The following is a 115343-nucleotide window of genomic DNA, read 5'->3' as shown; positions in this document are numbered from 1 at the left end:
GAGTTTTGAAGAATCAGCGTGGGCTTGAACTACAGTTTTTTCACTATTAAGGCGTTGAATCTCACGTTTTGTAAACGACACAGAGTTGATGGGTATGATATTAAATTCTTCACCAAAAAAGCTACTGGCATCAGCAAGCCAGTACGCACGGTCAATCTCATTTTCTTGGTGCGTCACACCTTGAGAAATTAAATAAAATATGCCAGATGACATATTTTCACGATACGATTGTAGACGCTTTTGATTAACTAGATTGGTAAGACCATAAGCAAAAAGTGCAACTGATATGCATAATAATACCAATCCTGCATATATACGAAAAAAGATACTCTTTTCACTGATCAAAAATTTTTCCATAGCCACTACTCATTTGCAGATCTTCATTTAATCAAGCCATCGCATAAATTTTAAAATAAAAAAGCCGACAAACTGTCAGCTTTTTATAGATTGTCACATCAATTACCATCTTTGACAAATAAATAACCTTTACTTCGAACCGTCTTAATACGTTTTGGATTTTCAGGATCATCACCAATCTTTGGTCGGATGCGTGAAACTCTCACATCAATGGAACGATCTTGCCCGTCGTATTCGATACCACGTAAACGCTCAAAAATATCTTCACGAGACAAAATCTTGCCAGAGTTTGATGCCAAAAGCCATAATAAGTCATATTCGGCACTTGTGAAGTCAACCAACTGACCATCTAAAGTAACCGATCTGCCGCCATTATCAATCACCAAATTATCAAACTGCAAACGCTGAGGAGAATCCTCACTCGCCACACCATCCAATCTTCTTAGCAATGCACGAACTCGAGCAAGCAAGACTCTTGGCTGAACTGTTTTGGCAACATAATCATCTGCACCCATCTCAAGACCAAGCACTTGATCCATATCATCAGTTCTAGCAGTCAGCATTAAGATGGGTTGCTGATAGTGTGGTCGCACCTCACGACACACTGTCAAGCCATCACAACCTGGCAGCATTACATCAAGTAAGACAAGATCTGGCTGTTCATCGATGATACGCTGAATCGCTGTATTTCCATTGCTTTCAATAGCAACTTCCATGCCATTTCGTTGCAGATAATCCTGTGTTAGCAGAGCCAATCTTTCATCATCTTCTACGATTAGAATATAAGGTGTTTTTTCTTTTTCTGGCGTTGCAAGTGCTGTCATGATCATATCCTTAATAAACCAACAAACCCAAAATATTACGCACGGTTTTTGTATTTCTGGATTGTTTGTAGCTGAGCAACAGACTCAGCAAGAGCAGCCAAAGCAGCGTTCGTCTGAACTGTGCTGCTCTGATTTGCCAGCATCTGTTCAGCTGCACGACGTGCTTCAGAAATCTTCGCTTCATCTAGATCATGAGCACGTTCAGCAGAGTCAGCCAAAACAGTAACAATGTTTGGCTGCACTTCTAAAACACCGCCAGAAACATAAATTACTTCTTCAGCACCTTCGCTGTTCTTAATACGCAATGCCCCAGGCTTTAGTAGCGTGATTAGCGGTGTATGACCTGCCAAAATACCCACTTCGCCATCATGACCCTTAGCAATCAATAAACTGACATCGCCAGCGTATAACTCTTCACGAGCACTCACTACACGACATTTAAATGTAGCCATTGAATCTCCCAATCATTTCGTTGCAACACAACCCAAGTAAAACGCCATTGCTTTACTTGGGTGTCTTTTATTATGCTGCTTTTAGTTTTTCAGCTTTAGCAATGGCTTCATCCATACCGCCTACCATATAAAACGCTTGTTCTGGCAAGTGGTCGTATTCACCTTCAATGATTGACTTAAAGCCTGCAATTGTATCACGCAAAGCAACATATTTACCAGGAGCACCTGTAAATACTTCCGCTACGTGGAATGGCTGAGACAAGAAACGTTGAATTTTACGAGCACGATAAACAACCATCTTATCTTCTTCTGATAATTCATCCATACCCAAGATGGCGATGATGTCTTTTAGCTCTTTATAACGTTGTAAAACTTCTTGAACGCCACGAGCAACTTTATAATGCTCTTCACCGATTACTTGTGGGTCTAGCTGACGAGAAGTCGAGTCTAGTGGGTCTACCGCAGGGTAAATACCTTGTGAAGCAATGTCACGGCTTAGGACTACGGTTGCATCCAAGTGAGCAAACGTTGTTGCTGGTGATGGGTCAGTCAAGTCATCGGCAGGAACATAAACCGCTTGCACAGAAGTAATTGAGCCTGATTGTGTTGAAGTAATACGCTCTTGAAGTAATCCCATTTCTTCTGCTAGTGTTGGCTGGTAACCTACCGCAGATGGCATACGACCTAACAGTGCTGATACTTCTGTACCTGCCAAAGTGTAACGATAGATGTTATCAACGAATAAAAGTACATCACGACCTTTGCCTGTTGTTTCATCTTTTTCGTCACGGAAGTATTCTGCCATGGTCAGACCAGTTAGAGCAACACGTAAACGGTTTCCTGGTGGCTCATTCATCTGACCATATACCATCGCAACTTTAGACTTGGTAAAGTCGTCAGTATTAACAACACCTGCTTCTTGCATTTCATGGTAGAAGTCATTACCCTCACGAGTACGCTCACCGACACCTGCAAACACCGATAGACCTGAGTGTTTTAGGGCGATGTTGTTGATAAGCTCCATCATGTTCACGGTTTTACCAACACCAGCACCACCGAACAGACCAACTTTACCACCTTTGGCGAACGGGCAAAGTAAGTCAATTACTTTAATGCCTGTTTCTAAAAGTTCTGTTGAGTTAGATTGCTCGTCATAGCTTGGGGCTTCACGGTGGATAGACCATTTTTCAGCAGAATTTACTGGACCTGCCTCATCAATAGGGCGACCCAATACATCCATAATACGACCTAGAGTTGCTTGACCCACAGGAACTGAAATTGGAGCACCAGTATTTGTTACTGATAAACCACGCTTCAAACCCTCTGTTGAACCCATAGCAATGGTACGTACCACGCCATCACCTAATTGTTGTTGCACTTCTAGCGTCGTTTCTGTGCCATCGACGTAAAGTGCATCAAAAATCTGTGGCACTTCACCACGACCGAACTCAACGTCAATTACCGCACCAATAATCTGTACAATACGACCGCTCATTGCGTTCTCCTATAATTCTCTAATTATTATGTAGTTACTCTACGATGCCATATCTAGTTTGATTGGCTGTTTCTCTAAAAGTATAGTTGGAAACCACTCCTTGAGTATCAAACAAAACAACCAATTCTTTTGTTTGAACATTATCACCAAGAGAAAAGAAGTTATAAGGAATAAAATTTCTTGCTTTTGGTTTAGAGCGTGAGTAAGCGTATGTCCACAATTCTTTTCCACTGTCAGTGAAAGTAACCGCATCTGCATGACCAAACAAATTAGCAATTTCTTGCTTGGTAGTTTTACCCTTGATAATCTTACTATCAATGCTTTGCTGGCTCTGTTCTTTCATACTGATATTGCCAGTTGACACACAAGCAGTTAGCGTTAATGCTGTAAGCATTCCCACAACCATTAATTTTTTATTAAAATTCCACATAGCATATCCTTAAAGGGATTAGGAGACAGCAGCAGCACCGCCAACGATTTCTGAGATTTCTCGAGTAATCGCCGCTTGACGCAGCTTGTTATACACTAACTGTAAGTCTTTAATTAAGTTACCAGCGTTATCAGTAGCTGCCTTCATTGCAACCATACGAGCTGACTGCTCTGAAGCAATGTTTTCAAGCACAGCTTGATAAACAATCGATTCGACATAACGCACCATAAGGTTGTCAATTAGCACCTTTGTGCTAGGTTCATAAATATAATCCCAACCATGCGAAACATTATCCGCCTTACTCTCCATCGCACCTGCAGGTAGTGGCACAAGCTGGGTAAGTGATGGTTTTTGGGTCATTGCATTAACAAATTTATTATACGCCAAGTAGATGCGATCTAAACGACCTGCACTATAGTCATCAAGCATTGCCTGAACTGGAGCACTTAACTGCTCATAGCTTGGACTATCGCCATAATCAGTCAATGCCGAGCTTACTTTTCCACCGAAACTCTTAAAGAAGCTAACACCCTTAGAGCCAATAGCAGCAAACTCAATCTCCACCGATTGATCTTGATATTCTTTGACTGATTTTAGCAAGTTTTTGAATAAGTTGATGTTCAAACCACCTGCCAAGCCACGATCTGATGTGACCACGATAAAGCCCACACGATTAACGGGACGGCTTACCATATAAGGGTGCTTATAGTCCGACTGTGCTTGCACCAAGTGTGAAATCACACGATGCATACTTTCGCTATAAGGACGACCCATTTCCATGCGTTCTTGAGCTCGACGCATTTTACTGGCAGCCACCATTTGCATTGCACGTGTAATTTTTTGAGTGCTTTTAATGCTGGTTACTTTTGCACGTATTTCTTTTAAGCTTGCCATAGTTGTTCCAATACGGGACTTATCTTAAATAAATAAGGTTTGGTGTGTCAATAATCTGACACACCATTCATATTGCCTTAGTAGCTGCCTGTTGCTTTAAAAGACTCAATAGCAGCTTTTAGACGACCTTCAATGTCATCATTATAGTTTGCAGTTTGGTCAATTTCGGTCATCAATGCGGCATGATCAGTGCGTAAGTAACGTAATAACGCTTCTTCAAATGCACCGATTTTTTCTACTGGCACGTCAGCTAAATAACCTTCGTTTGATGCATAAATCACAGCAGCTTGGTCAGCAATAGACATAGGCGCATACTGTTTTTGCTTCATCAGTTCTGTTACACGCTCACCATGCTCAAGCTGTTGCTTGGTGGCATCATCAAGGTCAGATGCAAACTGAGCAAAGGCTGCCAATTCACGATACTGTGCTAGAGCTGTACGGATACCGCCTGATAGCTTCTTGATGATTTTAGTCTGTGCTGCACCACCTACACGAGATACCGAAATACCAGCGTTCACCGCAGGACGGATACCTGAGTTAAATAAATTTGACTCAAGGAATATCTGACCATCTGTAATAGAAATTACGTTGGTCGGTACGAATGCTGACACGTCACCTGCTTGGGTTTCAATGATTGGTAAGGCGGTCAAAGAACCAGTTTTACCTTTCACTTCGCCTTTAGTAAATGCTTCTACATAATCGGCATTGACACGAGAAGCACGTTCTAATAAACGTGAATGTAGATAAAATACATCACCTGGATACGCTTCACGACCTGGTGGACGACGTAATAGTAGTGAAATTTGACGATAAGCAACTGCTTGCTTAGACAAATCATCATAAACAATCAGTGCATCTTCACCACGATCACGGAAGTACTCACCCATCGTACAGCCTGAATATGGAGCGATGTATTGAAGAGCAGCAGGTTCTGATGCTGACGCAACTACTACTGTGGTATATGCCAAAGCACCTGTTTCTTCTAATTTACGCACTACGTTCGCAATGGTTGAACGTTTTTGACCAATGGCAACATAGATACATTTGATACCTGAATCTTTTTGAGCAATGATGGCATCAATTGCCAAAGCAGTTTTACCAGTTTGACGGTCACCAATGATAAGCTCACGCTGACCACGACCGATTGGAATCATGGTATCAACTGCCTTATAACCTGTCATCACAGGCTCATCAACGGATTGACGTGCGATAACACCTGGCGCAATCTTCTCTACTTTGTCGGTTAGTTTTGCGTTGATGGGACCTTTGCCATCAATGGGGTTACCCAGTGCATCAACGACACGACCTAGTAACTCAGGACCTACTGGCACTTCCAAAATACGACCTGTGCAGTAAGCTTTTTGACCTTCTTGCAAACTTAGGTAGTCGCCTAGTACAACCGCACCAACAGAGTCTTGCTCAAGGTTAAGTGCCATGCCATAAACATTGCCCTCAAACTCGATCATTTCACCATACATGGCTTCTTCAAGACCATGAATTTGTACAATACCATCAGAGACACTGACGATCACGCCTTCAGTTTTTGCCGTTGCGTTCACATCAAGGTCTTGAATACGCTGCTTAATCAGATTACTGATTTCGGCTGGATTCAATTGTTGCATTGCCTTGTTTCCTTTAAAATGACAACTTGCTAACTTATGCAGTCAGTTGTGTCTTTAATTGTTTTAACTTGCCTCGCACCGAGCCATCAGTGAACTTATCCCCTACCTTAACTGTAGCACCGCCAAGCAGGTCTGGATCTACTGCTTCATGCAGAATTACGATAGAGCCTGTTGAAATTGCAAGTTTTTCTTGCAATGTCTGGCGTTGCTCAGATGTCAAGGGGTAGGCTGAAGTAACGTAAGCATCAATCTGTTTTAGCTCGTTAGATTTCAGCTTGCTGTAATGAGTGAGAACTTCAGGCAATAAAGCCAATCTGTTTTGCTCTGACAACTGAATTGTAAAATTAACCAACGCTTCAGAAGCTGGGGTGGCTGCCTGTGCATTATGTACATCAATCAAAACAGCCGCCTTTTGCTTGGCAGAGATGGCTGGATTGCTGAGCAAAGAAACATAATCTTCATCGCTTACAATGCTGCTTGCAACCGACAAAAAGTCTTCCCAAGGGTTAATTACATTTTGTTCTTTGGCGTAATCAAACGCAGCTTTTGCATAAGGTCTTGCCAAGGTTGATAATTCAGCCATGATATCCTCTAATTACAGCTTAGCTGCCAACTGTTCAAGCATGCTGGCGTGTTCTTGTTCATTGACTTTGCTTTGCAAAATCTTTTCTGCACCAAATACTGCTAAATGAGCAACTTCAGAACGCAATTTCTCACGAGATTGTGCCGCTTCTTGCTCAATAGTTAGCTGTGCTTGGGCAATGATACGCTCACCTTCTAAGCGAGCTTGATCTTTCGCCTCTTCAATCATTTGATTGGCGGTTTTGTTCGCGCGATCAATGATTGAAGCTGCTTCTACTTTTGCTGCAGCAAACTCTTGAGCGACTTTTGCTTCAGCAGAAGCTAGGTCCGCTTTGGCTTGCTCAGCAGCATTTAAGCCTTCTTCAATTTTGCGTTGACGCTCATTGATAGCACCGATCAGTGGTGGCCATACGAATTTCATGCAAAACAACACAAAAATCGCAAACGCAATCATCTGACCAATAATAGTGGCATTAATGTTCATCTAATCACCTCGTTGATAGTGAAAGTCAGGTGATAGCCGATTTCTGGGTGCCACACTGTTGTCGGTAGCACCATGGAAATAGGCATAAACTGACAGCTTCAGCTTATGCGAATGGGTTAGCGAACAATAGTAGCATTGCAATACCAACACCGATCATTGGCACGGCGTCAAGAAGACCTGCCACGATAAACATTTTGGTTTGAAGTTGTGAACCTAATTCTGGCTGACGTGCAGTGCTTTCTAGGAAACGACCGCCTAGAAGACCAAAACCAATACCGGTAGCCAATGCACCGAAACCGATTAGAATAGCTACTGCAAGTAGCGTGTATTGTGCGATAACTGGATCCATGATGTCTCCTTAATGACCTATGTGAAGGGTTGAAATTAAATAGTTCAAAATTAATGTTCCGCTGTTTGAGAGATAATCGATAGATAAACAATCGTTAACATCATAAACACGAACGCCTGAAGTGTAATAACCAAAATATGGAAGATTGCCCACGGCACTGATAATGCCCACTGAATCCAAAATGGCATTAAAGCAATCAAAATAAAGATCAACTCACCTGCATACATATTACCAAATAGACGCAAGCCCAATGAGATCGGTTTTGCTACTAGCGTTACAATCTCAAGCACTAAGTTAATCGGGATTAAAATCGCTTGTAAAATTGGGTTCTTCGCACTAAACGGATGCATCGTAAATTCTGCTACAAAGCCACCAATGCCCTTATACTTCAAGCCAAAGCAAATGATTAGAATGAACACAGCCAATGCCATGCCAAGCGTGACGTTCGGATCGGTAGATGGTACAATTTTCATGTAAACATGATGCGGATCATGACCCATCGCCCCACCGATTTGCTGAGCAAGAGCAGGAATAAAGTCGATTGGCACCAAATCCATCAAGTTCATCAAGAAAATCCAAACAAAGATGGTCAAAGCTAGTGGTGCAATTAGTTTTGATGGTCCGTTATAAGATTCACGCACACTATTATCTACAAAATCTACAATCATTTCGATGAATGATTGTAATTTGGTAGGTACGCCAGCCGTTGCTTTACGAGCAACAAGCCAAAATAATGCACAAAAAAAGATACCCAAGCCCACTGACCACAGCATTGAATCCAGATGAATGGCTTTAAAGCCCATCTGTGCTGCTTCTTCGGCAGTATGTGCAACTGTCCAACCTTTTTCTGGCAAGTAGCCAAAAGTCCAGTTGGTCAAATGGTGAGCAATATAATCTGAGGATGTTTGTCCAGCCATAATGAAGCTTCTTATCTTAACTCAAACATTAGTAGTAAATTTAACTGTGATAAATTTTGCAATCTTACTGTTCAACTACAAACAGCAGATACTTGCAACTTTTCACCAAAGCAGTCACGCAATAAAACTGCCGACATGACGGCGAGTGAATGTTACAGAAAATTAGTTGGCTCTAAACAAGCCTGTTTGATGATTGTCAATCAAATTGATGAGCTGTGACTGTATAATTAAACAACAAATCAAAGCTACATATACATGTGTATATTACTTTAGTTGGGACGATAAGTAAAGAAAAAATACACTTATCTTGCTGAATTTTTTCTAATGCCATTGGAAAATGGCATATTGCATCGCTTACGATTGTAAATCATCATGGATACACACCAAGCAATAATATACATTCATGATGATTTGCTTTAGGATGTCAAGCGGCTAAGCATTAATGCAGTGATAAGCTGCATCAGCAGATAACCGATGATAACAGCACTCGCCATAATGGGTCTAACCAGCATAAAAATGAGTGCAAACCCAAGTAGCGTTAATAGCCACTTTATCATCTGACCAAGATAAACGTTTAGCATAATGGCTTTCGCAGCAGCAATGCGTGTTTGGCGATAGGCAAATATCGCAAATGCCCAATGTGCAAGATACGAAAGCACAAGACCTGCAGTCAAGCTTTTAGTGTATACCAAAGCTTGACTCTGGAATATGCCAAATTCCACCGCTGCAGTAAGCACGATTAATATCAGTAATGCCAAGCTTAGCTGTCGCTGTATGGCGAACACTTCATCCCTTTGGTGGCGTTTGGCTGGCTTCACAATAGCACTCATCTAAGCTGTCAATCAAAAGTACCAAAGCCAAGTCTATTTATCACACACCAAAACCATGACGCTCACCGACTTGAAAATGGCTTGCAAATTTTTGGCATTATACTCAAACTGTATAAATTTGACAAGCCTAGCATGCTTTTATAAGCTAAGCTTGTGACACTATGACTTAGCACAATTTTGGATTGATGTTACCAAATCCGTCCATGCTGAAATAAAGTCCTTGCCATCGCTCATGTCTTCTTGGCGAACGATGACGTTAACATTGCCGATTTTATTTTGGATGCCTTGAGATACCGCACTTTGAGAGACGATACACATATGAGACTTAGGGCGAGTTTGCTTTAGTAGCTTAATTTGGCTTGCCTTAGGCGATAGATGATGGTCAGGGGTTAATGCACCTGCAAATTTTAAATTCGCCACCTTTTCAAGATACTGATAAGAGTCATGATATGCCCAATATGATTGGCTTGGTGACTGGCTCACCCTAGCAACAGCTGCATCCATTCGCTTGGCAAAATTTTGTGCATTTTTCGCATATAGTGCTTGCTTGTCTGGGTTGGCATGCCCATGAATCACCGCTAACGCCCGTACAATCGCCTTAGCGTTATTTGGATCAAGCCAAATATGAACGTCTTCGGTATTAGGCTTATTTGTACCATCAGTATTTCTAATCGGGTAACGATTAAAGGCATTAAATTTTAGTAAACTGATGGCATTAGGTGCTTTATTTAATGAATTTGCTAAATTCTGCTCAAGTGATTCACCAAACCAAACCACATAAGCACTATCTTGAATTGCCTTTATTCCGCTTGGGCTTAGCTCACCATGATGACCTACGTCACCTGCACTTAGTAGTACATTAGCAGATGTGTCGCCTTTGGTCACTTCATTAGACAAAAGCGATAAAGGGTAGTTGCTGACACTTACCATGCCAGCTTGTGCCATACTGCAAGTCAATAAAACTGCCGCACAGCTGATATATTTAATCGCTTGGGTAATGGTTTTAGAATGTGCCATACCTATAATACTCCTACCACTAAAAAATAAAACGGCACTATCATAACACAATTTGTTAAATTGTTATACTGTATCAGAGTAATCAATTTAGCTGACATAGATCATCATTTTAGGCTATAATGTACCACCATTAATATAACCTGACGATGTTTCAAACAAGCAAAACAACTATGCAAAACCACGAACAAGCCTGCTTTCATAGCCACCATCATAACGTCCATACGCACAACGTTGCTGAACGGCTTTTAGAAGCAAAGCTCGTCTGCCAAAACCGTGGGGTGAGGTTTACACCACTTCGTGAAGAGGTTTATGAGCTAATACTGCAAGCAGAAAAACCCATCGGAGCATACGAGCTGATTGATGCTTTGCAAGAAAAAAGACGCCAAGAAAATCCCGATAGTAAACGCATTGCACCGCCTACCATTTATCGATCACTGGATTTTTTATTAGAAGAAGGGCTAATTCATCAGCTTAGCTCTATCAGTGCTTATGTGCCATGCTGTCACCCACGATCACAGCATGCAGCTGCATTCTTAATCTGTCAAGAATGCCACAGCGTTGAAGAATGCAGTAATCTACCTGTATCAGGCATTATGAATTTTGCTACTAATGACGCATCTTTTGTTGTCAATCACGCTATGATTGAATTAAAAGGCATTTGTCGTGATTGCCAATAGCATACCTAATGATTGGCTATTAAGCCTAGACCATGTTAGCTTTCACATTGATGGCATGACACTGATTAACAACGTTTCATTTAGCTTACACCGCAATGAGATGGTGAGTATCATCGGTCCAAATGGTGCTGGCAAATCCACACTTGTCAAACTTATTTTAGGACTGTTAAAGCCTACATCAGGGAAAATCAACAGTTACGCTCAAGTTCTTAGCTATGTTCCCCAGCGTTTTAGCGTGCCTGAGATTTTACCCTTACGCACATCAGACTTGCTGTCGCACGCCCACCAAAAACGTCTAACCCAAGATCAGCGGCAGTTTATTTTTGATAATTTATCCATCACCAAACTATTACAAAAGCAAATTAGCCATCTGTCAGGTGGTGAATTACAACGTGTCCTGCTGGCTAGAGCATTGCTTGATAAGCCTGATTTACTCATATTAGATGAACCTATGCAAGGGCTTGATCCTGAAACTGAAAGCTGGCTGTACCATTTTATTGATGAATTGCCTGATTTTCTGCGTTGCACCATGCTTGTGGTGTCGCATGACTTGCACTGGGTCATGCGTGGATCTAAGCGGGTTATCTGCCTAAACAAACACATCTGCTGTCAAGGCGAACCCAGTCAAATTGCTCTAAGCGATGAATTTTCCCAGCTGTTTGGACATCACCAGCCCTACATTCATCATCACAATCACTGTCACCATGACGATGGTTGCTATCACGAGACTAAGTAACGACTATGCACGGCTGGCTTTCTATTATCGCCCCTGCTTGGATTGCAGGCACACTACTTGCCCTACTTTCAGCACCTCTTGGTTGCTTGGTGTTATGGCGAAAAATGGCTTTTTTTGCCGACACTTTAGCCCATGGGGCATTGCTTGGCGTAGCAATAGCAGCTTGGCTTACTTTACCTGCTGACATTGGCATTATGACGGTCAGTGCTTTTGTGGTAAGCGTCTTAGTACTGATCCATGATAAACGCCTACCTGCTGATGCCACGCTTGCTATCATGGCAGCAACGCTGTTATGTCTTGGCTTATTAACCCTAACACAGCTGACCCAGCAACAAGCAAACGTACTTGGATTCTTATTTGGCTCACTTTTAGAAACAGACTGGCAAGACCTACCAAGACTTGGGGTATTCGTCGCTTTCGGGCTTGGATTTTTAGCTTGGATATGGCAATCACAAATTAAGCTTGCCACTTCAGAACCGCTTGCCATTATCCAAGGCATCAAGCCACGACAACAACAAATCTTTTTTATGGGTCTGTTGGCAAGCTTTTGTGCCATCGCTCTTCAAGCTGTTGGCAGTCTGTTAATTAGTGGCTTGCTAATTTTACCTGCGTTAATCGCTCGCCTGCTGTCTCGCTCGCCATTACAAATGGTCGTTTTTGCCATGGTGTTTGCTCAAATGGCAGTGACCGCTGGCGTCTGGGGCAGTGTATGGTTAGATATTCAGACAGGACTTGCGATTGTGCTTACGCTATCACTTGGGTTTTTTACCACCTTTATCATCACCAAAATCACCAAACGCAAATGAAATCGCCAAATCCGCCATACTCATTACACACACCCTGTGAGACGTTTCGTATCGCTCAGATTAGCGATTTACACATTCAACGTAGCACTGATAGTGCTAACTTATCCATTACACAGTTTGAAAAAGCATTACGCCACGCCGTTGATAGCCAGCCTGATTTACTGTTATTAACAGGGGATTTGATCAATAATGGCACTTGTGATGATTATGATTGGCTATTTAGTCGGCTAAGTAGTTTAGGCATTGCCTTTGTCTGTATTGCAGGCAATCACGATGTCACCATTGAATTAAATCATCATCTACCTTTTTATGAACGAACGTTTTTACCAAAAGCTGCCGATGATAGACTGCTTAGTTGTCATAAAATAGACATTCACCTAAAAGATGCTAAATGGCAGCTACTGCTATTAAACTCTGCTGTGTCAGCCCAAATACACGGCGCGCTCCTAGCAGATACATTGGCATGGCTACACGATGTATTAAGCCATTCACAAATTAATACTGTCATTGCACTACACCATCATGCAGTACCTGTCGAGTCAGCTTGGATTGATGCCCATGCTTTAACAAATGCCGATGAATTTTGGGCATTAATCAAAAAGCATGCCCATGTCAAGCTGGTGCTGTGCGGCCATGTTCACCAAGCGCGTGCAAAAAAAGCCCCCACAGACCACCCCTGCATTCAGCTAAGTTGCCCTTCTACCAACCGACAATTCATGCCAAAAGCTGATGACTTTTGCTTAGACGACATAGCTTTTGGTTATCGATTGATTGACTTAATGGCGGATAAATTTGACAGTAGAATTATTCGGGTGATAGACTAGATAGATTTTTTTTAATAGTTTTTTTTAAAAAATTATGCAAACAACTTGAAAAACCCAAAACCATGCCCATTTATGACGCACTTGCACGATTTGTTCTTTTGTGCAACTTATCATTCATCAAAGGATCTTACGAATGAGTACACATTCCCAAACTGCGTTCACTCCTTATCAATCCGCTGACAACGAAGAATATATGTCGGATCGCCAATTAGAGCATTTTCGTAAAATGCTCTTAGACTGGAAAACTGAGCTGATTACTGAAGCTGAACGTGTAAAGGACTACATTAACGAAGAGACAGGGGCTATGGCTGACATCAATGACAGAGCCACCCAAGAAGAAGAATTTGCCTTAGTGCTGCGTACACGAGATCGTGAACGCAAATTGATTCGTAAAATTGAAAAATCCATCGTTGAAATTGATACAGGCGACTACGGCTACTGCGAAACTTGCGGTGTAGAAATCGGACTTCGCCGCCTAGAAGCACGTCCGACCGCCACCCAGTGCATTGATTGTAAAACCTTATCTGAAATCAAAGAAAAGCAAAATCACGGATAATAATGCACTATGGCACGTGCATTACATCAAAGCCTGCGCCCTGTTATTGGTCGGTTCGCTCCGTCGCCGACAGGCATGCTACACTTAGGCTCGCTAACCACTGCTGTTGCGAGCTTTTGTCATATCAAATCGCTTGGTGGGCAATGGCTGCTTCGCATTGAAGATGTGGATTTTGAACGGTGTAAATCCAAATACACCCAAAGCATCTTAGATGATCTTGAGAATCTAGGTCTGACATGGGATCAAAGCGTTACTTATCAATCAGACAGGCTAGATATCTATAATGCTATCATTCAAGATAAGCTAAAAACACTCACCTACCCATGCCAATGTTCTCGCAAGCAGTTACAAGACTTCTATGACAGCCACCCCCATGCTTTTACCCCCGTTATTGATAGCTCAATGGCTTGTCTTAGCCAAACCGAAAGTCTAAACGCCCCGCCCATCTATCCTAGATTATGCCTACATCAAGCCCATGATGAGATTTGTAGTAAAATTCGCCTGCAACTGCCTGATGTGATGAGTGGTTTTTTTGACGGTCTTCAAGGAATGATTTGGGATAATCCTGCCAAAAGCCTAGGCGATGTTGTCATTAAACGCCAAAACAACATGATTAACTATATCTTATCTTGTGCAATTGATGATGGCTTACAAAATATCACGCACGTTATGCGTGGGCTTGACATTCTCCCAATGACAATCGCACAGCTATCCATTCTTGCCATGTGCCAGCTACCCACGCCTGATTATTTTTACCATTTGCCTTTATTGCATAACCCAGATGGTCAAAAGCTTTCCAAGCAAAACTTAGCCAAGCCCATTCATGGTGAAAAGCCAAGCCAACTACTCACTCACTGTCTAACGCTATTAGGTCAGCCAATAGCACATGATATGGCAAGCGGTACGCCCAGCGAAATTCTCGCCTTTGCCATCTCAAACTGGACAAATACCCCCTTAAAGAACAAAACCAGCCTTGGTATCAGCAAATATTAAAAAACGCCCATTGGACGTTTTTTTAGCCTTAAAGCTACGCTACTAAAATCTACGGTTTTCTTGACGCTGATGAATACCATCACTTTCTGCATCAACTTTTAGCACATACCCAATCATCATCAGTGCTATAACGATTGACGACCCCCCAAAACTATAAAAAGGTAAAGTTAGACCTTTAGTTGGCATAATGCCTGTATTCATCCCAACATTAATCAAAACTTGACCAAATAACACCGTACCAACACCAAACACTGAATAACTTAAAAACATTTGGTTACGTTGCAGCGTCTTATAACTGATTCTCATAATAGATATAACAATCAGCAGCTCTAGCAATAGCACAGACGACACGCCTAAAAACCCTAGTTCTTCACCTGTAATCGCTAATAAAAAGTCAGTATGAGCTTCTGGTAAGTGAGCAAGTTTTTGAACACTATCTCCATAACCCACTCCGCTAAACTGCCCTCGTCCAAAGGCGATTAAACTACGTGCAAGCTGAAAATCAGTATCTTGAATGTCATTAAACGGATCCCAAAAAGAAAGCAGACGTGCACGGCGATAGTCTGCCGCCCAAAGACCAAACACAGCAACAGCACCAAAAACACCAAAGATTGCCAAATAATCTTTAAGCTTGGCACCACCGATGAACGCGATAACAAGTAAAGTAGCTGCAATGACAATGAGTGATCCATAATCTGGCTGAAGCACCAACAAAGCCAAAATCGGAGCATATAGACACAGTAGCGGCCAGCCACGCCACAAGCTCTCACGAATATCAGAGCGGCGTGCCATGTAATCTGACGCCACAAAAATCATCATCATTTTGGCTATCTCTGCTGCTTGCAGATTAAAAGGACCAAGCTCAATCCATCGCTTCGCCCCATTAATCGAATCAGCGATAATCAATGTCAAAACCAATAAGATGGCTGTGACAAGATAGACAAAAGCAATCATTGAAAAATCACGATACATCCGAATCGGTATCACTCGATATGCAATAATCCCTGCCAACACCCCCACGGCAACATAGGTCATCTGTGACCAAAAAAACTTCAGTGGCGGCAAACCCTTAGTAAGTGCAAACGGCGTAGAAGCTGATGCAATCATCAGCAAGCTTAACGACATCAGCAAAAATAAGCTGGTCAGTAAAGTGGTTCTAGCACTTGGTAGTTTTTGCCAAAACGCTTGGGGTATTTTTTCTAAAATGGCAGACATGGCTTTCTTATGTGATGAATGGTAAGTTTTGGGTTGGTAAGCTGGCTATTATAAACCACTTTGGCTAAGCCACGCCACAAATTTTGGCACTTTCGTTGGTATTTATAAGCTCATCAGATACAATGATGGTGCATCTAACGCATGCCGATAGATTCAGCACAGACATAGCCACTTGCCCACGCCCAAGCAAAGTTAAACCCACCCAAATGCCCTGTTACATCTAACACTTCGCCAATAAAATACAGATTTTGACACAGTCGGCTTTGCATACTCTTGCCAGACACATCTGCTGTATTTACACCGCCTAAAGTTACCTCTGCGACACGATAGCCTTCGGTGCCAGCTGGTTTAATTTTCCATGCATTTAGACACTCACCAATCTGCACAAGCTTTTTATCCTTAATATTGGCAAGCTCAGTTTCTGCCAAGCTATGCCAAAACTGTGCCTGTATCGCTGTGAGTAGTTTTTTTGGGAAGTATGGTGCAAATACTGTACGAATTAGCTGCTTTGGTCGGGTGTTTTTTGTGGATAGTAGCAATTTTGTCGCATCAATATTAGGTAATAAATTAATGTAGATTGGCTCGCCTGCTTGCCAATAATTCGACAACTGCAACATCGCAGGGCCTGATAATCCACGGTGCGTAAATAGCATTGGCAAGCTAAAACTTGCTTTGTCATTAAAGGCAACCACATCAAGACTAATACCTGACAATAACTTTGCCATCTTACCTACCTCATCGGTAAAAGTAAAAGGCACAAGACTTGGCGCGGTTGGTACTATCTTATGCCCAAACTGAGTGGCAATCTGATAACCAAACCCTGTCGCCCCAAGCGTTGGGATAGATAGTCCACCTGTTGCAACGATCAAATACCGACAATGCACCTGATAGGCTAAGCCCTGCTTTGGCGTAACCACCAGATGAAAGCCTTGATTATCAGCCAGATGGTGACAGTTTGGTGTGATGGTATTAATATGCGTATTTAGTCGAATGCTCACCCCTGCGTTATCGCACTCGGTTAATAGCATCGCTAAAATATCCTTAGATGATTCATCACAAAAAAGCTCACCTTGACCCTTATTGTGATAGGCAATGCCATGGCTTTCAACAAGCTTAATAAAGTCTTCGCTCGTGTATCGACTTAGGGCAGATTTTACAAAATGCGTATTTTGACCGACAAAATGATCGCTCTCAACATGCGTATTAATGAAGTTACAGCGTCCACCGCCTGACATTAAAATTTTCTTACCCGCTTTATTGGCATGATCAAGCACCAAAACGGATTTACCATATAAGGCTGTGTTAAAAGCACAAAACAGTCCTGACGCCCCAGCTCCAATGATAACGACATCAAAATGCTCAATCATCACACTGCTCGCTTAGCTTGCCATATTTGGCTTGCCACTCGGCACTTTCTTGGCGATAAATCTCAAACACGCACAGCTCTTCACAGCCGCTGTTACAGCATTCATAATCTTCAGGCGGCTCAGGCTTGGGTGGAATACCCTTAGGGTGTTGTGTAGGCATGACTTTATCACTTTTATGTATTAGATACATTATTATAACAAAGTTTTTGGCGTGGGTGCTTGCTATTGGCTGATGATTGGCTATAATTAAACGGGTAATTAGCAGTAAACAAGTCTTAACGATATATCAACCAATAGGGCTAAAATATGACGACACATCATGCACTGATGGCAGCGTTACAAGGGCTATCACCAAGCCATCTGACACTAGATAATGAAAGCCATATGCATGCAGGCTATTATGATGGCAAAGAAAGCCATTTTAAGCTTGTGATTGTCAGTGATAACTTTGCCGACAAACGGCTTGCTGCTCGCCATCAAGCTGTCTATGCTGCTGTATCACCCTATTTAATGGCAAATGGCGGTAGTATCCACGCACTTGCCATTCATGCTTATACGCCCAGCGAATGGCAAACCATCCACCACGCCCCAAATAGCCCAAACTGTGCAGGGCAAAATAAACACTAACTTTTAAATTACTTTGGAAAACTAATGAAAAAACTTGTATTACTTACCGCTGCATTTACCTTAGCAGGCTGTGCGACCACACAGATAACGCCCCAATACGTCAATCCAACCAACTACCAAAACCAAAGCTGTGCCGACCTTCAAAGTGAAACCAATCGTATCGCTTCTATGGTAGAAAAAACCCAAAAACAACAAATTGCTCTATCATCAACAGGGATTAACATAGGGCTGACAGGCAGCAGTCGTTATGGTATCTTCCCAAGCATCAGTTTTGGTGTGGGGGCAAACGACAGCCAACGCAACACCAAAAACATCACCCTATCTCGTCTGTATGGCGAACACGACGCTATGATTATCGCCGCTCGTCAAAAGGGTTGTCAATTTGCCCAACAGACCAAAATCTATGGGGAATAATAGCAGCCATTTTTATGAAAATACGTCAAGCGATTATGCTTGACAAATTTCATTGGGTCGCCATATATAAGCAGGCTCTAAATGCCCATCAAGCCTAAGCTTATGCCAAATAACGATTGAATACGACTTGTTTTTCCGTTAAGATACCATCAACTTAACTTTATAAAACAATCACCATGAATGTCGATACCATCACTTTATGCAGACAGATTCACCCTGACCAATGCCAAGCCATCACCGATCTTGGCTTTAAAAGTTTGATTAACTTACGCTGTGATGGTGAATGTGCAGATCAGCCTTCATCTGCTGAGTTACAGCAACACGCTACTGCTTGCGGACTCATCTATCATCACTTACCTGTTGATGCAGATGTCTGCTTATCCAAGGACGCCGTTACAGCTTTTGCCAAACTCGTCAGTAATTTGCCTGAGCCTATTTTGGTGTTTTGTGCGACTGGCGGACGGGCAAAACGTCTTTATCAAAGTGCCGTTGTCAGTAGATTAATTTAACCGCCGTTTAAATAGCGGCACATCACTTAACCAACCAATAGGAGTTTCTTATGAAAGATATTGGACCTAAGCCAAATGCGTTTGACATCGAAGAGCAAACCCTTACCAATGACAATTATCGTAAAGTGATTTGGACGGGTGAATACCTGCAAGTTACCCTAATGAGTATCGAGCCAGGTAAAGACATCGGACTAGAAGCCCACCCTCAAAACGACCAGTTTTTACGCCTTGAGCAAGGCACAGGTTTATGTCAAATGGGCGACAGTAAAGACAACCTAAGCTTTGAGCAAGAAGTAAAAGACGATTGGGCGATTGTCATTCCTGCCGGTAAATGGCATAACATCACCAATACAGGTGATGAGCCACTAAAATTATACTCTGTTTATTCGCCCGTTCATCACGCTGCAGACATCACTCAGCCAACCTTTGATGATGCCGAAAAAGATGAAGAATCTGGCATAGACGAACCACCAGAGTGGGCGTTTAAATTGCCAAACCAAAAAGACGATAAGCATGCTTGATTAAGCTGTCTTATACTGTCTTATAACAGATTTATCAAATATTGGGCATAATTTTTACAGCACCGCTCGCTTTTTTAGGTTTAATTAAAGCAAGCGGTGTCTAAAAAAAAGCTATGGCAAACCTACCAAAAGCCTAAATTTGTTAAGGATTGGGTATGGTTTGAAAGTTTATGGCAGATTTTAGCACCTTGATGGCGTATCATATATATACTTAAGCTTATCTTGCCAATCAGAACGGCACATCACTCACCCAGTCAAGCCATGCACCATGCACAGGGTGCTTTAGGCGAAGCTTATGAGCGTGCAAGCACAAGCGTGGCGATAGCTGTCTTGCAATACCATCAGCATAGATGGGGTCTCCCACCATGACATGATGAATATGTACCATATGCACCCTTAACTGATGGCTGCGTCCTGTAACTGGCTTTAGCTTCATGCGAGTAACCGCATGCTCTAGCCCTTTATCATCTATCAGCATCTCATGGGTAAGCACCTGATACTGAGTAATCGCTTGCTTATTCCAGCTATGATCGATAATATGGCGTGGCTTGGTAGCTGGCTCATAGCGAACTGGCACATCAATCACGCCTTTGTCGCCAATCTCACCAAACCGCCCAAAAATCACCGCCTGATATTCTTTTTGGGGAATGCGATCGATGAACTGCTTACTAATGTGCGACTGTGCGGCAGCATTTTTAGCAAAAATAATCAATCCTGAAGTATCCATATCCAAACGATGAATCAGCTTAATATCAGGATTGACCCTTAATAATCGTGATTGCAAGCTCACCTTAAGCACCCTGCCATCAACACTAAGTAATCCTGCTGGCTTATCTAGCACCCAGATATCATCGTCTTCATAGACTGTGATAGATTGGATAAATCTTTGAAAAAACTGCTCATCATATGCCGCTTCAGCAGCATTCATCTTCATGATATCGCTATCGGTAATGTTCATAATTTGGCTTTATTGTGGTGATAATAATATGGTGGGTTAAATACATTCTAAGCTTATCAAGCCCATCAAAACTGCCCATTATAACATAGCAAACCCACTAAAATTAGTATCATCAAGCGATGATAATGCGTCATAATTTTACCCCTTTAGGCTGCTCGGCGATAAAACAATCCCTTTTGCGTCTTGAAATATCCCAAAATCACCCTTATAATCTTTAAAATCTTAACCAACCAACTAGGAAATTCATTATGAGTATCATTAACACCACTGACGCCAACTTTGATGCAGATGTACTACAAGCTGACAAGCTGGTTTTGGTCGATTTTTGGGCACCATGGTGCGGTCCTTGTAAGGCCATCGCACCTGTACTAGAAGAGCTTGCTGTGGATTTTGCCGACCGTGTTCAAATCGTAAAAGTAAATGTCGATGATAACCCGCAGTCTGCTGCTCGCTTTGGCATTCGTAGCATTCCGACCTTATTTGTCTTTAAAGATGGCGAAAAATTAGATACCGTTGTCGGTGGTCGCCCAAAAAGTGAATTTGCTGCACTACTTGAAAAGCACCTATAATTTAAAAGTCTTACCATAAAGACAAAGACTCGCCATAGCGGGTCTTTTTTTTGTAAAAATTTTTGACTAAATATTGACAACATACCCAAAAACGCTTTATTATTAGCGACTAGCCAAACTTGCGATTCTCGCTTATTTTCTCTGGCTGATTTCAATTACCCCATCATAATCCAAGCACAGTACTTTTTTTTCTATACTTTTTCTTAATTAACAGACACTCCATGAACTTAACCGAACTAAAACGCAAATCCGTTGCCGAGTTGCTTACCATTGCTGAACAAATGGGATTGGACAACATGGCAAGAAGTCGCAAACAAGACATTATTTTTGCCATTTTAAAGACTCATGCCCAAAATGGTGAAGCCATCTACGGTGATGGCGTGCTTGAGATCTTACCTGATGGTTTTGGATTTTTACGCTCATCTGAAGGATCGTATCTGGCAGGCCCTGATGATATCTATGTCAGTCCAAGCCAGATTCGCCGATTTAACCTACAAACTGGCGACTCCATTGAAGGGCAGATTCGCCCACCAAAAGACCAAGAGCGATATTTTGCCCTACTTAAAGTCAGTAAAGTCAACTTTGACACACCAGATCGCAGTCGCCATAAGCTGATTTTTGAGAATCTAACCCCCTTATTTCCAACTCAAAAGCTCACTTTAGAGCAAGGCAATGGCACAACCGAAGATTTGACAGGGCGTATTATTGATCTTATCGCCCCTATTGGTAAGGGTCAGCGTTCTATCATCGTTGCCCCACCAAAAGCAGGCAAAACCGTCCTACTACAAAACATCGCTCACGCCATCGCAAAAAACCATCCTGAGTGTTATATCATCGTACTACTTATCGATGAACGCCCAGAAGAAGTCACCGAAATGCAGCGTACCGTGCGTGGTGAAGTTGTGGCATCTACCTTTGATGAACCGCCGACACGGCACATACAAGTTGCCGAAATGGTCATAGAAAAGGCAAAACGCCTTGTGGAGCATAAGCAAGACGTAGTTATCTTACTTGACTCTATCACTCGCCTAGCACGTGCCTATAACACTGTGATTCCATCAAGTGGTAAAGTGCTAACAGGCGGCGTGGATGCTCATGCCTTAGAACGCCCAAAACGTTTCTTTGGAGCGGCTCGTAATGTAGAAGAAGGTGGCAGCTTAACCATCATCTCAACAGCTCTAACTGACACAGGCTCTAAGATGGATAGCGTTATCTTTGAAGAGTTCAAAGGCACAGGCAACCAAGAAATCACACTTGAGCGTGAGCTTGCCGAGCGTCGCATATTCCCTGCCATTAACATCAAAAAATCATCAACACGCCGTGAAGAACGCCTACTAGATGAAGAGACGCTTCGCCGTGTGTGGATATTAAGAAAATTACTGCAGCCAATGGACGACTCACAAGCGACCGAGTTCTTACTTGACCGTCTTAAAGACTCTAAGACCAATGATGAGTTTTTTAGCAATATGGCGAAAAAAACCTAAAACCAGCTGAACCATCTAAGGGGTAATTACAATAAAACAACAATGTAACTGCACTAAATTTATTGCTTGATTGATAAATCTTTGATAAAATAAGTATTTGTATGATAAAAAATACATGATTACTATTGTGCAAAGATAAGCTTTATTTCGCACTGTATTGATATTTTGAAATATTTTTTTACATTTTTTTGATACTCTGCTAAGGAAATAATACTTTTTATTTCAAATAGCTTACTATATAATGCACCACACTTAAAACCATCCATTTGTAAGTATCCATCCTATAATCACAAATGGTTTATATTGCAATCAATCTTACGGAGATTACCATGCAAAAACTAGCTCTATCTGCAATCATCGCTGCTTCTTTAGCTCTAACTGCTTGCTCAAAGCCAGCTGAAGAAGCTCCTGAAGCTGCTGCTGCGGCACAAGACGCTGCTGCTGAAGCTGCTGCAACTGCTGCTGCTGCACCAACTGATGCTGCACAATCTGCTGCTGCTACTGCTGAACAAGCTGCTGCTACTGCTGAACAAGCTGCTGCTGACGCTGTTGCACACGCTGCTGCTGGCAACGAACACGCTGCTGAGCAAGCTGAAGCTGTTGCAGAAAATGCACAAGACGCTGCTGAAGAAGCTGCTGATGCTGCAAAAGACGCTGCTGATGCTACTAAAACAACTAACTAATCTTAGTTACGATTTTAGTAAAAAAGAGCCTTTATTGGCTCTTTTTTTATGCTTTTAAACCAACTGACCATAAAAAACCGCCTTACCCAGCGAATAAGACGGCTTTTTGATTATTTGGCGTGCAATGTTCTATCATTGCTCGGCTATTATTCTTCCACCATAGGAATCTTGCCAATTTTAGCTTGCCAGATCTTCGGTGCAGTTGCATGTATCGAGCTGCCATTACTATCCACAGCCACTGTTACTGGCATATCTTTTACTTCAAACTCATAGATTGCTTCCATGCCAAGATCAGGGAATGCGACTACTTTAGCGTCTTTGATGGCTTTAGACACCAGATAGGCTGAACCGCCCACCGCCATCAGATATACCGCTTTATTATCAGCGATGGCTTGGCAAGCAACTTCACCACGTTCTGACTTACCAATCATACCAAGTAAGCCTGTTTGCTCTAGCATCTGACGAGTAAACTTATCCATGCGAGTGGCAGTCGTTGGTCCGGCAGGCCCTACCACTTCATCACCCACAGGATCGACTGGTCCGACGTAATAGATGATTTTATTGGTAAAATCAACGGGCAACTCCTCGCCCTTACTTAGCATATCTGTCATGCGTTTATGTGCCGCATCACGCCCTGTATAGATTTTACCACTTAGTAATAATACATCACCTGTCTGCCAAGTGGCAACTTCATCTTTGGTTAGAGTATCAACATTAATACGCTTGCCGTTATCAGGGCTATAAGTAATGTCAGGATAGACATCCATGCTTGGTGGCGTAAGCGTAACAGGGCCTGTACCATCCAACTCAAACTCCACATGACGAGTGGCAGCACAGTTTGGAATCATCGCCACAGGCTTACCTGCTGCATGCGTCGGATAATCTAAAATCTTAACATCAAGCACTGTGGTTAGACCGCCCAAGCCTTGAGCACCGATACCTAAGGCGTTCACTTTTTCGTAAAGTTCCAAACGCAATGCTTCTGTCGTGCTAAGCTCAGCACCACTTTTGGCTTTTTCTTGTAGATCCTGGATATCAACATGACTCATCAGACTTTCTTTGGCAAGCAAAGTCGCCTTTTCTGGCGTACCGCCGATACCGATACCTAAGATTCCTGGCGGACACCAGCCTGCACCCATAGTTGGTATGGTTTTTAACACCCAATCCACGATACTGTCTGATGGGTTTAGCATGGCAAGCTTAGATTTATTCTCGCTACCACCACCTTTGGCAGCACAGGTAACCTCAACTTTATCGCCTGCGACGATTTCCATGTGAATGACGGCAGGTGTATTGTCTTTGGTGTTCACACGCTTGCCAGCAGGGTCAGCCAGCACTGAAGCACGCAGTTTATTTTCGCTTAGCAGATATGCACGGCGAACGCCTTCATTAACCATATCTGCCACACTCATCGTGCTGTCCCAGCTCACATTCATACCCACCTTTAAAAATACAGTAGCAATACCAGTATCTTGACAGATAGGGCGATGTCCTTCGGCACACATTCGGCTGTTTACCAAAATCTGTGTCATAGCATCACGAGCAGCAGGGTTTTCTTCACGCTCTAACGCCTTGACTAGTGCCTCGATGTAGTCGGTCGGATGATAGTAGCTGATGAACTGAAAGGCATCTTGAATGCTTTGGATAAAATCGTCTTGCTTAATGACGGTCATGACTCTTCCTTTTGCTGGTTTATGATAACTGGCTAAGATTATCCGCTAATAAGCGGTCGCTTTAGTTTAGTATTCTAACAGAAAATAAGCGAAAGTTTAACCTAATTTGCCCATGATATGCCACTCTTATAAGATGGTATCTAGCACTTCAAGCAATCTGGCGTTTTGCTCACTTGTGCCAACAGTAATGCGTAGATAATCTTTAATTCTGTCTTTTTGCCAATGCCGAACGATAACGCCCTGCTCTCGTAATTTCTCAAAAATCTCAAACGTGCTTAATACAGCATGACAAGGATTGGCAAAAATAAAATTTGCCGAGCTTGGCAGTACATCAAAGCCACGGCTGTTAAGTGCAGTTGTCAGCTCTTCACGCAAAGCAATGACCGCCTTTCGCTTTTCTTGAAAGTACGCCACATCTTTAACGCTTGCGATGGCTGCAGCTTGGGCAAGCTTATCCAAAGGATAGCTATTAAAACTATCTTTCATGGCAGTTAAAGCAGCGATTAAATGAACACTGGCAAATGCTGCTCCAACCCTTAGCCCTGCCAATGCTCTTGACTTAGAAAAGGTTTGAGTGACTACAAGATTATCAAATTCGTTAATCAAACTTATGCAGCTTGACCCCTCATCAGCATAATCAATATACGCCTCATCAATCACAACAACAGCGTCTTTATGGTAGCTGATAAGCTGCCTTATTTTCTCAAGCGATAATAACACACCTGTCGGAGCATTTGGATTGGCTAAGATTACGCCATCAGCAGAGTGCTTATAGTCTGCCACATCAACCTCAAAATCATCATTTAAAGCGATGGTTTGCAAATCAACACCAAAGGCATTAGCATACACAGGATAAAAACTATAACCAATATCAGCGGTTAGCACAGGTTTTGATTTCATAAAAAAAGCGGCAAACACAAGTGCAAGCACTTCATCAGACCCATTACCCACAAAAACCTGCTTAGCATCTAACCCATGAAATTGTGCCAACGCCTCTTTAAGTTCGTCAGAATTTGGATCAGGGTATAATCTTAACTTATCTGCATCTTGAGCCAGCTCATTTTTGATGGCGTCAAGCACGCTTGGGCTTGGTGCAAATGGGTTTTCATTGGTGTTAAGTTTGCACAGCCGATCATGCTTAGGCTGCTCGCCTGCCACATAAGGGGTAAGCGTCTTTGCCTTATCGCTCCAAAGTCTGGTATCTGTCATCATCTTACACCTCTTCTTTAAACGAGACATCGCCATAACGATAGCGTGCCGACAAGGCATGAGCGGTTAGATTTTCTTTTATCGCTAAGATATCAGCCGTTTTGGCAAGTGGTAAACAGCCATCAGATGTACAATGAATAATTGAAGAACGCTTAACAAAATCATACACACCAAGGGGCGAGCTAAAGCGTGCCGTGCCTGATGTCGGCAAGACATGGTTACTGCCAGCACAGTAGTCGCCGATGGCTTCTGGCGTATGCCGCCCCATAAAAATCGCTCCTGCATGGTGAATGTCAGCCAAGACTTCATCAGGATTATCTAATGATAATTCTAAATGTTCAGGGGCGACTTGGTTGATGATGTCTAAGGCGTGCGATCTGTCTTTTGCCAAAATCAGTGCCCCGCGATTGTCTAACGCTGCCCTAGCAATGTCGGCTTTTGGTAGATTTGTCAATGCTTTATCAAGAGCTACTCTCACATCTGCCAGCTGCTTTTCACAAGTGGTGACAAAAATAGCCTGTGCCACCGTGTCATGCTCAGCTTGACTTAATAAATCCATCGCAAGCCAGTCGGCATTGTCATTGGCTTGCCCTTCGGCATACACCAAGACCTCTGACGGCCCTGCAATCATGTCAATACCCACTTGCCCAAAGACCGCTCGCTTAGCAGCAGCGACGTATTTATTCCCAGGCCCTGTAATTTTATCCACCTTGGCAATCGTATCTGTGCCATAAGCCAATGCTGCTACCGCCTGAGCTCCGCCAATAGTAATCACACTATCTACGTCTGCAAGATGAGCTGCAGCAAGCACCAAAGGATTAAGTACACCTTTTGGGGCAGGCACGACCATGGTGATCTGTTTTACACCTGCCACTTTGGCAGGAATGGCATTCATCAGCACGCTAGATGGGTAGCTTGCCAAGCCACCTGGCACATAGATACCCACACTATCAAGCGGTGTCACCTTTTGACCCAAGCGGTTACCAAGCGTGTCGGTAAATAAAAATCCTGTCTCAACTTGATGCTGATGAAACTCAAAAATACGGCTTGCAGATAACTGTAAAGCAGTCTTAACATGTTCTGGCAAGTCGTCAAACGCATTTTTAAGATAGTCTTTGGCAATAAATAAATCTGCCATAGATGTCGCTGGATGATTGTCAAATTTTTGGGTAAAGGCAAAAACCGCTTGATCGCCATTACGGCGAACCTCGTCAATGATGTCGTTGACCGTGCTGATAAGCACGCTGTCAGTTACCGTCTCAAAAGCAAGCAAATCGGCTAATCGGCTATCAAAATCGGTATCGGTATAACGAATGGTAGTTAAATTTAGCATCCTAAGTTCCTAAAATTTATGCAGTAGCTTTTTGAAGTGTCTGTAAAATCGGTGTCAGACTGGCAAGCTTTGTTTTATAGCTGACAGGATTGACAATTAAGCGTGATGATACTTGGCAGATCTCATCTAATGGTTCAAGACCATTGGCTTTTAAGGTATTACCTGTATCAACCACATCCACAATCAGATCACCCAATCCCACCAAAGGAGCAAGCTCCATTGAGCCATACAGCTTAATGACATCTACTTGCTCGCCACGTTTGGCAAAATAATCACGAGCGACATTCACATATTTGGTGGCGATACGCAAACGGCGATTGGGAAGTGTCGCTCCCTTAACGCCTGCGGTCATCAGCCGACACTTGGCAATGCCTAAGTCAAGTAGCTCGTATACTTGAGCATCATATTCCATCAAAACATCCTTGCCTGCAATACCGACATCTGCTGCTCCATGCTCAACATACGTTGGCACATCGGACGCTCTTAGGATTAAGATTTGGACATCAGGATTTGTGGTGGGAAAAACAAGCTTACGAGATTGTTCTATATCTTCTAACAGCTCAATACCTGCTGCCTTTAATAGTGGCAACGTTTCTTTTAAAATTCGCCCCTTAGATAAAGCGATAGTTAAGCCGTTAAATGCACTTGATTGTGTTTGTTTATTCATACCAGTGGATTTCTCAATTTTAAATTAGCATTAGCCTAAGTCCGTGCCGCTCATGCAAAAAAGCACCGATACATGCTCGGTGCTGGCATATTATGCTTTAATGCGTTCAATATTTACGCCAAGCCCACGCAGCTTATTCTCCACATTCTCATAACCACGATCAATGTGGTAAATACGGTCAATCATACTCTCGCCATCAGCACAAGCTGCCGCCATGACAAGCGACATAGATGCGCGCAGATCGGTTGCCATGACAGGAGCTGGGCTAAAGCTATCTACACCTGTAATCACAGCAGTATGTCCATCTACTTTAATACTCGCTCCCATACGCTGTAGCTCTGGAACGTGCATAAAACGATTCTCAAAAATGTTTTCAGTAATGGTGCTTACCCCCTCAGCAAGACAACATACCGCCATCAGCTGAGCCTGCATATCGGTAGGGAATCCTGGGTGAACTTGCGTGCGAATATCTACCGCCTTAGGGCGAGATTTCATCACAGCACGAATCCAGTCATCGCCTGCGGTAATGACCGCCCCCATCGCTTGCATTTTTTTTAGTACAGGCTGTAAAAATCCAGTGGTTGTGTTTTTGGTCAATACATCACCACAGCTCATCAATGCACCTGCAAGATATGAGCCTGTCTCAATACGGTCAGCAATAACGCTGTATTCACAGCCATGCAGGCTATCCACGCCTTCAATAATCATAGTCGGTGTGCCAATGCCATCAATCTTAGCACCCATAGCAACCAGCATATTTGCTAAATCCACCACTTCAGGCTCGCAGGCACAGTTTTCTAGGCGTGTCGTTCCAGAAGCTAAAGCCGCCGCCATGATGGTGTTTTCTGTTCCACCGACTGTTACCATATCAAACGTAAAATCACAGCCGATAAGCTTACCGCCTTTAAGGGCTTTAGCTTTTACATAGCCATTTTCTACTATGATATCAGCACCCATTGCCTCTAGTGCTTTTAGGTGCTGATCCACAGGGCGTGAACCGATAGAGCAGCCACCCGGTAAAGACACTTCTGCTTCGCCAAATCGTGCCAAAAGCGGCCCTAACACTAAGATGGATGCACGCATGGTGCGTACAAGCTCATAAGGCGCATAGTAGTTGGTTACCGTGCGAGCATCTGCGATGACAGTATTGGCTTCTTTTTTAATGCGAACACCCATACCACCAATTAGCTTAACTAATGTTTCGGTGTCTTTTAAAGTTGGTACGTTGTGCAGCACAGTCTCACCGTTTGGCAGTAGCATAGCAGCAAGTAATGGCAGGGCTGCATTTTTTGAGCCAGAGATGGTAACTTCGCCTGCAATACGGCTTTTGCCGATAATTTTAAATTTATCCATCGTCTTATCCTTTTATCCTTATTTACGCTCAGCATATTCGCTTGGGGTTAGGGCGTGGATACTAAGGGCGTGAATCGCACCACTTTGGATAAATGGATTGGCAATGGCATAGACAGCTTGCTGACGCTGAACTAAGCGCTTACCATCAAAACTATCATCAACTATTAATACTTCAAATTTATTGCCGTTATTCACCGCTTGGATTTCAGCGTTGGGAAAGTGGGGGCGTAAAGCGGTGATTAGATCATCTGCATTCATGGCGTTCTCGTTAAATAAAAATAAAAATTTTTAGTGCATTATCACTGTTTAAGGTTTATTTGTCCCTTGGTATAACTCAATATAACTGCTGCCTGATGATGGGGCATATACAGGGCTTGCGTTGATTGGTGCATTCGTGCTTGCATTTGGTAAATAGATTTCTTGCATGGTGTACGCACCTGACGTTGGCTGTGCGTTTGGCACAATGCTAGGTGCTGCCTGAATAGGGGTGGCAACCACAGCAGCTGGCGTGGGTGCGGGCGTACTTGGCGACATACCCACCGCCACATCTTGAGCCTTATCAGTCTGCGAGATAATCGTCATCAGCCCGACTACTGATGCCATGCCTGCGGTGTTTTGAACTGCATCATAAATATAATCTCTTTGTTCAGCTGTCATGTAGCCAAGTACATAGGCGATCTGATTACGCACGACGATTTTATATTGTGATGACTTAATGGCGGTGTTAGCAAGCAGCTTTGTTCCAATTTTCGCCTTTATATAGCCTTCTTGGAGTGTGTGGCTTTGGCTTTTTGGGGTAGGCGTTACGGTCAGATAGTTATAGACTTGCTTAACATCTTTCATGGATCCAATCATCTTCTCGACGTCTTTTTTTGTGGTCTCGTCAGCCACTTCACCTGTCAACAGTACTTCACGCTGAAAGCTGTCAATGGCGATTCTCACTGTGTCTGGACTTATACCACTCACACGGTTTAAATTACGGCGTGCAGTTAACTCAATACTCTCATCGCTAATACGCTCAGGAACGCTGCGTCCAAACTCGTATGAACCATAGTTTTGATTATCATCACCCATGCCAAGCGTACTACATGCTGTCAGGCTTGCTAGTACACATACCGCCATCAAAGGCTTTATCATATATTTCATTATCCACCCTAGTGTTGTATTAAATGTTCTCAATCAATCCACCAAAAAAGCCGCTTGAATCCAATTTAGATCAATATTGCCATCAGATTTGGTATCAAAACCTATGACATCAAAGCGACAATCACAATCGGCAAACTTATCATGTTGTGCGATAAAATGCTCGGCCGCTTTAATAATCTTTCTTTGCTTAGCAAGCGTTACTGTCTCAAGACTGCTGGCAAACTGACTACGGCGGCGAGCTTTAACTTCCACAAAGACAAGCGTCTTAAAAACTTTGTTACCAAGCGATGTTTGCCCTAATGCAACAACATCAATCTCACCAACCAAAGCGACATTGTAATTGGTTGTGATAATTTGCAAACCTTGAGCAGTTAAAAATTTGCACGCCAATCGTTCAAAGCGAGTGCCTATTTGTCGTGCACTTGACTTAGATGTCGCCATGTCAGTTTTTGATTGCTGTTATGGCAACCATCTTTATCAATTTATCATGCCATGCTTGCTTTTTGCTGTCAAATCGTGCGTATTGATAATGCTTATCATCTGTCTGTGCTTGCGTCATCGCACCAATCACTTTATTGATTAAAAGGTATCATCATAGCAAAATTGGATAAAATTTGCTATGCTTTGCACAATTTTCAAAACACAATCAATTTAATTTATGAAACTTAGAATTTTAAGCGTTGGGCATAAGATGCCAAACTGGGTACAAACTGGCATTAACGAATATCTAAAACGCATCGCCCCTATGATGAGTACCGAAATCATCGAAATACCCCCTGCCAAACGCAGTAAAAACCCATCATCTGCCGAGATTGATAAATATAAACAAACCGAAGCTTGTGCCATCTTATCTGCCAAGCACGATAACGAAAAACTCTGGGTACTGGAAGTAACTGGTAAAATGCTCAGCACCGAACGCTTAGCAGATAAATTACAAATCGCCATGCAAGATGGGGCAGACATTGCTTTGGTCATTGGTGGAGCAGATGGCGTATCAAAAGACATCTTAGCGGCAGCAGACTTTAAATGGTCACTCTCTGAATTAACCTTGCCGCATCCGCTTGTGCGTGTCGTCCTAACCGAACAGCTGTACCGTGCGATGACCATTATTAATCACCACCCCTATCATCGGGGTGGGTGATGATTTTGGGGTCTTTTTGCTTAAAATTTACTAATCTACTTTTGATAAATCAAGCTTACCATCAAGGCTAAATACCAATATCGTACCAATCAGTACAAGTACGCTGATGATAATGCCAAGCTTAAGCACAGGCGTGACTGAAAATAAACTTAGTAATAAACCGCCAACAATCCCCACGCTAAATTGCATCGCCCCTTGCATTGCAGACGCCATACCTGCACGCTTTTTTTGGAACGCCAAGGCGATGGCGGCAGCATTTGGCTGAGTTAGACCAAGCCCTGCAATGCAACAAAAGATACAAACAAACACAAGCCAAAAGTTCGCTTGCTCACCAAATACCACACCGAGTAAAAGCAAGCACAGGCCACACATCAGCTGCATTAACGCCCCAAAGCGAAACAACTGTACCAATCTAAATTTCTTGGTTAAAAATTGATTCACCTGCGTCATGGCAATAAAACCAAACGCATTCGCCCCAAAAGCAATGGCAAACTGCCGCTCAGATAAACCATAACCAACCATAAATAGTTCACTTGAGATGGATAAGTAAATGAAAAAAGCCCCCTGAAGCAATCCACCTGCTACTGCTGGCACGATAAAGCTTTTGTCCTTTATTAAGTCCAGATAATTTGCAAAGGTATGTAAAATAGGGGCGGTATTTCGTTTTTCTGGCGACAGTGTTTCTTTTAAAAACAGCTTAGTCAGTACTAAATTTAGTACACCATACGCCACTAATATCCAAAAAATCATATGCCAACTGGCAAACCTTAGCACAAATGCCCCAAGGCTTGGTGCTAAAATCGGAGCAAGCCCCATTACCAATACCATCAGGCTAAAGGCTCGAGCCGATTGCACAGGATTAAGCGTATCACGAATGGCAGCACGAGTAACCACCGCTGTCACACACGCCCCTAACGCCTGCACCGTCCGAGCAATAAATAGCACCGTCTCACTTGTGGTAGTAGCACAAATCACACTTGCAATGACAAACAGCGTCATGCCAAGATACATGGGTAACACACGCCCCACACGGTCTGAGAATGGTCCATAAAACAGCTGACCAAATACAAGTCCGATAAAATAAAACGGCACAGATTTTGCCACTTCACTCACAGGCACGCCAAACTCGTCTGCCATCGTTGGCAAAGCAGGCAAATACATATCAATAGCAAGCGGACCTATGGCAACCATCATGCCAAGCATCATCACCCATAACACAGGAAATGGCTTGGCAACAGCCTTAGAATTAACAAAATGAGTCATAATCGCAACCAAATAAAATACCGAAAATACACGGCTATAAAAAACTAATGGCTGCATCAAAATCATGATGAATCGCAGATCAAACGACCCTTATTCAAGCTAAGCGGTCTGAGCTAAAATTCAGCTGATTTTAATGCAAACAATACCAAGCATTATCAAACTTATTAATATTGTACCATGATTTTGTTATTTGTGATTTACTAGGCGATACTACCAAAGTCTGACACCCACCAAAAAAAGGCGTACAGTATCGGCACGCCTTTTTTGGTGGATAAAAGATACTATCGCAACTTTAATGTCATTAGCCCAAGCACCACTAAAATAATGCAGATGATATAAAAACGTGCGACTACTTTAGTCTCTTTTAGTCCTTTTTCTTCAAAATGGTGATGTAAAGGAGCCATCAAAAAAATCCGCTTTTTGCGTAACTTGTATGAGCCAACTTGTAACATCACTGATAATGCTTCTGCCACAAAAATCCCGCCCATAATCGCAAAAGCAATCTCTTGGCGAGTCATGATGGCAATCACGCCAAGCATACCTCCAAGACTTAACGCCCCAACATCGCCCATAAACACTTCTGCAGGCGATGCGTTATACCATAAAAAGCCAAGGCACGCCCCCACCATCGCTGCACAAATGACGACAACATCACTGTTATATGCGATGAACGGCACATTCATATAATTTGCCCAAACCGCATTGCCTGAGATATAGGCAAATACCCCAAGACCTGTCGCTACCAGTGCCACAGGCAACGAGACAAGTCCATCTAAACCATCGGTGAGATTAACCGCATTAGACGAGCCTGCTAAGACAAGATAAGTAAAACCAATAAACCCAATCCCAAAAGGAATGGCAGATAGCGGGATAATCCAGTTTTTGGTAAGTGGGATAAGTAAATCTTGCATGGCTTGTGTGGCTGTGATGTCAGCTTGCCCCTTAGCGATAATGTACAGCCACACGCCTGCTATCAGCGACCCCACCGACAGCCAGAAATATTTTTTACGAGCGATAAGCCCTTGGGGGTTTTTGTGCTTAATTTTTAGCCAATCATCTGCCCAGCCAACTGCACCAAAAATCGCCATCACCGCCATCACAATCCACACATACGGATTAGCAAGATTGGTCCACAGCAGTGTCGAGATGCCAATCGCCGCCAAAATCAGCACACCTCCCATCGTTGGTGTACCTTGCTTGGCAAGGTGTGTTTTTGGTCCATCGTTTCGTACTGCCTGACCGTACTTCAGCTCTCGCAAATACGTAATAACAGGGCGACCAAAGCCAATAACAATCACAAGGCTTGTCAAGACCGCAAGCAGACTTCTAAGCCCGACCGATGCGATGGTCTTATCGTGCAAAATATTCAAGTAATCAATGAGCCAGTACAACATAGTTGTGCCTTTTTATTTTTATGAATTAGGGGTTTGGGTTAAATTATCAATCAACGTTTCCATTCTCGCTGTGCGAGATCCTTTAAATAACACCGCTGACGGCTCGCTTAATAGTGCTTGAATTGCTGTCAAGACTTCAGCTTTATTAGAAAAATGTCGAGCCAAATCAGGCTTAATTTCATTAATGGCAGCGGTACAATGAGCCATGAATTGACCGACAGTCAGCACATAATCTAACTCAAGTTCAGCAAGCTTTTGTCCTAATTTATAATGCTCAAGCTTAGCTGCATCGCCAAGCTCACCAACATCACCTAGCACCAAAATCTTTTGGGCAGTTTCATTTTCTAGGACTTTAGCTGCCATAAAGATTGAATTTGGATTGGCGTTATAAGTATCATCAATGAGCAGATGATCGCCAAACTCCATGCGAGTCAGACGCCCTTTAGGTGGCACAGCGTTGTTTAGCCCTGATTTAATCATATCAAGTGGCATGCCTAGCGATGTCGCTATCGCTGCTGCTGCCAAGGCGTTCACCACATTATGCTCACCTATAAAGGGCAGTGTTACTTCATCACTGTCAATATCATCAACCGCTAAATTCACACTTAGGGTAAACTCACTACACGTTGCCAAAGTCTCAACATCATCAGCAAAGACATCGCCCATCAAGAGCACAGTTTCAAGACAGCTAAGCTCAACTTTTTCATCATCGCTTAAGTCATTAAAATCAATGCCTGCCTTGCTAACTGGCACTTGTTTTTCACCAAAAGTGATGATGTTTTTGGTAAACCTCGCCGCTTCATCTTGTAATTTATCAAAAAACTCATCACCAAAAGGCAATACTGCCACACCATCGTTCGTCAATGCCGAAAAAATCTCCGCTTTCGTCCGAGCGATGTTATCTCTACCACCAAACTCCCCCAAGTGGGCTGTGCCAATGTTTAAGACACACGCCACATCAGGGCGAACGAGCGACGCTGTATAAGCAATCTCACCCACATGATTTGCCCCAAGCTCCATCACCGCAAAACGATGCTCATCAGTCAGCTCTAAAAGCATCATCGGCACGCCTAAATCGTTATTAAGATTACCACGTGTTATGAGTGTTGGTGCAACTTGGCTAAAAATACTGCCAAGCATTTCTTTAGTTGTGGTCTTGCCACTGCTGCCTGTTAGAGCAATCACGGTCAAATCAGGGTGGACATCACGGCGAAATTTACCAAGATGACCTAGTGCCAGACGAGTATCATCCACCACAAGCTGAGCGATATTTGTATTACAAACTTGGCTGACGATGACAGCTACCGCTCCTTTTTGGACAGCCACGTCAATAAAATCATGCCCATCAAAATTGTCGCCTTTAAGAGCCAAAAAAACATCACCTTCACTGATTTGGCGTGTGTCGGTAGTGATTTTGGTAGTGGTTAAGTCGCCATCTAAATTATGCCAAATGCCGTTTGTGGCAGCTTGTAAGGTGTGTTTTACCCAAAGATAAGCAGTCATGATTTACTCTGTTTATTATTTAGCGAATATCGCCATCTTGTCTGTCGTTTTTAGTATAAGCCTTGGTAATACTGTCGCCTGTTAATATGAAAACTTCGCAATTTTTTGGGCGTATCGCCAACTCAAACGCACGAAATTTAGCCATATTATGCATGCGTGGGCCATCTTGGTGTAATATTTGCCAGATTAACATACCAATCCACATACCATGCGTAAATACGACATAATTGCCATCAGGCAAACTGCGAAAAAAATTTCTCACCCATCTTACACGCTCTATAAATTGTAAAAAACTTTCTGTGGCATCGCTGTCTTTATGATTGACATTAGTTGTCCAAAATTCATCGGCAAGGCGTACCATCTCATGAACTGTCAAATCCTTGATGCGGTCAAAATCTAAATAATTAAATTCATGCAGCTCATCAATGACAATCGCTTCTTTATCTATAATACCTAAAAAAGGCTTAGCAGTTTGTTGTGTGCGGACATAACTTGACACAAAAACATCGCTAATCGGCTCTTTGATGGTATTTTTTAGCCACTGGGCAAGCTCTAGTGCCTGCAAATTACCAAGCTTAGTGAGATTAATGGCGTGATTTGGACGAATGGCAAGCCCTGCATTAGTTTCGCTTTGAGCATGACGAATGAGATAAAATTTTTTCATGATCTTTTTTGCCAAAATCAAAACAACGGATTAATTTTTCCTAAACCGATAATTTTATCATAAGTCAACCGCCTAAAGTGAAATAAAACGTTTAGTTTTGGTTACATGTCATTAAAATTAAGACCAAATAAAAACCGAAAATCATCAGATTTTCGGCTCTTATCGCACAACAATACTAAATCTAAAAACGAATGCCAAACTACAAAAATACATCTATGCCTATAATCTTAATCTTATTGTTAGACACTTAACCTTGTTATATTCCATATTCTCTAGCGTAGTTAGTTAGTCTAAGCCATCTTCATTGAGTAGTGACTTTACCACTACCGTATCATCAAAATCATGCCTTACACCATTAATCTCTTGGTAAGTCTCATGCCCCTTACCTGCGATAACCACGATATCATCAGCGTTAGCGTTTTTTACCGCATACTCAATGGCTTTAGCACGGTCAGCCTCAATCACCGTCTTATAATGCTCTTCGCAAGTCATACCCACTTGCATATCAGCTAAGATGGCGGTCGGCTTTTCGGTGCGTGGATTATCGCTTGTTAGCACAACTTTATCTGCCAAAGCAAGCCCTGCCTTTGCCATCAAGGGACGCTTACCCCTATCCCTATCGCCACCACAGCCGAACACCGCCCAAAGCTTGCCTAAGCAGTGGGCTTTTAGGTTTGTCAAAACTTGCGTTAATGCGTCTGGTGTATGGGCATAATCAACGATAACACAAGGGGTTTTATCAGGGCAAACTCTCTCCATTCGCCCCCTAGCACCTTGTAAATGGGCAACTAATTTTGGCAAATCATTAAAGGCACTTGGGCTAATTGCTAATAATGTCGCCACGCTCGCTAATAAATTTGCCACATTAAATAGCCCAAGTAACGGGCTATTTAACGCTATCTCGCCAAATGGGCAAACCAGCGTAAAACGAACGCCATCTAAACTTGGGGTGATATTTTTAGCAAAAAATGTCGCCTGTGCATTCGTTGTACTATACGTCCAAACTGTCAATTTAGAGTGCTTAGCTTTATCAATCATCAGCCCGCTAAATTCATCATCTAGGTGGATAACAGCATGGGTCAATCTTGAAAATAAGTCTTTATCAAACAGCTTTGCTTTAGCGGCGGCATAGTCATCCATATCAGCATGATAATCTAAATGATCTCGGCTTAGATTGCTAAATACCGCTACGCTAATTGGCACGCCCTGCAAGCGGTGCTGATGCAAGCCATGAGAGCTTGCTTCAACGCACAAAACTTGCACGCCTTTTGTCGCAAAATCATGCATGGCGTGGTGTAAGTGGAACGATTCAAGTGTGGTGTGCGTGCTTTGGCTTAAGTCTGGTAAAATACCATTACCTGCCGTTCCCATCACCGCTGTCATCACGCCAGCACCACTGATAAGCTGAGCGGTCAGCTGGCTGATGGTCGTCTTGCCATTAGTACCTGTCACCGCAACAACAGTAGGCAGTTTAGCTGCGTGGTTATGTTGTAGGCTTTGGGCGATGAGTTCCCCTAGGTATTCACGGATATTTGGCACAATCACAATCGGCAAGTCAAAGTCATCAGCAATCGGCAAAACATCCACTTCAGATAACACAAAAGCTGCCTTATCTTGAACTTGGGTTAAATAAGCTGACAACACGGACAAATCCACAGTTGCATTAGGGTTTTGGGATTTTAATAAAATAAAAGCATTACCCTGTATAAGCTTACGACTATCCACAGCAAAGCCATTAAATTCTAGATTTGCCACTTGGTCAAGTTTATTTTGTATGTCGCTTGAGAGCTTAAATTCGGCAATTTTCATAATTTATTCCAATGAATTTATCCCAATGAATTATTGATGTTCGGTAAGTGGCTTATCAAATGGCACATTATAAATCCGCAGTGCCTCTTTCATGACATTATGAAATACAGGTGCTGCCACTTTGCCTGCATAGAAATTCTCTCGTGGATCTTCTACCCAAATAACTGTCACAAAGCGTGGGTTACTTGCAGGTGCAATGCCTGCAAACACCGTACGGTGTTGGTCATTATAATAGCCACCGTTCGGGTTATTTCGGCGTGTCGTTCCTGTCTTGCCTGCCACACGATAGCCGTTAATTGCTGCTGATCGTGCCGTGCCGCCTGCCTGAGTAACCAGCTCCATCATGCCGACCACTTCTTGGGCGTGGCGTGGTGAGATAATTTGGGTCGGCTCTACCATTGGCTCATCTTTAACCAGTCTAAGTGGCTGCATCTTGCCGTTATTGCCAAGCACAGCATAGGCTTGGGCAAGCTGGGCTAAGGTGATTTGCTGACCATAACCATATGCCATTGTGGCGCGGCGCGAACTGTCTTTTTCGTCTGGCACGGTCACCTTGCCTGTCGCCTCAGCAGGAAATTGCAAGGCAGTTTTTTGACCTAATCCAAATTTACGCTGCATATTGGCAATGGCATCATTAGGTAAACTCAGTGCAATCTTAGCAGGCGCAACGTTACTTGACTTTTGGATTAGCTTAGCTAGGGTGATTTGTCCATAGTTTCCCGCATCACGAATCGAATAGCCACCGATTCTAATAGAGCCTGGCGACGTATCAATCAGTGTGCTTGTCGTGTATTTGCCCGACTCAAGAGCAGCTGCAACCGTAAAAGGCTTCATCACAGAACCTGGCTCAAAAACGTCTAGCACAGGACGATTTCGCTCATTTGCCCCTGTTCGCTCCGATAAATTATTACTATTAAACGATGGCCATGTACTCATAGCAAGTACATCACCTGTAGCAACATCCACCACCATACCAGAACTTGATCGTGCCGACTGCTCACGCCCTACTTTTTCAAGCTCCTTATAAAGCACATATTGTAGCCTAGAATCAATCGTCAAATGAACGTCTTGGGCAGGTACTTCTGGCTTAATCTGTTTTAATTCTTTAATGGCAGAACGGCGAGCATCTCTTAGCATTAAATACTGACCCCGCTCTCCTGCTAGGCGTTTTTCGTATTTTGACTCAATGCCAGCACGCCCCACATAACCGCCATCATCACCGCTTGACTGAGCCATATAGCCTAGAATTTGGGCATTGGGTTCTGCTTGTAAGTAGTATCTTTGAAAAAATTTTGACTCAGTGACACCAACAAAATCAGCCGCTAACACAGGTGCTGCCACTTCTGGAGACACTTTATTAAGTAATACCAAATGACGAGAGCCTGCACCTGTTGGCAGAGCATTTTTGACGGCATCTTCGTCTGTGACATCAATGGTATCGTCAATTTTTACCGCTTTTTGTAGCCGCTCTAATGGGAAGTTGGTTAATGCTGCAAGCTTAACAAGCTGCATATCATCCAGCTCTTGTATTGCTCTATCACGCTCTTTAATCTGTTTGGCGGACAGTTGCTTTTTTCTATCGCCTTTTTGGATTGAGTTATCGGCAAGGATTTTTTTTAGGTGGTAGTATTTTTGAGCATAATCATAAGGGCTAAAAGCAATGATAGACAATGGAGCATTGGCAGCAAGTGGCATGCCTAAGGTATCCACTATCATGCCACGATAGACGACTGGGCTTTGTTTAACAGTGATCAGACTGTCGCCTTTTTCAATATAATAATCTGCATTAAGCACCTGCAAATAAAACGCTCTAGCAAAAAGCACAAAAAAGCATAACAGAATAATACCCCAAACAATGCTATAACGCTGCCAGTCATGAGCACCGCCCATTTGCATTGCTCCATGGCGTTTTTTGGTACGAGTCAATTTAGATGCTGCCAATTTTTTGGTGCTTGATGCTGGGTTTGCCTTAGTAGCATTAGCATTCTTTTTACGCAGTGGCTCAGTGATGATAGATGCAGCTCCTGTTGTTTTTTTAGTTTTTCTCATCATTAGCCACCTTTTTAATGCCAATCACACCGCTAGCAGGTACGATTACCTGTCTATCATCATTAGTTGGGAAAAACATTCCCAATTCAGTTGTTGCACGCTGAGCTACTTGTGGTGTACTGCTAAATGTCTGCTGTTCGATAAGCAGTCGCTGCTCTTCTATCTTCAGCCGAATCATCTCGCTTTTAAGTTTTTGTAAATCACGGTAAGCGTTATGATGCTCTTGGGTTTGTCGAGCGACGCTTGCTCCTGCCCATAAGCACGCCACAAACAGCACACCCAACACCAAAAAACATACCTTTTTGATGCCTGCATTGCTCAGCTTATTTTGCTCTGTTATTAAATGGGCGTGTCGGTTCATCGTCATTGGTATCTCATTTATCATCTATATTGGTGGCAAGTCTAATTTCATCACTCATCGGCGTATCAAGTCGCACCGCACCACGTAAATAAGCACTTCTGGCACGTGGATTTTGTTTGATTTCATCATGACTAGGAGCAATACGATATGGCTTACCAAAATACTTGGGGCGTTTTATCGGCATAAGCAGCTTATCATCGCCCTCATATCGCCCACGACTGTGGTTGTTTAAAAACTGCTTAATCATGCGATCTTCAAGCGAATGAAAGCTGATTACCGCCAAATGTCCGCCTGTTTTTAGAGCTTTAATACTATCGTCTAAAAACATCTTCACATCACCAAGCTCATTATTGATAAAAATCCGCATGGCTTGAAAGCTCTGAGTGGCAGGGTGCTTTCCCTTTTGCCAATTTGGGTGTGCTTGTTTTATTGTCTCAGCAAGCTGTAAGGTGGAATCATAATTTTCCATCGCCTTAATCGCACGTGCAATGCGTCTACTGTGACGCTCTTCGCCATAAGTATATAGCACATTGGCAAGCGTCTCTTCGTCTACCCGTTTTAGCCACTCGCTAACAGGCTCTCCTCGAGTGGTATCCATTCGCATATCCACCGCCCCATCACGCATGAAACTAAAGCCACGATTGCCATCATCAAGCTGTGGAGATGAGACGCCTAAATCTGCCATAATCCCATCTACCTGATGGATATTTAGCTTCGCTAAGGCAGATAGCACATGAGCAAAACTGTCATGCACCACCTTAACACGGTTATCTTTTTTGGCAAGATCGTTAGCAACTTGGATCGCTTGGGGGTCTTTATCAAAGACGATCAAGACCGCATCATCTGCCAAATGCTCTAATAACAGCCGACTGTGCCCGCCCCTGCCAAAAGTTGCGTCCACAAAAACGCCTGACTTTTTGGCTAAAATGGGTAAACAAACCTCGCCAAGCACACAAGCTACCGTTTCGTGTAATAAAACGGTGTGATGAACAAAGGTGTCTGGGCTGTCGTTGGTATCGGTCATGGTGCTGTCAAATGATGGGTGAGCGTGTGCGATTTTGGTTTATTGCATCGTTAAAATAACATAAAATTTGCATGGTGTATTATCCCAATAACTGACAGATAGTCAAGTAAAATCAAGGATTTTAGGTGATTTTTTTCATATTTTTACACATTTTTTTACAATGCTGCACCATCACTGGTTTTCATAAAATTTTCAATACTTTTATAAAAGCTACTCAAACCTTTGACAATTTGATATGATAATGAGTTTATTTGTTTTGAGATTTTATTATGACACGACCTATTCGCACTCGTATCGCCCCTAGCCCCACTGGCTTTCCGCACGTTGGTACTGCTTACATTGCCCTTTTTAACATGGTTTTTGCTAAGGCTAATGGTGGCGAATTTATCCTAAGAATTGAAGACACCGACCAAGTCCGCTCAACCGCTCAATCTGAAGCAATGATTTTAGACGCCCTAAAATGGGCAGGGCTGTCATGGAGTGAAGGTCCTGATATTGGCGGGCCTTACGCTCCTTATCGTCAGTCTGAACGCATGGATATTTATAAAAAGTACGCCGAAGAACTGCTTGATAAAGGCTTGGCGTTTCGCTGCTTTTGCACACCTGACGAATTGGATAAAATGCGTGAAGAGCAGATGGCACAAGGCTTAGCTGTCAAATATGACGGGCGTTATGCCAATTTAAGCCGTGAAGAATCTGATAAGCTTGCAAACAGTGGAAAGCCTTTTGTTATTCGCATGAAAGTGCCAACTGATGGCGTGTGCGTGATTGATGATATGCTGCGTGGTAAAATTGAAATCCCTTATGAAAACGTGGATATGCAAGTTTTACTAAAAACAGATGGGCTACCTACCTATCATTTGGCAAACGTCGTTGATGATCATCTTATGCAAATTACTCACGTCATTCGTGGCGAAGAATGGATTAGCTCAGCCCCTAAGCATAAGCTGCTTTATGAATACTTTGGTTGGGAGATGCCTGTGCTTTGTCATATGCCGCTGCTGCGTAATCCGGATAAATCCAAGCTGTCAAAACGTAAAAACCCCACATCCATCACCTATTATCGTGATGCAGGCGTACTGCCTGAAGCCCTACTAAACTACCTAGGGCGTATGGGTTATAGCTTACCTAATGAAGCAGAAAAATTTACACTTGATGAGATGATTGCAAGCTTTGACATCACTCGTGTGTCGCTTGGCGGGCCTGTATTTGATATCGAAAAACTCTACTGGCTAAATGGCGAGTACTTACGTGCAATGGACAGCTGTGAGCTTAAAAACCGCCTGTTAGCATGGGCAAGTAATGATGACAAGCTAAATGCCATTGCTAAAGCCATACAACCACGCATTAACACTTTATCAGACGCGGTAAATTGGGCAGGCTTTTATTTTACCAATTTGCCAAATATTACGGCAGATGATTTTACTCATAAGTCATTAACGAGTGAGCAGATTTTAGAGATTTTATACCTTGCCACATGGCAGCTTGAAGCCCTACCTACATGGAGCGAAGAGAATATTTACGCTGTCATGAAAGGCTTGTCGGCTCATTTTGAGATTAAGCTAAAAGATTTTATGCAGCCGTTTTTTGTGGCGATTGCAGGTACGACTGCCAGCACGCCTGTGATGAATTCTATGTACGTCATCGGTGCAGATATGACCTTGGCTCGTCTGCGTCATGCGTGTGAAGTGCTTGGTGGCATGGGCAAAAAAAAGCTAAAAAAACTAGAAGAAACAAACGCAAGATTGCCTAACTTTTTAGCTTAATCTGGTAGGTCAAAATTGCCAAAAAGCTTAGGTTATCTTATATGACCTAAGCTTTTTTTCTAAGCTTTTTTTAGGTTGCATAGCAGGTCATAAACGTATTTTAACCACGCCAAAAGGTTAAAAAACGACACTCTTATAAGCATTACAGACACCCAAATAACTCATACAAATAACACTGAATAATGCAGGCACACTCACTTGGTAGCCCCTGCCAATTAAAAATAAAATGATTTAAAATCATAAAGTTAAATAATTTTTAAATGATTTTTTCAAATTTTGATTTGACAAAATAAAGATGAGCTTATATAATACGCCCACCTTAGCAAAGGGGCTATAGCTCAGTTGGTAGAGCACTTGCATGGCATGCAAGGGGTCAGCGGTTCGACTCCGCTTAGCTCCACCAGTAACGCTAAGTTCAACGTAAGCACCTAGGCACGCTTTTAAAGCATTCTTACGTTGTTATAACGGCTTATTTGTCGTTTTCGGGTTAAAAGATATATTGGTGTCTACTACCCACTCTATGCGTCCCATTCGTCTAGAGGCCTAGGACACCGCCCTTTCACGGCGGTAACAGGGGTTCGAATCCCCTATGGGATGCCACTATTCCAAAAAAGCCAGTCTGATTTGACTGGCTTTTTTTATTTACAGTATGCTAAAATTTTCAGTAAATACCAATTACTAAACCCAACATGCATACAACCAACTTTCGCAAATACCCATCAACCACCGCCTTGCAATGCTTTGAGGCGGCAGGACGGCATCTTAGTTTCACCAAAGCAGGTAAAGAGCTGCACATGACCCAAAGTGCAGTCAGCAAACAGGTTGCCCAATTAGAAGAATTGCTTGGTGTACAGCTGTTTTATCGTGTCAATCAAGGTATTGAGCTGTCGCCTGCTGGGCAAAGTTATTATAAAGACACGCTTGCCATCTTGGCACAAATTCAGCACGCAAGCCTATCCATGATGGTCAAACACCAAGAAGGCGAGATACTCTCCATCGCCTGCCACCCTACCTTTTGTGCCAAATGGCTCATTCCTGCCCTAAAAGGCTTTGGGGCAAGCCACCCACTTATCCATTTAGACATCAAGGAGGTTGCCGAGCCACTTGTAGATACTGGCGGTGTGGACATGGCGTTTTTGTTTGGTAATGGGGTGTGGGTGGGTATGGACGCTGTTAAGCTCTTTGATGAATATATGGTGGCGGTGTGTCGCCCTGATTATCTGCCCAAGGAGACAGACTCAGATAAGCTTACTCATTATCCCCTTTTGCAAATCCGCTCTCGCCCAACCATGTGGCAGGCGTATTTTGCCGAGCTTGGCGTGGCGTGCCAGACGCTTATTGGGGCAAAATTTGACAGCTTTTTTGCGTGTATCAATGCTGCCATGATTGGCTGTGGCATTGCCCTTGTGCCAAAGCGTTTTGTGGATAAAGAGTTAAATGATGGCACACTTGTGCTGGCAATCAATCAAAAACTACAAAGCCAAAACGCCTACTACATGACCTACCAAAGTCGCCTTGCTCACACCCCAAAAGTGATGGCGATGACCAAATGGATAAGCGGGTATCTAGACAAATTTAACACACCTTAAAATTTACCCAATTCACGTTTTTCTTACTACTCTTTTAGCCACTCTTTTTATAGCCATTCCTTTTTAGAATGGCTATGCTTCAAAATTTCGTTTGCTTATTTATCCAAAAACGTCAAAAATAACGCCATGGTCTCAAAATTGAACAAGACCGATAGGTAATTGCAAGGACTGTTTCAAGGAATATTTATGGAAAAATTATGGCGTTGGTATGCCAATAAGTCATTTATGCTAAAAATGACGGCAGGATTTGCACTAGGGGTTGTGGCTGGGCTACTTTTAAAGGAGCACAGTAGCCTACTTACACCGCTTGGCACATTGTTTTTAAATTTACTCAAGATGATTGTCATTCCTTTGGTGGCGTTATCACTCATTGTGGCAGTCAATCACTCAAATCCCAAAGACCTTGGGCGTATCGGTCTAAAAATCTTTCCGCTTTATATGATTACCACGGCTGTCTCTGTGGTGGTTGGAATCGCACTGGCTACATGGACAAACCCTGGCGAAGGCTTATCTTTGCCCACAGATGCCAATGTCAATCCACCTGACAAGCCGTCATTTATAGATACGATACTTAGAATGGTGCCAAGCAATATTTTTAGTGCATTGGCGGCAGGCGATATTTTGGCGGTGGTGTCGGTGTCAGTCATTGTTGGGCTTGCCATTTTGATTATGCGACATTCTGCCGATTTAAAACAGCAGGAAATGGGCGAACTTCTATACAAAATCATGGAAGCGGGCAATGAAGTCGTTACCAAAATTTTAAATGGTATTTTGCAATATGCTCCCATTGGCGTGTTTGGGATTACCGCCAATACCTTTGGTTCTCAGGGTTTGGAGACGGTTGTGTCACTGGGTAAATTTATCGGCACGTCTTATGCTGGCGTAATTATCCTTTTGGTGGTGGTGTATCCGCTTATCATGAAGTCTTTTGGGGTTAAGGTGGTAAAGTTTTATAAAGACATCAAAGAAGCGATATTTACATCCTTTGTTACCAGCAGTAGTCTTAGCACCTTGCCAATTAGCATCAAGGCTGCCGAAAGGGCAGGTATTAGCGAGCGTGTGGCACGGCTGACCTTGCCAATTGGAGCAACAATGAACATGAATGGCACGGCATTGCGTTTGGGTGTGGCGGTGATTTTTGCTGCTGAAATTGTTGGCGTGAGCCTGTCTGTGCCAGAGCTTGCCAGCATTGTGATTGTGGGGACAGTGACAGCGGTGGGGATTGCTGGCGTACCAGGGACAGGGCTGATTGCGATGTCTATTGTCTTTACGCAGGCAGGTCTGCCGATTGAAATTGTAGCCTTAACCGCAGGGATAAATGTGCTGGTGGATATGATTTTTACTTGTGGCAATGTCACAGGCGATTTGGTCAGTGCCAAGATTGTGGACCAAACCGAAAAATGGCAAGAGAAAAAATTGTTAAATCAACTTCATAAAGGATAAAAAATGAGCAATCACAACGTAACAGACGCATTTACCGTTGTCCACCCCATCACGCTTGAACGTGGGGCAGGGGCAAGGGTGTGGGATAGCGATGGCAGGGAGTATATTGATTTTGTTGGGGGGATTGGCGTGCTTAATTTTGGGCATTGCCACCCTGCCATCGTCTCCGCCATTCATGAGCAGACCGACAAAATGACCCATTATGCTTATAATGCCGTCCATCACAAGCCCTATCAAGACTATATGCCACGCCTGTGCAGTATCACCCCCATTACAGGCGATGTGGCGGGTATGCTCACCAACTCTGGGGCAGAAAGCTGTGAAAATGCCCTAAAAATCGTCCGCCAAAAGACAGGACGAGCAGGGGTCATCGCCTTTGATGGGGCATTTCACGGCAGAACACTTGCGGCGGTGAATCTAAATGGCAAAGTCGCCCCCTACAAATCCGCCTTAGGCACATTATCGGCTGGCGTGTATCATATCCCTTACCCAAGTACTGATACAGGCGTAAGCTGTGATGACGCTATCCTTGCCCTAGAACGCCTTATTAGCGTAGAAGTGGACGTAAGTAGCATTGGGGCGGTCATCATAGAGCCTGTACAGGGCGAAGGTGGATTTTTGGCGTTGGATAAAGACTTTGCCAAATACTTGCGAGCATTTTGTGATAAGCATGGCATTATCTTGATATTTGATGAGATACAGTCAGGTTTTGGGCGGTGCGGTGTGCCGTTTGCTACCAGTTTTACAGACATTGAACCTGATTTGATACTCTTTGCCAAAAGCATGGGTGGCGGATTGCCTTTGGGGGCGGTCGTTGGGCGAGCAAGCCTTGTGAATGGACTTATTAAGGGCAGCCTTGGTGGGACATACTCAGGCAACCCTGTGGCGTGTGCTGCCGCCCTTGCCGTGCTAGACATCATGGCGGACGATGGTACATGGCAAGCCGCCAAAGACTACGAAAACACCTTGACCGACACCATCGCCCTATGGCAAAAACAGCAAATATTGCCTTGGCTTGATGGCTTGACAGGCATTGGGGCAATGCGTGGCATTCGCTTATCGCACGCCAAGCACGGCACGCACGCCAACGTGATGAATTATATCTTAAAAGTAGCCCGTGAAAAGGGCTTACTGCTCATGCCAAGCGGCAAATACCGCCACATTATCCGCTTATTGCCACCCATTAACATTGATAAAGATACGTTAAATCAAGGTTTAGCGATTTTAAAAGAAGTCTTGGCAAGTTTGCCCGATGACCCAAATGATATTGTTGCTTAAAGATATTGTTGTTTAAAATTGTCATTAAACGCACCGTAGGGGCGTATTTACACCCAGTTAGCCAATGTAAGGAAATATTATGAGCCAATTTACCCAAAGCCAATTTCAAGACAAAGACAGCATTCGCCACGCCTTTTCGCTTGCCATGTCCAAGATGTATCAGAGCGAAGTGCCACTTTATAAGGAGTTGATGGACTTGGTGGCGGACGTGAACAAGTCTGCCCTTGACAAAGACCCTACCCTAAAACAGCACCTAGCCAACACAGGCGAGCTTGACCGTATTGACCTAGAACGCCACGGAGCGATACGCTTGGGGCTACCAAGCGAGCTTAATATGATGAGACGGCTATTTTCTGTCATGGGCATGAGTCCTGTGGGCTACTATGACCTAACCCCTGCTGGCGTGCCTGTGCATTCTACGGCGTTTCGGACAACCGATAGTGATGGCCTGCAAAAAAGTCCGTTTCGGGTGTTTTGCTCACTCTTGCGTCTTGAACTCATTGATGATGACAAGCTACGACAGCAAGCGATAGACACCCTAAACAAACGCCAAATTTTTACGCCAAGGGTCATTGAGCTTATCCAAAAGTCTGAAAGCCAAGGCGGACTTAACAAGGCAGACAGCGATGAATTTGTGATAGAAGCCACCAAGACCTTTAAATGGCACACCACATCGCCCATCAGCAAAGAGCTGTATGATAAACTGCACAATCAGCACCGCTTGATGGCCGATATTGTCGGCTTTTATGGACCACACATCAACCACCTAACCCCACGCACGCTGGATATTGACAAGGTGCAAACAGGCATGAGTGAGCGTGGCATTGATCCCAAAGAAATCATCGAAGGTCCGCCACGTCGTAGCTGTCCGATACTACTTCGTCAGACGAGCTTTAAGGCGTTAAATGAGCCGATTGCCTTTACAAATGCTGATGGCACGCTCACACAAGGCAATCACACTGCCCGTTTTGGCGAGATTGAACAGCGTGGCATTGCCCTAACCCCCAAAGGGCGTAAGCTCTATGACGAGCTGCTAAACAAGACAAGAGCCAATCTTGCCACCACCCCAGAAAAAGACCCTGACGCTTATTATCAGGCGTTGGCGGACAGCTTTCGGGCGTTTCCTGATGATTATCAAGAAATTTATGAGCAGAGCTTGGGCTACTTTTATTATCAAATTAACGAAAGCCAAATAAATGATAAATCAAAATCAGCCACAAGCAATGACCCAAAAGAGCTGGTCAAACAAGGTATTTTGCGACTTGAACCGATTGTCTATGAAGACTTTTTACCTGTGTCGGCAGCAGGGATTTTTCAGTCTAATTTGGGCGACAATGCCCAAGATAAGACTAAGTCAGGTTATGAAAGACAATCTAGCCAAGCGGTGTTTGAAGATGCTTTGGGGGCGACTGTCCTGGATGAATGTGTGCTATATCAAGCGATGATGGATAAGTCGCTAGATGATGCCTTGATAGAGCTTGGCTTGAACTCATGACATTCATTTGGCAAAATAAGGATAATTCTTAATTTAAGGAGCTTTTATGAAACACTACGACACCCACGACACTATCACCGCCCTGCCAGCTGATAGGCTCATTGACAGCATTCATAAGTTTTTTGTTGAGGGGGTAGAAGTGCCACTTCGTCATCAGCACCCTATTGCTAATGAGGCAGGCGATGAGATTGGCAGATTTTTGCTGATGCCAGCGTGGCAAGTGGGCAAACGCCTAGGGCTAAAAACAGTCTCTATTTTCCCTAATAACAACCAAAAGGGGCTAGCAGGGCTACACTCGGTCTATATTCTGTATGATGCCACGACAGGCGTGCCGATGGCGATGTTTGATGGTAATGTCATCACATCAAGAAGGACAGTAGCAGCATCTGCCTTGGCAGGGCGGTATTTGAGCCGTGCCGATAGCCATCATCTTTTGGTGGTAGGAGCAGGGCAGGTGGGTAATCTTATCCCTGAGATGTACCGTGCGGTACGCCCTATTGACACCGTGAGTATCTATAATCCCACGCCCACCAACGCCCAAAAATTGGCGGACAAGCTCGCCCAAGACGGCTTTAAAACGCACATTGTCAGTGATTTACAAAGGGCAGTAGAGCAGGCGGATATTATAAGCTGTGCTACGCTCTCCACACAGCCCCTGATTTTGCGTGAGTGGCTAAGGGCAGGTCAGCACCTAGATTTAATCGGTAGCTTTACCCCGCACATGCGTGAAACTGATGGGGCGTGTTTTTATGATACCAGTGTCTTTATAGATACCGATGAAGCTCTGTTAAAGGCAGGGGATGTTTTGTCTGCCATTGACGAAGGGCAATTTACCAAAGACAAGGTTAAAGCCACGCTATATGACCTATGTCACGGCAAGCATACAGGGCGTGTCAGCGATGATGAAATTACTGTTTTTAAATCAGTTGGCACAGGGCTTGAAGATTTGGCGGCGGCGAATTTGGCGTATAACACATTAAATCAATAAATGTAGTCACTTGCTACATAAAAACACCCTAGATTGGGGTGTTTTTATATTGAAAAAATAAACATTTTAAATACTGACATACTCCAACAACTATGGTGAATTAAAATAAAAGACTGTGGTTTGAAAAGTATGATGATAAGAAAACCGTTCGTGGTGAGCTTGTCTGCCTATAACGGTTTTCCTACCCGCAGGCATAGCTCAGGGCGAATGGAAAACCTAAGTAGTATACTTTTTGAACTACTTGCCAAATAAAAAATGAAACAGTTGTAGGGGCGTGCTGCATAGGTCTTTGCAAGCCGCAGCTTATTGGACGTATGCAATACGCCCCTACGTTCATTCATGTGCAAATAATACTGTATCATTCTAATTTTAATTGACCATATTTTAAGTTTTCTTCTCCATTCCTAAATGGAATGCCATCATAATTTTGATTCTTTTGCAATTTTATTAGAAAAATTCTACATTGATGGTAGGTTTGACCTGATGACAAGTTGGGAAGTTGATTGGGACAGATGGGTTTTTACTTCACACACATTCACGGATAGGGAGTAGTTATGGAAAATACTCATGTAATAGAAGACAAAAAAGTCTCCACTCGGGTGCTTTTGGCAAGTCTGATTGGTAGCTCTATTGAGTGGTTTGATTATTTTTTGTATGGCACGGTGGCGGCACTGATTTTTAATCAGCTGTACTTTCCAGCCGAAGACCCTACCGTCGGCACCATGCTTGCCTTTATGTCCTTTGGGCTGTCGTTTTTTATCAGACCTTTTGGCGGGATATTTTTTAGTCATATTGGCGATAAAATCGGTCGCAAAAAGACGCTTGTCTTGACACTTGCCTTGATGGGTGGAGCGACGGTGCTAATGGGACTATTGCCAACCTATCAAGCCATTGGTATTGCCGCACCAATTTTAATGGTGCTATTAAGGCTCATTCAGGGACTTGGGATTGGTGGTGAATGGGGCGGAGCGATGCTCCTTGCAGTAGAATACGCCCCCAAAGATAAGCGGGGGCTGTTTGGGGCGGTGCCACAGATGGGCGTAACCTTAGGTGTGCTACTTGCCACGCTTGCCTTGACGGTAATGACCATGCTACCTGAAGAAGATTTTATGTCGTGGGGCTGGCGTGTGCCGTTTGTGGGTAGTGCGTTGCTTGTGTTTTTGGGATTATGGATACGAAAAGGTATTGATGAAACCCCTGCCTTTAAGAAAAACCAACAAGAAGGCAAAGTCGTTGCTGTACCGCTGTTTGAGACATTACGCACCCACAAAAAAGAAGTGCTGATTGCCATCGGTGCAAAATGCGTAGAGACAGGTCCATTTTATATCATGTTTACCTTCATTATGTATTATGCCACGCAGGTTTTGACCTTTGAGCGTAGTCAAGTATTAAATGCTGTTACGATCGCCACGCTGATTACCACCTTTTTGATTCCTGTGATGGGGGCATTGTCTGATAAAATTGGACGAAAAACGGTATATATTGGCGGTGTGGTACTGCTTATGCTATATGCCCTGCCGTATTTTTGGATGCTAAATACAGGTTCGGTGCTTTGGCTGAATATCGCCACCATCATTGGGCTTGGTATTGTATGGACGCCCATCACGGCGGTGCTTGGGACAATGTTTTCAGAGATTTTTAAAAGCAACGTCCGCTATACAGGCATCACGCTTGGCTATCAAATCGGGGCGGCACTGGCTGGCGGTACAGCGCCGATGGTGGCATTGTGGCTACTCAAAACCTTTGATAATTCGTATATGCCGATTGTTGCTTATATCATCTTTATGGGGGTAATTTCCCTGATAGCGGTATGGGCAGCTCGTGAATATGCAGGGCGTGAGATGGCGGGCTGATGGGCAAAGAACATTCCCAAATGGAATGCCATCATCAATTTCATTCTTTTGCAATTTGACAGGATAATCGGTAAAGTTGTCATATTGGTAAATTTACAACTATCAATCCAATCTAATTTACAGGAGTAATTCAATGAACTTTCAAACCAGAACCCACGAGCTACTTGCCAAAATGGGCGTAAGTCAAAAGGATTATCAAGGCGACTATGCCGTAACTAGCCCCATTGACGGTAGCGTGATTGGCAAGGTGAGCCTGCACAATAAAGATGACGCAAAAGCGAAAATTGAACGTGCCAAATCCGCCTTTAAAGCATGGCGAGCCGTCCCTGCACCCAAGCGTGGCGAATTGGTGCGGATATTGGGCGAAGTTTTGCGTGAGCATAAAGAAGATTTGGGCGAGCTTGTGAGCCTTGAAGCTGGCAAAATCCGTGCCGAAGGACTGGGCGAAGTCCAAGAGATGATTGATATTTGCGACTTTGCCGTGGGGCTGTCTCGTCAGCTGTATGGACTGACCATTGCATCCGAACGCCCAAGCCATCACATGAAAGAAACATGGCATCCTTTGGGTGTGGTAGGCGTCATCAGTGCCTTTAATTTTCCTGTGGCGGTGTGGTCATGGAATGCTGCCCTTGCATGGATATGTGGCAATCCTGTGATTTGGAAACCTTCTGAAAAAACACCGCTCACCGCCCTTGCCTGCCAAGCACTATTTGAAAAAGCAGCTCAACGTTTTGGCGATGCCCCTGACGGTCTGTCTGAACTACTCCTTGGTGAACGTGATGTGGGTGATGTGCTGGTGAGCAGCCATGATGTTGCCCTAGTGAGTGCCACAGGTAGTACACGCATGGGGCGTGAAGTTGCCCCCAAAGTTGCTGAGCGGTTTGGTAAATGCTTATTAGAGCTAGGTGGCAATAACGCCATGATACTTGCCCCAAGTAGCGACATCAATCTTGCTTTGCGTGGCATACTCTTTGCTGCGGTCGGCACAGCAGGTCAGCGTTGCACAACCTTACGCCGTCTCATCGTTCACAACAGCATCAAAGCAGAAGTTGTCGCTCGTATCAAGAAATCCTATGACAGCGTGCGTATCGGCAACCCTTTAGATGGCAATTTGGTAGGACCTTTGATTGACAAGGCAAGTTTTGATAATATGCAGTCCGCCCTGACCAATGCCAAAGCCCAAGGCGGCGTGATAACAGGCGGTGAGCGAGTGCTGACAGATGTTTATCCAAATGCTTATTATGTCAAACCTGCAATTGTAGAAATGGACAGCCAAACAGACGCTGTCAAAACCGAGACCTTTGCTCCAATTCTTTATGTGATGGGTTATGATGATTTTGACAGTGCCATTGAAATGCAAAATGATGTGCCACAAGGGTTGTCATCGTGCATCTTTACAGACAGTGTCAAAGAAGCCGAATATTTCTTATCTTCCCAAGGCAGTGACTGTGGCATCGCCAATGTCAATATCGGTACGTCAGGTGCAGAAATCGGTGGTGCATTTGGCGGAGAAAAAGAAACTGGCGGTGGTCGTGAGTCAGGCTCAGATGCTTGGAAAAACTACATGAGACGACAAACCAACACCATCAATTATTCATCAGAGCTACCCCTTGCCCAAGGTATTGTGTTTGATTGATGTGTATAAGGCAAGGCGATTTCTTTGCTTTGCCTTATTTTAATTAAATAAATCAATATTTTGCATAAAAAAGGACTTTTTATGAACAATGCTACCGAGACCACCAACACCTTTGAACCCAATCACCCTGACCCCAAGCGGTCATTTAAAACCAATCCCATTGAGCCATCGGGCAATTTTCTCTTGGATATTGCTCCGCTTATCTTGACGACTGCCATTTTGATGGTGCAGTTTTTTGTTTTTAAGGATTTTACCCCCCACATTCCATTGGTATGCGGCATTGTGATTACTGGGCTGTTTGTGCGTTTTCGCAAACGCAAATGGCTTGGTATGGAAAATCATATGTATAAAGTCGTCAAGGTAGGTTTGCCTGCCATCGTCCTACTCATCACCATTGGCATGCTCATTGCCGCTTGGATCAAGGCAGGGACGGTAGCTACTATTTTGTATTATGGTTTTGCGATTTTTAGTCCAAGTACCTTTTTGGCGGCAACGTGCGTCTTGTGTGCAGTTTTGTCGCTTGCCACAGGGACATCGTGGGGAACGGTCGGCACGGTAGGGCTTGCCTTGATGGGGATTGGGCATGGGCTTGGCATACCAGAGCCATGGACGGCAGGTGCGGTGATTTCTGGGTCGTTTTTTGGGGATAAGATGTCGCCTTTATCCGACACCACCAATCTCACCCCAGCCGCAGCAGGTGTGGACTTGTGGGAACATATCAAAGGTATGCTTCCTACCACTGTGCCTGCAATGATCATATCAATACTGGTATATGCTTATGTGGGCATACAGTACTCAGCCCAAACAGCCGACTTTCATGACATTGAACTGATGCGTCGCACACTGTCTGATAATTATCATATTAGCCTGATCACACTACTACCAGGGGTTGTGGTCATTGGGGCTGCCATGATGAGATTTCCTGCCTTGCCGACAGTGTTAGGCGGTGTTATTGTGGCGTGTCTTGTTGCTGTCGGGGTACAAGGCGTGGATATTAAAGATTTGTTTAATGTCCTACAAAATGGTGTAGTAAGCACAACTGGCGTTGAGATTGTGGATAAATTGCTCTCCAAAGGTGGCGTAATGAGCATGACGTGGGTTGTAACTTTGACTCTGCTTGCGTTAAGCTTTGTGGGGGCATTAGAGTTTTATGGGACATTGAACGCCATTTTACAAAAGATTAACCAATTTGTTCGCAGCCGTTTTGGCTTGGTTGGTACGACTTATACCAGCACCATTGGCATTGGCGTGGTGGTGGGCGATGTCTATACCACACTTGTCATGCCTGCCCGCCTGTTAAAGGACAAATACGCCCAAATGGGCTACAAACGCACCGCCTTGACACGCTCCATCGAAGACTGTGGCACGCTTTTGTCGCCGTTAATCCCTTGGAACATGGGGGGTGGCTTTGTGGCGGCGACGTTGGGTGTGGCGACTTTGGCTTATGCACCCTACGCCATAGCGTGTTGGCTGTCGCCTGTGATTGGGCTGGTTTGGCTGATTTTAAACAAATTTATCCCCAAAGAACCACCAGCCAACATCGCCAAAGATGCCGATAGTGATGCCATTGGTAATATGACCTAATTCATTATAGAGTAAGTTAAGGAAAACCATGACAAAACAGATAAAAGAACACTGCCTTTGGCACGACACCGCCCCCAAAACTGTCCATTATCCGCCCCTAACAGACGACATTACCGCTGATGTCTGCGTGGTGGGCGGGGGCTATACAGGGCTGTCGGCTGCCATTCATTTGGCGGAATTTGGCTATTCGGTCTGCGTACTAGAAAGCGACTATATCGGTAAGGGCGGTTCAGGTCGCAATGTCGGCTATGTCAATGCTGGCACATGGTCGCCCCCTGATGAGTTAAATGCTGTCTTGGGTGAGATGGCAGGCGAGAAACTTACCAAAATCTTAGGCGATGCCCCACGTTTGGTTTTTGAGATGATTGACAAATATCACATCAACGCCCAAGATACCCGCACAGGCAACATTCACATGGCACATAACGCCAATATGGAGACGGACATTGACAACCGTGTGGCACAGTTTAAAAGGCGCGGGGTGGACGTAGAAGTCTTAACAGGTAGCAAATGTCATGAGATGACCGGCACAACCAAGATTAACAAAGCCCTGCTAGACAAGCGAGCAGGGACAATCAACCCCTTTGCTTATGTGGATGGGCTTGCCAAAAGTGCAATCATTTTGGGCGTGAAAATTTTTGAAAACACCAAAGCCCATAGCCTTACCAAAGATGGCGACAGCTGGCAAGTGGCGTGCGATGGTTCTGATGCAAAAGCCAGCGTCAAAGCCAAAAAAGTCATTCTCGCCACCAACGCCTATTCTGATGGCGAGTGGCTTGATATTCAAAAGAGCTTTTATCATGTACAGTTTTATCAAATTGCAAGCGAACCACTAGACAACGCCATCGCCAATCAGATACTCGCTGGCAAACAAGGCTCGTGGGACACTTGCATGGCATTGTCTAGCATTCGTAGAGACAATGATGGCAGGCTGATACTTGGCACGGTGGGCGGTCGTGCGTTTAAGCCTGATGGCTTTTATCAAAAGTGGGCGGACGGTGTGGTGGCTCATTATTATCCTGATTTGCCTAGGTTTGACTGGCAATGTCAGTGGTTTGGTTATTTTGGCTTTACCACCGACCACATCATGCGAGTGTTTGCCCCTGCTGATGGCATACTTGCCGCCACTGCTTATAATGGGCGTGGGATTACCACAGGCACGATGATGGGCAAGGCGTTTGCTAAGTTTATCAAGACGGATAATCCTGACGTGTTGCCCTTGCCGTTTTATGACATCAACGACAGCCAAATCGCCTTTAAAAAGGTGCGTGAGATTGGCACGGAGCTTGGGCTGACCTTGTATCATGGCGGTCAGATTTTAAAGATTGTGGCATAAAGTGATTACCATTTGCCAAAAATTTTTTGTTATGAATATGTAAATTTAATAACTATTTTTTTAATAAATTTTTCAGAGAGTCACCATGAACCTAAGCCAATTCCTAACCGAACTCCCCCTAGACCCCAGCCAAATCAAGACCGACCAAGACAGCCTAGACAATTGGGGCAAGGACTGGACAAAGCATTTTGCCCCTGCCCCATCTGCCATTGTTTTTCCAAAGACGACCGAGCAAGTCGCTGATATTGTCCGCCTTGCCAATATCCACAAAGTTTGTCTTGTGCCAAGTGGCGGACGTACTGGTCTGTCAGCAGGGGCAGTGGCAAGTTGTGGCGAAGTGGTGATAAGTTTTGACAAGATGAACGCCATTGGCAAATTTTATGAAGCTGACCGCATGGTGGAAGTGGAAGCTGGGGTGGTAACCAAGGCACTACAAGAATTTGCCGACAATCAAGGCTTGTATTATGCGGTGGATTTTGCGTCTAGTGGGTCAAGCCAAATCGGCGGTAACATCGCCACCAATGCAGGCGGTATCAAAGTCATTCGCTATGGCATGACAAGAAATCAAATTCTAGGCTTGACGGTGGTTACAGGCAAAGGCGATATTCTACAATTAAACGGCGGTATGCTCAAAAACGCCACAGGTTATGATTTTCGTCATCTGTTCATCGGCTCAGAAGGCACGCTTGGCTTTATCACTCGTGCGTTGATTAAACTTGAAAAACCGCCTGTCAATCTGACAGCAATGGTCTTGGGCGTGCCTGATTTTGGGTCGGTGGTGAAACTGCTTGATAGATTTGGCAAATCGCTCACGCTCACCGCTTTTGAGTTTTTTGACAGCGTGGCGATTGACAAAGTACTGCTGGCAGGACACGCCAAAGCACCGTTTGACAGTCGCACGCCGTTTTATGTTTTGCTTGAATTTGAAGCACCAAGCGATGCGGTGCTAGATACCGCCATGAACGTCTTTGAAGAGGCCTTAGAAGATGGGTTTATCATAGATGGCGTGATGAGCCAAAGCGTAGGACAGCTCACCGAACTGTGGAAATTACGAGAAAGTATCTCTGAGACCATCTCGGTATTCACCCCCTACAAGAACGATGTGTCTGTACTCATCACGCATTTGGGCGATTTTATTGATGATATTGAAACCATCGTCAAAGACAATTATCCTGACTTTGAGATTTGTTGGTTTGGGCATATCGGCGATGGCAATTTGCATTTAAATATCCTAAAACCTGATGGCATGGATAAGGACGAATTTTTTGGCAAATGCCAAACGGTGAACCAATACGTCTTTGCAACGGTACAAAAATACCAAGGCTCTATCTCGGCAGAACATGGTGTGGGCATGACCAAAAAGCCGTATTTGGATTATACTCGCTCACAGGCTGAGATTGACTATATGAAAGCCATCAAGGCAGTATTTGATCCCAATGGCATCATCAATCGGGGCAAGATTTTTGATATTAATGTTTGATATTGGGCAATCACCACAGACACAGACAAGACAAACAAACGCCCAAAACTTAAGCGTTTGTTGTGAGTGTAAGATATTGATGATGTGATAACGCTGTGATAACCGCACCATAATTATGCTAAAATGAGCGACTTTTTTATGATTTTGGTTCATCTATGGCAAATTTTCGTACCCACCTGACTGTCGCTCTTGCCACGAGCAGTACCCTTGCTGTCATTGGTATGTACATCAAACTATTTGGGGCGACCACCGCCATACTTTGTGCCATCATCGGTACAGTTGGCGGTCTGCTACCTGATATTGACCTAGACCACTCCGCCCCTGCCAAACGTGGTTTTCTTTTGGCAAGTCTCATCGTTTCCACCATCATCGTGATACTCTATGCCAACACCTACCGCCAAGATGAACTGGTCTTGGACTCGCTCATCTTGTGGGGGCTAAGTTTTGTGTTGATTCGCTTTGTGCTATTAGAAACATTCAGTCGGCTCACTCATCATCGTGGCATGGTGCATTCTGTGCCTTATATGGCGGTATTTGGGCTTATCATCACGTGTGGGGCGTTCTATGGACTGCACCTGACCGCCTTTATCAGTTGGGCGTTTGGGGTGTTTTTGTTGGTCGGTGCGATGATTCATTTGGCATTGGACGAGATTTATAGCGTCAATGTGTTGGGGCTTCGGCTCAAACGATCTGCTGGTACGGCGTTTAAATTCTTTGAAGTCAAAAAACCATTACAATACGCCCTGCTCTATGCCGTGCTGATTGGGCTATTTTTCATCGCCCCGCCCTATCAAGATATGTGGCGGGTGATAAAAAAAATTGTCAGCTCCTAAAATAATTTTTCAAAGGAAATAAACACCGCCTGCGAACTACGACTGTACATGGAATCAAAATTGCTGTCAATTTTTTGATAGCGGTAGTTTAGGCTAGGCGTAATGCCTTTATAGCTAAATGGTCGATACCAAGCGGCAGCATTGACCTGATATTCTCTATCGTGGCGCACCTCATCATACCAAAAATTATCCGCCAAAAAATCTCTCTTGGTGTAGCGTGTCATCACCCGTGCGCCAAACGATTCACCATAATAAGCAAGCCCAAGGCGCACGCCCTTACGCTCTGATGACTCCGCCAAATCCAATACTTTGTCCTGCGACACATCAAATCCTGCATAAGCCACATAACGCTCGCCCAGCTGTTTAGCCAGCGTAAAGCCAGCTGCATTGATTCTACCGTCGTGTCTCATTGCAGTTTGTTTATTTTCATAGCGTTTTTGGGTGTGGGATAATGACGCACTCACCTGCAAATCTGGCAAAAACTTCGTGCTATAACTGGCAGACACCCCCTGATGACGGCTGTATTTATCGCTTTCCAGCCAATTTTGCTCCACGAAAGGTACGATTTGCCAATAGCGCTTCACATTCCTGTTGGCGTAGCCCGCTCGCACCGCCAAGGTGGTCTCATCATAGCTAGGATTATCCCAATACGCCACGCCATCGACACCAACATCACCCACAATGAAGTGATTGCCTGTGATATTCAAATCCTTAGATGCACCCACATCATAACGCACACCATGCGCCGACTGTGGCAGCGATGAGTCATCACGAATGAAACGAGCGCCTTGAATTTCAATCTCACGTGCATTTGCGGCGTTATTCACATTATCCGTTTCTTCGTAGTTCAGCCCAAAGCGGTATTTGACACGCTCAAACTGGCGGATAGCATTTAGATACTGGACAATAACAGCCTGCATTTGCGGTGGCATTTTATCATATACTTTATAAAACTGCCGTTTAGCGGCGTGGTACTGCTTATCTTCATACAGCATGATTGCCAAATCAAAGGCGGGATAAATCAAACGCTCATCACTCGCCACTCGCTGATACAGCTCAATGGCGTCCTTATGGCGTGCCTGACTGCGATACATCGCACCAAGCGCATAATCATATAAAGTCTGGTCAAACGTCGACTGCTTCTGATACTCATCAAGTAAATCTGCCAAAACTACCCAATCCTTAGCAATCAGCGCACGTGTAATCTTCGCTTCGATGTCATCGCTACTAGGTATCGGCAAAGTTGGCGTAGCCACAGCGGTTGGCTCATGTAGCAGGTCATCTTTTACTTGCAATTTCTTATCTTCGAATAATACAGGGTCGCTCACAGGTGTACTTTGAGCATTTGCCATCATGGAGAGCGCCAATAGCGATAGCGCAAATAATGGCGAAAAATTATGGTATGTCATCATCAACTCCTAATAAAAACCACCTGACAGCCGCCAAGTGGTTTTTTTTGGGTAAAAGTTCAATCATCAAGATGGTTTATTTTTTGATGTCGCCACGAGTACCGCCGAAGCCGATTTCAACTTTCTTATCTTTGTTTAGATACTTACCATCTTCAGAATAATAGTTAAATTCGGCAGAGCCTGCAATCTCTTGTGCTTCTGGACCAAAGAAGCCAAGCTTATACTTCCCGTTCACACCTTTAAACAAACTATAAGGTTTGCTTACAACAGCATCACCAGCAATACCCAATACATCTTTACCTTTTAAGTTGATTTTTGTAATGCTGGCTTCATTTAGATTGATAATACCATATTGAGTATAACCAACAATACGACCAGAGCCCACACGATTACCAAAATCTACATTATAAGCTAAAGTAGCTACCTCTCCAGTCGTATTTATTGATTTACCAGTATAGACAGCCTTCCCTTCAGTTGGCAGTGCAGATTCGGTCGTGGCAAAGCCTGTAATGTCAAAATCAACACGACTATCCTGACCGTTGGTAAAATCAACGTCATTACGAACGTCCAACTCATTTGTTGTTTTTACAACGATAGAATATGGCAGCTGGTAAATATAACGAGAACCTTGGAACTGAGTTATTCTACTCTCTTCATCAATCTTCTCAAAATTAGGCGACTGATATTGTACTCTATTAGCATCGGGTTGATACGCAGTCAAATCCACCGCAGGATATAACTCCGATTTAGCTTTTTCAGCCTTGGCTTGTTCTTGTGCGGTTGCTTCTAGTGCCTGTTTTAGATTATCGGCGGCTGTATCTACATTATTGGTGGCGTATTGATTGGCAAAGTTTTCGTCTAGACCGACTGTTTGCGCCTGTTCAAGTAATGCAGCTTTATCTTCGGCAAGTTTATTAACAGCGACGATCAAGGCTTCATTTGCCTGTTCTGCGGTGTTATTTGCATTTGCTTCTACATAAGCTTGGATACGAGCTTCGGTCAGACCTGCGTCTGTCGCTTTTTGGGTTAAGTCTTCTTTGATGGCAGCGATACGAGCTTCTTCTGCGATACGAGCTTCTTCGGCTTCAATCTTGGCTAAGGTTGCAGCATCTTTCTTACCGCCGAAACCAACTGTATAGTTGTTAATATTAGCTTTACCAGCAACTTCTTCGGCATTCGGACCGAATAAGCCAAGCGTATAATCACCTGTGATATAATCGCCATCGGCAACATTGCCTGTTACGCCTGTTACTTGTTTGCCATTCAGCTCAATTTTAGTTAAATCGCTTTCTTGAAGCGTGGTTCTTCCAAGTGCAGATTCCCAACCTGTGATATTACCAGAACCTTTGCGCTTATCAAAGTCAATCAGATACTCAAAATTCGCTGCATCTTTTAAAATGGAGAATGCCTTACCTGTATAAGCAGCACGCCCTACGCTTGGGACGTGGCTGTCTTGGGTCTCAAGACCTGCAACTTTATTGATGTTAATATAAGACTCATCGGACTTACGACCCGTCCAATGATCATCAACTTCTTTGATTTGACCTGATGCGGTAACAACGGAATAATCTTGGTTATAAACATAGTCGATAGACTGACTACGGACGGTTCTATTAACTCTATTAACAACACCATTTGAGATAGAAGTATAATTCTCGTAAGAAGTACCCACCCCACCACGATTCTCACTTAGTCCTTGCGTAGAATAATCCTGACCTTTTTCGGCATTTGCTGCATCGGTGATGGTTTGTGTTAAGGCATTGTCAAGGTTGCTTTGAGCGGTATCGACATTATCATCAGCAAATTGCTGTGCATAAGCGTCATTAAGACCTGCATCTTTGGCTTTCTTGACTAAGTCTGCCTTAACAGCGGCGATACGTTTTTCTTCTGCTTCTCTTTCAGCTTTTTCTTTTGCTAGGCGTTCTGCTTCGGCTTTTTCTTTTGCTAGGCGTTCTGCTTCTGCCTTGGCTTCGGCTTCTGCCTTTTCTTTGGCTAGACGCTCTTCTTCCGCTTTTTTACGAGCGGCTTCTTCAGCGGCTTTCTTTTCGGCTTCGGCTTTTTCTTTGGCTAAACGCTCAGCTTCTAGGCGTGCTTTTTCTTTAGCTTCTGCTTCTGCTTTGGCTTTTGCGGCAGCTTCTTCGGCTTTACGTTTTTCTTCTGCTTCTCTTTCAGCTTTTTCTTTTGCTAGGCGTTCCGCTTCTGCTTTAGCTTCGGCTTCAGCTTCTGCCTTTTCTTTTGCTAGACGCTCTTCTTCCGCTTTTTTACGAGCGGCTTCTTCGGCAGCTTTCTTTTCGGCTTCGGCTTTTTGGGTATTAGTTTGGGTAGGTTGAATGGTAGGGTTTGGTTTTGGCTTGACTGGCGAACCGTTATTACTGCTACAAGCAACGATACTAAGTGCAAGTAATGTTACCGCACTGGCTTTATGAAAAGACATCTTAAACTCCGTCTACAGATTGATTATCAAGGGGGAGCGATGTCTTTACAAATCAAGAAAGGCGTTAAGAGAGTTCGATGCCGCTTCATGATTATAAAACCAGTTAGCAAAGGCGTCGCCCCCCCCCAACAATATCGCTTATTTTAGCAATAATTCTGTAAAAGTAAAGCACTCCATTTCATTATTTTAAAAATAATTTGTCATTTTGTAATTTTCTTTGTCTTTTTCTGCCAATTTTGGCAAAAAAATCAGTCAAATACTAGCATCAAAGCCATCAAACAAGGCGGTCAAAACACACCTGCCATCAATAAACGCATCACACCACCCAAATCCACTCATCGTCTACGCCCCTGCCTAAATACAAAAGGATCGTCATAAAAATCGGCATTGCCATTATCCCAAAAATACGGCACGCCCAGTATCGGTAAGGGGTTCAAATTGCGTGGCGTAACGTCTTTATTCAAAAACATATCTAATTCATCGGCTAATTTTTTATCCAGTATGGCTAATTGCTCATCTATGCCCAAGCCAAAAAATGACGCATGAACTTTAATAATAATCGTATGGCTACACAATGACTTATAGGGGTCAATCAGCTGTTCTAGTAAGGCATGACCAAATATAAAAATTTTGGCTTTTGTGTCAGTCTGATTGTCAACATCATTATCCCAATGTAAGCGATTATTGACAAGGCACGTTTGCCAATCAAAGTTTTGTAGTCCTGTTGCGATTTGATTGCCAATTTCATCGTCCGCCACGACCAATACTGCCCCATTTTCATCAAAAACCGTGATGGTATCTCGCAAACGATTTCTTTTGTTATCCGTATTATTATCAGATAAATTTGCTAAGTGTTTGGCATTTAGCACCGCTTTTGACTTGGGAAATGCTGACCAAATACACGCCCCAAACCAATCATGCAAGTTATCTCTTGTGGGGATAGTTTGGGTGTCGCCGATGAATTTTTCGTAAGATAATCCATGCGGTAAATCATTTTGGTGCGTAAAGCTAAGTAATTTACCATCTATATTTTTTAGCACCAAATGGCGACTATCAAAAAATGTGTTTAACCATGAATACAGACACCCATTAAACTGCCCATTTTCCATATCCTTTTTTAGGGCGTCATGCATATCAAAAAATGGAACAAGCCAAGGGCTTTGGATATCAATCTGGGAAAAACTTGTGCCAAATTCCATCACACGCTTGCTCCCACACTTCTTGCTAAAGCGATACCGTCTTCAATACTCATGTAAGTTTTTTTGCTAGATGCATCTCTAAAAACAACGTCGCCATCTACAAAAATCAGGCACTCATCCACAGCGATTTGTTGCCATTTTTCATTATCAGTCAGCGGTATCGTCACCAAAATCGTCACCTTATCACGCTGTGTGGTTACATCACTAAAATTCACTGACATCTCACCATCAGATAAAACCGCTTCACCAAATGGAGCTTTGCGTGTCAGATAAAATAGTAAGCTTCCAGCATACGCCAGTTGCCACTTGCCATTAGAAATCAAGCAATTAAACAATCCATTAGCCGACAGATAGCGGCACTGGGCGGTTAAAAAGGCAAATAACGCTTCATCTGATGGGCGAGATTTAAAGGTGGATTTTAGGCGATTAAGCAAATAACAAAATGCAAGCTCGCTATCAGTATCACCGACAGGCGTATAATGCTCAGCGTTGCCATTAGCGTGCAGCCTTTGAGATTGGCGAATAAAGCTGTCTGTCATCTGCCCATTGTGGGCAAAAACCCACTGCTCACCCCACACTTCACGCACAAAAGGATGGGTGTTAGCAAGTGAATTAGTGCCATAAGTCGCCTTTCTGATATGGGCGATAACATTAATCGCCTTAATGGGATAGCTGTTAATCAAATCTGCCACAGGCGATAAATGAGACGGCTTATCATCATGAAACAACCGCAAGCCTGTTTTGCCATGCTCATTACGCTCAAAAAACGCAATACCAAACCCATCTGCATGATGGTCTGTATCTCCCCCACGCCGCCTAAATCCTGTAAAGCTAAAACCGATGTCAGTGGGCGTGTTGCAGTTCATACCGAGAAGTTGGCACATTACACACGCCCCCAATGATAGCTTGCAAGTCGTTTCATCAAATCTGGGTTTTTCACCATAATATCATCGCCTGTGCGTCCTTGTTCACGATTATAATAAATCACATTTAAACGAAGAAGCCAAAAGATGCTCGCAGAATAGGCAAGCATAACAGGCAGGGCGGTTTTTTCATCGTGCGTTAAAGGGCGAATGCTTTCATAGCCTTGTAAAAACGCCATCATTTTATTTTCATCAAACGCCACACTCTCGCCTGTGGCAGCATTGCCCCATGTGGTACAAAAATCATTGATGGTGATGGCAATATCCATGACATAAGTTTCCACCGAAACTTCGGTAAAATCAAGTAATCCTGTCAAGCAAGGCTTGCTTTCATCAGATAATTCCCAAAGCGTGTTATCGGTAAACATGTCCAAATGACAAAGCCCTTTAGGCAAGGTTTTTGGCAGATGGCTATATGCTGTCCAGATGTCGTTCATCAAGCGTGCTTCATCGCTTGGCATAAATGCTGTTTCACGCTCTTTGACCCTTGCCCAATCATATAAAGGCACACCATAATCTTCGGCAGGTTGCAGGGTTTGTAAAGTGTCATGTAAAATGGCTAAGGCTTGCCCCATTTGCTCGCACATGGCAAGCGTTGTCGCTTTAGGGTGTATGCCATCAAGTTTTGGTACAACCAAAATCGCCTTATTTTCATATCGCATGACACAATCAGAGCCGACATTCACGCCTTTGGCGGTGCGTTTGGTCAAAGGCGTGGCAATTGGCAAATGTTTGTTGAGAGCATGCATGACTGTTGCCATTTTGATAATATCGGCAGGTACTCGCTCTTCAAACAGCGTAAATACAAAGCTAAATTCATCGCCTTGGTCGTGGTCGGTTTGGATAAACCAGTTGGAATTTTTGATGCCTTGGGTGATGGGAATGGCTTTTTTAAACGGCACGCCAAACAAACCACAAAACGCAAAAAATTCATCTTCAGATAGATGGGTGTAAACAGACATGATTTGTCCTTAAAATTAGATATGGTTATTTTAAAAGGTTTTAGCAGGATTTACCAATATTTCTCATCACAAAATATTAGATAATAAAAACGTGCCATCTTAGCACGTTTTTATTAGGTAGTTATTATCAGCGACATAAGCAGTAAATCAATGCTGTAAAATTTTAGACAAAAAGTCTTTTGCCCTGTCGCTTCTTGCACCAGCAAAAAACTCATCACGACTGCAATTTTCTACCACATGACCCTTATCCATAAAGATAATACGGTTTGCCACTTGGTGTGCAAACCCCATCTCATGGGTTACACACATCATTGTCATGCCGTCTTTGGCAAGCCCCACCATCACGTCTAACACTTCTTGAATCATCTCAGGATCAAGAGCAGATGTCGGCTCGTCAAACAGCATGGCAACAGGGTCCATCGCCAAGGCACGAGCGATGGCGACACGTTGCTGCTGACCGCCTGACAGCTCGGCAGGGTATTTGTTGGCATGAGCAGATAGCCCTACACGGTCAAGATAAGCCAAGCCCTTTTTGGCAGCTTCACTTTCATTTCTGCCAAGCACTTTGATTTGGGCGATGGTCAAATTATCCTTGATGGATAAGTGCGGAAATAATTCAAAGTGTTGAAATACCATACCCACACGGCTTCTAAGCTTGGCTAAATTCGTTGCTTTATCCCCTACAGAGATGCCATCGACATAAATTGCACCTTTTTGGAATGGCTCAAGCCCATTGACCGTCTTTATCAGCGTAGATTTACCCGAGCCTGACGGGCCACAGACCACCACCACATCACCCTTATGAATGTGGGCGGTGCAATCGGTCAGCACTTGGAAGCTACCATACCATTTACTCACATCCTTGATTTGAATCATCATCTCATCAGAGGCATGACCTTCGTTTGATACCAATCCGCCAAATTCATTAATCCAAGTGGTTTCGTTAATTTGTTCTACAATTGCCATAATTTATCCTTACATTTAAACAGTCGCTAAAGGCGATATGCGATTGGCACGCCTTGTCACATTCCCAAAAGTTAAAATCTAAGCTGTTTTTTAAGTGCATTCACACCTTCGCTTGCTGTGATACTCACCACAAAATACACAAACCCTGCCCCCAAAATATACGGCGTCAAATAACCCATCAAGTCGCCACGCACATAGGACGCACGGAAAAAATCAACTAAGCCTATGGCAAATACCAAAGTTGTGTCTTGAAATAAAATAATAGACTGCTGTAACACCAAAGGGAGCATTTTGCGAAACGCTTGGGGCAAGATAACAAGCTGCATGGTCTGTTTATAAGTCATGCCAAGTGCATAAGCTGCTGACACTTGACCACGCCCAATAGACTGAATCCCTGCACGCACAATCTCACTAAAATAAGCCGCTTCAAAAAGCATGAACGCCACAACACACGACGTAAATGCCGTATCTAAGGTAAAGTACTTGCCTGTAATCCAGTTATAGATCATCGGTACAGCAAAATAAAACCACAGCAAAACAAGCAGCAATGGCACTGAGCGAAAGTAATTAACATAAATGGCAGCAGGGATTGACAGCCATTTTTTACCAGACAGTCGCATAAGTGCCAATACCGTGCCAATTGACAAACCGCCAACAATCGCCAAGACAAGCACTTTTAATGTCACCATAAATCCTGAAGTTAAGGCAGGAAGAGCGGCACTTAATTCGGTCATCATCGTCATACAGCACCCCCAATTTGTCCCTTAATACGGATTTTTTTCTCAAGCGTGTTCATGCCAAAAATTAACGCAAGGTTAAACAGTAGATAAATGATTGTCGTAAATGTATAAATTTCAAAGTTATTTTGGGTATATTCACTGATGGTTTTTGTCTGACTGATGAGCTCTGCAACCCCCACAAGCGATGCCACAGACGCATTTTTAAAGCAGTTGGTCAGCTCTGATGACATGGGCGGCAATATGACACGAAAGGCTTGGGGTAATAGCACATAACGGTAATTTTGGGCGGTGGTAAATCCTAAAGCATAACCTGCGTTGGCTTGACCTTTTGGCAAAGACTCAATGCCTGTGCGAACCTGCTCTGTGATGCGTGCCGCTGTAAACAACCCCAAGCCAATACTGGCTGAGATAACCGCTGTCGCATTAAACGATAAGGAGAACCACCAATCTTTTAAAGCGACTGGCATAAGCGTTGGGAATACATAGAACCAAAAGAACAGCTGAACAAGTAGGGGAATATTCCTAAAAATATTAACATACGTTGCACCAATGGTATTTGCCATCTTATTAGGCAAAGTACGCATAACACCAAGCACGCTACCCACCACAAGAGCAATCACCCAAGCAGAAAAACCCACCACCAATAACCAGCCAAAGCCAACCAATAGCCATTGCCAATAAACTTCGGTACCAATGCCTGTGGATTGCCACAGCACTCCCCAATTCCAAGTGTAATTCATCACAAATCCTTTAGTCTGCTTTATCCAAAAAACCACTCAAAAATTGAGTGGTTTTTAATGGTTTTACCGATATAACCACAGTTATTGTTGTGGTTCAGCTTGGTCATGCGGATGAGCAAGCAAGGTTTTTAGGTTGTCTGACATTGGGAAACTTAGGTTAACATTTTTTGGTGGGATTGGTGCGGTAAACCACTTGCCATAAATGTCATTAATCTCACCTGAAGCATACACACCTTTTAGGGTATCATCTACTACCTTTTTAAATTCTGTATCGCCCTTACGCACCATACAGCCATAAATTTCAAAAGACTGTGGTGTGCCAACGATTTCCCATTTTTCAGGATCTTTAGCCTTGGCTTTCTCGCCTGCTAATAACACATCATCCATCATAAAAGCGTCCGCACGTCCACTTTCAAGCATCAAGAAAGATTCGCCATGGTCTTTGGCAGACACAATGTTAATGCCAAGCTTATTTTCGTCATTATACTGCTTGATATAACGCTCTGATGTCGTGCCAGCAGTGGTTACCAGCGTCTTACCTTTTAGGTCGGCAAAATCTTTGATGTCTGAACCTTTAGCGACAAGCAAGCGAGTACCAATTTCAAAGAAACCCACCGAAAAATCCACCTGCCCTTGACGCTCAGTGTTGTTTGTGGTTGAGCCACATTCTAAATCCACCGTGCCGTTTTGGATAAGCGGAATGCGAGTTTGAGAAGTCACTAAGTTATAACGCACTTTTAAGTCAGGCATGCCAAGCTGCTCTTTGAGTGCTTCTACAACTTTAAGCTGTAAGTCGTGTGCATAGCCAACTGGCTGATTTGGGTTGTCAGCGATATAAGAAAACGGGATAGAAGAATCACGGTGAGCCAGCACAATCGTGCCTGATTCTTTGATTTTATCAAGCGTGCCTTGAGTTGATGTCGCCGTGGTAGCTGTGGCATCTGCTGCAGATTCAGCAGGTTTGTCTTGATTGCCACAAGCACTAATCAATGCAATACTACTTGCTAAGATTGCAACTTTAGATAAGTTTTTCATATTAAAATCCTTTTTTAGTTAGGATGGTAAAATTGCGCAAAAATCATTGTAAGTGGCTTTTTTCTAAAATGCAACTGTTTTTTACTGTTAGGTTATACTTATGATAACAATCAACTTTTTGACTGGATTAAATTTACCAAAGTTTAAGGTATAATAGCTTTATTTAACGTTAATTGGAAAATATTATGTTAGCCAAACGCCTAATCCCCTGCCTTGATGTTGAGAATGGTCGTGTCGTCAAAGGTGTCAATTTTGTGGACATCAAAGACGCAGGCGACCCTGTCGCTGTCGCCACTCGCTATAATGACGATGGGGCAGATGAAATTACCTTTTTGGACATCACCGCCACATCAGACGGACGAGATACGACCTACCACATGGTAGAGCAAATCGCCAAAAACATCTTTATTCCACTCACCGTAGGTGGTGGCGTGCGTAAGATTGACGACATTCGCAACCTACTAAATGCAGGGGCGGATAAAGTCGGCATTAACTCTGCTGCCATCACCAATCCTGATTTGGTCAGCGATGCTGCCGCCCGTTTTGGCAGTCAGTGCATTGTGGCGTCTATTGATGCCAAGCAAGTTGGCAATGGTCGTTGGCAGATTTTTACTCACGGTGGTCGCAAGCCCACAGGCATTGATGCCATTGACTGGGCAGTACAGATGACAGAACGTGGGGCAGGCGAGCTTTTGGTAACGAGCATGGACGGAGACGGCACACGGGCAGGTTATGACTTGGCACTCACTTGTGCCATCAGCGAGCGTGTCGCCATTCCTGTCATCGCATCAGGCGGTGTGGGCAATCTACAACATCTATCAGATGGGGTTTTGCTTGGTAAAGCAGATGCGGTATTGGCAGCAAGCATTTTTCATTTTGGCGATTACACCATCAGACAAGCCAAAGAATTTATGGCAAACCAAGGCATTGCGGTGCGACTATAATGTCGCCCCCAAGTGTCAAACCGCTAAAATCATGCTATAATGATTGGTTTATCACTCAATTTGGCGAGCAAGTATCATGAACTATCAAACACAATATGCCGACATCACAAATATTGACGGTGCATTAGACGATAATAAAGACCTACGCATCGGTATCGCTGTGGGTCGTTTTAATGGCTTTTTGGTAGAAAGCCTAGTAGAAGGGGCGTTGGACGCACTCATTCGCCACGGCGTATCAGGCAAGAATATCACAGTGGTGCGTGTGCCGGGGGCGTTTGAGCTACCCCTAACCGCCAAACGTCTGGCAAGCACAGGCAAATTTGATGCCATCGTGGTGCTTGGTGCGATTATCCGTGGGGCGACACCGCATTTTGACATTGTGGCAAGCGAGTCTGCCAAGGGTTTGACACAGGTTGCTCTTCATCACGACATTCCTGTCATCAACGGCATTTTAACCACCGAAAACATTGAGCAGACCATTGAACGTGCTGGCACCAAAGCAGGCAATAAAGGCTATGAAGCTGGCATGACCGCCATTGAGATGGCAAGTGTGTTAAAGGCGATTTAAGCATTTTAAGCATTAAAATTTAACCGAATTAAGCGTTAAAATTTTAAGTAAATAAATTTTGCTTTATAAAACCGTAGGGGTGGAAAATCTTCCGCCCTAAATAAAATATTTCATAAGAAATATTTGTCCGATTGGGTAATTTCCATCATTCCCATTAAAAGATGATTTTAATGCAGTATTATTTTTTAAGGTAAGTTATGACAAACCAAACGCCCCAAGAAGTTGATTTTAATGCCACAGGTTATAAAACCAGCTACACCGCCATTCGCAAGGCTCGCCGTTTTGCGGTGCAGGGTCTGTATGAATGGCTTTTGACCGATTATCGTTTCGCCAAAGAACGTCGTGATCTGTTGGGTGGGAATGAGCCACACACCATTGTTGCTCGCACCAGAGCTGAGAACGCCATGCACACCGTGCATTTGGGATATTATCATGAGCTAATGAGAAATATCCCAGACCAAGCAGACGAGCTGATTATGGCATTATCTGGCTATCTTGACCGTAATTTTGATAAGCTAGACACCATTGAAAAGGCGATTTTGCTGATTGGGGCGTATGAATTAAAACACAGCCTGCACATTCCCTATAAAGTGGTATTAGATGAAGCCATACAGCTAAACACTCACTTTGGGGCAACAGACGCTCATAAATTCATCAATGCCATATTAGACAGATACGCCAAAGCCGTGCGAGAGCTAGAATACACCGCCAATAAAGCGGATAAAAAAGCCAAAAAAGAAAGTGAATAACACAAGGGGGCGAAATCTTTCGCCCTTTTTTAGACTAAAATTAACACCATGTCCGAATTTTCTCTAATCTACACGCATTTTAAAAATGCCACTTGCTCACACCCAAACACGGTTTTGGGTATTGGCGATGATGGGGCATTAAGCCGTGTGCCAGATGACTGTGAACTGGTCAGCTGTCTAGATACATTGGTGGCAGGTCGGCATTTTGTGCAAAAAACTTGCCCCCATGCCGTAGCTTTCAAGTCTGTCGCCGTGAATTTGTCCGACTTGGCGGCGATGGGAGCTACGCCTTATGCTGTTTTGGTGGGCTTGTCGCTACCCAAACAGATGGCAAATGATGAGTTTTGTCGTCAATTTGCCAATGGTTTGGCAGATATTTGCACACCGTTTGGCGTTGAATTGATTGGGGGCGATACCACAAGCTCGCCTGTTTTGACGGTGTCAGTTACGGCGTTAGGCTTTGTGCCGACAGGACAAGCGATAACAAGAGATGGGGCAAAGGTTAGCGATGTGATTTGCGTGAGTGGCGAAATCGGCTCGGCAAGTGTTGCATTACATCAAATTTTGGACACGCCCAATAAAAACAACCATGATAAAGACGGACACGCCACGCCAAACAGCTTGGATAATTTGTCAAACGAGCTAATGACCGCCTTGCAATACCCCATGCCACGCCTACATCTGGGGCAGGCTTTGCGTGGTTTTGCGTCTGCCATGATTGACATCTCAGACGGCTTGGGGCAAGATTTGGGGCATATTTTGACAGCTTCAAAAGTCGGAGCGATTTTGCATTTAGAAAAAATCCCGGCCAATCCACTGCTGCAAAAATTGCCAAATGCTCAAAAATGGCAACATCAACTCAATGGCGGTGATGATTATGAATTGTGCTTTACCATCTCGCCTGATAAACTGGCGTTATTTGAGCAGCATTATCCTGATTTCACGGTTTATCCGATTGGGGAAATAGTGGCGGATAAGGGGTTAATATTAACTTATCAAGGGCAAACGTTAGATTTTAATATAAAGGGTTGGGAGCATTTTTAATTTTTAAAGATTATCGATTGGAGTTAATAGTGGAGCAAAAAAATGATTATCGTGGGGCAGTTTTTAATGACAAAACCATAATAAACAACACAGATAATAGCACCAATAACAGCTATTATTATATCAAGGATAATAGTGAGCCAAAATTCGAAGCAACGTATGATGCCCAGCCTTTATGGAGAAGTCCCTTTACTCTTGCTACTCTAACTTGGCTGAGTGTGCCTTCATCAATATTAGCGATACTATCAATCATTGCCCTGATTTTTGAAAGTATTTATAAAACTGGTATTGGCTACTATATTTTTATTCCAGTGCTAATTTTTATTCCTTTTTTCTTATTTTTGGCGTGGTTGAAAAATATTGCTGAAAAACAAATCCGTTTACCAACTTGGCTGAAAGGTTATGCAATAAATGGATTTGGCAAAGTAATTGCTGTGGAAAAAATTATTGCCAACCCTTGTCCTATATGTGGTGGAGAAATGATTTATCACAATAGATTGGTTGATTATGATGAAATCTATTACAGTAATGGAACATCAAAAAAAATTAACAAGAAATATAGACCATATCTAACTTGCACAAGAAATTTTGAACATGCCTATGAAATAGATAAAGCAGAACAAAGATTACAAAATAATGGGTACTAAGCTATGAACCACAAACCCGACATCACCAAATCAAACCCTTGTCCGCCCTGTCCGCCCACCGCCACCGCCTTTGAAAAATGCGTGTACTGGCTTGGCATTGGACTTGGGTCAGGTCTGCCCAAAAAAGCCCCCGGTACATGGGGAACGGTGGGCGGTCTGCTTGTTGCTTTGCCGATGTTTGCGTTGGGATTTTGGGGGTTTTTGGCGATTACGATTGTCGGCTTTTTGGTCGGTAGTTATATTTGTGGCAAAACGTCTGCTTTAATGAATACCCATGACGACCCACACATCGTCTTTGATGAATGGGTGGGCGTGTGGATTGCCCTTTTGCCGACAGCGTGGCTGGTACAAGATATAATTTATAATCCAACTTTTAGCCCATTTTGGCAATACATTCACCCAAGTGTGATTTTCTTACTCATCATTCCCTTTGTGCTGTTTCGATTTTTTGATATTGTAAAGCCATTTCCAATCAAGTGGGTGGATAACAATGTCTCTGGCGGATTTGGCATATTGATTGATGATGTCTTGGCAGGACTGATGTCGGTGCTTGTCATCATCTTGGGGTGGGCTTTTGTTTATGTGTCGTTTTATGTTTTGACATGAATATTAGCCACGATTATTGAGCCAATTAGCCACACCGTCAAGGCGTAGCAAGTCTTAATTGCCAACCTGCCACACACAAATACAACACCGTCAACACAAAAAGCCCCTGCTGAAATATCAACAGCTGATGATGAGCCACACCAACATACAAAACCATGCACCACAGCACCATCATAAATAAAATCAGCACTCTAAGCCACAAAGTTTTATCAGGGTGTTTGGTCATTTGGGTGGTGGAGCATAAATCATTATCCACCCCATCATCTGCCCCATAGCTCATTTGGTATAGTGTCTGTGCTGATAGGGGTAGCCGATGATGGGCATTTTCAAGCCATGCACCCACGCCATACACAATAAAGCACACCGCCCACACAGGCACAAATACAAAAAACAAATGCACACCACCCATCACCAACCCTAATGCCAAAATCACACCCATCGCCCATGAGACGACCGCCGTTTTGTTACCTGTCGTCTGCCAAAACGGACGTATGCCCAAATGGGGCAAGATAAAATGCTCACAGGCAATCATCGCCCCCACAGGTGCCATGATGATGTTAAAATACGCCATCAAATCTAGCCATTTCAGAAAAATCAAAGGAAAAGTCGCCACCACCGTGATGACCACCCCCACCCAAATGACTGCACGGCGAAAACCAAAATCGCCAAATACCCCATCAAAAGCAAGACCTGCTCGGTACAGACTGGGTACAGCGGTCGTCAAAGACGCAAACACAACCGCCAGCACGCCTGCCACGCCAAGCATTGGTACAACCACCCCACCAATGTCTAGTTTTCCAACCTGACTGCCGACCAACATGGCACTCACCACCCCAAGCATACCTGCACCAATCCATGCCACAAAATGCCCACCAAAAGTCGCAAATACCGAATAATAGCCATATTGCCACTTTTTGGCAAATCTAAGCGTACTCATGTCGCCCATGCCCAAATGCAAGGGCAAATTTAGCCCCCAAGCAAAGACGGCGATGTGCCAAATGCCAAACGGCTCTTTGTCATGACCGCCATAAGCCACCTGCCCTGTCCAGATGTAATGGCTAAAAATATCAATAAATCGTATGCCTTGTGCTTGTCCAGCCTGCCACAAAAACGGCACACTTGCCACAATACACACCAAAAACACCGTCAAAAGATAAGGCGACACATATTTGGCAAAGCGAGTCAAACCCAAAAATCCTTTTAGAGTAAGCCATACCGCCATCACCCCAAACACCGCTACCCACACCACAAAGCCCACACTGGTCGGATACCACAAGACCTGCCTTGTGGTATCAAATAAGCCCTGCACTGCCTGAGCGGCAATGGTCAGCATACCACCTGCAATCACCGCAAAAATCAGCCCACTTAGTAGATTAAATGTGCGGACAAAACCATCGCCCATCATGCGTGCCAAATATTCATAAAGCGTAAGCCTAGCCTTAACCGCCACAGGGGCACATACCCACGCCCAACTTAGCACCGCCAAGGCATTGCCAATCAGCAGTCCGCCCAATACCGCAGATGGTGAAGCACCCCACGTTGCAAACGCTGCCCCCACGACAAACTCCCCACCTGCCACGTGTTCAGCACCATAACTGGCGGCAAAATGACCACCGCCCATCAGCTTGTCATTCGGCACTCGGCTGTGGGCGTACTCTGGGGTGTTTGGGGTATTGGGGGTATTTGGCATGGTGATAGATAAAAAAGCGTCAATTAACGTGTTGCTTCCAATTAACGTGTTGATTTAAAGCATGAATTGAAAGCATGAATTGAAAACATGACTATTGTAGCACAGCAATCGCCCTATGCTTGATGATTATCATCATCTTAGTGATTGGATAAATTCATCAATTTGTTGTTGGCTATTTAGATGACCACTTTATCGTGATAACGCTTTTGGATTTGATTGGTCAAAATCACCCATCGGGTCTGGGGGTAGGCATTAAACCCATCATTCATCAACAATACCAACAAATAATTTAAAAAATCGAAACAAAAATCTACCAAATCCGCTATGATATGGTAGATTATTTTATGAATGACTCAATCATGATTACTCGTTTTTTATCCATCGCCGCCTTAGTATTTGGTTTGTCAGTTGGTACAGCTTATGCCCAACATAACATCACACTCATCAAACAATACGCCAGTGATAATACCGCTTTCACCCAAGGCTTAGAACGCCTAGACGATGACCGCCTACTCTTGGCGACAGGGCGGTATGGCAAATCTAGCATTGGCGTATTTAACCTGCGTACTGGCAAATACACCATCAAAGCACATCTGCCCAAGCAGTATTTTGGCGAAGGGGCGAGCGTTACGCCGTATGGCATTTGGCAACTGACGTGGAAAGAGCATACCGCTTTTTTAAGAGATGCTCAGGATTTTCACATCATCGCCAAGGCACACTATGACAGCGAAGGTTGGGGTTTGGCATATTACAAAGACCAAGACATCCTTTATATGTCTGATGGCACAGATGTCATACAATTAAGAGATGCCAAAACGTTTAAGCTCATCGGCAATCTGCCCATTCGTTATCAAAACAAGGCTGTTCATCTCATCAATGAGCTAGAATTTGCCAACGGCTTTATTTATGCCAATGTTTGGCAAAGCAATTTCATCATCAAAATTGACCCTGCCACAGGCGATGTGGTGAAGCTTTATGATGCCACACAGCTACTAAATACCACATTCACCAAAGCACAACGCCAACACATGGACGTATTAAACGGCATTGCCCACATCAAGGACAACCGCTTTTATATCACAGGCAAACTTTATCCTAATATTTTTGAAGTGGTGCTTGATTAAAAATAAGACGGTCTAAAAAGTATGCTATAACAAAACCAAAAGACAATTTGAATAAAATTGGTATCTGGCAATTATAAAGACACAAATTAGAAGTCCTTTACCCAAGTTGCCTGTGTAATAATAAATTCAGTAAAAGCGGCATGAAAATCTATGGCACACACTGCTTATCATGAAGTGGTCGCTCCTGCCAATTAGGTAGCCAATGCACGGCATCTAAATGCAAAACAGACAGCCCATAGACCTTTGCCAAATATTTTGCCAAGGTAGACTTACCAGACCCACTAAACCCAATGATGGCAATTTTCATCACACCAATCCTTCATAAAATCAATTTAATCTCATCGGTATTATATGTTAAAATAAAACAACATCAAACAATTAAAAATCTTAGGAAAAAGTATGTCATTAAACGTCATCATCATGGCAGCTGGCAAAGGCACACGCATGAAATCAACCAAACCCAAAGTCTTACAACCTTTGGCAGGTAAGCCATTGTTGGCACACGTTTTGATGACCGCCCAAAAAATCAACAGCCAAAAAAACATCGTCATCTATGGCTTTGAAGGTCAAAAAGTCAAAGATGCCTTCGCCGATGAGCCGATTGAATGGGTAGAACAAACCGAGCAACTTGGCACAGGTCATGCAGTACAGATGGCATTGCCCCACCTACCAAAAGACGGTAAAAGCCTAATACTATCAGGCGATGTGCCTTTGATTGGGGCGGACACACTCCAAAAACTGGTAGATAGCAACGCCCCATTTGCCATGCTCACCATGCAGATGACCAATCCATTTGGACTTGGACGCATTATCCGTAAAGACGGCAAAATCATCGCCATCGTTGAAGAAAAAGACGCAACCGACGCACAAAAACAGCTCACAGAAATCAACAGCGGTATATACTGCGTTGCCAATGAAATTTTGCACAAATACCTAAACAATCTCACCAATAACAACGCCCAAGGCGAATATTATTTGACCGACATTGTGAAGATGGCGGTTGATGATGGCATTGATATTGCCACCGTCTCGCCTGCTTTTGCCTTTGAGATTGAAGGGGTGAACGACCGCATTCAACTTGCCAATCTAGAACGCACTTGGCAACGTCATCAAGCCGAAATTCTGATGAAAAATGGCGTACACATCATAGACCCAAGCCGTTTTGAGTTGCGGGGGGATTTAAAAGTCGGACGAGACGTACAGATTGACATCAACGTGATTTTTGAAGGCGACTGCAAGATTGGCGACAACGTCATCATCGGAGCAGGCTGTATCATCAAAAACAGCGAAATTGCCAGCAATACCATCATTTTGCCATACAGCTTATTTGATCATGCTTCGGTGGGCGAACACAACCAAATTGGACCTTTTGCTCGCTTGCGACCACAGGCAATCACAGCAGATGGCGTGCATATCGGCAATTTTGTTGAACTCAAAAACACGCAAATGGCACAAGGAGCCAAAGCCAATCATTTGGCGTATTTGGGCGATGCGACCATCGGTCAAAAAACCAACATCGGTGCAGGCACGATTACCGCCAATTATGATGGCGTGAATAAATACAAAACTGTGATTGGCGATGAAGTGCGTGTCGGCTCAAATGCGGTGCTCATCGCCCCTGTTGTCATTGGCGATAGAGTAACGGTGGGTGGCGGTAGTGTAATTACCAAAGACTGCCAAGATGACACGCTCGTCATTGCTCGTGGGCGACAAGTGGCGATTGATGATTGGGTGCGACCCAAAAAAAATACCGACTGACATCAAGCCTTATCTTTGATGATGGGTTGATATTGGCATATTAAATGACGGCAAATCACTCAACACTCATCAACACAAATCAACATAACCTTAATAACTAGCCAACGAGTAACTCATGACCACACCACTACATATCCATGTGATAGACCACCCTTTGGTTCGCCACAAATTATCAATCATGCGTCAAGCAGACTGCAACACTTATGAATTTCGCACACTCACCAAAGAGCTAGGCAGGCTGATGGCATACGAAGCAAGCCGTGATTTTGAGACAGAAACCTTCACCATGCAAGGTTGGTGCGGTGAAATAAAAGGCGAACAAATCAAAGGTAAAACCGTAACCTTAGTGCCAATTTTGCGAGCAGGCATCGGTATGCTAGATGGCGTGCTAGATTTATTGCCCACCGCCAAGATTTCGGTGGTAGGTTTACAGCGTGATGAAGAAACCTTAGAGCCTGTGCCGTTTTTTGAAAAATTTGTCAGCGACATTGACCAACGCCCTGCACTCATCTTAGACCCCATGTTGGCGACAGGCGGTAGTATGGTTGCCACCATTGATATGCTCAAAAAACACGGTTGCAAAAACATCAAAGCCCTAGCATTAGTCGCCGCCCCAGAAGGCGTGCGTCTTGTTAATGACGCACACCCAGATGTGAAAATCTACACCGCCGCCCTAGACAGCCATCTCAATGAACATGGCTATATCATTCCGGGGCTTGGCGATGCAGGCGATAAAATTTTTGGTACAAAAGCACACAATACTTAAAACTTCCACTAAAAAAGCCTTGCTCGAACAAGGCTTTTTTATATCAGGATAATTTAGCTGTTATAGCTTGCCACTTCAGCACGCAGTCTGGCAAGATAAGCGTCATCAATCAGATGCATCTCTTCATTGCATAGATCAGCATTGACATCATCGGCTATCATTTTAGCGATGCCGACCATGCTGTCATAACCACGAAGTGCATAAGGGTGTGGCAAAGATAAGAATAACGCCAATCCTGTAAAGTGATCATCTGCCAATGTATTTAAATCAAACGCAAGCACGCCATCATAAGTAATACCCATCGCACTAAACCATAGATCGCCTGTACCATCTGTATTACTGTATCGATGAAACATATTCATCACACCATATTTTAGCCCATAAGTGTGAGCAAGTTCTAGCATTCTTCGACCAGAAATGCCGACACCGCCATCACGGGGGCTAATGATGATAGTGATTGTGCTTTGTGCATTCATTAAAGGATCATTATTTTGCTCAAAAGCACTCTGCTTACTAAGATGTCTGGCTAAGATTGGCGAATCTTGTTCAAACTCTTCTACAGTCTCTACATGCATCACAGATTCTTGTGGGTGGTCTGATACAGGCTGAAATGATGCCACTGCCGCCATATTTGATAACGCATCATCTGATTTCACTTCCACCAGCTCTCTGACTTTATGACGCTCACTGCGTGGTGTAATTGGCACACCGTTCTTATATGGGATGGCATCTTGACTAATGGCTGCTTTATTTTTTGGCATAAATTGCTTTACCAGCACAAAAATACCTAATAATAAAATTAGTACACCAAAGATCCAAAATGAATTTGATTGCATGATTGCTCCGTTTTCTTTGTATTATCCACGATATAGCCCAAGTGTCTTATTCGGCTTTTATCGCACTCACCCGCGTTTATGCAAATAAACCCACCCATCTCATCTTGAGCAAAGCTTGGCATAGTTTACCACGACAACCTGCTTTTCGTCATCTATCTTAAGTAATAAATACAAACATCATTAAGCTGACCTGCTTAATAATATCCATTAACTACCAAAACACAGTCTAAGTGGTTCAATTATCTCAAAAATTATGTATAAAGCTTAAGCCATTACAAAAGTTAAAATGCAAGAAAAACCAAATCAATTAACTGATAAGTCAAGGCATAAATATCGATAATTTAAATATTAGCTTTATTAAAGTTGCCAAAAGCAAAGTTTTATTATCCCTTAAAAAAAGCACCAAGTTAAAAAAAGATATCCTACTGGTTAAAAGATTAAAGCAACTACCACCCATAAAGCAGATATGGACTAGGTATATGGATATAGACGATTAGCTTAAGCCCCAAACAGGCTAGATTTACGCTGTATTATTCGAGCAAGTACAACCTTAAGGTGTCAAATAAAGCTAAATTGTCCTTAATTTGAATAAACTTAAATAATGCACTAAAATTATCGACTCATAAATGGCTTAATAGATGGCTCATTTATCATCATATCAATCAGCTTTTATGTCATTGGCAAACTGCTTTAACGATGTCATCGGTCATCGGTGTCTTACCCCAGCTGGGTGCTTGATTAAAATCTGATTGTAATTTGTTTTGACAATCCACCAAAATGGGTGTGTGATATGCCGCCATGCGTCTTTCAAAAAAATACAAATTCGCCGCTTTGATGTGATCGGTCTGCTTCTGTGATGTCTCAACCGCCACAAATCTTAAAATCGGTGCATAAGCATAAGACCAAGGCTTATAAAACGCAGTCTCTGCGTGCGTGGCTACCACCGCCACGCCATCTGGCAGACGGCTTTTGGTATGCTCAAACCAATCGTATTCACTATAAATCTGAAACCCAAGCATACCTACCCCAGCTGCTGCAGGCACTATCCAGCGTGGTAATTTTTTAAATAATAAACGTAAAGATAACGCAATCCCTGCCGCCATAAAGCCTGATACAATGGTCGCAATCAATTCCCAAAACACAATTTCAATCCTTTTTTAAATTTATTTATCAAATCTCATCTAATCATTAAGCTAAATATAGCATACAGCAACATTATAGCATAATTGTCAATTATCAATAAAAATTATTCTACTATCAACTACTTATAAATAAAAAAATGCAGACAACTTAGTCTGCATTTTTTATTTTAGGAAAATAATTAATGATCAACGGCAGCACCTGCTCCTTTTGGATAGCGTACACTTTCAACCAAGTCTTGAATCTCTTTGGGTGGTGGTGCAGTCATATAAGATACTGCAAAGGCTACCACAAAGTTAATCACAGCACCAATCGGACCAAATCCTAGTGGGTTAATGCCCATAATCCAGCCTGTTGCATCATCAGGGAGTGTCGCCGTACCAGGGATAAAGAACCAACCCTTGAACAAGAAGATATACACACAAGTGACAATCAAACCTGCTAGCATACCTGCTACTGCACCTTTATTATTAATGCGTTTTGAGAAAATACCCATCATCAGTGCAGGGAATAGACTAGAGCCTGCGATACCAAAGGCAAGTGCTACTGTCTGTGCTGCAAATCCTGGTGGATTCATACCAAGCCATGTCGCTACAGCAATCGCCACAATCATCGAGATACGAGCTGCAGTCAACTCACCCTTATCAGAGATAGTAGGCTTTAAGATGGTCTTAATCAAGTCATGCGAAATAGCAGATGAGATAGCAAGCAATAGACCTGCTGCGGTAGATAGTGCCGCTGCGATACCACCTGCTGCAATCAGACCAATAACCCAGCCCGGTAATTGTGCAATCTCAGGGTTGGCAAGCACCATGATGTCGTTATTTACATCTAGCTCATTACCTTGTAGACCTTGCTGAGTGGCATTCGCCAAGAAGGCTTCATCTTTTGACTTGTCGTTATAGTAGTTGATTTTACCATCGCCGTTTTTGTCTTCAAACTTTAACAGACCAGTTTGTTCCCAGTTTTTCATCCATTCTGGACGTACTTCATAATCAATCGGTGCAGAAGTCGTACCATTTGGATAAATGGTTTCCACTAGGTTCATACGAGACATCGTACCTACAGCAGGGGCAGCAGTATATAGCAATGCGATAAATACCAACGTCCAACCTGCTGATGAACGTGCATCAGAGACTTTATTAACCGTAAAGAAACGGATAATAACGTGTGGCAGACCTGCTGTACCAATCATCAAAGACAATGCCAATAAGAACATATTAAGCTTATCAGGTACATCAGCCGTATAAGCTGTAAAACCCAAATCAGTGATTAAACCATCGAGTTTGGTAAGCATGGTTGTACCGTCTGCGGTCGTACCAAACATACCCAAGCCAGGGATTGGGTTACCTGTGATGTTCATTGAGATAAAGATGGCAGGCACGATATAAGCAATCATCAATACCACATATTGAGCAACTTGCGTATAAGTAATACCTTTCATACCGCCCAATACTGCGTAAAACAGCACCACAATCGCTGCGATGATAAGACCTGTGTTCTTATCTACTTCTAAGAAGCGAGAGAATGCCACGCCAGCACCTGTCATCTGACCAATAACGTAGGTGGTACATGCCAAAATCAAGCAAACCACTGCAATCAGGCGGGCACCCTTAGAATAAAAGCGATCACCGATAAAATCAGGAACAGTGAACTTACCAAATTTACGCAAATAAGGGGCAAGCAATAAGGCTAATAAGACAAAACCACCCGTCCAGCCCATTAAATACGCAGAAGCGAAATAACCATTCATGGCAATCATACCTGCCATAGAAATGAATGATGCCGCACTCATCCAGTCAGCACCTGTTGCCATACCGTTCACCACAGGGTGAACACCACCGCCAGCAACATAGAATTCTTTGGTTGAGCCTGCTCTTGCCCAAATTGCAATGCCAAAATATAAGGCAAAGGATAAGCCTACAAAAATTAAGTTAATTACAAATTGACTCATGGCTTAATCCTCCTCTACGCCATATTCTTTATCAAGGCGATTCATACGCCACGCATAAAAGAAAATAAGTGCCACGAAGGTTAAGATAGCCCCTTGCTGACCAAACCACAGTCCAAGGTCTGTACCCATAAAAGTAATCCCCATCAATGCAGGGCGAAGTAGAATGGCGAACCCAAGCGAGCAGATAGCCCACACGATAAGACAGCCAATAATAATACGAACGTTGGCTTTCCAGTAGCCAGAGACGTCCTTATTGTGATGTGTACCATATGACATGGCGACCTCCTTGTAAATTGCAAAAGCAATTTAAAAACACTTCCTTAGTAAGATTCTGTTTAGCTGATGTCTATTTCAATAATCTTAGAACATCTACCACTTAAATCTTATTGAAGAAGCAGACAACAATTAGCTAACCCACATCGTATGCCAAGAATCATCTGGCTTACTCATAGGTCAGAGTCCTATTCAACTTAGCTAGTGTTTGGCATAATAGCATAATTTTTTGGTATTTCAAGTGTTTTTGACACGAAAATTACGAATTTTTTTAACCATTTTGAAACATTTTGGCAACCTTTTATACAGGCCTACTTTTTAGCATAGCGTTTTTGGCGGGATTTATGGTGGGCTAATAACAAGTTTTTCATCTAGTTTTTTACAGCACGCTGCAAGCGTCTAACACAGCTAAACGCCTTTATCCGTGTAGCGAAGCTAAGTAGTATTAGCCAATTCACCAAAAAGCTCAAAATATCACAGCTAAGCTTATCAGGATTTACCCAAAAGCGTGATCTTAAAAACTTAAAAGCATAAAAAAAAGGGGGGGGTTAAATACCAAGAAAACACAAACATATAAGCTAATGAGCTTATCTGACATTCACGCCAAAGCTAGCAATACCAAATGTGCCAATATCAGCAAATGCTCTAAACTAGATGATTGATAAATATATTTACTTGTCATCATGATAAAAAAGAACAAATTAAAAGGTCTTAGCCCTGCAAAAACAGAACTAAGACCTTAAATAAGATGAAACCAAATCACCCTTAATTTAAACTTGCCTTAAGAGCGTGCCTAAGGACTAAATTTTTGGCTCAATAACGGGTGATTTTTACATCTTTGAACGTTATGTACGGCTTATTTTTTGCCACGATTTGCAAAAGCACCGAAACGCTTATTGAAGCTAGCAACACGACCTTCGTTAGACGTTTTACGTTGCTCGCCTGTGTAGAATGGATGTGATGCACTTGAGATATCAAGTGGGAAGTATGGGTATTCTTGACCTTCGTATTCACGAGTTGTCTTTGTGCTTACTGTTGAACGAGTCAAAAAATACACATCGGCATTCGTGTCGTGGAACAGTACTTCTTTATATTCTGGGTGAATGTCTTTACGCATGATAATCAATCCAATAAATCTAAGCACTAATGCATACTGATCATAAAAATTACAGCCTAAACTGGCCACGCCATCACCAACCATTTGGCACGCCGCACCACGTTTTTATCCATTAGCCATCTTAGATGGGAAAAATGAGACGCCATTGTAGCAAAATCCACCAAAAAAATCAAAGTTTTTTTGGTGGATTTTAGGGCGTTCATGCTGACAAACGATTCTTTAGCTCCCACGCTTTTTCATCTGAGTATCAATACAGCCACGCAATTTTTGTCCTGCTTTAAACGTAACAACTCGTCTGGCATTTACAGCCACCTCCTCGCCTGTGCGTGGATTACGCCCCGGTCTGGACTTTTTATCTTTTAGCTCAAAATTACCAAACCCAGACAGCTTGACCTCCTTGCCATCGGCTAAGTTTTGGCTGATTTGCTCAAAAAACTGATCCACCAAAAACCGTGCGTGCTGACGGGGGATTCTTAAGCGAATCGTCAGATGATTAACCATATCTGCTTTCGTCAATGAACTCATACTGCTTCCTTTATTATTTGAAGTTCTTGACTTGCCACACCACGTCTGTGGCCTCGTCAACTCAATGCCTTAGCTGTCTCGTAACTGAGCATTGTGCTTAGTGCTTAGCACCTCAATCACGTCATCCATTGCTTGCTTGATGGTATCATCGCTTAGCGTTTCTTGTGCATTTTGGAATAACATAGCAAACGCTAAGGACTTCTTGCCAGCAGGCAATTTATCGCCTTGATAGACGTCAAATAGCCACACGTCGCTCAGATAACGCCCTGCTGCTGTGTAGACATCTACCGCTAAGTCTTGCCATGTCACGCCATCATCCACCAAGAACGCCAAATCACGGCGAACGCTTGGGAACTTGCTTGGGGCTGTGATTGGGCTGGTTGCGCGATGCAATTGCAATAACGATTCTAAGTCAAATTGAGCCACCCATACAGTTGGCAAATCAAGTGCTTTTGCCACGCTTGGGTGGAGCTGACCGAACCAGCCTAGCTTTTTGCCACAAATGGTAAGATATGCACTTTGCCCAGGGTGTAAAAACGATAAATTAGCTCGCTCAAATGCCACATCTGACTTGCTCAAGTTGGTGGGTAGCAGACGCCCTATATCGCCTTTTAGGTGATAAAAATCCATCGCTTGACTTGGATATGGCCCATCTTCACTGACATCACCCACCGCCACGATAGCGAGACTTGGCGTCTGAACAAGCGTCTTAATATCTTCACCAACGAACGATAAACCTGTCTCAAACAGACGCACACGATTTTGTTGGCGGTTTAAGTTGTATTTTACGACAGGCAACAAACTTGATAGTAGCGTGCGTCTCATCACCGCAAGATCGCTTGAGATCGGATTGGCAAGTGGTAATACCTTACCAAGCTTATCATCATTAAATAAGCTTTCAATCTTTGCATCACTAAAGCTAAAACTCACCGCCTCAAAATAACCGCTGTCTGCAAGCGTTGTCTTTAGCATATGGGTCAAATCCGCTGTATCATCATATCCCATATCCACAGCAAAATTTGGCAAGACCGCATCAATGGCGTCATAGCCATAAATACGTGCTATCTCTTCTATTAAGTCTTCTGGGATTGCAATATCAAAACGATGACTTGGCGGTGTCGCGATGAAATGCTCGCCATCAAATGTCGTCTCAATCTCTAGGCGGTTTAAAATATCAAGCACGTCATCGCTTGGGATATCAATGCCGATAAGCTCTTTAATCTTGCCGATTGGTAGTGTGATAGTCTCACGCACAGGCAGCTCATCTATATGCTCGCACACAGTGATTTGACCTGCCCTGCCACCTGCAATATCAACGATTAACGCTGTGGCACGATCTAGGGCAACACTTGCTAAATTAAAGTCAACGCCACGCTCAAACCGCTGACTGGCATCTGTATGCATACCAAATCGGCGAGCTCGCCCTGCGATGGCAAGCGGATTAAAAAACGCACTTTCTAAGACGATGGCAGTCGTCTCATCACTAACCGCTGTGCGACGTCCACCCATAATCCCCGCCAAGGCAATCGCTCCAATGTCATCTGCAATGACAAGCTCATCACCTGTTAGCGTGATGGTTTGCTCGTTTAATAGCTCTAGCGTCTCGCCTGCTTTTGCTAATCTTACCACGATACGACCAGCAACCTTATTGGCATCAAAAGCGTGTAATGGCTGCCCAAGCTCTAGCAAAACAAAATTTGTCACATCCACCAAAAAGTTATGTGTACGCACGCCAGATGCTATAAGACTGTCAGCGATCCATTTTGGGGTAGCGACATTACGATCAATGTCACAAATTAGCTGGGCTAAATAGCGTGGGCAAGCAGTAGTGGCGTCCACCTGCACCGCCTGAGCCTGATTTAAAACGCAATCTGCTTGGCAAATCTTTGGGCGATTAAGTGGCAAGCGATTCACGACCGCAAGCTCACGAGCTAAGCCTAATGCACTTAGACAGTCGCCACGGTTTGGCGTGATGGCGACATCAAGCACCATAGTATCTAAGCCTAAGTACTCACGCACGTCCACACCGATAGGGGCATCATCAGGCAGCTCAAGCAAGCCATCAATCTCATCTACTAACCCAAGCTCGCTTGCACCGCATAGCATACCCTGCGATTCAACGCCACGCAGTTTACCTTTTTTGATTTTAAAGGGCTTGCCATCAATAGGCGGTAAGACTGCACCAACTGTTGCCACAGCAACTTTAAGTCCAGTTCTCACATTTGGTGCACCACAGACGATTTGTAGTAAGTCGTCTTGACCGACATCAACTTCGGTTACTTTTAGCTTATCAGCATCAGGATGCTGCTCACAAGTTACCACAACACCTGTAACCACGCCACTAAAATCAGGGGCGACTTTTTCCATTCCATCAAGCTCAAGACCTGCCATGGTCAGCTGATGACCGAGCATCTGGCTATCCACCGCAGGATTAACCCATTTTCTTAACCAATTTTCACTAATCTTCATATCTTCGTATCTCTAATTTTTACTTTTGTCAATTAGGCTTTATATATGACAGCTTAAAACGACAAGCTTATAGCGTTGTTTCTTATAACGTTATTTTATCGCTCAATTTAACTTGATGGCTCTTGTTACCAATCAGATTTTGACTAAGCATTTGCCAAATAATGACACCCATTAGCCAAACTGCTTTAAAAACCGCAAATCGTTTTGGAAAAATAATCTTAAGTCATCAATGCCATAATACAACATGGCGAAACGCTCAATACCAAGCCCAAAAGCAAAGCCTGTATATTCATCAGGATTGATGCCACAATTTTGAAGTACTTTGGGGTGTACCATGCCACAGCCCAAAACTTCTAGCCACTTGCCATTATCCGACAAAATATCCACTTCTGCTGATGGCTCAGTGAATGGGAAAAAACTTGGGCGAAACCGCACGGTCATTTTTTTGCCAAAAAATGCGTCCAAAAATTCATGAATAAGCCCTTTTAACTCAGCAAAATTAGACGATTTGCTAATCATCAAGCCTTCCATCTGATGGAACATCGGTGAATGCGTCTGGTCGCTATCACAGCGATAAACACGCCCTGGGCAGATGATTCGCAAAGGTGGCTCGTTTTTCTCCATCGTGCGAATCTGTACGCCACTTGTGTGCGTACGTAGCAGATAATGAGCATCAAAATAAAACGTATCATGCATAGCACGAGCAGGATGATGGCTTGGGATATTTAACGCCTCAAAATTATAATAATCGCTCTCAACCTCAGGACCTGTTGCCACGCTAAAACCTGCCTGCACAAAAAACTGCTTCATACGCTCGGTAATCTTCGTGATGGGGTGAAGTCCGCCTGCTGGCACGCCACGAGCAGGCAAGGTGATGTCAATCTGCTCAGCTGTCAATCTCTCATTTAGTGCTTTTTGGGCAAGCAGCTGACCTTGATGGTCAAAAGCGGTAGTTAAGCGAGTGCGTAATTCGTGCAGGTATCCACCATAGACTTTTTTGTCGTCTACATCAAGCCCACCCATTTGCTTGGATAAAGCAACCAGCTCGCTTTTTTTGCCTTGCAGCTGTACTTTTAATTCTTGTAATTGATTTTCATCTGGTGCTTGGCTGATGAGTGTGCAGGCAGAATCAGCAAACTTGATAAAATCCTGCTCGCAAAGATTGGACAAAGGTTTGTTTAAGGTAGGTATGGTCATCATAAATAAAGCTTTTGGTAATTTTTCTAGGAAAATAAGGAAGTTATTGTAAATAATTCACTTTAAAATGTAAACAGTCGATTCATATTATTAAGTTTCGTATTATTAATTATTAACAAGTCTTGCAAACTTATCACATAAAATACACCATCAATCATTTTATGCAAAACTACAAAACAAACCCATTAACAATCTGTCTACAACAAATCCAAACACCCCACAAACACTTAAAAATACTTGGTTTTTTGCAAAAAATCCTAAGAATTTACAAAAAAAATGTAAATTTTTTGAAATATCTGTTGCTAAGGATTGATTTTTTGTGTATATTTGCGTTGCAATCTTAGCTATTTGTTACCTAAGTGCAAATAAAGCTGTCGCATTCATCACACTTTTGGATAGAAGCCTCTGATGGATGCATGGATTTCAGCCCTAAAAGGAACTCTTATGAAAAAATCACCTCTAGCCATCGCTATCAAAACCACAAGCGTGCTTGCCATCGCAGCACTATCTAGCCAGGCCTTCGCTGCACCTGACCTCTATGGTCAGATTCGTCTGTCTGCCCTAGCTGTAGACAAAACAGACACCATCAATGATGTCGCTACCAAAACATCAGCTCGTCCCGACCTAAGCTCTGGCAACTCTCGTATTGGTATTAAGGGTACAGAAAAGCTTACTGACAATACCGACTTAGAATATAAGCTAGAATATAAAGTTGATGTTGCAGAAAATACTGGGGGTAACTTCTCAGCTCGTCACGGCTATATCGCCCTAAATAACAAGCAATACGGTAGATTATTGGTTGGTCGCACCATTTCACAAGACGATTATCTATCTGTTAGCCCAGCATGGTGGCGTAATGTGGGGATTGGACCTGTTGCAGGACATGATGCAACTTGGGTTAATAACAGCATTTTATACACCACGCCAAAACTAAACAATGGTACTACCACTGCATTTATCCAATACGGCATGGATGAAGGCTCTGGTGCAGCAGGCAAAGGCAGTCGCAGTTTTAGCACCTTTAAGAATAACAAAGAAACCTCATTAGATCGTGATTTTGTCATCGGTGGCGTACAATATGCCAAAGATAAAGTCGCTCTAAATGCTGCCTATACCCACGCAGGTAAAGACCTAAAGTCAATCCGTGGCTCAGCTGAATACAAGGCTAATGATAGATTGACGGTATATGGCTTAGCTCAACTGTCCGACTATAACAGCAATAACGATGAATTGGCTGTATCAGGTGGTGCAAGCTATAAGATAAATGCACCAATAACCGCATGGGCTGAAGCGTATCATACTGATAACTACAAAGGCTATGCAGATGGTAAGGCATCAGGTTTTAACATCGGTGCTCAGTATGACATCAATAAATCACTTCTTGCCTTTGCTAGCGTTGGTTATGCACAAGATAAATACTGGGAATGGGATAAAAAGCCAGAAGAGATTGTAGTTAAGAATAAAATTGAAAAGAAGACAATCGAGACCTTCAACAAAAAAGAAAATACCTCTAAAGGTATTGAGGTCGGTATGGTTTACCGCTTCTAATCAAACCCATCAAAAAAAACAGCCTGCCTTTGCAGGTTGTTTTTTGTTGTATCAACACCCAATCTAAACACATTCCAAGCCCCAATAAAAACCCCAAATAAAAAAACCGCAATAACTGATAGATTATTGCGGTTTTTATTCGTCTTTGATGTGACTAATCTGATAAATAAGACTTAGTACATCAATCAACTGATGTTGACATTATGCCAAAGCAGCTTTTGCTTTTTCGCAGATCGCAGTGAACGCTGCTGCGTCATGCATGGCGATGTCTGCTAGGATACGGCGGTCGATGTCAATGCTTGACTTTTTAAGACCGTTGATTAGACGGCTATAGCTTAGACCGTTTAGTCTAGCACCAGCATTGATACGAGCGATCCACAGACGGCGAAAAGAGCGTTTTTTGTTACGGCGGTCACGATATGCGTATTGACCAGCTTTCATGACTGCTTGCACAGCAACACGATACACACGAGAGCGAGCTCCGTAGTATCCTTTTGCACGAGCTAGAACTTTTTTATGACGGCGATTTGCCTGTACACCACGTTTTACACGAGCCATTTTATTCTCCTAGAGTCTTTAAGTTAATTAGATGTATGGGCACATACGACGGACAGCAGCCACGTCAGATGCGTGAACCATAACGCAGCCACGAAGTTGGCGGATACGCTTAGGAGATTTTTTGGTCAAAATGTGGCGTTTGAACGCTTGTTTACGCTTAAAGCCGTTTGCAGTTTTTTTGAAACGCTTAGCTGCACCACGTTTGGTTTTAAGTTTCATAGTTAGCCTCTTAGTTAAAAAGTTGGTCGCCCAACTTGTTGAACCTTTTTGCCTGCCAAAAGCAGTCGGAAGGTGGGATGGTTATTATAAGTGGTTTTTGTAAATATCACAAGCAAAATGCCAAAACTTTTGTTAAAATTAACGAAATTTTACAACAGAATTTAACAGATACTTATGAACTGGCTAGACGAATTAACATTTAATGAGCATGGCTTAATTCCTGTCATCGCCCAAGATTATGACACAGGGCAGATTATGATGATGGCATGGGCAAACCGTGAAAGTCTAACTTTAACCAAAAAGCTTAACCAAGCGGTGTATTTTAGCCGCTCTCGCAACAAGCTTTGGCATAAAGGCGAGACAAGCGGACACACCCAAATCGTCCATGAGATTTACACCGACTGCGACAGCGATGCGGTGATATACAGCATTACTCAGCTTGGGGGGATTGCTTGCCATACAGGGCGTGCGTCTTGCTTTTATAAACGCCTTGATACAACAAATGGTACATGGCAAGACACCTTAGCTATCATCAAAGACCCAAAAGACATCTATGGCGACTGCCCAAAACCACACATTAATCCAAGCAAAAATCCTACTGGCTTTGAAGTTTTGGCAAAGCTTGACGTCATATTAGCACAGCGAAAACACGCCGATAAAGACAGCTCTTATGTCGCAAGTCTCTACCACAAAGGATTAAACAAAATCCTAGAAAAAGTGGGCGAAGAAGCAGTTGAAGCGATTATCGCTGCCAAACAGCTGCAGCTTATGCAGTCCACGAATACTGACGACACTGCTGCTAAAGCTGACCTTATCTATGAAGTGGCGGACGTTTGGTTTCATAGTCTTGTGGCACTTGCCCACTTTGACATTGACAGCACTGCTATTTTAGATGAGCTGGCACGACGCTTTGGTCTGTCTGGCATTGATGAGAAGAATGCTCGGCAAACAAACTAACGCAGTAGGCTTTTTGTTGGCTGTATGTAGCCACACTAAAGCATGTGACAAAACCTGCGATGGTTAAATCATCGCCAATTTAACAAAAATATCATCAAACTATCAACATTGGCATGATAAAATACCCAAGCACGCCATTTGGTATGTTAAAATAAATAAAATCGTAACTAAACAAAGGGGAGTTTTATGGGCGGATTGTCTATTACACATTGGCTGATTTTATTGGTTGTAGTTGTGGTAATTTTTGGCACAAGTAAACTTAAAAACGCAGGCAAAGACTTAGGCTCTGCGGTCAAAGGTTTTAAAGACGCTGTCAAAGAAGATGAAACACCAAAAGTCATCACCCAAAAAGACGGCGAAACTGTCGTTACTGTCACCAAAATCAAAGAAACCAACACCCATTCACACCAAGGATAGCGGTGCTAAATCTAGGGTTTTTTGAGCTGACGCTTCTTGGGATTATTGCTCTTATCGTGCTAGGTCCTGAGAAGCTGCCTGTGGTTGCTCGTACGCTTGGCAAGTGGTATGGCAATATCCGCAGGCTACAGACACGCCTAAAAGATGAGCTGATGAGCGAGTTTGAGCTTGCCGAAGCGACCAAAGAACTGCAAGCAGAGATTGCCAAGATTCGTCAGTCAGAAAGAGCCATGAAAGCCCAAATGCAAAAGCTACAACGCACACTTGATGAGCAATATCAAGACACAGCACATCAAGACCCACTTCAAAATAAAAGCTATGCAACTGCCGATGATATCGCACAAAAAAACCCAAGACAAGCCCAAAAAATCCAAACAACCCAGACTGCCTTAAATCTACCACTTGCCAACCACTGGTTCTTACTTGGTGAATACGATAAAAATCGCAGACTGCCAGTAGCACCTTTTTTACCAAACTACACAGCCGATACGCTACTACATAACCCCTATAACCATCATGACTAAACCTTTGCTCACACCACCGACAACAGACGATATGCCGATTATGGCTCATTTTGCTGAACTGCGTTCTCGCCTGATTAAGGTTGTGATGGCAGTTATCGGTATTTTTTTAGTGTTGGTTGGTTTTAGTCGCCAGCTATACGACTACATCTCAAACCCTTTGGTTGCCCTGCTGCCTGCTCACGCAAGCCTGATTGCGACCGATGTTGCCAGCGGCTTTGTTACGCCCATTAAGCTTAGCTTTATTGTGGCGATATTTGTGAGTGTGCCGTTTATTTTATGGCAAATTTGGGGCTTTATCGCACCGGGTCTATACCGTCAAGAAAAACGCATTGCCATACCCATTTTGCTCTTTGCCATCTTGCTGTTTTACTTAGGTGTGGCGTTTGCTTATTTTATTGTGCTTGTGCCTGCTTTGAAGTTTTTTGTCATGTTCTCGCCAGATAATGTGCTGCCCATGACAGATATTGAAAGTTACCTAAACTTTGTTATCAAACTGTTTGCCGTATTTGGTGTGATGTTTGAGATTCCTGTCGTAACCTTATTACTGGTGCTTTTAGGCATCGTTACTCCGCAGTCGCTTGCTGAGAAAAGACGCTATATCATCGTTGGGTGCTTTGCGGTGGCTGCTGTGGTAACACCACCTGATGGGGCGAGCATGGTGATGCTGGCTGTACCTATGTGCTTACTTTTTGAATGTGGGCTTATCATGGCAAAAATGCTTGCCAAACACTCTTAGATTGATAAAGACAAGTCTCAAAACATCTTTGATATGCTATAATCTGTCGTCTATTTTTAGCGATGATTTGGCATGAACCCATCTACACCCCACACACCCACCGAAGAACAGTTTGCCGCCTTAGATATGGCAAGGCAAGGCAATTCCTTTAAGGTGGTGGCGTATGCTGGGGCTGGCAAGACCACCACGCTTAAGCTTATCAGTGAAAACCTACAAGGACGTGGGCTGTATCTAGCCTTCAACAAAGCCATCGCAAACGAAGCCCAAGGCAAATTCCCAAAACACGTTCGCTGTCAGACTTTTCATTCGCTTGCGTTTCGTCATGTGCCACGAGACATCACAGCCAAAGTCAGTCTGCCACGCCTAACACCTGCTCGCTTGGCTGATGAATTACGGCTTTCTCCCATTCAAGTTTTACGACAGTTTGATGGCATACCTAAGCCTGTTACACTCACGAAATCTAAGCTCGGTACGATTATTGGTGAATCTATTACGCATTTTTGCAAGACATCATCAGCCTATCCTGCACCACGCCATCTTATATTGCCAAGTTGGCTAAGCGATGCAGACGATGCCGCCTTAAGACAGCAGCTTTATCCTGCACTTGAAGAACGCTGGCTACAGTCAATAGACGCACGCCACCAAGCGGGTATTGGTCATGACATTTATCTTAAATTATGGACCTTATCCAATCCTGCCATTCCTGCTGATTTTATCTTATTTGACGAAGCCCAAGATGCAGACCCCTTAATGATGGGAGCATTAATCAAGCAAGATAGGCAGACCATCTATGTAGGCGACGCCCATCAGCAGATTTATGAATGGCGTGGGGCGGTGAACGCCATGAAACGCTTGCCCTACCCACAGACACTATTGACACAGTCTTTTCGTTTTGGCGAAGCGATTGCAGATGTGGCAAATGTGCTGTTAAAGGCACTACAAGAAACCATTCCCCTAAAAGGCAACCCCAACCGTCAATCTAGCGTAGAAAAACAACTTAGAATCAGCCAAAAAGACGCCATTCTTTGCCGAACGAACGCAGGGGCGATGGCACGATTACTAACAGGTTTAAAGGCAAATCACAAGGTTGCCCTGCAAGCAGACAGCTCACGCATTTTGCGTTTTTGCCAAGGGGCTGAGAGCCTAAAAAACGGCAAATCTGCCTATGGTATTGCCGAACTTGCCTATTTTAACCACTGGGGTGAAGTCCAAGAATTTAGCGAAACAACCGACGGCTCTGACCTAAAAACTTGGGTAAAGCTCATCGAAGAGCATGGTGTTAGCACCATCACCCAAGCCATTAACGCCCTATCCACCCCAAGGTGTGCCGACTATGTCGTCTCCACCGCCCATAAATCCAAAGGCTTAGAGTGGGGGCGTGTGCAGCTTGCTGACGACTTTTTATACGATGTTACCGAACGCAGCGTAAAAATTAGTGCTGAAGAATTGCGGCTGCTGTATGTGGCGTGTACTCGTGGACAAGATACGCTTGATGTCCACGATGTTAATGACTTACTTTATGCCCTGACCACCAAAAAGCTCATCTATGACTGATTTTCACCATCTGTTCACCCGCCCTGTCCGCTTGCTTGCCCCCATGGAAGGCTTAACCGACCCGCTCATGCGGCAAGTTTTAACGCAAATCGCCCATGATTTAGGTACTCCTTATGATTGGTCGGTGAGTGAATTTATCCGAGTGACGCATTATCCGCTACCTGCCCATGTGTTTTATAAATATGTGCCAGAATTACACACCGATGGTAAAACGGCAAGTGGCACACCCATTCATGTACAGCTTTTGGGCAATAACCCTGAGACAATGAGCCAAAGCGCCGTAACGGCGGTGGAGCTTGGGGCAAGAGCCATTGATTTAAACTTTGGTTGCCCTGCAAAAACGGTGAATAACCACAAAGGCGGTTCGGTACTGCTTGATGAGCCAGACACGCTTTATACCATCATCAGTGCTGTGCGAAAAGCTGTGCCAAGCGATGTGCCTGTATCTGCCAAAATTCGCTTGGGCTATACCGACATGGGTAAAATGACCCAGATTGGGCAAGCGGTCAAATCTGCTCACGCAAGCTGGCTTACCATTCATGCTCGCACCAAAACCCAAGGCTATAAACCCCCTGCTTATTGGGATAAAATCGCCCCTTTTACCACTCTTGGATTACCCATCATCGCTAATGGTGAGATTTGGACTGCCAAAGATGCTACTTGTTGTGCCAACCAAGCCAGCACACCCCATCTTATGCTCGGACGTGGGGCGGTTACTCGTCCTGATTTGATTGCTCTTATTAATAATGCCGATAAAACCTTAACTTGGCAACAGCTAATAGCTTATCAACTCGCCTTTTTAAATGATGATACTGACAACCAAAAAGGACTCATTGGACGGTATAAACAGTGGCTTGGTATGCTGACCAAAGGCTATACTGAAGCCGAAGATTTATGGCAAATGGTCAAAAAATTAAAACTAAAAGATGAGATTATAGCCCTGCTATAACCTTTAATGAAGGTTTTTCTTAATATAATTGTATGATAACGAAAGTTGTTATATCATGATTTTACTTTATAACAACATAAGGAAACAATATACAAGTTCTTTTTTTTAAAGCCCGTCAAACCGCCATGAAAATTATCAAATCATCCGCCAGCATGGTCGCACCTTTGTGATTATAAATCCAATCCACGCTTTAAAGCGGTGCAAGGCAGAAAAAACAAATAAACCAAACAAAGCCCACTATTTTAAGTGGGCTTGTCGTATTAATCATTACGCTCTTCAAAAGACTCATGCTCAGCCTGATACAGCACACCAAGCCGTTTTTGAGTTTGTGTATCTAGCAATTGTTTTGCGTCCTTAAAAAAATTATTTTCTTCTTCTTTAAGATGATGGCGAACTTCATCAATTAGCTTTGTTGCTGTTTCAAAGAATCGCTCATCGCCAGTGCGTCCATCGCTTAGCACTTGCATCATCTCATCCATCTCATGATGTTCAGCAATCGCATGACGAGACAGGTCAAGGCCATCATCAAACTTCATGACAGGCACATACAGATGACGCTCTTCGGCAGCGGCATGGGCTTGCAGCTCAATTCTAAGTGGCTCATAACGCTGCTCAGCTTGCTTACGGTCTTTATCCTTTAAACTCATCTCTAAGCTGTCGCACAGTTTTCGTTGCACGTCGTGAGATTTGATTAATGCGGTAAAAATATCGATGTTTTCCATGGCTTATCCTTTTTCAAGTTTGGCTATTTTATTACTTTTAGTGTATCGTATTTTGGCAGATAATTAAGGTTTTTGTACTTGACAAACCCATCGTCTATACCAGTATACTCAAATATATCAGCATGCTAAAAAACCAAACGCACAGCATTTGGCTTATTAAACATTACTTAATTTTAGCACGGTATTTAACTACTGCTGTCGCACCCACGCCAAGATCTTCTATCTGCCAACGCAAACCTTGGTAGTATGATAGTGGTATTGGCTGAATCTGACCATTGACATTCATACGCAAAGGCATGGCGGTGTACAGATTACCATCAGCGGTGGCTTGACCACGCTTAGGCTCAATATCACCCACAAGCTCAGCACCATTAGGAATGCTAACACTGACTGTCATCTTGCGAACACGATGCTCACCTGCATTTGTAAATAATCCACGATACTCTACTGTGTTGCCTTGGGTAACATAAGAGCCTAAATCAATCGGTGTTAAGATTTCTTGACCTTGGGCATCATGTGACACCACAAATGCATTCACCGCAGCAGTGACATTTGCTCCTTCTGGTAGCATAACTTGCTGGCTTGGCGTAATGCTCTTGGTGGTTGTTGAAAGTGTATCTGAGTCAGCTTGTGGTAATACAGCACCTGCCTGAACCGCTATACCTGCAAACATAACGGCAGCAAAAAGCTTGGTATAAAGTTTCATATTAATCCTTACAAATTAAACAAAGTAAACGTTGTAAATCAATTATAATACACTGATTACACTTATTTTGATAGCACAGATTACAATTTATAACATTTTGTAAAACCGTAATCGGTCGCTTCATCAGCCCTGTTTGCTTAATACAATATCAATAATACCCATTTACACAGATGAATAAGCTATAACTTAGTGATTTTGACATAAAAAACACCGTCTTTACTTATAAAAACGGTGTGGTATTTTTAAAATCAATAATTTTTAGTCTAAGCGGCTTTTTTTTTGACTGTATAGCCTAGCTAATGTGGCTTGTCGCCTAAACCCGCTCAATCACTGTGGCGATGCCTTGCCCAAGACCAATACACATGGTAGCAAGTCCGATCTGGGTGTCTTGTTGTTCCATGACGTTGATGAGTGTGGTGGTAATTCTTGCACCTGAACAGCCCAAAGGATGTCCAAGGGCAATCGCACCGCCATTTAGATTAACAATGTCTTGTTTGTCGTACAAATCCAAGCCTTTCATCACCGACAGACTTTGAGCGGCAAAGGCTTCGTTGAGTTCTATGGTTTGAATATCGTCCATACTAAGTCCTGCTCGCTTTAATGCCTTTTGGGTGGCAGGCACAGGACCATAGCCCATGATAGCAGGGTCGCACCCTGCGATTGCCATAGAGCGGATTTTGGCTCGTGGGGTCAAGCCCAAATCTTTAGCTTTTTGGGCGGACATCACAAGCATAGCACACGCACCATCTGACAAAGCAGATGATGTGCCTGCTGTTACTGTGCCGTAAGCAGGGTCAAATACGGGACGCAACGCTTGAAAAGCCCCTAAATTAGCGTCCGAGCGAATGACTTCGTCCACCGTACAAAGCTGCAAATTACCATCTGCATCATGCCCTTCTACACCCACAATTTCATTGTCAAAGCGTCCATTTATCGTTGCTTGCCACGCCCGTTTGTGCGACTGCACGCCAAATTCATCTTGCTCTTGGCGTGTGATATCATTTAATCGCCCAAGCATTTCTGCGGTTAACCCCATCATGTTGGACGCTTTGGCATAATGTTTTGACGCAAGAGGGTTTAAATCCACACCGTGCATCATATTGACGTGCCCCATATGTTCCACACCACCGATGATAAATACATCGCCTTGATGAGTCATGATTTGGGCAGCTGCCGTGTGTAAAGCCTGCATGGATGAGCCACACAGACGGTTTACCGTCTGACCGCCTGCACTTTTGGGAATGCCTGCCAATAGTCCAATGTGGCGAGCGATATTCCAGCCTTGCTCAAGCGTCTGATTAACCGCTCCCCAAATCACATCTTCTATAAGACTTAGGTCAAATTCGTTGCGTTTTAATAATTGACGCACCACTTCGGCAGATAAATTATCGGCTCGCACATTGCGAAACATACCGTTTTTAGATTTACCCATTGCCGAGCGTACGCCATCTATAATCACCACATCAGTAGGGTTTAAAGTTGTCATGGTTTTTTCCTTAAATTTTTAATCAATAAAACGTCTCGCCATTTTGTGCCATTTTACGCAATAAGGCAGGGGCTTCATACGCCTTACCAAGATGAGCATATTTATCGCACAATGCCACAAATTGTTTTACGCCAAACTGGTCAATGTATCGGCACGGTCCACCACGAAACGGTGGAAATCCAAGCCCAAGCAGCATTGCCATATCTGCTTCGCCTGCACTTGCCACAATATTATCTTCAAGGCAGCGTACCGTTTCGGTACAAAACGCCACCATCATACGCTCGACAATTTCACGCTCATCGATGTCTTTTGGTGTATCATTGATCGCATTTAGCAGATCATTAACACTTGGGTCGGTGAGTTTTTTAGGCTTGCCTTTTTTGTCAGTTTCATATTTATAAAAGCCTACGCCGTTTTTTTGTCCCAAGCGATTTGCCTTAAATAAAGTTTCAATACTGCCTTGATAATTAGGTTTCATGCGATCAGGATAGCCTTGTGCCATAACGCTTGCCCCATGCACGCCTGTATCCAAGCCAACCACGTCCATCAGATACGCAGGCCCCATCGGCATGCCAAATTGCTCCATGACTTTATCAATTTTGACAAAATCCGCTCCATCTTTAAGCAGTAACTCAAACGCCCCAAAATACGGAAATAACACCCGATTCACCAAAAACCCAGCACAATCGTTAACCACAATCGGCGTTTTACCCATTTTTTGGGCCAATGCCACAGTGGTTGCTATCGCTTCATCGCTGGATTTTTCGCCACGCACCACTTCTACTAGGGGCATACGGTGTACAGGATTAAAAAAGTGCATACCCACAAAATTTTCTGGGCGTTTTAGCGATTTGGCAAGCTCGGTAATGCTAATGGTAGATGTGTTTGATGCTAAAATACAGTCATCTTTGACCAAATTTTCTACATCACTTAGCACGCTTTTTTTGACGTTTGGGTTTTCTACCACCGCTTCAATGACGATATCTACACCATCAAAGTCGCCATCAGTTAAGGTTGGGCGGATTTTACTAAGCGTCTCACCCATCTTAGCAGGTGTTAATTTGCCACGCTCTACTTGTTTGGATAACAGCTTATTAGCTTCATTCATACCCAAATTAAGCTGGTCAGCTTTAATGTCTTTTAGGGTAATCGGCAGACCTTTCACTGCTGATTGATAAGCGATGCCACCGCCCATAATACCCGCTCCGATAACGGCAGAGTGGGCGATGTCATGGGCATTTTTGGCGTGTTGTTTGGCACGTTTTTTGACCAGTTGGTCGTTTAAAAACACGCCCACTAAGGCAGCCGCTTGCGGTGTTTTGGCAGATAAAGCAAAGTTTTTAGCTTCAATGGCAATGGCTTTATCTCGTGGCAGATTGACATGCTGTTCAATCGCTTCAATGGCAAGTGCTATGGCAGGATAATGCTTAGGGTTAGCCTTTGCAAATATCACCGCTTTAGCAGAGTTAAAGACCATCGTTTGCTCAAGTTTAGGCAATTTAACAGGCTCTAATTTTTCGGCTCGTTTGGCTTGCCAGTCAAGCTCGCCTTTAATACATTTATTCACCAAATCAAGAGCAGATGCTTCTAATTTATCATCACTCACCAGTGCATCTACCAAGCCTGATGCTAAGGCGTTGGCAGGTTTTAAAGGATTTGCTGTGGCAATCAGCTCTAAAGCGTTATCAATGCCGATAATGCGTGGACTACGCACCGAACCACCAAAGCCTGGGAAAATACCAAGTTTGGTTTCAGGAAAACCAATGCTTGCCGATGTCGCCATCACACGGTACTCACAGACGAGCGTCATCTCACAGCCACCGCCCAACGCCGCTCCATTAATGGCACACACTTTGGGAAATGGCAAATCTTCAAAGCGGTTAAAAGTGTTATTAATGTCAAGCAGCCAATCTTCAAGCTCGCTGACATCTTTTTGAAAATACGCCACAAATTCAGTAATATCTGCCCCTGCGATAAAGACTTTTTTGCCTGATGTTACAATTAAGCCTTTGATATTTTTAGCATTTTCTAAGGCAATCACAGCTTGTCTAAATTCATCATTGGTTGATTTGTCAAACTTATTGACGCTCTCATCTTCGGCATTAAAGTGCATTTTGGCGATGCCTGCCGTACCGTCAAGTAGATTTACTTGAATGCGTTTTCCTTGGTAAATCATGGTTGCTCCTTTTTTTTTGGGTTAATACAACTGATTATAAAAGATAGATGCTCTCACTATATCACAAGCAATTTTGGCAAAAAAGATAAAAATTGACTGTGCAGTCAGCTCATTTTAAGCAAAATCAAAATCACTGGTCATAAAAAACCACTCATTGCGAGTGGTTTTAAGATTAGTCCGTTTTAGGCTGTGCTCCATCATCAATTACCGCCTTATCCACAGTAATCTTAGAGACGCCTGTCATGCTTGGCAGTTCGTACATTGTCTCAAGTAAGGCATTCTCAATAATAGAGCGAAGCCCCCTTGCTCCCGTCTTACGCTTCATCGCTTGCTTGGCAATGGCAATAAGTGCATCTTTATCAAAAGATAGCTCCACCCCTTCCATCTCAAACAGATATTCATACTGCTTGGTTAGGGCGTTTTGTGGCTCGGTCAAAATCTGCACCAAAGCCTCTTCATCAAGCTCTTCTAAAGTTGCAATCACAGGCAGACGTCCGATAAACTCAGGAATAATCCCAAACTTAATCAAATCTTCTGGCTCAACTTCACGAAACAGCTCACCCACACTTGTCTCTTCAGGAGCTTTAACGTCAGCATTAAAGCCGATACCTGTTTTTTCGGTACGTTGCTGAATGATTTTATCAAGCCCTGCAAACGCACCACCAACAATGACCAAAATATTACTGGTATCCACTTCAATGGTTTCTTTGCCAGGGTGTTTGCGTCCACCCTGTGGTGGCACGCTGGCAACCGTACCCTCGATAAGTTTTAACAAAGCTTGCTGCACGCCTTCGCCCGATACATCACGAGTGATGGAGACGTTTTCGCTTTTTTTGGTGATTTTATCAATCTCATCAATATAGATAATACCACGCTGAGTCTTCTCAACATCGTAATCAGCAGCCTGTAAGAGCTTACGAATGATATTTTCAACATCTTCGCCCACATAACCTGCTTCAGTTAACGTCGTAGCGTCCGCCATCGCAAACGGCACATTAAGCGAACGAGCCAAAGTCTGTGCCAGTAAAGTCTTACCCGATCCTGTTGGTCCGATTAACAGTACGTTACTCTTAGCTATCTCAGGTGCACCGACTTTCTTATCTAAAGTAGCATGGTTTTTTAGGCGTTTATAGTGGTTATATACCGCAACTGACAACGTTTTTTTGGCAGTGTCTTGACCGATAACATAATCATCTAAGTGAGCACGCAGCTCTTTTGGTGTCGGTAGCTTGACATTTGCCCAATGCTCATTATCATCGTCTTGTTTTATCGCTTTAATCGGTTCAGCTTTGGCGGTATTTGTTGTTCTCTGTTTAGTCAATCCGCCCACCATCTCACCGCATAATTGCACGCATTCATTGCAGATGCTTGCTTGCTCACCTGCGATAAGCTTTTTAACTTCACTTTTGGTTTTGCCACAAAAATCGCAGCGTTCAATTTCATTACTCATAGTCTTTCCACGTATTTATGATAGAGATTTTGGACGCTTATCAAGTACTGTATCCACCAAACCGTATTCCATCGCACGCTTAGCACTCATAAAGTTATCACGGTCAGTATCACGCTCAAGCACCTCAATGGGCTGTCCTGTATGCTCGGCAAGCAGTTGATTTAGCTTGGCTTTTAGCTGAATGATTTCACGAGCGTGAATCTCGATATCAGACGCTTGTCCACGAAAACCACCCAAAGGCTGATGAATCATGATGCGAGAGTTCGCCAAAGCATAACGCTTGCCCTTTTGACCTGCTGACAGCAAGAACGAGCCCATACTCGCTGCTTGCCCCATACAGATGGTTGATACATCGGGCTTGATAAAATTCATGGTGTCATAAATCGCCATGCCTGCGGTTACCACGCCACCTGGTGAATTAATATACACATGAATGTCTTTTTCAGGGTTATCCGCTTCTAAAAACAAAAGCTGAGCGACAATTAAGTTTGCCATATTATCTTCAACCTGCCCTGTCAAAAAAATCACACGCTCACGCAAAAGACGTGAAAAAATATCAAAAGAACGCTCACCACGTCCTGATTGCTCAATCACCATCGGCACTAGGGCAGACTGTGGTGCGGTGTGAAAAGTATCACTGAGTTGATCAAAATACGGATTTTGTTTCAAATTTAACATAAAAAATTTTTCCTTATAAGCTTGTCAAATATCTTTGGGAACTTTCGTCATAAATTTAGCAATAGATACTGCCCATTTTATCATAAAATGCACGCAAATACGGCAAAAAAAAATACCCCAGCAGTCCGCTAGGGTATCTAACTTGGTTAACTGGTTAAGATTAGAACTGAGATTGAGCTTTTTGCGATGCTGCTAACAAATCTTGGTATTTCACCTCTTTATCAGTGACTTTACCTTGCTCAAGCAGATAATCTACCACTTGATCTTCTAAAACTACCGCTTCTACGCCAGCACGTTGCTGTTTATCATTGGTGTAGTACTCGATCACTTCGTTTGGATCTTCATAATTTTCAGCGGCTTCTTTAATGAATGCTGTAACACGGTCTTGATCCACTGTTAGGTTATTTTTCTCGATGATTTGGCTAACCAGCACCCCAAGGCGTACCGAACGTAAGGCTTGATCTTCAAACAACTCATTTGGTAGCATATCTGCACCAAAGTTTGCATTACCGCCAAACTGCTGAGCGAAACGTTGTAGCATTTGCTGACGTTGACGATCAATTTCTTGCTCTAGCATGGCTTTTGGCACGTCAAATTCATTCTTCTCAAGCAGTGCGTCAAAAGCAGCTTGCTTAACTTGGTTACGGGTAGCGTTCTTAATCTCACGCTCCATGTTTTTACGCACGTCTACTTTTAGCTTATCTAGACCGCCTTCTGTCACACCAAACAGCTCAAAAAACTCCTCATTAAGCTCTGGCAATTTAGCTTCTTTAACCTCTTTTACGTTGATTTTAAAATCAGCTTCTTTACCTGCCAAATTTTCAGCTTGGTAATCTTCAGGGAAAGTTACCTTGATGGTTTTTTCTTCGCCTGCTTTCATGCCTTTAATACCATCTTCAAAGCCAGGAATCATCTGACCTGAACCGATAACCAGCGTATAGTCTGTGGCTGCACCACCTTCAAACTTCTCACCATCAATCGAGCCTTCAAAGTCAAATAACACCTGATCACCATCAACAACCTCACCCTCTTTTACTTCAAAAGTTTGGCGTTGTTTTTGTAGGTTTTCAATCATGGTGTCCACATCTTCATCAGACACGCTGGCTACTTGACGCTCAACTTCAATCTCGCTTAAGCCTTGCACTTGCACTTCTGGGAAAGTCTCAACGGTGGCTTGATATACCAAAAATTCATTTTCAAGCTTGACATCATCAATGTTTGGCACGCCAACAGCACGCACTTTTTTCTCGCTTAGTGCTTCAAATACCGTATCACGAATAACATCGTTAATCACCTCTTGCTGAATACCTGCACCATATTGGGCACGAATGTGCGACACAGGCACTTTACCTTTACGAAAACCATCAATCTTAGCGGTCTTAGCTAGACTACGAATACGGCTTTCTACTTTACCTTGGATTTGACCCACAGGAACTTTAACGGTCAGCTGCGCCTCTTTGTCAGAAATGACGTTTAATGTAATGTCTAAATTGCTCATAGTTTCACCTTAAAATTGTTTAAAAATCTGGACAGGCAAACTTCCAAATGCCTGAAAAATAACAAAGACCAATTATTATAGCTTTATTTTGACAAACTTACAACTAAGTGCATTTGATTATTTAAAACAGTGATTTAGCATCATACTCACTCATAACAATCCACACCCAGCCTATTCATCTGTTAGTTACGCAAGTATTGTATCAGCTTGGCAAGTGCCTGCCCTCGGTGGCTGAGGGCATTTTTGGCGGATTTATCCAGTTGGGCAGATGATTTGCCAAGGCTTGGTATATAAAACAGTGGATCATAGCCAAAGCCATTATCGCCTTGTAGCTGTGCTAAAATCTCACCTTGCCACTCTCCTTGGGCAATGATGGGCAAAGGGTCATTGGCATGACGCACCATCACAAGCACACAAACAAATTTGCCAGCAATCGGTACATCTTTTCTATGTGGCAAAAGCTCTTTTAATAATCGCTCGTTATTAGCAGCGTCGCTTTTTTCGCCGCCGATTAAGCTTGCATAGCGTGCCGAATAAATCCCAGGTGCATTGCCAAGTATCGGCACACAAAGTCCGCTGTCGTCCGCGATGGCGGGCAATCCACTGGCGTTACTGGCGTGGCGTGCCTTAATGATGGCATTTTCCACAAAGGATAAACCGTCTTCTATCGCATCACTAATGCCAAGCTTGCCTTGGGGTGTGATGGTGTAGGGTAGATTTGCTTTGGCAAACAAGCTTTCAAATTCAGCAAGTTTGCCTTGGTTATTACTGGCTAGGACAATTTTTTGCATGTTAATCTCACAACTTTATCATTTACTACGTCTTTAACTTCATTTGCTTTCATTTTAGCACAGATACGCACTACCAACTACGCACGATATTTAATACACTTTAATTATTCATATGGTAACTTATAAGTACACCCTCGTCATTAACAAGTTTATTTTTAGCAATAATCTTGCTACAATGAGATTTTATAATTAATAATCATTTTTACTTAAAGGACTCATATGTCAAAAAACATCTACACTGACATTAGCGAACCTGCACCTACTGCACAAGCTACCCCAAGTCCTAACCCACATCACCAAAACCCAACCGCATATCGTTTTGAATTTTTGGGTACAGGTTTGGCGTATTTTAAGATTTGGATTGTCAATCTTGTGCTAACCATCTTAACGCTTGGCATCTACTCACCGTGGGCAAAGGTACGCCGATTACGCTACTTTTATGGTAACACCAAGCTTAATAATCGCACGTTTGATTTTACTGCCAATCCCAAACGCATCTTAGTCGGACGACTCATCGCCATCGGTATTTATCTTGTCGTCAGCACGGTTTGGCGGTTTTCACCTGAGGTGGCAATCGCAGGCTCTGCCTTATTATTCGTCATTTATCCTTGGCTTATGCGTTCGTCGTTACGCTTTATGGCAAGAAACAGCCAATATAATAATGTGCGTTTCGCCTTTAATGGTGGTCTTGGGGCAGCTTATGGACTGTTTATTGCAATACTTTTATTACTTTTATTAAATATTATCAGTTTTGGTTTACTACTTCCTTTAACGTGGTGGATGTTTAAGCGTTATCAATTCAACGAAACGTATTTTGGACAATTAAAATTCAATTTTAATACCAGCATTTGGGACGTGTATAAGGCGTGCATCCTGCCGATGATTATCCTAATCTTGGTGGCATTGGCATTGATAGCTATTGGTTTATTAAGTAAAAACTTAAATGAAGGTGGCTTCTCTATTACACATTGGCTAATTCTCATTGCATACTTATCAATGCTACTTGTGATACCACTTATGCAAGGCTATGTACATAAAGCAATTTGGGGTAAATTAACCTTAGGCAATAACCGCTTTGAGCTTGTTAATTTTAGCCCATTAAAGTTCGCTTTTATTCACTTGACTAACTATTTTGCCATCATATTAACCCTAGGGCTTTTGTATCCGTGGGCAGCTGTGCGTATCCATCGGTATAAGACCGAGACGCTAAGCCTTATCGCTTATGATAACTTTGATGCGATAGCCACACCGAGCGTGGATAATGTCTCACCGCTTGGCGAAGAGATTAGCGATGTGTTTGACTTTGATGTGTCTTGGTGATGATAAATGACAAGTATTCGCTACTTTGATGGGCAAGTAAGTAAGGCACACACTGCTACCATCATGCCTGTGTATTATCAAGATAAGATGGACGGCTTTACCATCACTTATGGCAGTACCGTAAAACGCTACTTTGCCAAAGAATTTGAATACTTGCCATCGGTGAGTCATTCGCCCCATGTCTTGATGATGGCAGACGGGGCCAGAGTGGAGTTTATCGGTGACGTACCCGACTGGCTAAGTCTTAATCATCACGACTTATTTAATAAAATCTCGCAAATGGAAAATCGCTGGGCGTGGATTGGAGTCAGTCTTGCCATCATGTGTGTGTTTGTGTTTGGCGTGTTTAAATTTGGCATACCGCTGGCAGCTCATCACATCGCCCAAAAAATGCCTGCTGATACCTTGATGGCAGTCGGCGACACTGCACAAGAGTATGTCATGGATATGACCAAACCCAGCACCTTACCAAAGGCTCGTCAAGACGAGATTATCGCCTTATATGACAAATTAAACACCGATCTGACAGCCAAAATCATCGTCCGAAATGGTGACAAGCTTGGTGCAAACGCCCTTGCGATACCTAATAACACCATCATTATCACTGATGAACTAATTAGGCTTACCGATGACGATCGCCAAATCCTAGCCGTGCTGGCTCATGAAAAAGGACATCTTGTGCATCGTCACAGCTTAGAGCAGGCGATTAGCAGTCTTGGAGTTGGTGTGCTTGTGGTCGTCATCACAGGTGATACGTCAGATTTGTTGCTCGCACTGCCAACTTTATTAGCAGTTTCTAACTACTCACAAAAAGCGGAGATGGAAGCGGATAAATTTGCCATTGATGAGCTAAAAAAGCTTAATATCTCATCCATTCATCTTGCTAATTTTTTTAGAAAAATGCAGGCAGAACATGGCGATAAAGATGGACACTGGTCAATGTTATCGACACACCCAAAAACAGATGAACGCATTTGGCAAGCTGAGCAGTATCAATGACAAAAACCTCTTGTCAATCGGTTTGGCTGGCAAGAGGTTTAAATTTGGATATCTTAAATTAGGCTTTATATCCGTTAGGGTTATTACTTTGCCAACGCCAAGTATCTACGCACATTCTGCCAATGTCAAACTCTGCCGTCCAGCCAAGTAACGCTTTGGCTTTATCACTACTGGCATAACAAGCAGCGATATCTCCTGCTCGACGTGGGGCAATCACATACGGCACAGCCTGCCCTGTGGTGCGGACAAAGGCACTGACAAGCTCAAGCACAGATGTGCCACGTCCTGTACCTAAGTTGATTGGCTCAAAGCCAAACGGATTATTTTGGCGTTCAATATACCCTAAAGCCGATACATGACCTTTTGCCAAATCCACCACATGAATGTAATCTCGCACGCCTGTGCCGTCAGGGGTGTCATAATCATCGCCAAATACTGATAATTTTGGTAATTTTCCTACCGCCACTTGGCTGATGTACGGCATAAGATTGTTGGGAATGTCGCTTGGGTCTTCGCCAATCGTGCCTGACACATCTGCCCCTATCGGATTAAAATACCGTAAAGATATAATGCTAAAATCCTTATCAGCTTTTGCCAAATCTTCTAAAATATACTCCACCATCAGTTTAGATTGCCCATAAGGATTGGTGGTAGAGCGTGGCATATCTTCGGTAATCGGTAAGGCGGCAGGGTCACCATAGACGGTCGCCGATGATGAAAATACAAAATTTTTGACGTTAAATTGTTGCATAATTTCTAATAAATTAAGCGTGCCTGCCACATTGTTTTGGTAATATGTAACAGGTTTATCAACGCTCTCGCCTACCGCTTTTAGCCCTGCAAAATGAATGACGGCAAAAAAGTTGTGCTCACTAAAGGTTTTGGCAAGCAAGGCTTTATCCAAGACATCACCTTTGATAAAGTCAATTTTTTGGCAAGCAATCTTTGCCACTCGCTCTAGGGCAATAGGGCTAGAATTGGATAAATTGTCATAAACAATCGGTTTAAACCCTGCTTTGATAAGCTCAATTAAGGTGTGCGAGCCAATATAGCCTGCCCCGCCCGTTACTAAGATTTTTTTCATTTTTAAATCCTTTTTTAAAGTGTAGCGACACTCCCTACGATTTACATAGAAGAAAAATCACAACTGTCGTCCAATTCCTATATAATCGCCCTTATACTGTGCCACTTGGCTATCTGTCAAAATATTTTTAGCATCAAAAATTGGAAGATTAACTTTATTTAGCTCATGAATATCAGGCGGTAATAAGCCTGACCAGTTCACAATAAATAATCCGTCTGCCTGTGTTAAATGCGTATACGGCTCATCAATTAACGTAAGTAACGGCTCATCACCATATCGCTTCGACAACTCAAAAGCGGTGTTATTAACATAAACAAACGTGCTAATCTGATACGACCACAACAAATTTAACAGCTCATGGATAGCAGAATTGGTGGTGCGAGATGTGCCAATGCGATAGCCTGCCCCCCAAATAACCACCGTTTTATGCTCAATAAAACCGTTAAAATATCGCCAAAACTTGCGAAAAATCAGCTCTTTTTGGTCGCTGTTAATAGCACGCACAGCACTAAGCAGTTGCGTATTAACTTGGTTTTGGGCAAAGGTTTTAGATAGCAGCTCAATCTCAGTTGGCAGTGCCTTACCGCCAAAGCCCCAACCTGCCGACAGATACGCCCCACCGATACGACTGTCTTTACCCATAATACGCTCAATATCACAGATATTGATGTGCTGGTTGTCGGCAAGTCGTGCCATTTCATTCATAAAACTTAAGCGTGTGGCAAGCATTGCCATAATACTTGTGCGAGCAAATTCAATGGTTTTGATGTCGGCAACTTCACAAGTTTTGGCATTTTTTTGTAAAAACAGTAAAATCTTGCACGCCTGCACACTATCTGCCGTTTTTTCGCCAATGATAAGTAAATCTGCCCCAAAAAACGCACTAAAATTTGCCCCATCTTTCATAAAAATAAACGGCAAATAGTACACCCAAGCGGTCTTTAGCTGTTTGGCAAGCTTGTTTATCTCACCCATTGCCTTTGTGCCACTTACGATAATTTGGCTGTGTAAATTGTCTTGTTTTTTGACAAAAATCGTCAAATCATGATCACTGACTTCATCAACAAACAACCATACACGCTGTTTATTGGCAATATCTTTAATAACATCATTATCCATTGGCATAGCACAGATGCTACCTGTTTGCACATACATCTCCCAAAGAGCTGTCATTTGTTTGTCAAATTTATAATGTGCCAACGTTTGGTTAATGTCATCGTCATAGGCAAAACACATCACTTGTTTATCAAGACTGGCAAGTAAAATGCAAGCGTTCATGGCTTCATGATTACCACCAACAACATAAATCGCATCGTCCGTTTTATTCATACCGCCCCCTTTATCACGTTTAACAGCTGATTGGTTGAGCTGTCAAAACCAGTGCTTATCACACCATTTGTGAGTGCATCATACACTTGATTTGCCATCACCTTGCCAACTTCCACGCCCCATTGGTCAAAAGGATTGATGTGCCAAATTACACTCATCACATACACTTTATGCTCATACAAAGCAATCAATGCCCCAAGCGTCTTGGGGTTTAAATCCTTTAAAAGTAGCGTGGTGGACGGCTGATTGCCGCGGTATTGCTTAAATTTTGAGAACTGATCATCATTTGGCACAAGCTCACTTGGCAATGCCCCATTGCCAAACGCCAGCACTTGAGATTGAGCCAAGCAATTTGAGAGTGACAATTTATGCTGATTGGTCAGCTCGTCATTGGACGTTTGCCTGTCATTATAGCGATGAATGGGCGTGATAAAATCGCAAGACACCCTTTGCGTGCCTTGGTGAAGCAATTGATAAAAAGCGTGCTGAGCGTTTGAACCGATGTCGCCCCACAGCACAGGGCAAGTGCTGTACGCGACCGATTGCCCATCACGCCCCACCGATTTGCCGTTACTTTCCATCTCAAGCTGGGTTAAATAATTAGGGAAAAACGACAACCGCCCATCATAAGGCAACACCGTATGGGCGTTGATGTCTAAAAACGTGCTGTTCCATACACCAATCAAACCCAAAAGCACAGGCAAATTTTGGCAAAAAGGAGCGGTGGCAAAATGCCTATCCAGTTGATTTGCGCCTGCAAGCAGCTCATAAAAATGACCCATGCCAATCTTTATTGCAATAGCAAGTCCAATCACCGACCACATACTAAAGCGACCGCCAACCCAATCCCACAGCAAAAGCTGATTATCGCTGTGAATGCCCCACTCATTCATCTTATCGGGACGTGTGGATATGCCAATAAAATGGCGGCGTAAAATACTGTCTTTTATCCACGGCGTATCCCTACCCACCCGACCAAGTAGCCACGCCAAGGCGGTTTGGGCGTTTGATAAGGTATCAATCGTGCCAAAAGATTTTGAAGAAATGATAAATAAAGTCGTTTGTCGATTTAATACTTTTAATAAACTGTCAAGCTGTGTGCCGTCCATATTAGACACAAAATGCACCCGAATATCAGTATCTGCCCACTCATCAAGGGCAGTAGTCGCCATTAAAGGGCCAAGGTCAGAGCCACCCACACCGATGTTAACCACATCAGTAATCGCCTTGCCTGTATAGCCGCGCCAGATTTTTTGGCGAATGCGATTGACGATAGTTTGTGCTTTATCCAAACTGTCATGCACATTAACATTAACATCAATGCCATCAACAAATAACGGCTCATCTTTGGGCGAGCGTAAAGCTGTGTGCAAAGCTGGGCGATTCTCGGTGTCATTGACTTTTTTACCAGTGATTAACTCATTGATTTTATTAGATAAATCACAATCGTCAGCAAGCGTCAATAACTTATCTAAAATCGTGTCATTTATCGCCTGTTTGCTAAAGTCCATGTAAATATCGCACGCCTGCACAGCATACTTACTGCCACGCAAAGGATTGCTCGTAAATAATTGATTTAAATCCAACTCATTTTTGGCAAGTTGTTCTAAGGCTTGCCAAGTGCTTTGACAGGCTGAATGTCCTTTCATCTTTACGCCTTACTTCGTCTTGCCCAATGCTTGTTTAGCAAAATACATAAACGCCTGCATATAGCTAGTCATATCACCTGCATCAAAACTGTCGCCTGCCATCGTAACCACGTTTACCCCTTGTGTGCTAATCAAGGCATCAATGGCATCGGTAAGCTGAATTTCACCACCCACACTTGGCTTGGCATTTTGTAAAAACTCAAAAATAGCGTTGTTAAACACATAACGCCCCACCACCGCCAAATTACTAGGAGCAGCATCTGCCTTGGGTTTTTCTACAAAGCCTGTTACCGCAAAGGATTGATTTTGTTCGGTTTTTTCTAGCGTCTTAGTTTTGCCATCAAGCCTTGCAATGCCATATTTGTGAATATCTTTGTTTGCCACAGGCTCCACCAAAATCTGTGAATGCTCATTTTTGCTAAATTCATCAAGCATAAATGCCAAATTTTGGCTTTGATAATCAGTGGTATAAGGATTTAGGACCACATCAGGCAACAAAACAGCAAAATGATGATTACCCACCACCGAGCGAGCTTGCAATACTGCATGACCTAAGCCGAGCGGTTTGCCTTGGCGTACACTCACAATACTCACATCATTTGGCAAAAAGTTTAGGCTATCGGCAAGATTATCTTTGCCTTTGGTTCTAAGCTGAGTGTCAAGTTCGCTGTTGATGTCAAAATAGTTTTCAATCGCTACTTTTTGGGTGTGATTAACAAGGACGATGTTTTTTATCCCTGAAGCAATCGCTTCTTCAATGACATACTGTATGGCAGGCTTATCGCCAAGCGGTAACAGCTCTTTTGGCACAGCTTTAGATAAGGGCAACATACGAGTGCCAAAACCTGCGGTGGGAATGACAGCATAGGTAGGTTTGGTCATAATTTAGCTCATGCAGTGGTATCATGCCACTTAATCGTTATCTTTGGCATCATACTTAAAAAAAATAAGGTAAACTTTACATATCAGTAAAGTTTACCTTATTTTAATCAAGAATACAAAATAAGAATAGGGCTTGGCAAGCCGATAAGCCGGGTTCTGTCGTGGACGATCATTCATCTAGGCGTATCGTTGCCAATACGCTCAAGCAACCTACCCGAACTCTAGGCGGGCAGCCTAAATGAGTTCCTATTTGGTCTTGCTACACGTGGAGTTTACCATGCCATGAACTGTCGCCAGTCATGCGGTGGGCTCTTACCCCACCCTTTCACCCTTACCTTTACAGGCGGTCTGCTCTCTGTTGCACTGGTCGTAGGCTTTCACCTCCTAGCTGTTAGCTAGCACGTTGCCCTATGTAGCCCGGACTTTCCTCCCCATAAATATGCGGCGATCGTCTAGCTTGCCAAGTGCTTATTATAGCATACCTAGCGTCTATTGTTCTGTAATCTTTCGGTATTTTTCAAATAATTGCTCATGACTTTCATCATGCTTTGGGTCTTTTGGGATACAATCTACAGGGCAGATGTCAACACATTGTGGCGTGTCGTGATGCCCGACGCACTCAGTGCATAAGCTTGGATTAATGACGTAAATGTCATCGCCTGCACTGATGGCATCATTTGGGCAGACAGGTTCACACACATCACAGTTGATACATTCTTCGGTAATCTTTAACGCCATAACCCACCTAAACAAACTTTTTGGCAAAGCCATCAAGCACAAACTTTGGCACAAATTTTGAGACATCGCCACCAAGCTTAGCAACTTCTCGCACCAATGTTGATGATATAAAAGAATATTCTTGGGCAGGCGTCAGAAAAATCACCTCAAAGTTCTCATCTAAACTGCGATTCATGTTCGCCAAGCCAAACTCGTACTCAAAGTCTGATACCGCTCTTAGCCCTCGGATAACAGCACTTGTGCCTTCTTGCTTGGCAACATTCACCAAAAGCCCCTCAAAGCCAACCACGGTAATGCGTGAATTATCGCTAAAGACCTGCTTGACCATCGCCACCCGCTCATCAAAGCTAAACAGTGGTTTTTTATGGTGGGCAAATGCCACGGCAATAACCACTTCATCAAAGAGCTTTAAGGCTCGATTAACAAGGTCAATATGTCCATTTGTGATGGGGTCAAAAGTACCAGGATACAGGGCTTTTCTAGGGGGATGTATTGTCATTGCGTCAGCTTAGGTTAATTGAGGCAAACTTAGGCGACCTAAATTTATGCTAAAGTCGCTATGCTATCAAAATTTAGGCAGCTTTTAAACCTATTTTTAATTATCCAACTTACTGCCAAGCCGTCCAATCACCAAATGGACAGCTTAAGCGATAAATAGTAATAATTAACGACTCATAAAGCCTTGTTTGTTTAGATACTCAAGCATGAATGGACGCACTTCACCACCAAAGGTTGCTGCAATCTGAGCTGTCCAATCCATCTGTATGCCACGACCGTGATAATATTCACGCACCTGCTCGTTATAGTCATTAAGAGCAGCATCGCTTGCTACTTGGTAAGTATCAGTAGATACAAGCACATCTAGTGGTAAGCGTGGACGCTGAGACTGATTGATTTTTGAGCTCATGTCAGGGTGTCCTAGGCATAGTCCAAACAGTGGGACGACGTGCTTTGGCAGTTCAAGCAGTTCACTGGCACGGGCGATGTCATTACGAAGACTGCCGATGAACACACCGCCAAGCCCCAAGCTCTCAGCAGCCGCCAAGACATTTTGTGCCATTAATGCTGAATCAATCGCCCCAATCAGTGCCACCTCAGTCCAGTCAGTATTTACGTCAGCTAACTGATGATGTCGCTTAGCATCCATGCAAAACACCAAATACTCAGCACAGCTCTCCACATAGCCATGACCTAGACGTTTACCATCTGCCTGGGCTTGCTCGTAGGCTTGGGCATTCATATCACATGAAATTTGGCGAAATGCTGTACGCTTGGCAGGATCAACCACACGCACAATGCTGGTCGCCTGTAAAAAACTAGAAGTAGAAACCGCTCGCCCCGCCTCTAATATTGCTGTCAGCATCTCCTCTGAAATAGGCTCGCCTGTGTATTTACGAATAGAGCGGTGATCTAATAAAGTTTGTAAGGTTGGTTTACTGTCAATCATAACGTTTCCTAACGAATTTTGTGAATGTAAAGTCATTTATTAAAATACT

Annotated in this window: 115 protein-coding genes, 2 tRNA genes and 1 other RNA gene (1 of these 118 cut by a window edge); 47 read left to right on the top strand and 71 right to left on the bottom strand. The window is 43.4% G+C overall.

The window, feature by feature from the left end:
• The 13 genes from LU293_RS06225 to LU293_RS06165 form a co-directional block, all read right to left on the bottom strand.
• Positions 1 to 357 carry the beginning of an ATP-binding protein gene (locus LU293_RS06225; protein WP_242746426.1) on the bottom strand. The gene continues 1287 nt to the left of window position 1, outside the view, so the window shows 357 of its 1644 coding nt (coding positions 1-357); it begins with the start codon at positions 355 to 357; its stop codon lies beyond the left edge, outside the window.
• Positions 358 to 455: 98 nt separating this feature from the next.
• Positions 456 to 1181 carry a response regulator gene (locus tag LU293_RS06220; RefSeq protein ID WP_242746424.1) on the bottom strand — a complete coding sequence of 242 codons (726 nt, stop codon included), beginning with the start codon at positions 1179 to 1181 and terminating at the stop codon, positions 456 to 458.
• 35 nt (positions 1182 to 1216) lie between these two features.
• On the bottom strand, positions 1217 to 1633 hold the full coding sequence (locus LU293_RS06215; protein WP_242746421.1) for a F0F1 ATP synthase subunit epsilon: 417 nt from the start codon (positions 1631 to 1633) through the stop codon (positions 1217 to 1219).
• Positions 1634 to 1703: 70 nt separating this feature from the next.
• Entirely contained in the window at positions 1704 to 3128 is a 1425-nt protein-coding gene (atpD, locus tag LU293_RS06210; RefSeq protein ID WP_242746419.1) for a F0F1 ATP synthase subunit beta, read from the bottom strand.
• A gap of 34 nt (positions 3129 to 3162) precedes the next feature.
• Complete coding sequence (locus tag LU293_RS06205) at positions 3163 to 3558, bottom strand: SEN1984 family lipoprotein (protein ID WP_242746417.1); 396 nt, start codon at positions 3556 to 3558, stop codon at positions 3163 to 3165.
• Positions 3559 to 3576: 18 nt separating this feature from the next.
• Positions 3577 to 4452: a F0F1 ATP synthase subunit gamma gene (gene atpG / locus LU293_RS06200; protein ID WP_242746415.1), complete on the bottom strand. Its 876-nt coding sequence runs from the start codon at positions 4450 to 4452 to the stop codon at positions 3577 to 3579.
• 77 nt (positions 4453 to 4529) lie between these two features.
• On the bottom strand, positions 4530 to 6074 hold the full coding sequence (gene atpA / locus LU293_RS06195) for a F0F1 ATP synthase subunit alpha (protein WP_242746413.1): 1545 nt from the start codon (positions 6072 to 6074) through the stop codon (positions 4530 to 4532).
• 34 nt (positions 6075 to 6108) lie between these two features.
• Entirely contained in the window at positions 6109 to 6657 is a 549-nt protein-coding gene (locus LU293_RS06190; RefSeq protein WP_242746411.1) for a F0F1 ATP synthase subunit delta, read from the bottom strand.
• Between the two features lie 12 nt (positions 6658 to 6669).
• Positions 6670 to 7140 carry a F0F1 ATP synthase subunit B gene (locus LU293_RS06185; RefSeq protein ID WP_242746409.1) on the bottom strand — a complete coding sequence of 157 codons (471 nt, stop codon included), beginning with the start codon at positions 7138 to 7140 and terminating at the stop codon, positions 6670 to 6672.
• 103 nt (positions 7141 to 7243) lie between these two features.
• Complete coding sequence (gene atpE, locus LU293_RS06180) at positions 7244 to 7489, bottom strand: F0F1 ATP synthase subunit C (protein WP_242746407.1); 246 nt, start codon at positions 7487 to 7489, stop codon at positions 7244 to 7246.
• A gap of 50 nt (positions 7490 to 7539) precedes the next feature.
• Positions 7540 to 8406, bottom strand: coding sequence for a F0F1 ATP synthase subunit A (gene atpB, locus LU293_RS06175; RefSeq protein ID WP_242746404.1), 867 nt, complete (start codon positions 8404 to 8406; stop codon positions 7540 to 7542).
• 416 nt (positions 8407 to 8822) lie between these two features.
• The gene (locus tag LU293_RS06170; protein ID WP_242746402.1) at positions 8823 to 9236 is read right to left on the bottom strand and encodes an ATP synthase subunit I; all 414 of its coding nucleotides are present in this window, start codon (positions 9234 to 9236) and stop codon (positions 8823 to 8825) included.
• Positions 9237 to 9395: 159 nt separating this feature from the next.
• On the bottom strand, positions 9396 to 10253 hold the full coding sequence (locus tag LU293_RS06165; RefSeq protein ID WP_242746399.1) for a metal ABC transporter substrate-binding protein: 858 nt from the start codon (positions 10251 to 10253) through the stop codon (positions 9396 to 9398).
• A gap of 170 nt (positions 10254 to 10423) precedes the next feature.
• Here LU293_RS06165 and LU293_RS06160 point away from each other — a divergent pair, with 170 nt between their 5' ends.
• The 6 genes from LU293_RS06160 to gluQRS all read left to right on the top strand — a co-directional run bounded on the left by LU293_RS06160 (position 10424) and on the right by gluQRS (position 14845).
• A complete protein-coding gene (locus LU293_RS06160; protein WP_242746397.1) occupies positions 10424 to 10930 on the top strand; it encodes a transcriptional repressor in 507 nt (168 codons plus the stop codon).
• Between the two features lie 55 nt (positions 10931 to 10985).
• Positions 10986 to 11666, top strand: a complete 681-nt coding sequence (locus tag LU293_RS06155; RefSeq protein WP_311195319.1) for a metal ABC transporter ATP-binding protein — start codon at positions 10986 to 10988, stop codon at positions 11664 to 11666.
• Positions 11667 to 11671: 5 nt separating this feature from the next.
• Positions 11672 to 12472, top strand: a complete 801-nt coding sequence (locus LU293_RS06150; protein ID WP_242746396.1) for a metal ABC transporter permease — start codon at positions 11672 to 11674, stop codon at positions 12470 to 12472.
• Positions 12469 to 13296, top strand: a complete 828-nt coding sequence (locus LU293_RS06145; RefSeq protein WP_242746394.1) for a metallophosphoesterase family protein — start codon at positions 12469 to 12471, stop codon at positions 13294 to 13296. Before LU293_RS06150 ends, LU293_RS06145 begins: the two co-directional genes overlap by 4 nt.
• Before the next feature lie 133 nt (positions 13297 to 13429).
• Complete coding sequence (gene dksA / locus LU293_RS06140; RefSeq protein ID WP_242746392.1) at positions 13430 to 13852, top strand: RNA polymerase-binding protein DksA; 423 nt, start codon at positions 13430 to 13432, stop codon at positions 13850 to 13852.
• Between the two features lie 9 nt (positions 13853 to 13861).
• Complete coding sequence (gene gluQRS, locus LU293_RS06135; RefSeq protein WP_242746390.1) at positions 13862 to 14845, top strand: tRNA glutamyl-Q(34) synthetase GluQRS; 984 nt, start codon at positions 13862 to 13864, stop codon at positions 14843 to 14845.
• Between the two features lie 42 nt (positions 14846 to 14887).
• Here the strand turns inward: gluQRS and LU293_RS06130 are convergent, their stop codons facing one another.
• The 3 genes from LU293_RS06130 to LU293_RS06120 form a co-directional block, all read right to left on the bottom strand.
• Positions 14888 to 16060 carry a peptidoglycan glycosyltransferase FtsW gene (locus tag LU293_RS06130; RefSeq protein ID WP_242746388.1) on the bottom strand — a complete coding sequence of 391 codons (1173 nt, stop codon included), beginning with the start codon at positions 16058 to 16060 and terminating at the stop codon, positions 14888 to 14890.
• A 134-nt stretch (positions 16061 to 16194) separates the two neighbouring features.
• Positions 16195 to 17427: a BaiN/RdsA family NAD(P)/FAD-dependent oxidoreductase gene (locus LU293_RS06125; protein WP_242746386.1), complete on the bottom strand. Its 1233-nt coding sequence runs from the start codon at positions 17425 to 17427 to the stop codon at positions 16195 to 16197.
• Positions 17420 to 17587, bottom strand: coding sequence for an oxidoreductase-like domain-containing protein (locus tag LU293_RS06120; RefSeq protein WP_242746384.1), 168 nt, complete (start codon positions 17585 to 17587; stop codon positions 17420 to 17422). Before LU293_RS06120 ends, LU293_RS06125 begins: the two co-directional genes overlap by 8 nt.
• Before the next feature lie 146 nt (positions 17588 to 17733).
• Here LU293_RS06120 and LU293_RS06115 point away from each other — a divergent pair, with 146 nt between their 5' ends.
• The 4 genes from LU293_RS06115 (at position 17734) to LU293_RS06100 (ending at position 19498) form a co-directional block, all read left to right on the top strand.
• On the top strand, positions 17734 to 18054 hold the full coding sequence (locus LU293_RS06115) for a BolA family protein (RefSeq protein WP_242746382.1): 321 nt from the start codon (positions 17734 to 17736) through the stop codon (positions 18052 to 18054).
• A gap of 24 nt (positions 18055 to 18078) precedes the next feature.
• Complete coding sequence (locus LU293_RS06110) at positions 18079 to 18468, top strand: hypothetical protein (RefSeq protein ID WP_242746380.1); 390 nt, start codon at positions 18079 to 18081, stop codon at positions 18466 to 18468.
• A gap of 176 nt (positions 18469 to 18644) precedes the next feature.
• Positions 18645 to 18977, top strand: a complete 333-nt coding sequence (locus LU293_RS06105; protein WP_242746378.1) for a protein tyrosine phosphatase family protein — start codon at positions 18645 to 18647, stop codon at positions 18975 to 18977.
• Between the two features lie 50 nt (positions 18978 to 19027).
• On the top strand, positions 19028 to 19498 hold the full coding sequence (locus LU293_RS06100) for a cupin domain-containing protein (protein WP_242746375.1): 471 nt from the start codon (positions 19028 to 19030) through the stop codon (positions 19496 to 19498).
• A 229-nt stretch (positions 19499 to 19727) separates the two neighbouring features.
• On the opposite strand, the gene LU293_RS06095 is transcribed toward LU293_RS06100, so the two are convergent.
• Positions 19728 to 20456, bottom strand: a complete 729-nt coding sequence (locus tag LU293_RS06095; protein ID WP_242746372.1) for an RluA family pseudouridine synthase — start codon at positions 20454 to 20456, stop codon at positions 19728 to 19730.
• A 248-nt stretch (positions 20457 to 20704) separates the two neighbouring features.
• Between LU293_RS06095 and trxA the strand changes: the two genes are divergently transcribed.
• The 3 genes from trxA to LU293_RS06080 all read left to right on the top strand — a co-directional run bounded on the left by trxA (position 20705) and on the right by LU293_RS06080 (position 23192).
• Complete coding sequence (gene trxA, locus LU293_RS06090) at positions 20705 to 21025, top strand: thioredoxin (RefSeq protein WP_242746370.1); 321 nt, start codon at positions 20705 to 20707, stop codon at positions 21023 to 21025.
• Positions 21026 to 21246: 221 nt separating this feature from the next.
• On the top strand, positions 21247 to 22509 hold the full coding sequence (gene rho / locus LU293_RS06085; RefSeq protein ID WP_242746368.1) for a transcription termination factor Rho: 1263 nt from the start codon (positions 21247 to 21249) through the stop codon (positions 22507 to 22509).
• A 329-nt stretch (positions 22510 to 22838) separates the two neighbouring features.
• Positions 22839 to 23192: a hypothetical protein gene (locus tag LU293_RS06080; RefSeq protein WP_242746366.1), complete on the top strand. Its 354-nt coding sequence runs from the start codon at positions 22839 to 22841 to the stop codon at positions 23190 to 23192.
• 146 nt (positions 23193 to 23338) lie between these two features.
• Here LU293_RS06080 and LU293_RS06075 read toward each other — a convergent pair whose 3' ends face one another.
• From LU293_RS06075 to LU293_RS06040, 8 genes are all read right to left on the bottom strand, one after another.
• On the bottom strand, positions 23339 to 24865 hold the full coding sequence (locus tag LU293_RS06075) for a fumarate hydratase (protein ID WP_242746364.1): 1527 nt from the start codon (positions 24863 to 24865) through the stop codon (positions 23339 to 23341).
• A 126-nt stretch (positions 24866 to 24991) separates the two neighbouring features.
• A complete protein-coding gene (gene hisC / locus LU293_RS06070) occupies positions 24992 to 26077 on the bottom strand; it encodes a histidinol-phosphate transaminase (protein ID WP_242746363.1) in 1086 nt (361 codons plus the stop codon).
• 1 nt (position 26078) lies between these two features.
• Positions 26079 to 27407 carry a histidinol dehydrogenase gene (hisD, locus tag LU293_RS06065; RefSeq protein WP_242746360.1) on the bottom strand — a complete coding sequence of 443 codons (1329 nt, stop codon included), beginning with the start codon at positions 27405 to 27407 and terminating at the stop codon, positions 26079 to 26081.
• Positions 27408 to 27423: 16 nt separating this feature from the next.
• A complete protein-coding gene (gene hisG, locus LU293_RS06060) occupies positions 27424 to 28074 on the bottom strand; it encodes an ATP phosphoribosyltransferase (protein ID WP_242746356.1) in 651 nt (216 codons plus the stop codon).
• 90 nt (positions 28075 to 28164) lie between these two features.
• The gene (murA, locus tag LU293_RS06055) at positions 28165 to 29427 is read right to left on the bottom strand and encodes a UDP-N-acetylglucosamine 1-carboxyvinyltransferase (protein ID WP_242746354.1); all 1263 of its coding nucleotides are present in this window, start codon (positions 29425 to 29427) and stop codon (positions 28165 to 28167) included.
• Between the two features lie 18 nt (positions 29428 to 29445).
• Positions 29446 to 29685, bottom strand: coding sequence for a BolA family protein (locus tag LU293_RS06050; RefSeq protein WP_242746352.1), 240 nt, complete (start codon positions 29683 to 29685; stop codon positions 29446 to 29448).
• A 48-nt stretch (positions 29686 to 29733) separates the two neighbouring features.
• Positions 29734 to 30573, bottom strand: a complete 840-nt coding sequence (locus tag LU293_RS06045) for a BON domain-containing protein (RefSeq protein WP_242746350.1) — start codon at positions 30571 to 30573, stop codon at positions 29734 to 29736.
• A 33-nt stretch (positions 30574 to 30606) separates the two neighbouring features.
• Entirely contained in the window at positions 30607 to 31014 is a 408-nt protein-coding gene (locus tag LU293_RS06040) for a YraN family protein (protein WP_242746348.1), read from the bottom strand.
• A 217-nt stretch (positions 31015 to 31231) separates the two neighbouring features.
• Between LU293_RS06040 and rlmH the strand changes: the two genes are divergently transcribed.
• On the top strand, positions 31232 to 31714 hold the full coding sequence (gene rlmH, locus LU293_RS06035; protein WP_242746347.1) for a 23S rRNA (pseudouridine(1915)-N(3))-methyltransferase RlmH: 483 nt from the start codon (positions 31232 to 31234) through the stop codon (positions 31712 to 31714).
• 30 nt (positions 31715 to 31744) lie between these two features.
• Here rlmH and LU293_RS06030 read toward each other — a convergent pair whose 3' ends face one another.
• The 8 genes from LU293_RS06030 to rsmH form a co-directional block, all read right to left on the bottom strand.
• Positions 31745 to 32977 carry a multidrug effflux MFS transporter gene (locus LU293_RS06030; protein WP_242746345.1) on the bottom strand — a complete coding sequence of 411 codons (1233 nt, stop codon included), beginning with the start codon at positions 32975 to 32977 and terminating at the stop codon, positions 31745 to 31747.
• Positions 32978 to 33258: 281 nt separating this feature from the next.
• Entirely contained in the window at positions 33259 to 34371 is a 1113-nt protein-coding gene (gene mraY, locus LU293_RS06025) for a phospho-N-acetylmuramoyl-pentapeptide-transferase (RefSeq protein ID WP_242746344.1), read from the bottom strand.
• Positions 34372 to 34389: 18 nt separating this feature from the next.
• Positions 34390 to 35874 carry a UDP-N-acetylmuramoyl-tripeptide--D-alanyl-D-alanine ligase gene (locus LU293_RS06020; protein ID WP_242746342.1) on the bottom strand — a complete coding sequence of 495 codons (1485 nt, stop codon included), beginning with the start codon at positions 35872 to 35874 and terminating at the stop codon, positions 34390 to 34392.
• Between the two features lie 19 nt (positions 35875 to 35893).
• Positions 35894 to 36538, bottom strand: a complete 645-nt coding sequence (locus LU293_RS06015; protein WP_242746340.1) for a histidine phosphatase family protein — start codon at positions 36536 to 36538, stop codon at positions 35894 to 35896.
• A 285-nt stretch (positions 36539 to 36823) separates the two neighbouring features.
• Positions 36824 to 38347: a UDP-N-acetylmuramoyl-L-alanyl-D-glutamate--2,6-diaminopimelate ligase gene (locus LU293_RS06010; protein WP_242746338.1), complete on the bottom strand. Its 1524-nt coding sequence runs from the start codon at positions 38345 to 38347 to the stop codon at positions 36824 to 36826.
• 30 nt (positions 38348 to 38377) lie between these two features.
• Positions 38378 to 40396, bottom strand: a complete 2019-nt coding sequence (locus LU293_RS06005; protein ID WP_242749692.1) for a peptidoglycan D,D-transpeptidase FtsI family protein — start codon at positions 40394 to 40396, stop codon at positions 38378 to 38380.
• Positions 40383 to 40763, bottom strand: coding sequence for a cell division protein FtsL (gene ftsL / locus LU293_RS06000; RefSeq protein ID WP_242746335.1), 381 nt, complete (start codon positions 40761 to 40763; stop codon positions 40383 to 40385). Before ftsL ends, LU293_RS06005 begins: the two co-directional genes overlap by 14 nt.
• A 7-nt stretch (positions 40764 to 40770) precedes the next feature.
• Positions 40771 to 41781, bottom strand: a complete 1011-nt coding sequence (gene rsmH, locus LU293_RS05995; protein WP_242746333.1) for a 16S rRNA (cytosine(1402)-N(4))-methyltransferase RsmH — start codon at positions 41779 to 41781, stop codon at positions 40771 to 40773.
• Positions 41782 to 42050: 269 nt separating this feature from the next.
• Here rsmH and gltX point away from each other — a divergent pair, with 269 nt between their 5' ends.
• The 15 genes from gltX (at position 42051) to LU293_RS05925 (ending at position 59062) form a co-directional block, all read left to right on the top strand.
• Positions 42051 to 43547 (top strand): glutamate--tRNA ligase, encoded by a 1497-nt coding sequence (gene gltX, locus LU293_RS05990; protein ID WP_242746331.1) that lies wholly within the window; start codon positions 42051 to 42053, stop codon positions 43545 to 43547.
• A 327-nt stretch (positions 43548 to 43874) separates the two neighbouring features.
• Positions 43875 to 43950 (top strand) — tRNA-Ala (locus LU293_RS05985).
• Positions 43951 to 44071: 121 nt separating this feature from the next.
• Positions 44072 to 44147: transfer RNA gene (locus LU293_RS05980), tRNA-Glu, on the top strand.
• 89 nt (positions 44148 to 44236) lie between these two features.
• A complete protein-coding gene (locus tag LU293_RS05975; protein ID WP_242746329.1) occupies positions 44237 to 45136 on the top strand; it encodes a LysR substrate-binding domain-containing protein in 900 nt (299 codons plus the stop codon).
• Positions 45137 to 45322: 186 nt separating this feature from the next.
• Entirely contained in the window at positions 45323 to 46579 is a 1257-nt protein-coding gene (locus LU293_RS05970; protein WP_242746327.1) for a dicarboxylate/amino acid:cation symporter, read from the top strand.
• 3 nt (positions 46580 to 46582) lie between these two features.
• Entirely contained in the window at positions 46583 to 47857 is a 1275-nt protein-coding gene (locus LU293_RS05965; protein ID WP_242746325.1) for a 2-aminoadipate transaminase, read from the top strand.
• A gap of 79 nt (positions 47858 to 47936) precedes the next feature.
• Positions 47937 to 49352, top strand: coding sequence for a 2-oxoadipate dioxygenase/decarboxylase HglS (hglS, locus tag LU293_RS05960; RefSeq protein WP_242746323.1), 1416 nt, complete (start codon positions 47937 to 47939; stop codon positions 49350 to 49352).
• Between the two features lie 46 nt (positions 49353 to 49398).
• Complete coding sequence (gene lhpI, locus LU293_RS05955; protein ID WP_242746320.1) at positions 49399 to 50340, top strand: bifunctional Delta(1)-pyrroline-2-carboxylate/Delta(1)-piperideine-2-carboxylate reductase; 942 nt, start codon at positions 49399 to 49401, stop codon at positions 50338 to 50340.
• Positions 50341 to 50469: 129 nt separating this feature from the next.
• The gene (locus tag LU293_RS09830) at positions 50470 to 50592 is read left to right on the top strand and encodes a hypothetical protein (RefSeq protein ID WP_256462100.1); all 123 of its coding nucleotides are present in this window, start codon (positions 50470 to 50472) and stop codon (positions 50590 to 50592) included.
• Positions 50593 to 50894: 302 nt separating this feature from the next.
• A complete protein-coding gene (locus LU293_RS05950; protein ID WP_242746318.1) occupies positions 50895 to 52193 on the top strand; it encodes an MFS transporter in 1299 nt (432 codons plus the stop codon).
• Positions 52194 to 52326: 133 nt separating this feature from the next.
• Entirely contained in the window at positions 52327 to 53829 is a 1503-nt protein-coding gene (amaB, locus tag LU293_RS05945; protein WP_242746315.1) for an L-piperidine-6-carboxylate dehydrogenase, read from the top strand.
• A gap of 81 nt (positions 53830 to 53910) precedes the next feature.
• Entirely contained in the window at positions 53911 to 55413 is a 1503-nt protein-coding gene (gene nhaC, locus LU293_RS05940) for a Na+/H+ antiporter NhaC (protein WP_242746313.1), read from the top strand.
• A 28-nt stretch (positions 55414 to 55441) separates the two neighbouring features.
• Positions 55442 to 56749, top strand: coding sequence for an L-pipecolate oxidase (gene amaA / locus LU293_RS05935; RefSeq protein ID WP_242746311.1), 1308 nt, complete (start codon positions 55442 to 55444; stop codon positions 56747 to 56749).
• Positions 56750 to 56834: 85 nt separating this feature from the next.
• A complete protein-coding gene (locus LU293_RS05930) occupies positions 56835 to 58229 on the top strand; it encodes a D-2-hydroxyglutarate dehydrogenase (protein WP_242746309.1) in 1395 nt (464 codons plus the stop codon).
• A gap of 155 nt (positions 58230 to 58384) precedes the next feature.
• Complete coding sequence (locus LU293_RS05925; protein ID WP_242746307.1) at positions 58385 to 59062, top strand: metal-dependent hydrolase; 678 nt, start codon at positions 58385 to 58387, stop codon at positions 59060 to 59062.
• Here LU293_RS05925 and LU293_RS05920 read toward each other — a convergent pair.
• The 9 genes from LU293_RS05920 to LU293_RS05880 form a co-directional block, all read right to left on the bottom strand.
• Positions 59059 to 60471 (bottom strand): surface lipoprotein assembly modifier, encoded by a 1413-nt coding sequence (locus LU293_RS05920; RefSeq protein WP_242746305.1) that lies wholly within the window; start codon positions 60469 to 60471, stop codon positions 59059 to 59061. The two genes, LU293_RS05925 and LU293_RS05920, sit on opposite strands and share 4 nt — an antisense overlap.
• A 76-nt stretch (positions 60472 to 60547) precedes the next feature.
• Entirely contained in the window at positions 60548 to 62905 is a 2358-nt protein-coding gene (locus LU293_RS05915) for a factor H binding protein domain-containing protein (protein WP_242746303.1), read from the bottom strand.
• A 335-nt stretch (positions 62906 to 63240) separates the two neighbouring features.
• Positions 63241 to 64104 carry a DUF3025 domain-containing protein gene (locus LU293_RS05910; RefSeq protein ID WP_242746301.1) on the bottom strand — a complete coding sequence of 288 codons (864 nt, stop codon included), beginning with the start codon at positions 64102 to 64104 and terminating at the stop codon, positions 63241 to 63243.
• The gene (locus LU293_RS05905) at positions 64104 to 64988 is read right to left on the bottom strand and encodes a class II glutamine amidotransferase (protein ID WP_242746299.1); all 885 of its coding nucleotides are present in this window, start codon (positions 64986 to 64988) and stop codon (positions 64104 to 64106) included. Before LU293_RS05905 ends, LU293_RS05910 begins: the two co-directional genes overlap by 1 nt.
• Complete coding sequence (locus LU293_RS05900; protein WP_242746297.1) at positions 64988 to 65989, bottom strand: homoserine kinase; 1002 nt, start codon at positions 65987 to 65989, stop codon at positions 64988 to 64990. The genes LU293_RS05905 and LU293_RS05900 overlap by 1 nt, the downstream gene beginning before the upstream one ends.
• Positions 65990 to 66136: 147 nt before the next feature.
• On the bottom strand, positions 66137 to 66865 hold the full coding sequence (locus LU293_RS05895; RefSeq protein WP_242749690.1) for an amino acid ABC transporter ATP-binding protein: 729 nt from the start codon (positions 66863 to 66865) through the stop codon (positions 66137 to 66139).
• A gap of 161 nt (positions 66866 to 67026) precedes the next feature.
• Complete coding sequence (locus LU293_RS05890) at positions 67027 to 67698, bottom strand: ABC transporter permease subunit (RefSeq protein WP_242746295.1); 672 nt, start codon at positions 67696 to 67698, stop codon at positions 67027 to 67029.
• The gene (locus LU293_RS05885) at positions 67695 to 68435 is read right to left on the bottom strand and encodes an amino acid ABC transporter permease (protein WP_242746293.1); all 741 of its coding nucleotides are present in this window, start codon (positions 68433 to 68435) and stop codon (positions 67695 to 67697) included. The genes LU293_RS05890 and LU293_RS05885 overlap by 4 nt, the downstream gene beginning before the upstream one ends.
• Before the next feature lie 81 nt (positions 68436 to 68516).
• On the bottom strand, positions 68517 to 69470 hold the full coding sequence (locus tag LU293_RS05880; protein WP_242746291.1) for a glutamate/aspartate ABC transporter substrate-binding protein: 954 nt from the start codon (positions 69468 to 69470) through the stop codon (positions 68517 to 68519).
• A gap of 185 nt (positions 69471 to 69655) precedes the next feature.
• On the opposite strand from LU293_RS05880, the gene hisF reads away from it, so the two are divergent.
• The 6 genes from hisF to LU293_RS05850 all read left to right on the top strand — a co-directional run bounded on the left by hisF (position 69656) and on the right by LU293_RS05850 (position 74028).
• The gene (gene hisF, locus LU293_RS05875; protein ID WP_242746289.1) at positions 69656 to 70414 is read left to right on the top strand and encodes an imidazole glycerol phosphate synthase subunit HisF; all 759 of its coding nucleotides are present in this window, start codon (positions 69656 to 69658) and stop codon (positions 70412 to 70414) included.
• 76 nt (positions 70415 to 70490) lie between these two features.
• Positions 70491 to 70982, top strand: a complete 492-nt coding sequence (ribH, locus tag LU293_RS05870) for a 6,7-dimethyl-8-ribityllumazine synthase (RefSeq protein ID WP_242746286.1) — start codon at positions 70491 to 70493, stop codon at positions 70980 to 70982.
• Positions 70983 to 71179: 197 nt separating this feature from the next.
• Positions 71180 to 71731, top strand: coding sequence for a transcription antitermination factor NusB (gene nusB, locus LU293_RS05865; protein WP_242746284.1), 552 nt, complete (start codon positions 71180 to 71182; stop codon positions 71729 to 71731).
• Between the two features lie 48 nt (positions 71732 to 71779).
• Positions 71780 to 72775 carry a thiamine-phosphate kinase gene (thiL, locus tag LU293_RS05860; protein ID WP_242746282.1) on the top strand — a complete coding sequence of 332 codons (996 nt, stop codon included), beginning with the start codon at positions 71780 to 71782 and terminating at the stop codon, positions 72773 to 72775.
• A 29-nt stretch (positions 72776 to 72804) separates the two neighbouring features.
• On the top strand, positions 72805 to 73422 hold the full coding sequence (locus LU293_RS05855; RefSeq protein ID WP_242746280.1) for a hypothetical protein: 618 nt from the start codon (positions 72805 to 72807) through the stop codon (positions 73420 to 73422).
• 3 nt (positions 73423 to 73425) lie between these two features.
• Complete coding sequence (locus tag LU293_RS05850; RefSeq protein WP_242746277.1) at positions 73426 to 74028, top strand: phosphatidylglycerophosphatase A family protein; 603 nt, start codon at positions 73426 to 73428, stop codon at positions 74026 to 74028.
• 37 nt (positions 74029 to 74065) lie between these two features.
• On the opposite strand, the gene LU293_RS05845 is transcribed toward LU293_RS05850, so the two are convergent.
• Positions 74066 to 75718 carry a purine-cytosine permease family protein gene (locus tag LU293_RS05845; RefSeq protein WP_242746274.1) on the bottom strand — a complete coding sequence of 551 codons (1653 nt, stop codon included), beginning with the start codon at positions 75716 to 75718 and terminating at the stop codon, positions 74066 to 74068.
• A 344-nt stretch (positions 75719 to 76062) separates the two neighbouring features.
• On the opposite strand from LU293_RS05845, the gene LU293_RS05840 reads away from it, so the two are divergent.
• Positions 76063 to 76842 (top strand): glutaminyl-peptide cyclotransferase, encoded by a 780-nt coding sequence (locus tag LU293_RS05840; protein ID WP_242746272.1) that lies wholly within the window; start codon positions 76063 to 76065, stop codon positions 76840 to 76842.
• A gap of 148 nt (positions 76843 to 76990) precedes the next feature.
• On the opposite strand, the gene LU293_RS05835 is transcribed toward LU293_RS05840, so the two are convergent.
• Positions 76991 to 77149 carry a P-loop NTPase family protein gene (locus tag LU293_RS05835; protein WP_242746269.1) on the bottom strand — a complete coding sequence of 53 codons (159 nt, stop codon included), beginning with the start codon at positions 77147 to 77149 and terminating at the stop codon, positions 76991 to 76993.
• Positions 77150 to 77241: 92 nt separating this feature from the next.
• On the opposite strand from LU293_RS05835, the gene glmU reads away from it, so the two are divergent.
• Complete coding sequence (gene glmU / locus LU293_RS05830) at positions 77242 to 78600, top strand: bifunctional UDP-N-acetylglucosamine diphosphorylase/glucosamine-1-phosphate N-acetyltransferase GlmU (RefSeq protein ID WP_242746266.1); 1359 nt, start codon at positions 77242 to 77244, stop codon at positions 78598 to 78600.
• 115 nt (positions 78601 to 78715) lie between these two features.
• Positions 78716 to 79366 carry a uracil phosphoribosyltransferase gene (upp, locus tag LU293_RS05825; RefSeq protein WP_242746263.1) on the top strand — a complete coding sequence of 217 codons (651 nt, stop codon included), beginning with the start codon at positions 78716 to 78718 and terminating at the stop codon, positions 79364 to 79366.
• Positions 79367 to 79419: 53 nt separating this feature from the next.
• On the opposite strand, the gene LU293_RS05820 is transcribed toward upp, so the two are convergent.
• From LU293_RS05820 to pheS, 9 genes are all read right to left on the bottom strand, one after another.
• Entirely contained in the window at positions 79420 to 80202 is a 783-nt protein-coding gene (locus LU293_RS05820; RefSeq protein WP_242746259.1) for a cell division protein ZipA C-terminal FtsZ-binding domain-containing protein, read from the bottom strand.
• Between the two features lie 674 nt (positions 80203 to 80876).
• On the bottom strand, positions 80877 to 81344 hold the full coding sequence (locus tag LU293_RS05815) for a hypothetical protein (RefSeq protein ID WP_242746256.1): 468 nt from the start codon (positions 81342 to 81344) through the stop codon (positions 80877 to 80879).
• Positions 81345 to 81523: 179 nt separating this feature from the next.
• A complete protein-coding gene (locus LU293_RS05810; RefSeq protein WP_242746253.1) occupies positions 81524 to 83296 on the bottom strand; it encodes a sodium:solute symporter family protein in 1773 nt (590 codons plus the stop codon).
• 3 nt (positions 83297 to 83299) lie between these two features.
• Positions 83300 to 83572 carry a DUF4212 domain-containing protein gene (locus tag LU293_RS05805; protein WP_242746250.1) on the bottom strand — a complete coding sequence of 91 codons (273 nt, stop codon included), beginning with the start codon at positions 83570 to 83572 and terminating at the stop codon, positions 83300 to 83302.
• Positions 83573 to 84425: 853 nt separating this feature from the next.
• Complete coding sequence (locus LU293_RS05800; RefSeq protein WP_242746247.1) at positions 84426 to 84686, bottom strand: type B 50S ribosomal protein L31; 261 nt, start codon at positions 84684 to 84686, stop codon at positions 84426 to 84428.
• 56 nt (positions 84687 to 84742) lie between these two features.
• A complete protein-coding gene (locus LU293_RS05795) occupies positions 84743 to 84916 on the bottom strand; it encodes a hypothetical protein (RefSeq protein ID WP_242746244.1) in 174 nt (57 codons plus the stop codon).
• The gene (locus LU293_RS05790; protein WP_242746241.1) at positions 84906 to 85211 is read right to left on the bottom strand and encodes an integration host factor subunit alpha; all 306 of its coding nucleotides are present in this window, start codon (positions 85209 to 85211) and stop codon (positions 84906 to 84908) included. Before LU293_RS05790 ends, LU293_RS05795 begins: the two co-directional genes overlap by 11 nt.
• 69 nt (positions 85212 to 85280) lie before the next feature.
• Positions 85281 to 87680 (bottom strand): phenylalanine--tRNA ligase subunit beta, encoded by a 2400-nt coding sequence (gene pheT / locus LU293_RS05785; RefSeq protein WP_242746238.1) that lies wholly within the window; start codon positions 87678 to 87680, stop codon positions 85281 to 85283.
• A gap of 171 nt (positions 87681 to 87851) precedes the next feature.
• A complete protein-coding gene (gene pheS, locus LU293_RS05780; RefSeq protein WP_242746236.1) occupies positions 87852 to 88880 on the bottom strand; it encodes a phenylalanine--tRNA ligase subunit alpha in 1029 nt (342 codons plus the stop codon).
• Between the two features lie 441 nt (positions 88881 to 89321).
• Here pheS and LU293_RS05775 point away from each other — a divergent pair, with 441 nt between their 5' ends.
• Complete coding sequence (locus LU293_RS05775) at positions 89322 to 90425, top strand: porin (protein ID WP_242746233.1); 1104 nt, start codon at positions 89322 to 89324, stop codon at positions 90423 to 90425.
• Positions 90426 to 90626: 201 nt separating this feature from the next.
• On the opposite strand, the gene rplT is transcribed toward LU293_RS05775, so the two are convergent.
• Positions 90627 to 90983 (bottom strand): 50S ribosomal protein L20, encoded by a 357-nt coding sequence (gene rplT, locus LU293_RS05770; RefSeq protein ID WP_242746230.1) that lies wholly within the window; start codon positions 90981 to 90983, stop codon positions 90627 to 90629.
• A gap of 27 nt (positions 90984 to 91010) precedes the next feature.
• Positions 91011 to 91202 (bottom strand): 50S ribosomal protein L35, encoded by a 192-nt coding sequence (rpmI, locus tag LU293_RS05765; RefSeq protein ID WP_242746227.1) that lies wholly within the window; start codon positions 91200 to 91202, stop codon positions 91011 to 91013.
• 174 nt (positions 91203 to 91376) lie between these two features.
• Between rpmI and hisIE the strand changes: the two genes are divergently transcribed.
• The 6 genes from hisIE to LU293_RS05735 all read left to right on the top strand — a co-directional run bounded on the left by hisIE (position 91377) and on the right by LU293_RS05735 (position 96339).
• Positions 91377 to 92159: a bifunctional phosphoribosyl-AMP cyclohydrolase/phosphoribosyl-ATP diphosphatase HisIE gene (gene hisIE / locus LU293_RS05760; protein ID WP_242746224.1), complete on the top strand. Its 783-nt coding sequence runs from the start codon at positions 91377 to 91379 to the stop codon at positions 92157 to 92159.
• A 186-nt stretch (positions 92160 to 92345) separates the two neighbouring features.
• Positions 92346 to 92576: a Sec-independent protein translocase subunit TatA gene (gene tatA, locus LU293_RS05755; protein WP_242746221.1), complete on the top strand. Its 231-nt coding sequence runs from the start codon at positions 92346 to 92348 to the stop codon at positions 92574 to 92576.
• Positions 92577 to 92578: 2 nt separating this feature from the next.
• Positions 92579 to 93100, top strand: coding sequence for a Sec-independent protein translocase protein TatB (tatB, locus tag LU293_RS05750; protein ID WP_242746218.1), 522 nt, complete (start codon positions 92579 to 92581; stop codon positions 93098 to 93100).
• Positions 93093 to 93836, top strand: a complete 744-nt coding sequence (gene tatC / locus LU293_RS05745) for a twin-arginine translocase subunit TatC (RefSeq protein WP_375540323.1) — start codon at positions 93093 to 93095, stop codon at positions 93834 to 93836. Before tatB ends, tatC begins: the two co-directional genes overlap by 8 nt.
• Positions 93837 to 93908: 72 nt before the next feature.
• Positions 93909 to 95390 (top strand): UvrD-helicase domain-containing protein, encoded by a 1482-nt coding sequence (locus LU293_RS05740; protein WP_242746214.1) that lies wholly within the window; start codon positions 93909 to 93911, stop codon positions 95388 to 95390.
• Positions 95383 to 96339: a tRNA dihydrouridine synthase gene (locus tag LU293_RS05735; protein WP_242746211.1), complete on the top strand. Its 957-nt coding sequence runs from the start codon at positions 95383 to 95385 to the stop codon at positions 96337 to 96339. Before LU293_RS05740 ends, LU293_RS05735 begins: the two co-directional genes overlap by 8 nt.
• A gap of 260 nt (positions 96340 to 96599) precedes the next feature.
• Here the strand turns inward: LU293_RS05735 and LU293_RS05730 are convergent, their stop codons facing one another.
• From LU293_RS05730 to rdgB, 8 genes are all read right to left on the bottom strand, one after another.
• Positions 96600 to 97061 (bottom strand): hemerythrin domain-containing protein, encoded by a 462-nt coding sequence (locus LU293_RS05730; protein WP_242746208.1) that lies wholly within the window; start codon positions 97059 to 97061, stop codon positions 96600 to 96602.
• A 163-nt stretch (positions 97062 to 97224) separates the two neighbouring features.
• Positions 97225 to 97767, bottom strand: a complete 543-nt coding sequence (locus LU293_RS05725) for a hypothetical protein (RefSeq protein WP_242746206.1) — start codon at positions 97765 to 97767, stop codon at positions 97225 to 97227.
• 313 nt (positions 97768 to 98080) lie between these two features.
• Positions 98081 to 99253: an acetyl-CoA C-acyltransferase FadA gene (gene fadA / locus LU293_RS05720; protein ID WP_242746204.1), complete on the bottom strand. Its 1173-nt coding sequence runs from the start codon at positions 99251 to 99253 to the stop codon at positions 98081 to 98083.
• Positions 99254 to 99275: 22 nt separating this feature from the next.
• Positions 99276 to 101429, bottom strand: a complete 2154-nt coding sequence (gene fadB, locus LU293_RS05715) for a fatty acid oxidation complex subunit alpha FadB (RefSeq protein WP_242746203.1) — start codon at positions 101427 to 101429, stop codon at positions 99276 to 99278.
• 172 nt (positions 101430 to 101601) lie between these two features.
• On the bottom strand, positions 101602 to 102879 hold the full coding sequence (clpX, locus tag LU293_RS05710) for an ATP-dependent protease ATP-binding subunit ClpX (RefSeq protein WP_242746202.1): 1278 nt from the start codon (positions 102877 to 102879) through the stop codon (positions 101602 to 101604).
• Between the two features lie 15 nt (positions 102880 to 102894).
• A complete protein-coding gene (gene clpP, locus LU293_RS05705; RefSeq protein WP_256462099.1) occupies positions 102895 to 103557 on the bottom strand; it encodes an ATP-dependent Clp endopeptidase proteolytic subunit ClpP in 663 nt (220 codons plus the stop codon).
• A 160-nt stretch (positions 103558 to 103717) separates the two neighbouring features.
• Complete coding sequence (gene tig / locus LU293_RS05700) at positions 103718 to 105055, bottom strand: trigger factor (RefSeq protein WP_242746201.1); 1338 nt, start codon at positions 105053 to 105055, stop codon at positions 103718 to 103720.
• Positions 105056 to 105237: 182 nt separating this feature from the next.
• The gene (gene rdgB / locus LU293_RS05695; RefSeq protein WP_242746199.1) at positions 105238 to 105846 is read right to left on the bottom strand and encodes an RdgB/HAM1 family non-canonical purine NTP pyrophosphatase; all 609 of its coding nucleotides are present in this window, start codon (positions 105844 to 105846) and stop codon (positions 105238 to 105240) included.
• Positions 105847 to 106065: 219 nt separating this feature from the next.
• On the opposite strand from rdgB, the gene LU293_RS05690 reads away from it, so the two are divergent.
• Together LU293_RS05690 and LU293_RS05685 are read left to right on the top strand one after the other, a co-directional pair.
• Positions 106066 to 107166: a YjgN family protein gene (locus LU293_RS05690; protein WP_242746197.1), complete on the top strand. Its 1101-nt coding sequence runs from the start codon at positions 106066 to 106068 to the stop codon at positions 107164 to 107166.
• A gap of 6 nt (positions 107167 to 107172) precedes the next feature.
• Positions 107173 to 108165 (top strand): M48 family metallopeptidase, encoded by a 993-nt coding sequence (locus LU293_RS05685; RefSeq protein ID WP_242746196.1) that lies wholly within the window; start codon positions 107173 to 107175, stop codon positions 108163 to 108165.
• A 58-nt stretch (positions 108166 to 108223) separates the two neighbouring features.
• On the opposite strand, the gene galE is transcribed toward LU293_RS05685, so the two are convergent.
• The 8 genes from galE to nfsA form a co-directional block, all read right to left on the bottom strand.
• Entirely contained in the window at positions 108224 to 109249 is a 1026-nt protein-coding gene (gene galE, locus LU293_RS05680; RefSeq protein ID WP_242746194.1) for a UDP-glucose 4-epimerase GalE, read from the bottom strand.
• 57 nt (positions 109250 to 109306) lie between these two features.
• The gene (locus LU293_RS05675) at positions 109307 to 110578 is read right to left on the bottom strand and encodes a UDP-glucose 6-dehydrogenase (RefSeq protein WP_242746192.1); all 1272 of its coding nucleotides are present in this window, start codon (positions 110576 to 110578) and stop codon (positions 109307 to 109309) included.
• Positions 110575 to 112227, bottom strand: coding sequence for a glucose-6-phosphate isomerase (pgi, locus tag LU293_RS05670; RefSeq protein ID WP_242746189.1), 1653 nt, complete (start codon positions 112225 to 112227; stop codon positions 110575 to 110577). Before pgi ends, LU293_RS05675 begins: the two co-directional genes overlap by 4 nt.
• A gap of 9 nt (positions 112228 to 112236) precedes the next feature.
• Positions 112237 to 113109, bottom strand: coding sequence for a UTP--glucose-1-phosphate uridylyltransferase (locus tag LU293_RS05665; protein WP_242746185.1), 873 nt, complete (start codon positions 113107 to 113109; stop codon positions 112237 to 112239).
• 129 nt (positions 113110 to 113238) lie between these two features.
• Positions 113239 to 113573, bottom strand: an RNA gene (gene rnpB / locus LU293_RS05660) — RNase P RNA component class A.
• A gap of 25 nt (positions 113574 to 113598) precedes the next feature.
• Complete coding sequence (locus tag LU293_RS05655) at positions 113599 to 113847, bottom strand: YfhL family 4Fe-4S dicluster ferredoxin (protein ID WP_242746182.1); 249 nt, start codon at positions 113845 to 113847, stop codon at positions 113599 to 113601.
• Positions 113848 to 113854: 7 nt separating this feature from the next.
• Positions 113855 to 114346: a pantetheine-phosphate adenylyltransferase gene (gene coaD / locus LU293_RS05650; RefSeq protein WP_242746178.1), complete on the bottom strand. Its 492-nt coding sequence runs from the start codon at positions 114344 to 114346 to the stop codon at positions 113855 to 113857.
• A 165-nt stretch (positions 114347 to 114511) separates the two neighbouring features.
• A complete protein-coding gene (gene nfsA / locus LU293_RS05645; protein ID WP_242746175.1) occupies positions 114512 to 115294 on the bottom strand; it encodes an oxygen-insensitive NADPH nitroreductase in 783 nt (260 codons plus the stop codon).
• Positions 115295 to 115343 lie beyond the last annotated feature (49 nt).

The organism is Moraxella nasovis (assembly GCF_022701215.1).
GTDB lineage: Bacteria > Pseudomonadota > Gammaproteobacteria > Pseudomonadales > Moraxellaceae > Moraxella > Moraxella nasovis.
The sequence above is the reverse complement of the archived record's forward strand: the minus strand, read 5'-3'. Positions and strand labels throughout refer to the sequence as shown.

Excerpts from the sequence above, each read along its gene's own strand:
- clpP (WP_256462099.1), bottom strand. The coding sequence starts at position 103,557 with ATGTTAAATTTGAAACAAAATCCGTATTTTGATCAACTCAGTGATACT.
- LU293_RS05970 (WP_242746327.1), top strand. The coding sequence starts at position 45,323 with ATGGAAAAATTATGGCGTTGGTATGCCAATAAGTCATTTATGCTAAAA.
- LU293_RS05915 (WP_242746303.1), bottom strand. The coding sequence starts at position 62,905 with ATGTCTTTTCATAAAGCCAGTGCGGTAACATTACTTGCACTTAGTATC.
- LU293_RS06130 (WP_242746388.1), bottom strand. The coding sequence starts at position 16,060 with ATGTCTGCCATTTTAGAAAAAATACCCCAAGCGTTTTGGCAAAAACTA.
- dksA (WP_242746392.1), top strand. The coding sequence starts at position 13,430 with ATGAGTACACATTCCCAAACTGCGTTCACTCCTTATCAATCCGCTGAC.
- pheT (WP_242746238.1), bottom strand. The coding sequence starts at position 87,680 with ATGAAGATTAGTGAAAATTGGTTAAGAAAATGGGTTAATCCTGCGGTG.
- LU293_RS05655 (WP_242746182.1), bottom strand. The coding sequence starts at position 113,847 with ATGGCGTTAAAGATTACCGAAGAATGTATCAACTGTGATGTGTGTGAA.
- LU293_RS05775 (WP_242746233.1), top strand. The coding sequence starts at position 89,322 with ATGAAAAAATCACCTCTAGCCATCGCTATCAAAACCACAAGCGTGCTT.
- trxA (WP_242746370.1), top strand. The coding sequence starts at position 20,705 with ATGAGTATCATTAACACCACTGACGCCAACTTTGATGCAGATGTACTA.
- LU293_RS06010 (WP_242746338.1), bottom strand. The coding sequence starts at position 38,347 with ATGAAAATTGCCGAATTTAAGCTCTCAAGCGACATACAAAATAAACTT.
- LU293_RS06160 (WP_242746397.1), top strand. The coding sequence starts at position 10,424 with ATGCAAAACCACGAACAAGCCTGCTTTCATAGCCACCATCATAACGTC.
- rplT (WP_242746230.1), bottom strand. The coding sequence starts at position 90,983 with ATGGCTCGTGTAAAACGTGGTGTACAGGCAAATCGCCGTCATAAAAAA.
- LU293_RS06030 (WP_242746345.1), bottom strand. The coding sequence starts at position 32,977 with ATGACTCATTTTGTTAATTCTAAGGCTGTTGCCAAGCCATTTCCTGTG.
- LU293_RS05885 (WP_242746293.1), bottom strand. The coding sequence starts at position 68,435 with ATGAATTACACTTGGAATTGGGGAGTGCTGTGGCAATCCACAGGCATT.
- LU293_RS06120 (WP_242746384.1), bottom strand. The coding sequence starts at position 17,587 with ATGCCTACACAACACCCTAAGGGTATTCCACCCAAGCCTGAGCCGCCT.
- LU293_RS05730 (WP_242746208.1), bottom strand. The coding sequence starts at position 97,061 with ATGGAAAACATCGATATTTTTACCGCATTAATCAAATCTCACGACGTG.
- LU293_RS06170 (WP_242746402.1), bottom strand. The coding sequence starts at position 9,236 with ATGAGTGCTATTGTGAAGCCAGCCAAACGCCACCAAAGGGATGAAGTG.
- upp (WP_242746263.1), top strand. The coding sequence starts at position 78,716 with ATGACCACACCACTACATATCCATGTGATAGACCACCCTTTGGTTCGC.
- hisIE (WP_242746224.1), top strand. The coding sequence starts at position 91,377 with ATGAACTGGCTAGACGAATTAACATTTAATGAGCATGGCTTAATTCCT.
- atpG (WP_242746415.1), bottom strand. The coding sequence starts at position 4,452 with ATGGCAAGCTTAAAAGAAATACGTGCAAAAGTAACCAGCATTAAAAGC.
- LU293_RS05900 (WP_242746297.1), bottom strand. The coding sequence starts at position 65,989 with ATGTCTGTTTACACCCATCTATCTGAAGATGAATTTTTTGCGTTTTGT.
- glmU (WP_242746266.1), top strand. The coding sequence starts at position 77,242 with ATGTCATTAAACGTCATCATCATGGCAGCTGGCAAAGGCACACGCATG.
- LU293_RS05725 (WP_242746206.1), bottom strand. The coding sequence starts at position 97,767 with ATGAAACTTTATACCAAGCTTTTTGCTGCCGTTATGTTTGCAGGTATA.
- atpB (WP_242746404.1), bottom strand. The coding sequence starts at position 8,406 with ATGGCTGGACAAACATCCTCAGATTATATTGCTCACCATTTGACCAAC.
- LU293_RS05840 (WP_242746272.1), top strand. The coding sequence starts at position 76,063 with ATGAATGACTCAATCATGATTACTCGTTTTTTATCCATCGCCGCCTTA.
- LU293_RS05805 (WP_242746250.1), bottom strand. The coding sequence starts at position 83,572 with ATGTCATATGGTACACATCACAATAAGGACGTCTCTGGCTACTGGAAA.
- nusB (WP_242746284.1), top strand. The coding sequence starts at position 71,180 with ATGACAAACCAAACGCCCCAAGAAGTTGATTTTAATGCCACAGGTTAT.
- LU293_RS05965 (WP_242746325.1), top strand. The coding sequence starts at position 46,583 with ATGAGCAATCACAACGTAACAGACGCATTTACCGTTGTCCACCCCATC.
- LU293_RS06185 (WP_242746409.1), bottom strand. The coding sequence starts at position 7,140 with ATGAACATTAATGCCACTATTATTGGTCAGATGATTGCGTTTGCGATT.
- amaA (WP_242746311.1), top strand. The coding sequence starts at position 55,442 with ATGACAAAACAGATAAAAGAACACTGCCTTTGGCACGACACCGCCCCC.
- LU293_RS06105 (WP_242746378.1), top strand. The coding sequence starts at position 18,645 with ATGAATGTCGATACCATCACTTTATGCAGACAGATTCACCCTGACCAA.
- LU293_RS06110 (WP_242746380.1), top strand. The coding sequence starts at position 18,079 with ATGAAAAAACTTGTATTACTTACCGCTGCATTTACCTTAGCAGGCTGT.
- tatA (WP_242746221.1), top strand. The coding sequence starts at position 92,346 with ATGGGCGGATTGTCTATTACACATTGGCTGATTTTATTGGTTGTAGTT.
- nhaC (WP_242746313.1), top strand. The coding sequence starts at position 53,911 with ATGAACAATGCTACCGAGACCACCAACACCTTTGAACCCAATCACCCT.
- ribH (WP_242746286.1), top strand. The coding sequence starts at position 70,491 with ATGAACTATCAAACACAATATGCCGACATCACAAATATTGACGGTGCA.
- gltX (WP_242746331.1), top strand. The coding sequence starts at position 42,051 with ATGACACGACCTATTCGCACTCGTATCGCCCCTAGCCCCACTGGCTTT.
- LU293_RS06100 (WP_242746375.1), top strand. The coding sequence starts at position 19,028 with ATGAAAGATATTGGACCTAAGCCAAATGCGTTTGACATCGAAGAGCAA.
- hisG (WP_242746356.1), bottom strand. The coding sequence starts at position 28,074 with ATGAATAAACAAACACAATCAAGTGCATTTAACGGCTTAACTATCGCT.
- hisF (WP_242746289.1), top strand. The coding sequence starts at position 69,656 with ATGTTAGCCAAACGCCTAATCCCCTGCCTTGATGTTGAGAATGGTCGT.
- atpE (WP_242746407.1), bottom strand. The coding sequence starts at position 7,489 with ATGGATCCAGTTATCGCACAATACACGCTACTTGCAGTAGCTATTCTA.
- LU293_RS05820 (WP_242746259.1), bottom strand. The coding sequence starts at position 80,202 with ATGCAATCAAATTCATTTTGGATCTTTGGTGTACTAATTTTATTATTA.
- LU293_RS05740 (WP_242746214.1), top strand. The coding sequence starts at position 93,909 with ATGAACCCATCTACACCCCACACACCCACCGAAGAACAGTTTGCCGCC.
- LU293_RS06155 (WP_311195319.1), top strand. The coding sequence starts at position 10,986 with ATGACACTGATTAACAACGTTTCATTTAGCTTACACCGCAATGAGATG.
- hisC (WP_242746363.1), bottom strand. The coding sequence starts at position 26,077 with ATGATGACAGATACCAGACTTTGGAGCGATAAGGCAAAGACGCTTACC.
- atpD (WP_242746419.1), bottom strand. The coding sequence starts at position 3,128 with ATGAGCGGTCGTATTGTACAGATTATTGGTGCGGTAATTGACGTTGAG.
- clpX (WP_242746202.1), bottom strand. The coding sequence starts at position 102,879 with ATGAGTAATGAAATTGAACGCTGCGATTTTTGTGGCAAAACCAAAAGT.
- LU293_RS06165 (WP_242746399.1), bottom strand. The coding sequence starts at position 10,253 with ATGGCACATTCTAAAACCATTACCCAAGCGATTAAATATATCAGCTGT.
- LU293_RS06145 (WP_242746394.1), top strand. The coding sequence starts at position 12,469 with ATGAAATCGCCAAATCCGCCATACTCATTACACACACCCTGTGAGACG.
- LU293_RS05810 (WP_242746253.1), bottom strand. The coding sequence starts at position 83,296 with ATGAGTCAATTTGTAATTAACTTAATTTTTGTAGGCTTATCCTTTGCC.
- galE (WP_242746194.1), bottom strand. The coding sequence starts at position 109,249 with ATGAAAAAAATCTTAGTAACGGGCGGGGCAGGCTATATTGGCTCGCAC.
- rlmH (WP_242746347.1), top strand. The coding sequence starts at position 31,232 with ATGAAACTTAGAATTTTAAGCGTTGGGCATAAGATGCCAAACTGGGTA.
- coaD (WP_242746178.1), bottom strand. The coding sequence starts at position 114,346 with ATGACAATACATCCCCCTAGAAAAGCCCTGTATCCTGGTACTTTTGAC.
- lhpI (WP_242746320.1), top strand. The coding sequence starts at position 49,399 with ATGAAACACTACGACACCCACGACACTATCACCGCCCTGCCAGCTGAT.
- LU293_RS06075 (WP_242746364.1), bottom strand. The coding sequence starts at position 24,865 with ATGACCGTCATTAAGCAAGACGATTTTATCCAAAGCATTCAAGATGCC.
- rdgB (WP_242746199.1), bottom strand. The coding sequence starts at position 105,846 with ATGCAAAAAATTGTCCTAGCCAGTAATAACCAAGGCAAACTTGCTGAA.
- ftsL (WP_242746335.1), bottom strand. The coding sequence starts at position 40,763 with ATGACGATGAACCGACACGCCCATTTAATAACAGAGCAAAATAAGCTG.
- murA (WP_242746354.1), bottom strand. The coding sequence starts at position 29,427 with ATGGATAAATTTAAAATTATCGGCAAAAGCCGTATTGCAGGCGAAGTT.
- LU293_RS05930 (WP_242746309.1), top strand. The coding sequence starts at position 56,835 with ATGAACCTAAGCCAATTCCTAACCGAACTCCCCCTAGACCCCAGCCAA.
- LU293_RS06050 (WP_242746352.1), bottom strand. The coding sequence starts at position 29,685 with ATGAATGCAGATGATCTAATCACCGCTTTACGCCCCCACTTTCCCAAC.
- gluQRS (WP_242746390.1), top strand. The coding sequence starts at position 13,862 with ATGGCACGTGCATTACATCAAAGCCTGCGCCCTGTTATTGGTCGGTTC.
- LU293_RS05735 (WP_242746211.1), top strand. The coding sequence starts at position 95,383 with ATGACTGATTTTCACCATCTGTTCACCCGCCCTGTCCGCTTGCTTGCC.
- LU293_RS05850 (WP_242746277.1), top strand. The coding sequence starts at position 73,426 with ATGAACCACAAACCCGACATCACCAAATCAAACCCTTGTCCGCCCTGT.
- LU293_RS05905 (WP_242746299.1), bottom strand. The coding sequence starts at position 64,988 with ATGTGCCAACTTCTCGGTATGAACTGCAACACGCCCACTGACATCGGT.
- rsmH (WP_242746333.1), bottom strand. The coding sequence starts at position 41,781 with ATGACCGATACCAACGACAGCCCAGACACCTTTGTTCATCACACCGTT.
- LU293_RS06020 (WP_242746342.1), bottom strand. The coding sequence starts at position 35,874 with ATGACTGCTTATCTTTGGGTAAAACACACCTTACAAGCTGCCACAAAC.
- amaB (WP_242746315.1), top strand. The coding sequence starts at position 52,327 with ATGAACTTTCAAACCAGAACCCACGAGCTACTTGCCAAAATGGGCGTA.
- fadB (WP_242746203.1), bottom strand. The coding sequence starts at position 101,429 with ATGATTTACCAAGGAAAACGCATTCAAGTAAATCTACTTGACGGTACG.
- atpA (WP_242746413.1), bottom strand. The coding sequence starts at position 6,074 with ATGCAACAATTGAATCCAGCCGAAATCAGTAATCTGATTAAGCAGCGT.
- thiL (WP_242746282.1), top strand. The coding sequence starts at position 71,780 with ATGTCCGAATTTTCTCTAATCTACACGCATTTTAAAAATGCCACTTGC.
- LU293_RS06205 (WP_242746417.1), bottom strand. The coding sequence starts at position 3,558 with ATGTGGAATTTTAATAAAAAATTAATGGTTGTGGGAATGCTTACAGCA.
- LU293_RS05675 (WP_242746192.1), bottom strand. The coding sequence starts at position 110,578 with ATGAATAAAACGGACGATGCGATTTATGTTGTTGGTGGTAATCATGAA.
- tig (WP_242746201.1), bottom strand. The coding sequence starts at position 105,055 with ATGAGCAATTTAGACATTACATTAAACGTCATTTCTGACAAAGAGGCG.
- LU293_RS06115 (WP_242746382.1), top strand. The coding sequence starts at position 17,734 with ATGACGACACATCATGCACTGATGGCAGCGTTACAAGGGCTATCACCA.
- LU293_RS05845 (WP_242746274.1), bottom strand. The coding sequence starts at position 75,718 with ATGCCAAATACCCCCAATACCCCAAACACCCCAGAGTACGCCCACAGC.
- rho (WP_242746368.1), top strand. The coding sequence starts at position 21,247 with ATGAACTTAACCGAACTAAAACGCAAATCCGTTGCCGAGTTGCTTACC.
- LU293_RS05950 (WP_242746318.1), top strand. The coding sequence starts at position 50,895 with ATGGAAAATACTCATGTAATAGAAGACAAAAAAGTCTCCACTCGGGTG.
- LU293_RS06045 (WP_242746350.1), bottom strand. The coding sequence starts at position 30,573 with ATGAAATATATGATAAAGCCTTTGATGGCGGTATGTGTACTAGCAAGC.
- LU293_RS05835 (WP_242746269.1), bottom strand. The coding sequence starts at position 77,149 with ATGAAAATTGCCATCATTGGGTTTAGTGGGTCTGGTAAGTCTACCTTG.
- pheS (WP_242746236.1), bottom strand. The coding sequence starts at position 88,880 with ATGATGACCATACCTACCTTAAACAAACCTTTGTCCAATCTTTGCGAG.
- LU293_RS05890 (WP_242746295.1), bottom strand. The coding sequence starts at position 67,698 with ATGACGATGATGACCGAATTAAGTGCCGCTCTTCCTGCCTTAACTTCA.
- hisD (WP_242746360.1), bottom strand. The coding sequence starts at position 27,407 with ATGCTAAATTTAACTACCATTCGTTATACCGATACCGATTTTGATAGC.
- tatC (WP_375540323.1), top strand. The coding sequence starts at position 93,093 with ATGACTAAACCTTTGCTCACACCACCGACAACAGACGATATGCCGATT.
- LU293_RS05685 (WP_242746196.1), top strand. The coding sequence starts at position 107,173 with ATGACAAGTATTCGCTACTTTGATGGGCAAGTAAGTAAGGCACACACT.
- LU293_RS05895 (WP_242749690.1), bottom strand. The coding sequence starts at position 66,865 with ATGATTCAAATCAAGGATGTGAGTAAATGGTATGGTAGCTTCCAAGTG.
- LU293_RS06215 (WP_242746421.1), bottom strand. The coding sequence starts at position 1,633 with ATGGCTACATTTAAATGTCGTGTAGTGAGTGCTCGTGAAGAGTTATAC.
- hglS (WP_242746323.1), top strand. The coding sequence starts at position 47,937 with ATGAGCCAATTTACCCAAAGCCAATTTCAAGACAAAGACAGCATTCGC.
- LU293_RS09830 (WP_256462100.1), top strand. The coding sequence starts at position 50,470 with ATGATGATAAGAAAACCGTTCGTGGTGAGCTTGTCTGCCTATAACGGT.
- LU293_RS05975 (WP_242746329.1), top strand. The coding sequence starts at position 44,237 with ATGCATACAACCAACTTTCGCAAATACCCATCAACCACCGCCTTGCAA.
- LU293_RS06190 (WP_242746411.1), bottom strand. The coding sequence starts at position 6,657 with ATGGCTGAATTATCAACCTTGGCAAGACCTTATGCAAAAGCTGCGTTT.
- LU293_RS06005 (WP_242749692.1), bottom strand. The coding sequence starts at position 40,396 with ATGAGAAAAACTAAAAAAACAACAGGAGCTGCATCTATCATCACTGAG.
- LU293_RS06150 (WP_242746396.1), top strand. The coding sequence starts at position 11,672 with ATGCACGGCTGGCTTTCTATTATCGCCCCTGCTTGGATTGCAGGCACA.
- LU293_RS05800 (WP_242746247.1), bottom strand. The coding sequence starts at position 84,686 with ATGCGTAAAGACATTCACCCAGAATATAAAGAAGTACTGTTCCACGAC.
- LU293_RS05920 (WP_242746305.1), bottom strand. The coding sequence starts at position 60,471 with ATGACATACCATAATTTTTCGCCATTATTTGCGCTATCGCTATTGGCG.
- LU293_RS05925 (WP_242746307.1), top strand. The coding sequence starts at position 58,385 with ATGGCAAATTTTCGTACCCACCTGACTGTCGCTCTTGCCACGAGCAGT.
- mraY (WP_242746344.1), bottom strand. The coding sequence starts at position 34,371 with ATGTTGTACTGGCTCATTGATTACTTGAATATTTTGCACGATAAGACC.
- pgi (WP_242746189.1), bottom strand. The coding sequence starts at position 112,227 with ATGAAAGGACATTCAGCCTGTCAAAGCACTTGGCAAGCCTTAGAACAA.
- LU293_RS06095 (WP_242746372.1), bottom strand. The coding sequence starts at position 20,456 with ATGAACATTACCGATAGCGATATCATGAAGATGAATGCTGCTGAAGCG.
- LU293_RS05910 (WP_242746301.1), bottom strand. The coding sequence starts at position 64,104 with ATGGAATTTGGCACAAGTTTTTCCCAGATTGATATCCAAAGCCCTTGG.
- LU293_RS05880 (WP_242746291.1), bottom strand. The coding sequence starts at position 69,470 with ATGAAAAACTTATCTAAAGTTGCAATCTTAGCAAGTAGTATTGCATTG.
- nfsA (WP_242746175.1), bottom strand. The coding sequence starts at position 115,294 with ATGATTGACAGTAAACCAACCTTACAAACTTTATTAGATCACCGCTCT.
- LU293_RS06080 (WP_242746366.1), top strand. The coding sequence starts at position 22,839 with ATGCAAAAACTAGCTCTATCTGCAATCATCGCTGCTTCTTTAGCTCTA.
- LU293_RS06015 (WP_242746340.1), bottom strand. The coding sequence starts at position 36,538 with ATGAAAAAATTTTATCTCATTCGTCATGCTCAAAGCGAAACTAATGCA.
- rpmI (WP_242746227.1), bottom strand. The coding sequence starts at position 91,202 with ATGAAACTTAAAACCAAACGTGGTGCAGCTAAGCGTTTCAAAAAAACT.
- LU293_RS06040 (WP_242746348.1), bottom strand. The coding sequence starts at position 31,014 with ATGGCGACATCTAAGTCAAGTGCACGACAAATAGGCACTCGCTTTGAA.
- LU293_RS05690 (WP_242746197.1), top strand. The coding sequence starts at position 106,066 with ATGTCAAAAAACATCTACACTGACATTAGCGAACCTGCACCTACTGCA.
- LU293_RS05665 (WP_242746185.1), bottom strand. The coding sequence starts at position 113,109 with ATGACCAAACCTACCTATGCTGTCATTCCCACCGCAGGTTTTGGCACT.
- LU293_RS06125 (WP_242746386.1), bottom strand. The coding sequence starts at position 17,427 with ATGATTGAGCATTTTGATGTCGTTATCATTGGAGCTGGGGCGTCAGGA.
- LU293_RS05790 (WP_242746241.1), bottom strand. The coding sequence starts at position 85,211 with ATGAGTTCATTGACGAAAGCAGATATGGTTAATCATCTGACGATTCGC.
- fadA (WP_242746204.1), bottom strand. The coding sequence starts at position 99,253 with ATGACAACTTTAAACCCTACTGATGTGGTGATTATAGATGGCGTACGC.
- LU293_RS06220 (WP_242746424.1), bottom strand. The coding sequence starts at position 1,181 with ATGACAGCACTTGCAACGCCAGAAAAAGAAAAAACACCTTATATTCTA.